This window comes from uncultured Tateyamaria sp. (genome assembly GCF_947503705.1).
GTDB lineage: Bacteria > Pseudomonadota > Alphaproteobacteria > Rhodobacterales > Rhodobacteraceae > Tateyamaria.
In genome coordinates this window covers 55,642-147,580 of the sequence record NZ_CANNES010000009.1, presented here as the reverse complement: position 1 = coordinate 147,580, position 91,939 = coordinate 55,642, and the positions used below count along the sequence as shown (strand labels likewise).

The following is a 91,939-nucleotide window of genomic DNA, read 5'->3' as shown; positions in this document are numbered from 1 at the left end:
GAGATCGAGATTGTCGGCATCAAGGACACCCAGAAAACGACCTGCACAGGCGTTGAAATGTTCCGCAAGCTGCTGGATCGCGGTGAAGCGGGCGACAACATCGGCGCCCTGCTGCGCGGTATCGACCGTGAGGCGGTTGAGCGTGGCCAGGTTCTGTGCAAGCCCGGTTCGGTCAAGCCCCACACCAAGTTCGAAGCCGAAGCCTACATCCTGACCAAGGATGAGGGTGGCCGTCACACGCCATTCTTCGCCAACTACCGTCCCCAGTTCTACTTCCGGACAACGGACGTGACGGGCACGGTTCAGCTGGCCGAAGGCACCGAGATGGTCATGCCCGGCGACAACGTGTCGTTCGGCGTTGAGCTGATCGCGCCGATCGCGATGGAACAGGGCCTGCGCTTTGCGATCCGCGAAGGCGGCCGCACCGTCGGCGCCGGCGTCGTGTCGAAAATCACCGAGTAAGTCGGTCGCGCGGGGCGCAAACTTTTGAAAGTTTGCGGCCTGCCGAAATTTCAAATTTCTGCGCGGTGGCAATCGGCGCGCAGAAAGAAAAAAACAGACGCGATGAGGGGCGCCGATGAGCGACGCTCCTCCTCTCCGTTAAGAGACCCGAGTAAGGGAACGATAACATGGCAATGCAAAGCCAAAACATTCGCATTCGTCTGAAGGCGTTTGACTATCGTGTGCTGGACGCGTCCACACAAGAGATCGTCAACACCGCCAAGCGGACAGGTGCTTCGGTCCGCGGCCCCATCCCGCTGCCCAACAAGATCGAAAAGTTCACTGTTCTGCGTGGTCCCCACGTTGACAAGAAATCCCGTGACCAGTTCGAGATCCGCACGCACAAGCGTCTGCTCGACATCGTTGATCCGACCCCCCAGACTGTGGACGCGCTGATGAAGCTCGACCTCGCCGCTGGTGTGGACGTCGAGATCAAGCTGCAATCGTAAAGGAGGGTATTGATTATGCGCTCTGGAATTCTCGCAAAGAAAGTCGGCATGACCCGGCTGTTCATGGAAGACGGCAAGCAGATCCCTGTGACCGTTCTTCAGCTGGACGGCTTGCAGGTTGTCGGCAACCGGACCTCTGACAAGGACGGCTATACCGCCGTGACCCTTGGTGCAGGCACAGCCAAAGTGAAACGCGTGAGCCAAGCCATGCGCGGCCATTTCGCGGCCCAAAAGGTTGAGCCCAAGCGCAAGCTGGTCGAGTTCCGCGTCACAGAGGACAACCTGATCGGTGTGGGTGAGGAAATTTCTGCCGAACACTTCCTGGCTGGCCAGAAAGTGGACGTCAGCGGCACCTCGATTGGTAAAGGCTTTGCCGGTGCCATGAAACGCCACAACTTTGGCGGTCTGCGGGCCTCGCACGGTGTGTCGATTTCGCACCGTTCGCACGGTTCGACCGGCCAGTGTCAGGACCCCGGTAAAGTCTTTAAAGGCAAGAAAATGGCAGGTCACATGGGTGCAGCCCGCGTGACAACGCAGAACCTGGAAGTTGTGAAAACGGACGCGGATCGCGGCCTGATCATGATCAAGGGCGCTGTTCCCGGCTCCAAAGGCGGCTGGGTCACTGTCAAAGACGCCGTGAAGAAGAAACTGCCCGATGGTGTGCCATTCCCGGCGGCCCTCAAATCGGCAGTTGTCGAAGCGCCTGCGGAAGAAGCACCCGCGGAAGGTGGTGAAGCATGAAACTTGATGTGATCAAACTCGACGGCGGCAAAGCCGGTTCGGTTGAGCTGGACGCAGACCTGTTCGGTCTGGAGCCCCGCGCCGACATCCTGCACCGCGTCGTCCGCTGGCAGCGCAACAACGCGCAGGCCGGTACGCACAAAGTCAAGACACGGTCCGAGGTGAACTACTCGACCAAGAAGATCTATCGCCAGAAGGGCACCGGCGGCGCACGCCACGGCGCGCGCTCTGCTCCGATCTTCCGCGGTGGTGGTATCTATAAGGGTCCTGTTGTTCGTTCGCACGGCCACGACCTGACCAAGAAGTTCCGCAAACTGGGCCTCAAGCACGCTCTGTCCGCCAAAATGGCGGCAGGTGAGCTGGTCGTCATCGAAGATGCCTCCACATCCGGGAAAACCGGTGCTTTGGCCAAGCAGGTCAAGGACCTGGGCTGGAAACGTGCGCTGGTCATCGACGGGGCGTCGGTCAACGAGGACTTCCTCAAGGCAGCCCGCAACATCGAAGGTTTGGACATCCTGCCGTCGATGGGCGCAAACGTATACGATATCCTCAAGCGTGACACTCTGGTGATCACGAAGGCGGGTATCGAAGCACTGGAGGCTCGACTGAAATGAGTGCCAAGGCAGAACATTACGACGTGATCCGCAAGCCGATCATCACCGAGAAAGCGACCATGACGTCCGAGAACGGCGCGGTTGTGTTCGAAGTGGCGATGGACAGCAACAAACCGATGATCAAAGAGGCCGTCGAGGCGCTGTTTGGTGTGAAGGTGAAGGCTGTGAACACGACGATCACGAAGGGCAAGGTCAAGCGCTTCCGTGGTCAGTTGGGCAAGCGTAAGGACGTCAAAAAGGCGTATGTGACGCTTGAAGAAGGCAACACGATCGACGTATCGACCGGTCTTTGATCGGATGGCGGGGTGAACCCCGCCCTACGGAGAGATTGAGAACCCCGGCTGCGAGAGCGGTCGGGTTTTTTGATTGAACCGCTGAGTCAATGAATAGTCATACAAGTACAATTTGGTTTGGTGTGTATTTCTGTCAATACTAGTGACTCTGTCGAGCCATTTGAGTTTCGAATCGTGCCCATTGAGAACTCAGCGATTGGCAAGTAGAGACGCTTCTTCGGCCCCAAAAGTCCGCGAGAATAAGCTGTCTTGAGAGCGCGAATCGGAGACTGTTCAGCCATATTTAGCAAGTCGATTGCTAGACGAACCGCTCTTTCTAAGTCATCTTCGAAACGTTTTTTGCATCTACAGCATGCTTGATCATCATACCAAATCTGCGCGCTTCCGGACAAATTAATTATTATTTGGCTCATTGCGTTACCTCATAGGAGGATATCTTGCCACAGATGAAACACAAAAATCAAGATGTCATCAAAAAATAAGTAATTATTGCACAGAATTCAGTTTTCCGCTAGGCTGATCATATCTGAAAAGCTGGAGAGAGACATGTCACGGAATCACGAGCCAAAACTTGAAATTACGACAGCCACCGAAACACTTCCGCCCGCACCGGAGAAAATAACCCGGGTTTCCGTTGATCTTACCCGGACACAAGTCGGCGTTCTTGAAGCGCTTATGAAACGATCAGGAATGTCCAAAGCGGCGGTGATGAGGTTTGGCCTTGGTATCTTAGCTGACTCTTGCTCAGATAAAGACGATGGCTTCATCGTGGGCGCTTGGAAAGAGAACAAGGAACGGAGATATCCAGTTTTGTAATCGTTTGGATTAGCGACCTTGCCGTTGGAGGGCCAAATAAGATGATTTTCTCTATCGACCAAAGCAAGCCCTTTAAGGATTTTTCATCTACGTTGGACATCCAACCGCAGCCTGATCCTTTGCTGACGCTAGGCTCTTCGCAGGCGCAAGAAACATCAATACCTCGGCAAAACCCTATTGATGAGCATGAACGGATGCCCGTGGTGCCAGTAAGCTTAGCTTGGGTCTTGTGTTTTTTCGTATGTGTCGTCGGTTTCTATTCTATTTGGCAAATTGGCAATCCAGCTAACACCTGGGTTGCATCAACGATGTACGGAGTTATTACTATGGCGACGCTCATGGTAGCAGGCCGTGTTCTCACACCTGTCGTTCTACGACTCGATCGCCTGTTACATGTTTTTAGAGACAAGTCTTAAGCGATCGCAAAAAAAGCGGCAGCAAACGCTCCGAACACGTAGACAATTGCTCATTCACTTGATACCGCGTCGTTCATCGGCAGTGCCCCGGATTCGTCCGGGGCTTTGTCTTTGCTCGTTTGAGCATTCAACTTCGGGCACCTACGGGGGCCTATAACCTCGGCAGGGCAACCTGCCACATATAGCAAAACGGAAGACAGCAATCATGGCACTCAAGTCGTATAAGCCGACGACGCCGGGCCAGCGTGGGCTGGTACTGATCGACCGTTCGGAGCTTTGGAAAGGCCGCCCGGTCAAATCCCTTACACAGGGTTTGACCAAGTCTGGCGGACGGAACAATACCGGACGGATCACGATGCGCCGCACAGGCGGGGGCGCGAAACGCCTCTATCGGATCGTCGATTTCAAGCGGAACAAAATGGATGTGGCGGCAACCGTCGAACGCATCGAATATGACCCCAACCGGACCGCGTTCATCGCCCTCGTCAAGTACGAAGATGGCGAGCAGGCCTATGTCCTGGCCCCCCAGCGTCTGGCCATCGGTGACACCATCATCGCCAGCCAAAAGGCCGACATCAAGCCCGGCAACGCCATGCCCTTTAGCGGCATGCCCATCGGGACCATCATCCACAACATCGAGTTGAAGCCCGGCAAGGGTGGTCAGATCGCGCGTGCCGCTGGCACATACGCCCAGTTCGTGGGCCGCGATGGTGGCTATGCCCAGATCCGCCTGTCTTCGGGCGAACTGCGCCTGGTCCGTCAGGAATGCATGGCCACAGTTGGTGCCGTGTCCAACCCCGACAACTCGAACCAGAACTACGGTAAAGCCGGCCGCATGCGTCACAAGGGCATCCGCCCAAGTGTTCGTGGTGTTGTCATGAACCCGATCGACCACCCCCACGGTGGTGGTGAAGGTCGGACATCCGGTGGTCGTCACCCGGTTTCCCCATGGGGCAAGCCCACAAAAGGCGCCCGGACCCGCAACAAGAACAAAGCGTCGCAAAAGCTGATCATCCGCTCGCGTCACGCCAAGAAGAAAGGGCGCTAAATGTCTCGCTCTGTTTGGAAAGGCCCGTTTGTCGACAGCTATGTGCTGAAGAAAGCGGAAGCGTCGCGCGAAAGCGGTCGCAACGAAGTCATCAAGATCTGGTCCCGTCGGTCCACCATTCTGCCCCAGTTCGTGGGTCTGACCTTTGGTGTGTACAACGGTCACAAGCATATCCCGGTCAACGTGTCCGAAGAGATGATCGGCCAGAAGTTCGGTGAATATTCGCCCACGCGGACCTATTACGGTCACGCCGCTGACAAGAAGGCGAAACGCAAATGAGCAAGGATAAGAATCCACGCCGCGTGGCGGACAATGAAGCTATGGCCAAGACCCGTATGCTGCGCACGTCCCCTCAGAAGCTGAACCTTGTTGCCGCCATGATCCGTGGCAAGAAGGTGGACAAGGCCCTGACGGACCTGACCTTCAGCAAGAAGCGCATCGCGCAGGACGTGAAAAAGTGTCTGCAGTCGGCCATCGCCAACGCGGAAAACAATCACAACCTGGATGTGGACGAGCTGATCGTTGCCGAAGCCTGGGTTGGCAAGAACCTGACCCTGAAACGCGGCCGCCCGCGGGCCCGTGGTCGGTTCGGCAAGATCATGAAGCCCTTCGCGGAAATCACGATCAAAGTGCGTCAAGTTGAGGAGCAAGCCTGATGGGTAACAAAGTCAATCCGATTGGCATGCGCCTGCAGGTGAACCGCACCTGGGACAGCCGCTGGTATGCCGACACCAAGGATTACGGTGATCTTCTGCTGGAAGACCTGAAAATCCGTGAGTTCATCAAGAAAGAGTGTCATCAGGCCGGCGTGGCCCGTGTGATCATCGAGCGTCCGCACAAGAAGTGCCGCGTGACGATCCATACGGCCCGTCCTGGCGTCATCATCGGCAAGAAAGGTGCAGACATCGAAGGTCTGCGCAAGAAGCTGGCGAACCTGACGGACTCGGAACTGCACCTCAACATCGTTGAGGTCCGCAAGCCCGAGCTGGACGCGGCCTTGGTTGGTGAAAGCATTGCACAACAGCTGGAGCGCCGGGTGTCTTTCCGCCGCGCCATGAAGCGTGCCGTGCAGAACGCCATGCGTATGGGTGCCCTGGGCATCCGCGTGAACGTCGCGGGCCGCCTTGGCGGTGCCGAGATCGCGCGGACCGAGTGGTATCGTGAGGGCCGCGTGCCTCTCCACACCCTGCGGGCCGACATCGATTACGCACACGTCGAGGCAACGACTGCCTATGGTATCATCGGGATCAAGACTTGGATCTTTAAAGGTGAAATCATGGAGCACGACCCTCAGGCGCGTGACCGTAAAGCACAAGAACTCCAGGATGGTCCTGCGCCCCGTGGCGCTGGTGGCCGTCGCTAATCGGAGGGCATTTAGATGCTTCAACCAAAGCGTACCAAATTCCGTAAGCAGTTTAAGGGCTCGATCAAGGGCAAGGCAAAGGGCGGGTCTGACCTGAACTTTGGCACCTTCGGCCTGAAAGCTCTGGAACCTGAGCGGGTCACCGCCCGTCAGATCGAAGCGGCACGTCGTGCCATGACCCGTCACATGAAACGTCAGGGCCGGGTCTGGATCCGGATTTTCCCCGATGTGCCTGTGACCGCCAAACCTATCGAAGTTCGTATGGGTAAAGGTAAGGGGTCTGTGGATCGGTGGGCCTGTAAGGTCAAACCCGGCCGCGTGATGTTCGAGATCGACGGCGTCGGCGACGACATCGCCCGCGAGGCCCTGCGCCTAGCGGCGATGAAGCTGCCGATCAAGACACGCGTCGTGGTCCGCGAGGACTGGTAAGTGGTGGCGGGGTGAACCCCGCCCTACGGCGAAATTGAGAGCCCCCGGCGTGGATGCGTCGGGGGTTTTCTAGTTCCAACGACGATAATGTCTGAGTTTCTTGCGTATTCCGGCGGGCTCGAGGTGGCGATATTTGCCCTTTGAGAAATGTCCGCCGTCCAACGCCAAACCGGCCTTAATAATTTCAGCGCCTATGTCCCGGTCATCCGGCAGATAACATGTTCCAACCAGCCGATCATAGGACGTCTCACCGGTCAGCTCGACGCGGATCGCTTGACCTTTACAAATTTTGACCATTTCCCATTTAGATTTCTGACCCCAAGGCTGGTTCAATTCAGGCGCATCGATGCCGGCCAAGCGTACCTTGATCTTTTGGACGACGATCGTGTCACCATCAATGACATAGGCTTTGCCGTTAAGTTGGCGGGACGCCGGAATGTCTGGCGGTGGCGCATGTTCAACCCCGGATGTAATTGGGCGTGGTCGTGCGGGTTTTTGCCGCTCTGTTGTGCTTGGTGCCTGCTTCTTTGAATTTGCCTGGTGCTGGCGGGGTGTGGGATGTACGTCTTTTTTGGATTGGCCACCGCCAAATAGTTTGCCGGCCAATAGAAGCAAAATACCTGCAAACAGAATGCCAATTACTGTTTCCAAAACACTCTCATAAAACTAAACTCATGATAGAGTATGTGCTTCTCGATCACGTAAATCAATTGGTGTGTTTTTTCAGGTGCGAATTGTCTGGGCCTGAAATTGGCAGTGGCTGTGGGCGTTTGCAACGTGCACCTCATGCATGGTGCAATCAAGCTCACCGGCGCTTAACAGATGCGTCTCGGCAGTGTATCGTCGTTCAAACTGATGCAAGAGGTCTCGCCCATGAAACACGTTCCCAAGCCGACCACGGATGAAGATCTGATCAAGGAGTTTCTTGCCAAAGGAGGCGAGGTCAAGAAGGGGAAGACCAAGCCGATGCCGGAGGGCCTGGGGCTGTCCAACAATCAGTGGGGCAATACGCTGACCAAAGAGGAGAAGGCCGCGCGCAAGGCAGCGGAAGAGGCGAATAAGGCGGCGCGGAAATAGCGTCGCCAGGCTTTTTGCTCAAGAAATTGAACGCGCAACCGATTGGGCTCCGCCCGCTCGGCCCTCAAATATTCCCCCGGAATGTTTGTCGCTGCGCGAACCGTCCCTCTCACTCCCAGCCATAGTTGAACGACACGGACACCCGTTCGTCTTCGCTCATGTTCATGGGCACCTCGTGGCGCAACCAGCTTTCCCACAGCAACACATCACCCACTGAGGGTCGCGCATAGTGGAACTGTTTCAAATCATCGGGCGCGTCCGCCAAACGACCGGGGGATGCCATCATCATCGGCAGGCGCGGGTCTTCCAGCTTTAGCGCAGAGGTCCCTTCGGGCATCGCAACATAGGTCGTGCCTGAGATCACCGAATGGGGGTGGATGTGGCCCGTATGAATGCCGCCTTCGGGCAGGATGTTGATCCAGATGCTGTCGAGCTTGAGCGCCTTGTCGCCCAGATCGAAGGCACAGTCACGGGCGAAGGCGGCGACATGGGCGTCGAGCGCCTTGACCAGATCGGCAAAGATCGGGAAGCGCCAGGGCAGATCATCGAGCGACGCATAGGAGGTGTAGCCGGGATAGCCGTGCTCTTCGCACCAGTCGTGGCCTGCCTCATCGTCCTCGGCGATGGCATAGCAGTTCTGCTCCAACTCTTCCGGATCGACCTGTGGGTCACATTCGGACAGAGGGGCGTGATAGAGGCGGGTGGCGAAAAGCGATGTGATCTTGGGCATGCGGGACCTTTAGCGCAGAGAGCCGCACAGAACCAGTGGCGACGGCAGGATCAGAGCCGTCCGACCAGCAGTTTCGAATGATCGTCATTGTCGGCGATGGCATAGGTGCTGTCCGCCACCTGCCAGCCGGTCGCGGCCTTGCGTAGCACTGAATAGGTGGCATAGGGCGCGTCCACCAGTTGATTTCCGCGCATCAGCCGCGTCTCGTGGGTCGAGTGGATCACGTTCGGGTCGCGAAATTCGGCGGCGATCACGTAGCGGACGATGTCGGTGATCCCGCGCCGGGACAGATGGGCTGACAGCGTGTGGTAGAGCGCTCTGAGGTCCTCGACCGTTTCCAAGATCTGTTGGCCGTCAAAGGTCTGTACCTCTTGCGGCAATGCAAAGGAGGAAATCCAGACATCATAGCTGCCGCCAAACATCTCAAGCCGGGTATCTTGCAAAAGCGCTGTGGCAATCGTTTTGGCGTCTGTGTCTTCCATGGGACTGTCCCTGGGTCGGTGTTGCGGTGCGGGTCCGGCAGCCGTGAGACAGGCGTAGCATGTGGAATGCCTTTGGCCGCCTCACAATTCGGATGTTTTTCGTGATGTGGTTGCGTGTGTTTTGGGTGTTCTTTCCATGTTTTTTCGCGCATTCGAATTGGCGGTCGATGCGCAATTGCGTTCATGCAGCATAAGACGAGTCTGGAAGTTGACGCAAAGGTCAATTTGAGATGTGCCTCATTTGCGGTGGTTTATCGCTTGCGGGCTGAGCACGTGGTTCTCTGGGTTTCCGTTAAGCCTATTAAAAATATAGATTTTCTACCGTTTTTGCGTCACCCGTTACGGGCGTTGACGGTATTCCTTTGAACGGGAATTTGAATTGGTCGAGAACGAGTGATGTCTGGAGTTCTATAATAGGTTGAAAATTGAAAGCATTATTTCGGCTGGAATATACATTGGCCTGCGCATTTGTCGGCCCACGCCCCAGAGTTTTCTGCGCTATTCAGATACCCTTGCCCCTACCGCACAGGTTCCGATGTTTGGGCCGTCGGGCAGGGGGACTTGATAAGGTGGCAGGTCAGGTCACCGCGGCAAGCTCGGGCACTTGATCACCGATGAATTCGATGTCCTGCCAGGTGACGCCTGTGGTACCTTCCAAGGTGACGACAACTTCAATGCTTTGCTGTGTGTCGTTTTCATAGGTCAGGACAGGTTCGGTCAGCGGATCGCCCTTGTGATCCGTACCCTCATCCAAGCGTGCGGACGCAAGCACGCCACCTTCGGTCACTGCGTCGGCATCGACAGTGATTTGGTCCACACCCGGTTCAAAATCCCAGATGTCAAAGGCTTCGGCCGTCAAAACGCCATCGTGGTAGGCGTCTGCCGGATCTTCGACCGGGCCGAGTTCTTCGAAGATGACGTCCTGAGTCTCGATTTTGAAGGTGTCGCTGCCCTCACCCCCGCTTGCTGAAAGCGGACCGTTATATGGGTTGGTGGTCAGATCGGAGGTCAGGTTACTCGTCATGATGATCGTGTCATTGCCTGCCTCGCCAACGGCGATTTCGGCATAGCCAGCATCCTGATCGCCTGGACCAAAGACCTAAATAACATCGTCGCCGTCACCGCCATAAAGACTTACGTTATCGGCGCCCCCCAAAAGCATGTCGTCACCTTCGCCGCCGTGGATGATGATGTCGCCGTCGCCGAGTCCCACGTCGATAAAGTCATCTCCGGCACGGCGTCCAAAATGAAGGCGGTGCCATCGATAAACATCGTGTCATTCCCATCGCCACCATAGATAGTCGCGCTGTCGGCAACCAGTTCAAGCAAATCATCGCCTGCACCCGCGTCTATTGTCGACGCATAGACACCAGCAAAGGCATCGGACCCTTGGATTGTGTCGTCCCCGGTGCCGGTGTCGAGGGTGAGTTCATTGACCGTATCCAGGAGGGCAACGGTGTCCGCCCCCGCGGGTCCTACGACCCGGCCGCCTTCATCGATTTCGAGATCGACCCCCTCGACGGGGGCGTTGTCGTCATCGTCGAAAAGCAACGGAAGGATCGCGGCGCCGCCAAACAGGGACAACCAAACAGGGACAAAAGGGCAAGCATTTCCATTTAAGGGTTCTGACGTTCTTCAGAGTGCAGTGTCGTTTGAGGAAAGAACGTTAGATACAGTCCGTGGCTAAGCAACGGCTTCCGTTTTTATTCGGTTTCGCTGTTTGTTGGCTATTTCGACTTTATTCGTCATGACCCTTTTTGATGCAGGTTTTTCTGGATGCTGCGTTGGGTCAGCGCGAAACTGGCAGTCCCTAACGGTATGGGCGTCCATAGTGTAAACGGTGCCTTGCACTGAACGACATGCGTGCCCCAATGGCGTTCATGCTAAAACGTGCTTGCCATAGTCGAATGCCCCCCCTATACGGCGCACTTCACCACCCACTCCACGGGAATCAGGGTGACCCCGCGCATGTCGCAAAGGGCCCTCCCGTGATGTTGAAAGGAAAAGGCGCATGAACGCCCAAGAACTTCGGGATAAGACCCCGGACCAGCTTCGTGATGAACTGGCAAACCTGAAAAAAGAAGCCTTCAACCTGCGGTTCCAGCAGGCCACTGGCCAGCTTGAGAACCCCGCGCGTCTGCGCGGTGCCCGTCGTGATGCTGCGCGCGTCAAGACGATCCTGAACGAACTTGCCGCCAAAGCGGCTGAATAAGGAGCGCACGTATGCCCAAGCGTATTCTGTCCGGCACCGTGACATCCGATGCCAATGCCCAAACCATCACCGTGTCTGTGGAACGTCGTTTCACGCATCCGGTTCTGAAAAAGACCATTCGTAAGTCCAAGAAATACCGGGCGCACGATGAAAAGAATGCCTTCAAAGTGGGCGACAGCGTTCGGATTATCGAATGTGCCCCCAAGTCGAAGACAAAACGCTGGGAAGTGCTGGAAGCTTAAACGCCTCCGGCATTTGCCACATTAATCGAAACCCTGGGGACAAGGCACGCATCGCCCCCCAAAGGTCGGGAGAAACCAAATGATCCAGATGCAAACCAACCTGGATGTTGCTGACAACAGCGGCGCGCGCCGTGTGCAGTGCATCAAGGTTCTGGGTGGTTCCAAGCGTAAATACGCATCCGTCGGCGACGTCATCGTCGTGTCGGTCAAGGAAGCCATCCCACGTGGTCGCGTAAAGAAAGGTGACGTCCGCAAGGCCGTCGTCGTACGCACCGCCAAAGAAGTTCGCCGCGACGATGGTACCGCCATCCGCTTTGACCGCAACGCAGCTGTTATCCTGAATAACAACAACGAGCCCGTCGGCACCCGTATCTTTGGGCCCGTCGTGCGCGAACTGCGCGGCAAGAACTTCATGAAAATCATCTCGCTCGCGCCGGAGGTGCTGTGATATGGCTGCTAAGCTGAAAAAAGGCGACAAGGTCGTCATGCTCGCTGGCAAGGACAAGGGCCGTGAGGGCACCATTTCCTCGATCGACCCCAAAGCGAACAAGGCCGTTGTCGATGGCCTGAACATCGCGATCCGTGCCACCCGTCAAACCCAGACAAGCCAAGGCGGCCGCATCCCCAAGGCGATGCCAGTTGATCTGTCCAACCTCGCGCTGCTCGATGCCAATGGCAAACCGACCCGCGTTGGTTTCAAAATGGACGGCGACAAGAAAGTCCGCTTTGCCAAGACAACAGGGGACGTGATCTGATGCTCGACACTGCAACCTACACCCCCCGCCTCAAGGCAACGTATCGCGACACCATTCGCGCCGCGATGAAAGAGGAATTCGGCTATAAGAACGACATGCAGATCCCGCGTCTGGACAAGATCGTTCTGAACATCGGCTGTGGCGCCGAAGCCGTGCGTGACAGCAAGAAAGCCAAATCCGCTCAGGAAGACCTGACCGCGATTGCAGGCCAAAAGGCCCTGACCACCACCGCCAAGAAATCCATCGCGGGTTTCCGGGTGCGTGAGGACATGCCTTTGGGTGCCAAGGTGACCCTGCGCGGCGACCGGATGTACGAATTCCTGGATCGTCTGATCACCATCGCGATGCCCCGTATCCGTGACTTCCGCGGCATTCCGGGCAAAAGCTTTGATGGCCGTGGCAACTATGCCATGGGCATGAAAGAGCACATCGTGTTCCCCGAGATCGACTTTGATAAAGTTGACGAGACATGGGGGATGGACATCGTGATCGCCACGACCGCCGAAACAGATGCCGAAGCAAAAGCCTTGCTCAAGCATTTCAACATGCCCTTCAACTCGTAAGCGCAGGAGAGACTAGATATGGCTAAAAAATCCATGATCGCGCGCGAAGTGAAGCGCGAAAAGCTGGTGAAAAAGTACGCCGCAAAGCGTGCCGAGCTCAAAGCAATTATCAGCGACGAAACCAAACCGATGGAAGAGCGTTTTCGCGCCTCGCTGAAGCTGGCAAAACTGCCCCGCAACAGCTCTGCCGTGCGTCTTCACAATCGTTGCCAACTGACCGGTCGTCCGCATGCGTATTACCGCAAGCTGAAGATCAGCCGGATCGCGCTGCGGGAACTGGGCTCTGCCGGCCAGATCCCCGGCATGGTCAAGTCCAGCTGGTAAGGGAGAGAGAGATATGAACGATCCTATCGCAGATATGCTCACCCGCATCCGCAACAGCCAGATGCGCGGCAAATCCGTGGTCTCGACCCCTGCGTCGAAACTGCGTGTTCGCGTTCTCGAAGTGTTGGCGGACGAAGGTTACATCCGTGGTTTCGAAGAGACCAAAGGTGAAGATGGCCACCCCGCCATCGAGATCAGCCTGAAATATTACGAAGGCGAACCTGTCATTCGCGAATTGAAGCGGGTCTCCAAGCCCGGTCGTCGCGTTTACATGTCCGTCGGTGACATTCCTTCGGTCCGTCAGGGCCTGGGCGTGTCGATTGTCTCCACCTCCAAAGGTGTGATGTCGGATGCAAACGCTCGCAGCCAAAACGTTGGCGGCGAAGTGCTCTGCACGATCTTCTAAGGAGAAGCAGATGTCTCGTATTGGTAAGAAACCGGTCGATCTGCCTTCGGGTGTCACCGCATCCGTCTCTGGTCAGGTGATCGAAGTCAAAGGCCCCAAAGGCACCCGTTCGTTCAAGGCGACCGACGATGTGACCCTGGCGGTTGAAGACAATGTCGTCACAATCACGCCCCGTGGCAAATCCAAGCGCGCGCGCCAGCAGTGGGGCATGAGCCGCACCATGGTCGCGAACCTGGTCACAGGCGTCACCGATGGTTTCAAGAAAGAGCTGGAAATCCAGGGTGTTGGTTATCGTGCCAGCATGCAGGGCAACACTCTGAAACTGAACCTCGGCCTGAGCCACGATGTGGATTACACCCCACCCGCTGGCGTGACCGTCACAGCCCCCAAGCAGACCGAGATCGTTGTCGAAGGTATCGACGAGCAGATCGTTGGTCAGGTTGCCGCAAACATTCGCGAATGGCGCAAGCCCGAGCCCTACAAGGGCAAAGGCATCCGCTATAAGGGCGAGTTTATCTTCCGCAAGGAAGGCAAGAAGAAGTAAGGACCAGACAAATGGCAAACAGCAAACGGACCCTGTTCCTCAAGCGCCGCCTGCGCGTCCGGAACAAACTTCGCAAGGTCAACGCCGGGCGTCCCCGCCTGAGCGTTCACCGTTCGAACAAGAACATCAGCGTTCAGCTGATCGACGACGTGCAAGGTGTGACCCTGGCCGCTGCCTCGACCCTCGAAAAGGATCTGGGCGTTGTGGGCAAGAACAACGTGGAGGCCGCCACCAAGGTGGGCGCCGCGATTGCCGAGCGCGCGAAGAAAGCAGGCGTGGTCGAGGCCTATTTCGACCGCGGCGGTTTCCTCTTTCATGGTAAAGTGAAGGCCCTGGCCGACGCGGCCCGTGAAGGTGGTCTGAAAATCTAAGACCCTGTGGGCCGCGTCCGCGCGGCCCCGATGATCCGGGGGCATGTCGCCCACCAGGATTGACCCAATTGGCGCATGCGCCACCTGATAAAAGGATGTTCTCATGGCAGAACGTGATAACCGTCGGGGCAACCGTCGCGACCGTGACGAGACCCCAGAATTTGCCGATCGCCTGGTTGCGATCAACCGTGTGTCCAAGACCGTAAAGGGTGGTAAGCGCTTTGGTTTCGCCGCCCTCGTTGTGGTTGGTGACCAGAAAGGCCGCGTTGGTTTCGGCAAAGGCAAGGCGAAAGAGGTCCCCGAGGCCATTCGCAAAGCCACCGAGCAGGCCAAGCGCCAGATGATCCGCGTGCAACTGCGCGAAGGTCGGACCCTGCACCACGATATGGAAGGCCGTCACGGCGCCGGTAAAGTCGTTATGCGCACCGCCCCTGAGGGTACAGGTATCATCGCCGGTGGTCCCATGCGTGCCGTGTTCGAAATGCTGGGCGTGAAGGACGTGGTTTCCAAGTCCATTGGTTCGCAGAACCCCTACAACATGATCCGCGCCACCATCGACGGCCTCAAGAAAGAGCAGTCGCCCCGTGGTGTGGCCCAGCGTCGTGGCAAGAAAGTCTCTGACATTCTGCCCAAGCGTGACGAAGCGCCCGCTGCTGAAGCGGCAACCGAGGAGGCCTGAGACCCATGGCTAAGACAATCGTCGTCAAACAAATCGGCTCCCCCATCCGTCGTCCCGCCAAGCAGCGCGCGACCCTGATCGGTCTGGGCCTGAACAAGATGCACAAGACCCGCGAGCTGGAAGATACCCCTTCCGTGCGCGGCATGGTCAACTCGATCCCGCATATGGTCGAGATCATCGAAGAAAAAGGCTAAGTGTTCGGCGGGATGAACCCCGCCCTACGGAACAGTCAGAACGCCGCGCAGTTTACTGCGCGGCGTTTTTCGTTTGATGATGTGTGAAGAGGGGCGCGGCGATGCTGCGCGCCCGCCCCAGCATCATCGCCCCCACAATCGCGCCGTTCAACGCGAAGAGGTAGAGCGGGTAGGCCAGCAGCACCCAATTCAGTTCTCCCACAGCGACGATGGCCAGCGCGGCGGCGCAAAAGGAGGCGAACCACGTGGTCAGCGTTTCAGTCCCCGGGTCGCGGTAGGCTTTGACCACCGTCATGACACCGCCCAAGAGCGAAATGCTGATCGTGATCGCCAACGCATAGACGGCTGTTTCCGTCAGCGCCCAGGCCACCAGCCCACCCGCCGCCGCAATGAGTACGCAGGCGTCGCAGCGGTTCACGAATGTCCCTGTGCCCCATTTGATTGACAGGGCGAATATTACCACCGTCCCGGTGACCTGCATCGCCGCGAACCAGAGCGATGCCGTGGCCCCTTCGTAGATCTGCGAGCCAAGCGCAATGGCCCCCAGCACTGACCAGATCAGCCAGGAGGCCCGTTGCGGCCGTGTCCGCCCCGCGATGGTGTCCAGCGCGTAGGGCAGATAGGCAAACACGCTCAGCAGGGCCGCGATAATCCCGATCAGGCGCAAAAAGGGCGCGTCTTGAAAAAGCGTTTCAAGCAATGTCGTCTCTCCGAAAATGGTATCCGCCGGGGCGGTGCGTCTTGGAATGGTGTGGCCGCTAAAACCATGCGGCCTGGAATCTCTACTATGTTGAAGAGATTACGGGTGACGGGCAGGGGCGGCGAGTCTGGTATTCCATACTCTGGCCGCCCCTTGATTTGCCGCAGCCCTGTCCCATTTCCCGTTTGCGCTGGCGCGGTGCGGCCCCTAGCGTCGAGATATGACCGAGCTGACCTATTACTATTCCGCCCATTCCGCCTATGCCTATCTGGGCTCGGCCCGTGTGATGCAGATCTGTGCCGACCATGGCCTGACCTTGGTCCATCGTCCCATCCCGCTGTCGCCGGTGGTGGAGGCGCAGGGCAGCTTGCCTTTTCGCGCGCGTACGCAGGCCCATGTCGATTATTTCTTTGGCCGTGAGATCGAGCGGTGGGCCGAATGGCGCGATGTGCCCGTGGTGCCGTTTCGCCCGACCTATCATGATGCGGATTACGCGCTGGCCAGCGGCATGATCATCGCTCTCGGCGACAGGGGGCCGCAGGTGGATGCGATGGCTCATGCTGTGTTGCAGGCCCATTGGCGCGATGATGCGGATCTATCGGATGAAGCGACTTTGGCCGCTTTGGCACGCGGCTTCGGGCATGATGCCGAGGCGTTGATGGTGCGGGCGCGCTGCGCTGATGTGGCGGCGCAGTATGCCCGCAACGCCGAAGACGCACTGGCGGCCCATGTGATGGGGTCCCCGACTTACGTACTGGAAGGGGAGCTGTTTTATGGGCAGGACCGGCTGGAGATGTTGGAGCGCGCCGTCACACAGCCCTTTGCGCCGACCCGTTGGGTCAACCCGCCTGTTGACGGTGATTGAAGCGCCCCGACCCTAAAGTCGGGACGCTGTGGTTTTACGACGTGTGGTCGTAGGCCCGTTCGCCATGGACGGCAAGGTCAAGCCCCTCTTGCTCGATCTCGTCGCTGACACGCAGGCCGACCAGTGCCTTGCAGATCATTGCGATGATGATCGTCACGATCACCGAAAACACACCGACGATGATCAGGCTACCCGCTTGCGCCGCAAAGCTGCCCGCGCCAAAGATCGCGATCATCAGCGTGCCAAAGATGCCGCCGACGCCGTGTACGGCGAAGACATCGAGCGTGTCATCGATGGACAGCACGTTTCGGATCAGTCGCACCGCTTCCTGACACAGGATGCCCGCTATACCGCCGATGATCAGCGCCTCGACCGGGCCGACAAAGCCCGAAGCCGGGGTGATCGAGGCCAACCCGGCGATGGTGCCTGTGACGATGCCCACGAGGGACGCCTTGCCGTAGCGGATTTTCTCCCACAGTGCCCAGGTGAGCGAAGCGGTCGCCGCCGAAATATGCGTGACGGTCAGCGCCATTGCGGCACCGCCATCGGCGGCCAGTTGCGACCCGCCGTTGAAACCGAACCAACCCACCCACAGAAGGGCCGCGCCGATCATAACATAGCCTGGGTTGTGCGGTGGTTTTGACGTGTCGCGCCGTGGCCCAAGCATGACGGCCAGCACGAGGGCCGCGATGCCTGCTGTTTCGTGCACCACAACGCCACCCGCAAAGTCCTTGAGGCCTGTTTCGCCAAAGATGCCGCCATCGGCGAGAAACCCGCCGCCCCAGACCCAATGCACCACTGGCGCATAGCACAGCAACATCCAGAGCCCTGAGAACAGGAGGACAAAGCCAAAGCTGACCCGTTCCACATAGGCACCGACGATCAGGGCAGGGGTGATGATGGCGAACGTCATCTGAAAGGCAAAAAAGAGGACTTCGGGCAGTGTGCCTGCCAGACTGTCGGCATCGACGCCGTCCAGGAACATCTTGTCCAGCCCGCCCCAATAACCTGATGTCCCCGGCCCGAAGGCGATGGAATATCCCGCCACCAACCACAGCACGCTCATCAGGCATGCGATGGCGTAACAATGCATGAAAACGCTCAGCACATTGCGCGAGCGCACAAGGCCCCCGTAGAAAAGTGCAAGCCCCGGCAATGTCATCAACAGCACCAGCGCTGTTGCGACGATAATCCAAGCTGTGTCTGCTCCGACCATGATTGATCCCTCCCGAAAAAATCCTGCGAGACACAAAGCGGGGTTGGGTTGCAATAAAAAGAGGCAAGTTGGAATCTGGACGCTATGATTTTAGGCGGTCATGAAAAGATTAAAATTTGTGCGGTTTGAGGGGCGTATTGGTCATTTTGTGTGCGCTTTCTGAATCGCATTTTTCCGAAAGGCTGGTTTCACCGTCACGGGATTGGGCTTTGGCCGCGCGCGAACTGCCGCGTCTGGCGCAGTGATCCAGAGTGTTGCGCTGTTGGTCTGACCCGTCTATACGCCCCCGGTGGCGTTCTGCGCCGCGGAGAATCAAAATCAAGAAACGCCGTGTTCACCCATTTCCGCTTCGGGGGTGCTTCCGGCAAGGAGAAGCGACATGAAACTTAATGAACTGCGCGACAATCCCGGCGCAACCAAACCCCGCAAACGCGTGGGCCGCGGCCCAGGCTCCGGCACCGGTAAGATGGGTGGCCGTGGTATCAAAGGTCAGAAATCCCGTTCTGGTGTGGCCATCAACGGTTACGAAGGCGGCCAAATGCCTTTGTACCAACGTCTGCCCAAGCGCGGCTTTAACAAGCCCAACCGCAAGGCATTCGCCGTGATCAACCTGGGCCTGATCCAGAAATTCATCGACGCAGGCAAGCTGGATGCCGGTCAAGCCATCACCGAAGATGCGCTGATCGCTTGCGGCGTTGTCCGCCGCAAGAAAGACGGTGTGCGTGTTCTGGCCAAAGGCGAGATCACAAGCAAAGTTGATCTGCACGTGACTGGCGCTTCGAAATCCGCAGTAGAAGCGGTCGAAAAAGCCGGTGGCACTCTGGCCGTTGCAGCCGCAGCCGCCGAGTAAGCCGTAAACACGCCTTGTGAGCCGCGCTCTTGCGGCTTACATAGGCTTGAGTTTTCCATAGCGCCGCCTGCCGGAGAACGGTTTGGGCGGCGTTTTGCCAAAGGACATCGCCCGCATGGTATCTGCTGTCGAGAATATGGCCGCCAACACGAGCTGGAGCGCTCTGGGCAAGGCCACTGACCTGCGCAATCGCATCCTGTTCACCCTTGGTTTGCTGATCGTTTATCGTTTGGGCACGTTTATTCCCGTGCCCGGCATTGATGGCGCAGCCCTGCGGGAGTTCATGGAGAGCGCGGGCCAAGGCATCGGCGGCATGGTCAGCATGTTCACCGGCGGCGCGTTGGGCCGCATGGGCATCTTTGCCCTTGGCATCATGCCTTACATCTCGGCCTCGATTATTGTGCAGCTGATGACTTCGATGGTTCCCAAGCTGGAACAATTGAAGAAAGAGGGCGAGCAGGGCCGCAAGAAGATTAACCAATACACCCGTTACGGCACCGTGGCGCTGGCCACCTTGCAGGCATATGGCCTTGCCGTATCGCTGGAATCGGGTGATTTGGTCACCGATCCCGGCATGTTCTTCCGCATGTCCTGCCTGATCACCCTCGTGGGCGGCACCATGTTCCTGATGTGGTTGGGTGAACAGATCACCGCACGCGGCATCGGCAACGGCATTTCGCTGATCATCTTTGTCGGTATCATCGCCGAGGTCCCCGCCGCCATCGCGCAATTCTTTGCCTCTGGCCGGTCTGGTGCCATCAGCCCTGCGGTTATCATCGGCGTGCTCGTCATGGTCATCGTCACCATCACATTCGTGGTGTTCATGGAACGCGCCCTGCGCAAGATTCACATCCAGTATCCCCGTCGTCAGGTGGGCATGAAGGTCTATGACGGCGGCTCCAGCCACTTGCCCGTCAAGGTCAACCCAGCAGGCGTTATCCCTGCGATTTTTGCCTCGTCCCTGCTGCTGTTGCCGATCACCATCAGCACCTTCTCGGGTAACTCGACCAACCCGATCATGAGCTGGCTTTTGGCCAACTTTGGCCCCGGGCAGCCGCTGTACCTGGCGTTCTTTGTCGTGATGATCGTGTTCTTTGCCTATTTCTACACCTTCAACGTCAGCTTTAAGCCTGATGATGTGGCGGACAACCTCAAGAACCAGAACGGCTTTGTCCCCGGTATTCGCCCGGGCAAGAAGACGGCCGAATATCTGGAATATGTGGTCAACCGCGTGCTGGTTCTGGGCTCGGGTTATCTGGCGCTGGTCTGCTTGCTGCCGGAAATTCTGCGCGGTCAATTCGCCATTCCGTTCTATTTCGGCGGCACGTCCGTCCTGATTGTTGTGTCGGTCACCATGGACACGATCCAGCAAGCGCAAAGCCACCTGCTGGCCCATCAATATGAAGGGCTGATCGAGAAATCGCAGCTGCGTGGCAAAGGGTCAAAAGGCCGCAAAAAACGGAGCCCGGTGCGCCGCTGAGCGCATCCTGGGGGGAGGGACACCAGATGAACATTATCCTGCTTGGCCCGCCTGGTGCGGGCAAGGGAACCCAAGCGCGCTTTCTCGTTGAGGAACGCGGCATGGTGCAACTCTCGACCGGCGACATGTTGCGCGCGGCCAAAGACAGCGGCACGGAGATGGGCAAGGTTGTCGCCGACGTCATGGCGCGCGGTGCGTTGGTGACAGACGAGATCGTGATCGGCCTCATCCGCGAACAGCTAGAGACCGTAAAAGCGAGCGGTTTCATCTTTGACGGCTTCCCCCGGACACTGGCCCAGGCCGATGCGCTGAATGCGCTTTTGGCTGAGCAGGGCGAGACCCTGGATGCGGTGATCGAGATGGAAGTCGATGATGAGGCGCTGGTTGCCCGCATCGTGGCCCGCTCGACCTGTGGCGCGTGCGGCGAAGTTTACAACGACAACACCAAACCGATCCCTGCGGACGGCAAATGCACCAATTGCGGCGCCGAGAACCAGTTCAAGCGCCGGGCGGACGACAATGAGGAAAGCCTCAAGACCCGCCTGATGGAATATTACAAGAAGACCTCGCCGCTGATCGGGTATTACTATGCCAAGGGCCAGTTGACCAAGGTTGATGGTCTGGGCGAGATTAACGGCGTGAAGATCGCCATTGCGGATGTCTTGAGCGCCTGAACCGTAAATTAGTTGTTTTTTTACCCGTTCATACCTACATTAACGGTGTAGCAGAGGAGACTTCAGATGCTTCGTGAAGGATACCGGGACTAATCTTAATGTCCGAATGCCAAGAATTTGCAGAGGCTGCACTTGTGATATGTGCGGCCTCTAATTCGTTCTGGTGGGTCTCTCCTTTGGTCATCGCGCTGTCGGCCTGTGCCGCTGCGATCATTTCCATCACTTCGATCAGGTCGAACAAGGAAATCGCGCGCAAACGCGCCACGCTGGACCTGATTGAACGATCCGAGACGACTGAGCATTACCAATCGCTCTACAAGGCGTTTACGGATGTGCGCAAAGATGATGGCGGGTTCGAGCAACTGAAGTCGGTGACCAATCCGCAGTTGTTGGAACAACGCCGCAAGGTGATCGCCTATCTCAACCACTATGAATTGATGGCGATTGGCATCCGCAAGGGTATCCTTGATGAAGGGGTGTATGGCGATTTCATGCGCTCGACCGTGGTGCGCGACTGGCACGCGGCCGCGGATTTTGTCACACATATCCGAACCCCCACCCCGGACAGCGGCACCGAGGTGCCCGCCAACAAAGCGTTCAGCGAATTCGAGACGCTGGCGGCCAAGTGGGAAGCGCAGATCAGGCGCGAGCAAAAGGGGGCCCTGCGTGGCCCGAACAAGGCCACTTGACCTCCAACGGAACAAGGCCTATCTCACGCCATCTCTAGCGAGAATCAAAGACGGGAACGCGTCCCGTCGGATCACCTGATCAGCGGCAGGCCCGGGGGCAAAATCCTTGGGCCTTATGTTGTGAAAAAAGGGCCTGGCATCACGGGCTCGCAACGAAAAGGAATGCCTCACGTGGCACGTATTGCAGGGGTCAACATCCCCACAGCCAAACGGGTTCCGATTGCACTGACTTACATCACAGGCATCGGCACCTCTTCCGCTCAACAGATCTGCGAAGCTGTCGGCATCGACTTCACCCGCCGGGTGAATGAGCTGTCTGACGCCGAAGTTCTGAAAATCCGCGAGCATATCGACGAAAACTTCACCGTCGAAGGTGACCTGCGTCGTGAAACGCAGATGAACATCAAGCGCCTGATGGATCTGGGCTGCTACCGTGGCCTGCGCCACCGTCGCAATCTGCCCGTCCGTGGTCAGCGCACACACACCAACGCTCGCACCCGCAAAGGCCCCGCAAAGGCCATTGCCGGTAAGAAGAAATAAGGGAGGGCTGCATCAATGGCACGTGATACACGGCGCACCAAGCGCAAGGTCTCCAAGAATATCGCAGCGGGCGTTGCCCACGTGAATTCTTCGTTCAACAACACCAAGATCCTGATCTCGGATGTGCAGGGCAACGCCATTTCCTGGTCGTCTGCTGGCACCATGGGCTTCAAAGGGTCGCGGAAATCCACACCTTATGCCGCTCAGATGGCTGCGGAAGATGCGGGTAAGAAGGCACAGGAACACGGCGTGAAGACCATCGAGGTCGAAGTGCAGGGTCCTGGCTCCGGTCGCGAATCTGCGCTGCGCGCGCTGGCAGCTGTTGGCTTCAACATCACGTCGATCCGCGACGTGACGCCGATTGCCCACAACGGCTGCCGCCCACCCAAGCGCCGCCGGGTCTAAGCCTGATTTTACAACGTTTGGGGCCGCGTGGTTTGCACGGCCCCACTCTGCTTTTTTGAAACCTCGGGAGTCGGCGCGTTAGGACATGGCGCGCAGACAAGAATGGAGGGACCATGATCCACAAGAACTGGGCCGAACTGATCAAGCCACAGCAGCTTGACGTAAAACCGGGCAACGAGCCTGCGCGCCAGGCGACCGTGATCGCCGAACCGCTGGAGCGTGGCTTTGGCCTCACCATGGGCAATGCTCTGCGCCGCGTGCTGATGAGCTCGCTGCAGGGTGCGGCCATCTCGTCGGTGCAAATCGACAACGTGCTGCACGAGTTTTCCAGCGTTGCGGGTGTCCGTGAGGACGTGACCGACATCATCCTGAACCTAAAGGGCGTTTCCCTGCGGATGGAAGTCGAAGGGCCCAAGCGCCTGTCGATCTCTGCCAAAGGTCCGGGCGTTGTGACGGCGGGCGACATTTCGGAGAGCGCGGGCATCGAGATCCTGAACCGCGATCACGTCATCTGTCACCTTGACGATGGTGCGGACGTCTACATGGAACTGACCGTCAACACCGGCAAAGGCTATGTGTCTGCGGATAAGAACAAGCCCGAAGATGCGCCCATCGGTCTGATCCCAATCGATGCGATCTATTCGCCCGTCAAGAAGGTCAGCTATGACGTTCAACCCACCCGTGAGGGCCAGGTGCTGGACTATGACAAGCTGACCATGAAGGTCGAAACCGATGGCTCCATCACGCCGGACGACGCCGTGGCCTTTGCCGCACGCATCCTGCAGGACCAACTGGGCATCTTCGTCAACTTTGACGAGCCGGAGTCTGCCAGCCGTCAGGACGATGACGATGGTCTCGAGTTCAACCCGCTTCTGCTGAAGAAAGTGGACGAGCTGGAACTGTCTGTCCGTTCGGCCAACTGCCTGAAGAACGACAATATCGTGTATATTGGCGATCTGATCCAGAAGACCGAAGCCGAAATGCTGCGCACGCCGAACTTTGGCCGCAAATCCTTGAACGAGATCAAGGAAGTGCTGTCGGGCATGGGTCTGCACCTTGGCATGGATGTCGAGGACTGGCCGCCGGACAACATCGAAGACTTGGCCAAGAAGTTCGAAGACAACTTCTAAGCCCTCGGGTGGGCGACCACGCCCATCCGACAACGACCGGGTCCATGACCCTTTCATTGCCCGCCCTCGGGCGGACAATATCCGGGTTACGCGCTTTCGTTCCGAAAACGCTGACCCCAAGGAGAGCCCAAGACACGCATCGCGGGCCAGACAAAGCAAAACCGCCCGTAGAGGGCACCAAATTGGAGACTAGAAAATGCGTCACGCACGTGGTTACCGCCGCCTGAACCGGACACATGAGCACCGCAAGGCGTTGTTCAGCAACATGGCCGGCTCGCTCATCGAACATGAGCAGATCAAGACAACTTTGCCCAAGGCCAAGGAATTGCGCCCGATCATCGAAAAGATGATCACGCTGGCCAAACGCGGCGACCTGCACGCCCGTCGTCAGGCCGCGTCCAAGCTGAAAGAGGAGCAATACGTCGCCAAACTGTTTGACGTCCTCGGCCCCCGCTATGCCGACCGTCAGGGTGGTTACGTTCGCGTTCTCAAGGCGGGCTTCCGCTATGGCGACATGGCGCCCATGGCGATCATCGAATTTGTGGACCGCGACCGCGACGCCAAAGGCGCCGCTGACAAGGCCCGCGTTGCTGCCGAAGAGGCCGCAGAAGAGTAAGCGACGACCGTTCGTTGCGCGTGAAACCCCTGCCTTGGCGGGGGTTTTTGCGTTTTGGGCTGGGTCAGAGGCCGCGCCCGCATCTTGCATTTGAGCCGTTGAGTTTGCATATTTTTGGAACAATGAAACATCTCTTAACGCTCTTGATCTGCCTGCTGCCTTTTGCGGCCATGGCCGAAACCCGCGTGCCGCAGAGTGCGGGCGAGATCAGCCTTAGCTTTGCGCCATTGGTGCGCCAAACAGCGCCTGCCGTGGTGAACATCTATGCCAAGGTTGTCACCCAATCCCGCCGCCGCACGCCTTTTATGGATGATCCATTTTTTGAGCGTTTCTTTGACGGGTTTGGTGCGCCTGAGCCTCGGGTCCAGAACTCGCTTGGGTCGGGCGTTATCCTGTCTTCTGACGGTATTATCGTTTCCAATTACCATGTGGTGGGCATGGCCACAGATATTCGTGTGGTCCTGAATGACCGCCGCGAATTCACAGCACGCGTGCTTCTGGGCGACCGCGAAAGCGATCTGGCGATCTTGCAGCTTGAGGGCGCGGATGACCTGCCCTTTTTGCGCTTGCGCGACAGTGAAACCGTGGACGTCGGCGAATTGGCCCTGGCCATCGGCAACCCCTTTGGCGTGGGTCAGACCGTGTCGTCGGGCATTGTGTCGGGCCTGGCCCGATCCGGTGGCGCCAATGGGGGTGGGCGCGGGTATTTTGTACAAACCGATGCGCCCATCAACCCGGGCAACTCGGGCGGGGCGTTGATCGGGATGGATGGCACGTTGATCGGCATCAACACGTCGATCCTGACCCGGTCGGGCGGTTCCAACGGCATTGGCTTTGCCATTCCTGCGGACCTTGTGGCCGCCTTTGTCCGGCAGGCGCAGGCGGGAAATGACCGCTTTGTCCGCCCTTGGGCAGGAGCCACAGGCCAAGCGGTCACCGCTGATCTGGCCGAGATGCTGGGCCGTGACCGGTCGGGCGGCATTATCATCGCGGGCCTGCATCCGGTCAGCCCCTTGGCTGAGGCGGGTTTTGCCGTGGGCGATGTCGTCTTGTCCGTGGACGGGTCAGAGGTGAACAGCCCGGCCGAAATGCTGTTTCGGATGAGCGTGGCGCGGGCGGGCGAGACGACCACGATGACCCGGCTGCGCGATGGGGAGATCGCCGATCTGACCGTGGCCTTGATTCCGCCGCCCGAAGTGCCCGCCCGGAATGCCGTGACCTTGCCGGAGGGTGGCAACCTGCCTGGCCTCGCACTGAGCGGGATCAACCCGGCTGTGATCGCCGAGATGAACTTGCCGCTGGCTTCCGAGGGTGTGGTGGTGACACAGACCGGCGCGATTGGCCGCCGCGCTGGCCTGCGTGTCGGCGACGTACTGCAGCGCATTGACCGGTTCGATATCGCGGCGGTGGATGATGCGGTGCGGGCCTTTGAACGCGCGTCCCGTGGCAGTGTTGTGCGCCTGCTGCGCGGTACGCGCCGTGTTGTCTTGCGGTTTTGATGGCGGATCTTTTTGCCTCTGAACCGCCTGCCGACACGGGCCACCGCCCTTTGGCGGACCGCTTGCGGCCAACCCGGCTCAGCGAGGTCATTGGGCAACGCCAGGTGCTGGGCCCCGATGCGCCGTTGACGGTCATGTTGGCGGCAGGGGCCCTTGGGTCGCTGGTATTCTGGGGGCCGCCCGGCGTGGGCAAGACGACCATTGCCCGCCTTTTGGCTCACGAGACCGACCTGCATTTTGTGCAGATCAGCGCCATCTTCACCGGTGTCCCGGACCTGAAAAAGGTATTCGAGGCGGCACGCATCCGGCGCCAGAACGGGCAAGGCACATTGCTGTTCGTTGACGAAATCCACCGTTTCAACAAGGCGCAGCAGGACGGGTTCTTGCCCCATATGGAGGATGGCACGATCCTTTTGGTCGGGGCCACGACGGAAAACCCCAGCTTTGAGCTGAACGCCGCTGTGCTCAGCCGGGCGCAGGTGCTGGTGTTGGAGCGCCTGGACCTTAAGGACCTGGAATTGCTCGCCCAGCGGGCCGAGCAGGAGTTGGGCCGCCCTTTGCCTCTGACCGGCGCCGCCCGCGAGGCGCTGTTGGAGATGGCCGATGGCGATGGCCGCGCGCTTTTGAACCTGATCGAGCAGGTAATGGCCTGGAGGGTCGAAGCGCCGTTGGATCAAGCCGCGCTTTCGGGTCGCTTGATGCGGCGCGCGGCCCAATATGACAAGTCGGGCGATGCGCATTACAATCTGATTTCGGCCTTGCACAAATCGGTCAGGGGGTCTGACCCGGATGCGGCCCTTTATTGGTTTGCCCGGATGCTGGAGGGGGGCGAGGACCCGCGATACCTGGCCCGCCGCATCACCCGTATGGCGGTCGAGGATATCGGCCTGGCCGATCCGCAGGCGCAGGCCTATTGCGTGCAGGCTTGGGAAACGTACGAGCGGTTGGGAAGCCCCGAGGGGGAGTTGGCCATCGCACAGGCGCTTGTCTACCTCGCCCTCGCGCCCAAATCCAACGCGGTTTACAATGCTTACAAGGGTGCCCGTCGCGCGGCCAAGCAAACCGGGTCAGAGCCGCCGCCCAAACATATCCTGAACGCGCCGACATCGCTGATGAAGGATCAGGGCTATGGCAAGGGCTATGCCTATGATCACGATGCCGAGGATGGGTTTTCGGGCCAGAACTATTTCCCTGACGGGATGGCGCGGCCCGATCTGTACCAGCCGGTCGAACGGGGCTTTGAGCGGGACTTAAAGAAGCGGGTCGAGTATTTTGCCAAGCTGCGCGCCAAGCGCGAAACTTGACTCTGCCGCCCTTACAGACGACAGACCGCCCATGATCTCAACCTTGTCTCTTGTGGCCCTTGGCGGGGCGATTGGCGCGTCTCTGCGTTGGCTGACCGGCATGGCGGTGATACGTGCGCTGGGGCCATCCGACTTTCCGTTGGCCATCATCACCGTGAATGTGGTGGGCTCGTTCCTGATGGGTGTCTTTGTGGTGGCCGCAGCCCATAAGGGGCTGACCCATCTCAGCCCCTTCGTGATGACGGGTATCCTGGGCGGTTTCACCACGTTCTCCGCCTTTTCGCTTGAGACCATGACCCTGATCGAGCGCGGTCAGATGGGGCAGGCGGGTCTTTATATTTTGCTGTCGGTGGGCCTGTCGGTAGGCGCCCTGGCGTTGGGGCTGATCGTTGCCCGAGGGGTATTCGCATGAGCCGTGTTCAAACCGTAACCGTCACTGAGGACGAAGGCGATCAGCGTCTGGACCGCTGGTTCAAGCGCCGCTTTCCGCAGGTGAGCCAGGGTATGATCGAAAAGATGTGCCGCAAGGGGGAGTGCCGCGTGGACGGGGGCCGCGTAAAGTCGTCGACCCGCGTGGAGGCGGGTCAACAGGTGCGTGTGCCGCCACTGCCGGACAAGGCAGCGCCCCCCGTTGTCCGAACGACTGTGTCGGAGGCGGATACCAAGCTGATCCAGTCCTGCGTCATTTACCGCGACGATCAGGTGATCGCGCTGAACAAACCCGCGGGCCTGCCGACGCAGGGTGGATCGGGCCAGACCCGGCACGTGGACGGCATGGCCGAAGCCCTGAAATTCGGGTTCGAGGAAAAGCCGCGGTTGGTGCACCGCCTGGACAAGGACACTTCCGGTGTCTTGCTGCTGGCCCGCACGCGACTGGCGGCCAAAGCGTTGACGGCAGCCATGCGCCACCGTGAGACCCGCAAGATTTACTGGGCCTTGGTGGCCGGTGTGCCGACCCCTTACCTGGGCGAGATCAAATACGGTCTGGTCAAGGCCGGTGGTCATGGCGCGCGGGGCGAGGGCGAAAAGATGATCGCCGTGCACCCGCGAGAGGTTGAGAGCACACCCGGCGCCAAACGGGCCGCGACGCTTTATGCCACGCTGTTTCGGGTTGCGTCACGTGCATCCTGGGTCGCGATGGAGCCAATCACGGGCCGCACCCACCAGTTGCGTGCACATATGGCCGAGATCGGGCACCCGATCATTGGCGACGGGAAATATGGCGGGTCGGGTCAGGAAAACCTCGGCGATGGCTGGGGTGCGCAATTGGGCGGCATCATCTCGAAAAAGCTGCACTTGCACGCCCGAATGATGCGTTTTGAACATCCCGAGACCCGCAAGGTGACCACGATTACCGCCGCCATGCCCGAGCATATGAAGCAAAGCTGGGACACCTTTGGTTGGACCGAAGACCTGGCCGCCGATGATCCGTTCGAGGCATTGCATGGCGACTGATCTGCGGCTGGTGGTCTTTGACGTGGACGGCACTTTGGTCGACAGTCAGGCCGATATTGTGGCCAGTATGACGGCGGCCTTTGACGGTTTGGGCGTGGCCGTGCCTGCACGCGCCGACATTCTGAGCATTGTGGGGCTGTCCTTGCCGCAGGCCATGGCGCGGCTGGCGCCGGATGCTGATGGCGATGGGTTGGTGAGGGCTTATAAGGCCGCATATGTGGAGCGTCGCGCGGCGGCCGGAGCGCGCGCGTCGTCGCCTTTGTACCCAGGTGCGCGCGACGCGTTGGAGCGGTTGCAAGCCGAGCCGAATATCCTGTTGGGCATTGCAACGGGAAAATCCCGGCGGGGCCTTGATCTGTTGCTGGATGCCTATGACCTGCGGCCCTATTTCGTGACGCAGCAGGTGGCGGATTTCCATCCGTCCAAGCCGCATCCCGCAATGCTGCACGCCGCCATGAACGAGGCAGGGGTCGAGGCCGATCAGGCGGTGATGATCGGGGACACGACCTTTGACATGGATATGGCCGGGGCGGCGGGTATGGCGTTTGTCGGTGTCTCCTGGGGCTATCACCCGGCGGCCCATCTGACGGAGGCGGCCGCTGTTCTGGATGACTTTGATGGGCTCGATCCAGCCCTCGCACAGCTTTGGGAACGTTAAGATGGCGGAATGGAAAGCAAAACGGTTCTGGACAGAGGCCCAGGTCGAGGAGGCGCAGGGCGGCTGGACCGTGTCCCTGGACGGGCGCGCGGTCAAAACCCCCGCCAAGGCCGCGCTGATCGTGCCAACGGATGCGATTGCGCAAGCCATTGCGGCGGAATGGGACGCGCAAGAGGGCGAGATTGACCCGCTAAGCATGCCGTTCACCCGCACGGCCAACGCGGCTATCGACAAGGTGGCCGTGCAGCGTGCCGAAGTTGCGGATATGCTGGCCGCCTACGGGGATGCGGACCTGCTGTGTTACCGTGCGGAGAACCCGGTTGAGCTTGTCGAGCGGCAGGCGAAAACCTGGGATCCCTATCTGGAGTGGGCCGACGCGACCTTGGGTGCACGGCTGCATCCGAGGGTCGGATTGATGCACGAATCACAGGATGAAGCGGCGCTTTTGGCCCTGTCACGGCACACGCATGCGCTGTCTGCGTTCGAATTGGCGAGCTTTCACGATCTGGTCAGTTTGACCGGTTCGCTGATCCTTGGTTTTGCAGCCGCTCAAGAGCAGGGCGAGACGCCTGATATTTGGGCGGCCTCTCGGCTGGACGAAACCTGGCAGGAAGAGCAATGGGGCGTCGATGAAGAGGCGCAAGTGGATGTAAATATCAAGAAAACCGCCTTTTTTCATGCAAAAGCCTTTTTCGACGCGACCCGCGCATTGTGAGCGCAAACAAGGCGAAAATGCCCTTTCCAGTTGCGCAATAATGCGGCGTTTTTACTGCCGCTGCCCTTGACCTTACCTGGTGAATCCGAGCAAACTCTTGCGCACTGGTTGGGGATAAACCCTGACCGCATCGCCTCCGGCGTGGCAAGACACTCTGCCCACGTCGGTCGACCCGTCAAAATATGGCGGAAAATCAGGAAGAGGTAACAATGAAAAAATCCGTATTTTTTGGTGCGCTGACAGCTGCTGCCGGTCTTGCCGCCGGCGTCGCGGCTGCTGGCACGCTGGACGACGTTAAAGCACGCGGCACGCTGAACTGCGGCGTGACAACCGGTCTGGTCGGCTTTGCTGCGCCAGATTCCAATGGTGAATGGGAAGGCTTTGACGTTGCGGTATGCCGCGCCGTTGCAGCCGCCGTTCTGGGCGACGGCAATGCCGTTGAGTTCGTTCCAACAACAGGCAAAACACGCTTTACCGCGCTTGCCTCGGGCGAAATCGACATGCTGGCTCGTAACACCACATGGACATTCTCGCGCGACGTGGACCTCAAGTTCACTTTCGTTGGCGTGAACTACTATGACGGCCAAGGCTTTATGGTCCCCAAGGACCTGGGCGTTTCGTCGGCCAAAGATCTGGACGGCGCAACCGTCTGCATCCAAACCGGTACAACAACAGAGCTGAACCTGGCGGACTTCTTCCGCTCGAACAACATCAGCTATGAGCCCGTGCCGATTGAGACCAACGCCGAAGCGCAGCAGCAGTACCTTGCCGGTGCCTGCGACGTCTACACCACAGACGCCTCCGGTCTGGCCGCCACACGTGCCACATTCGAAGCACCTGGCGACCACGTCCTGCTGCCTGAAATCATCTCCAAAGAGCCTCTGGGCCCGCTTGTTCGCCACGGCGACAACGAATGGGGTGACATCGTGCGCTGGACTCTGAACGCGCTGATCACAGCCGAAGAGCTGGGCGTCACATCGGCCAACATGACCGAAATGATGGCTGGCACCAACAACCCAGAAATCAACCGTCTGCTGGGTACCGAAGGTACGCTGGGCGAAATGCTGGGTCTGGACGCTGACTGGGCGGCAAAAGCTCTGGCCGTCGGCGGTAACTACGGCGAAATCTTTGAGCAAAACATCGGCGAAGCGACACCGATCGGTCTGGCCCGCGGCCTGAACGCTCAGTGGACAGATGGTGGCCTGCTCTACAGCCCCCCATTCCGCTAAATCCAAAGACAAGGGGCGCAGGGTCAAACCTGCGCCCCTTGCACTTGCGGCCAATCAGATCGCTGAGAACAGCGGCACCCGGCCCGAAACGACAGCCAGCAACTGAAAACCCGGCCCCGCGTCACGGCGCGTAAAAACCAAAGGCCGGAACCACGGGGACCATCTCCATGACCACATTGACCGACCCGCCACAGGCGTCGTTCCGCCTGTCGATGCTGTTAAGCGACACGCGCTACAGATCATATACCTTCCAATTCATTGCACTTATGCTGCTGATCGCCGCCATCGCATTTCTGGGTTCGAACCTGATGCGCAACCTGGCAGCGGCTGGTTTGAATATTTCTTATCAGTTTCTAGGCTCGCCTGCGGGCTATGACATCAACCAGACACTGGTCGAATATACCAGCCAGTCCACCAACGCCAAAGCGGCCCTGGTTGGCATTCTCAACACCCTGCTTGTGGCCTTTCTGGCCTGTGTGACCGCGACCGTTCTGGGCGTGATTGCCGGTGTGTTGCGTTTGTCGAACAACTGGCTCGTGTCCAAGCTGATGTCTTTCTATGTGGAGATCTTCCGCAACATCCCGGTCCTGATCTGGATCATCATCATCTTTACCATCATGATTGCGGTACTGCCGGGGCCAAGGGCCTTCCGGGGCGACGAGCCATCAGCAAGCATGGTGTTTGACGCCATCGCATTTACCAACCGCGGGGTTTACATCCCGGCGCCGGTTTGGGGCCCTGGGTCGATGGTCGTGGTGATCACTTTCCTGCTCTCGGTGGTCGGCGTCTTTGCCTATCGTCGCTATGCAACCAAGTTGCTTTATGACACGGGCCGCCTGCTGCCCATGGGCTGGCCGAGCCTTGCAATCTTCTTTGTGCCCGCGCTGCTGGCCTATCTGGTGATGGGCATGCCCATCGGTCTGGAATACCCGGAACTGAAGGGCTTCAACTTCTCTGGTGGGATCAAGGTCGGTGGACCGCTGATCGCGCTGTGGTTTGCCCTGTCGATCTATACCGGTGCCTTTATCGCGGAAAACGTGCGTGCGGGCATTCAGGCGATCTCCAAAGGGCAATCCGAGGCTGCGGGTGCCTTGGGCCTGCGGCAGGGTCGGATCATGAACCTTGTTGTGCTGCCACAGGCGCTGCGGGTCATCATCCCGCCGCTGATTTCGCAATACCTCAACATCACCAAAAACTCATCGCTGGCCATCGCTGTGGGCTATGCCGACATCACGGCCACACTGGGCGGCATCACGCTGAACCAGACGGGCCGGGCCATCGAATGCGTGCTGTTGTTGATGCTGTTCTATCTGACGATCTCGCTGTCAATCTCGGCAGTCATGAACGTCTACAACAATTCTGTTAAGCTGAAGGAGCGCTGAGATGTCAGATACGCATGCCAACTCTGTCGCCTTTGTGCGCACTGAACAGGTGCCTCCGTCGCCACCACCATTCCAGACCTCCGGTCCGGTCAAGTGGGCCAAGGACAACCTGTTCTCCACCCCGCTTTACACTCTGCTGACCATCGTCGCGGCCTATTTCATCTATGTGATCCTGGCCAACACACTGCCGTGGATTCTCAACGGGGTTTGGTCCACATCCAGCCTCGCGGAATGTCGCGAAGTGCTGGACGGCGTGTCGGGGGGCTGTTTTTCGGTCCTGACAGAACGGTGGAACCAGCTCCTCTTTGGGTTCACATACCCATCTGAGGAATATTGGCGTCCGACGCTGGCCTTTATCCTGCTGTTCGCTGCGGCCGCACCGGTGCTGTTTTACAAGCTGCCACGTAAACTGCTGATCATCACGGGGCTCTTTCCCTTTGTCGCCTACTACCTGATCTGGGGTGGCACGATCTTTACGCCAATCCTGGCGCTTGTCGGCTTTGTCGCGGGCTATTTCGTGTACCAGCGCTTTGTCGCGGGCAGCTTTGCCGCCGGTTTCTTTGGTGGGGTGGCCGCAGCCTTGGTGGTCTGGAACATCGGCGGAATGCTGATCCCTGAGAACGCCAACGAGAACGCAATGCTTTTGGCGGTGCCGTCGCGGGATCTGGGGGGCTTCATGCTCAACATGATGCTGGGCGTGACCTGTGTGTCGCTGTCGGTGCCTTTGGGCATTGCCCTGGCGCTGGGTCGGCAATCGGACATGCCGCTGATCAAGTGGATTTGTGTGGTTTTCATCGAGTTCATCCGCGGCGTGCCGCTGATCACGCTGCTGTTTGTGGCGTCGGTGATGCTGGCCTACTTCTTCCCGCCCGAATCCACGACGGACTTGTTCCTGCGGGTTGTGATCATGATCACCATGTTCTCGTCCGCCTATATCGCCGAAGTGATCCGGGGTGGCCTCGCCGCCCTGCCACGCGGGCAATATGAGGCGGCAGACAGCCTTGGCCTGGACTACCCACAGGCCATGCGGTTGATCATTCTGCCCCAGGCGCTCAAGATTTCGATCCCTGGCATCGTCAACATCGCGGTGGGCCTGTTCAAGGACACGACGCTGGTGTCGGTGATCTCGATGTTCGACATCCTGGGCATGATCCGTGGCCCCATCCTCGCCTCCACCGAATGGAACGGGGTGTACTGGGAGCTTCTGGGCTTTGCCGCACTTCTCTTCTTTGTCGTCTGCTACGGCATTTCTCAATATTCGCAGTGGCTGGAACGCCAGCTTGCGACCGATCACCGCTGATAAGGAGTGGCTGACATGAACGAACAAGTTGCACAGAATATCTCGACCGAGGTCGCCATTTCGATTGAGAAAATGAACAAGTGGTACGGGACGTTTCACGTGCTGCGCGACATTGATCTGACGGTTTATCAGGGCGAGCGGATTGTGATTGCCGGGCCTTCGGGCTCGGGCAAATCCACGCTGATCCGCTGCATCAACGCGTTGGAGGAACATCAGCAAGGGTCGATCACCGTGGATGGCACATTGCTGTCCTCGGACCTCAAGAACATCGACAAGATCCGGTCAGAGGTCGGCATGTGCTTTCAGCATTTTAACCTCTTTCCCCACCTGTCAATCCTTGAGAACTGTACGCTGGCCCCGATCTGGGTGCGCAAGACGCCCAAGAAGGAAGCCGAAGAGATCGCGATGCACTTCCTGGAAAAGGTGAAAATCCCGGACCAGGCGGACAAATATCCCGGTCAACTTTCGGGTGGTCAGCAGCAGCGTGTGGCGATTGCCCGTTCGCTCTGCATGCGCCCGCGCATCATGCTTTTTGACGAACCAACGTCGGCGCTTGACCCCGAGATGATCAAGGAAGTTCTGGATACGATGGTGGAACTTGCCGAAGAAGGCATGACCATGCTCTGCGTGACGCACGAGATGGGCTTTGCCCGTCAAGTGGCGAACCGCGTGATCTTTATGGATGAAGGTCAGATCGTCGAGCAGAACGAGCCCGAAGAGTTCTTTAACAACCCGCAAAGCCCCCGGACCCAGTTGTTCCTGAGCCAGATCCTCGGCCACTAAACAACCCGTAAGGCGGACCTGTGGTCCGCCATTGGTAACGGGGGCGGATCAAGATCCGCCTTACGGGGTCAGTTCTCGCGGGATCGCAAAATCAATCGGCTGGCCCTCGCGCCAGCCGATGTCGTTCCAGGCCTCTGCATCAAAGCGGATCACGCAAGTGGCACAGGTCGGATAGTCGACAAATCGTGGATGCGGCGGCGCGTGCTGCACCAGTCGGTCGGCAAAATCCGCAATGCCCGGATTGTGCCCCAGCATCAGCACTGTCTCGCCGACCTGTTCGCGCAACACCTCCATCATGACTTCAGGTCCTGCATGGTAGAGCGCGCGGGTAAATTGGACGGGCACATCAAAGCCAAGGCCCAAAAAGGTCTCGCCTGTCCTTTGGCTCGACGAACTCGTGGCCGCGTCAGGTATATGACCTTGCGCGCGCAGCCAGTCGCCCATGGCCCGCGCCGAAGCGCGCCCGCGATCGTTCAGAGGGCGCTCATGGTCTGGTTGGGTGATGTCATCCCAACTCGATTTCGCGTGCCGCATCAGGATCAATGTGCGGCTCATCCAACAAAGGCCTTCATGTGGAACGCTGACTGTGCCTCTGGCCGATCAAAGGCCTGGCTGACAGGACAAACGCGCCGAACGTGGCAGCCGCCCGTCATGCATGTGAGACCATCGGGCGTATCAAGATATGCCTTACAGGCTGGGACATCATAGGCCTGTGCGTCGCTGAGCGCATCCACGGGGCAGGCGTTGACACAGGGGCGGTCCAGGCAGATGTCGCAGGGGCTGGTTCCTGCCACCGCATCGTCGAAAGGCGTGGCGAATTCCAGTGCGCCCCTGATGGAAATCATCAGCCCCGCGCGATCATGTATCATCATGCCCGTCGGGCTTTGCCAGAACCGACCTGTCGCCATCGCCCAGGCAATGAATGGCGCATAGGGCGGCCCATCTGAAGGGAAGTGCGCGGTTGCGCCGGCCTGATCCGCCAAGGCGTTCAAAATGCGTTTCGACCAACGATCCACCGGGTTTTTTGCGCCGTCCTCGAATTCGGGACTGTGCCGGAAGATATCCCACCACTGGCGGTCTGTTCCGATGAGAATGCGGGTGCCCGCATGACCCATTGCAAACAGACCATGAGGGGCCACGGCCTGATCGATTTCGGCAGGGGTCATTTTCGGGTAAAGGGCAACGACATGCTCCACCCCAGTTGCGAGGGGCGGTCGTCCTGCCACTCCAGCCCCACCTGCATCTCGTCGTGACCGGCCGCAGGTTGGGCGATGTAGGTGCCAAACATCCGGTCCCAGATCGACAGGGCAAAGCCGTAATTGCTGTCATGCTCGTGCCGGTGCACCGAATGGTGCACGCGGTGCATGTCGGGGGTGACCAGCACGCGGCGCACAATCGCATCCAACCACAAGGGCAGGCGGATGTTGGCGTGGTTGAACATGGCGGTGCCGTTTAGGATGATTTCGAACAGGATGACCGCAATGGCGGAGGGCCCCAGCAGGTAAACAACCCCGATCTTGAGCAGCATGGACAGGCCAATTTCCACCGGGTGAAAGCGGATCGCGGTGGTCACGTCCATGTCCACATCGGCGTGATGGACACGGTGCAGCCGCCACAATAGGGGAACTTTGTGTGTGATGAGATGCTGGGCCCAAATTGCGAGATCAAGGATCAGGATGGCCGCGAAAATTTCAAACCAAAGCGGCAAATCCAAAAGGTTGAGCAAGCCCCAACCCTGTGCATTTGCATCAACGGCGGCTCCAACTGCGAGCAGGGGCAAGGCCACGGCCAAAGCGCGCAGCAGAACCGTATTGGCCACAGTAAAGGCCCAGTTGGTCACCCAGCGACGGCGACGCGTTTGCGTGCGCACACGGCGTGGGGCCAGCGCCTCGACCGCGGCGAGAACCAGAAAGAGGCCAAGGAAGATGCCAAGGCGAATGAATGCTTCGTTTTCCATGGCCCGAACTTAGACCAGCGCAGCCCACATGCAATGCGGCCTGCCGACACGTTTGTGTTAACGTCGCATTTACCGGGGCCGAATAATTGAGCCTGCACCGTGATCCGTGAACAGCTCAAGCAGGCAGGCGTTTGACGCGCGCCCGTCCAGAATGACCACCGCGCGCACGCCGCTGGCAATGGCATCCAGCGCGGTTTCGGTTTTCGGGATCATGCCGCCAGCGATGGTGCCGTCTTCGGTCATGCTGCGGATCTGGTCGGCTGTGAGGTCGGTCACCACCTCGCCCTCCGCGTTTTTGACCCCGCTCACATCCGTGAGAAGCAAAAGGCGATCTGCCTTGAGCGCGCCGGCAATTGCACCTGCGGCGGTGTCGCCGTTGATGTTGAATGTCTCGCCATTGCGGCCCGCACCCAAGGGCGCGATGACGGGGATCATGGATTGATCAAACAGAGTGCGCAGCAGGCTTGGGTCCATCTGGGCCGGGCTGCCGACGAGGCCCAGTTCGGGATTGGCCTGGTCACAGATCATCAGGTTGGCATCCTTGCCCGACAGGCCAACGGCCCGCCCACCGGCGCGGTTGATGGCCTGCACGATGCGCTTGTTCACCACACCTGACAGCACCATTTCCACCACTTCCATGGTGGCTGCGTCCGTCACCCGTTTCCCGTTCACAAATTCTGAACGAATGTCGAGGCGCTTCAGCATATCGTTGATCATCGGCCCGCCGCCATGAACGATAACCGGATTCACGCCGACCTGGCGCATCAGCACAACGTCATTGGCAAAACTTTCCATTGCCGCATCGCTGCCCATGGCGTGGCCGCCCAGTTTGATGACGACAGTCGCACCGGCATAGCGCTGCATGTAGGGCAAGGCTTGGCTTAGGGTGCGGGCGGTGGCGATCCAATCGCGATTCATATCTTGGGTCTTCATGTTGAGGCCGTGCGGTTCGGGCGTTGCCTGTTTGTGCCTGACCTGCCCGCCGGGGCCAAGAATTTTCGAACCAAAAATCTTGGTCGTATCATGTGAGCGTGGCAATGATGGCGCGTAGGGTCGCGATCCCATCGCCCTTTTCGCTTGAGGTCAGGACGATTTCCGGGAACGCAGCGGGGTGTTTCGACAAAGCGCTGCGCGTTTGGGAAAGTACCGCGTCGCGGTCTTTGGCCTTCACCTTGTCGGCCTTGGTCAGCACGCATTGGAACGTGACGGCGGCACTGTCCAAAAGGCTCATGATTTCATGATCCACCGGTTTGACCCCATGGCGCGCGTCGACCAAAACGAAAGCGCGGCGCAGGGTTTGGCGCCCCGACAGGTATTGCTTGAGCAGGCGTTGCCATTTCTCGACCACGGGCAAGGGGGCGTTGGCATAGCCATAGCCCGGCAGGTCGACCAGATACCGTTCGTCGCCTGCGGTGAAAAAGTTGATCTCTTGCGTGCGGCCCGGCGTGTTTGATGCGCGTGCCAAACCTTTGCGGCCTGTCAGCGCATTGATTAGCGTGGACTTGCCGACATTGGACCGCCCGGCAAAACAAACCTCGATCCGGTCCGCCGGGGGCAGGCCGGACATGGCAACGACCCCTTTGACAAATTCAGTCTCGCCCGCGAAGAGCAGGCGGCCGCGTTCTTCAGTCTGCGCATCGGGCGCTTCGGCGATGGGGAAAGGCAGTTGGGTCACAATGGCACCACGCTTGAGCCCAAGACGATGTGGCCACCTTTGATCACCTCGCACCGGACAGAAAAATCCTGATGACCAAAGGCATCCAGTGCGGCCAGAGTATCCGCATCGCGCCGTCCTGTTTCCGGATTGGCGGTTGTGGCCAGGCACCTGTCGGTGCGTTCGGTGGGGCGCAGGATGGCGTCGCCCACCTGAATATCTGCTCCCATCCAGTCAAATTCTACCCATGGCGCATCGCTGTCGAACCAGATGTTGCCGCGCCACCGATGGATCGAGAGGTCATGGCCGATCTGGGCCTCAACCGCCCGGTGGGAGGCGCGGTTGCACAAGGTCACAGATGGAAAATCGCTATCGGTATAGCCACGGCCGTCGAGGCGCATAATGTGGCTGGGCAAGGCCCGGTTTTGCGGAACCAAGGGGGCGGACCATCCGATCAGCGCGCCCGGGTCCTTGTCCGGATCAAAGGTCAGGTCGGGCCGGTCGGGGTGCGACAGGGTGATCAGCCCGGTAGCCTCGTCCAGCGTGGCGGTGATGGCCATCAAATCAGGCGCTTTGGATACACGGCTGAAATTGGCGCATTGTGCCCAAACGCCAGCCTCGGCCTTGGATGCGTCATGCGCCACGGCCCAGACGCGATCCCATTGCATCGCTTCGCCTGCGCGCAGGTCAACGGCCTCAAGCGCTTCGCGCCCGTGGCTTTTGATCGGGTGCCGCCATAGGCCGTCGACTTGCATCATTTGCTGTCCGATTTAGTCCGCTTTTTGAAGCTGGATTTGATGTTGCCCAGAAGGTCCGGCTTATAGCCCTGGCTGCGCATGATCAGGTATTGCTGGGTGAAGGTGATCGTGTTGTTCGCGATCCAGTACACCACAAGCCCGCTGGCAAAGCTGCCCAGCATGAACATGAAAATCCAGGGCATCCAGGCAAAGATCATCTGTTGTGTCGGGTCCGTGGGTGCCGGGTTCAGCTTTTGTTGCATCCACATCGAGATACCCAAGAGCAGAGGCAGAATACCGATAAAGATCAGGGCCATGATCGAATTGGGTTCGGGCGCGCCAATGGGCAAGAGGCCAAAAAGGTTCAGTATGGTGGTCGGGTCTGGCGCGCTCAGGTCCCGGAAAGGGCCAAAGAAGGGCGCGTGCCGCAGCTCGATCGTGACAAAGATCACCTTGTACAGCGAGAAAAAGATCGGGATCTGCAACAGGATCGGCAAACAGCCTGCGGCCGGGTTCACCTTTTCCTTCTTGTAGAGCTCCATCATCCCCTGCTGCATCTTTTGGCGGTCGTCTCCGGCTGCTTCCTTCAACTTCTCCATCTGGGGCTGAAGCTCTTTCATCTTGGCCATCGAGACATAGGATTTGTAGGCGAGCGGGAAGAGGATCGCCTTGATCACAAGCGTCAGGCCGATGATCGCCCAACCCATGTTACCGATGATCAGGTTCATTTCGTGCAGCAGCCAGAAGATCGGCTTGGTCAGGAAAAAGAACCAACCCCAGTCGATGGAATCGATAAAGCCCTCGACGCCCGCGTTTTGATAGGTGCGGATGGCATCCCATTCCTTTGCACCGGCGAAAAGTTGGGTGGTCACCGAGGCGGTCGCGCCGGGTGTGATCTGGCGCGTGGGCAGCACGGCCTCTGTCTGGTAGATGTCGCGCCGCTCGTCGTATTTGATCACTTGGCGGAATGCGGAGCCGGGGGCGGGGATCAGCGTGCTCATCCAGTAGTGGTCGGTAAAGCCGATCCAACCGTTCTGCTCAACCGCGATGGTTTCAGCGCGCGCGCCTTGGCGGGGATCAATCTCGTAGTCTGGAATGTCAGACCAATCGACCTCGCTCAGTTCCCCATCGGCCATCGCCACAACACCCTCGTGCAGGATGAAGAAGTTCTTGAGGTCTTCGGGTTCGCCGTGCCGCGCGATCAGGCCGTAGGGCGCCATGCTGACGTTCGCGCTTCCGTTGTTGGTCACGCTTTGCGTGATCGTGAACATGTATTCGCCGTCGATGGCAATGTCGCGGGCAAAGGTTTGGCCGACGCCGTTGTCCCATTCAAGGCGGATGGGCGAGCCCACGCTCAGCGCGTCACCGCTTGCAACCTGCCATTCGGTGTTGGGGCCGGGGACGGATGCGGGGTCAACGCCCGCCGCAGGGGCCCAACCATAAAGGGCGTAATGCGCATCGACTGACCCGACAGGGGACATCAGGGTGACGACGGGCGCGCCTTCGTCCAGGGACTGGCGGTAGTCATTCAGCGTCAGATCGTCGATCCGCCCACCGAGCAGAGAGATCGAACCGGACAGTCGGGGTGTCTGAATGTCGACGCGCGGTGCGTCAGCGGCGGCTGATGCGTCAGCTGTGCCGGTTGTATCAGCGGGCTGCGTGAGCGTGTCTGCGGGGGCCGATGGCACCGCGGCGGTGCCATCGACCGGAGTGGTCGCGGCTGGTGGTGTGGCGTCCAGTGCCGTATCGGGTTCTGGCGGCGGGAAGAGGACAAACCACACCAGAATAACGATGAAACTGAGTGCTGTTGCAAGAATGAGGTTCTTGTTCTGATCGTCCATCGGGACCGCCACCTGCTGTCTGAAATGTTTGTCGGGTTCAACAGAGTGCAGGGCCAAAGGTCAAGTGGATTCGCCCTTTTGGACAGTATGTAGCGGTGCTGTGAGGCTTGCGGGCAAAAGGCAGTTGGGGTCCAGTCGCTTCGTGTTACCGGTCCACCGCCTCCGCGATCACAGCCAAGGGCCGGGCATCGGTCTCCTCAGCCTGTCAGCTTAATTTGCCCTGCGGCCCGGTATGACCGGTGCATCTTGCAATTTGGCCTCATGGGCGCGAACCCAATCGAGCGTCTTTTCAAAGGGCATCGGTCGCGCAATGCCAAAGCCCTGCACATGATCGCAACCCAATTGCGCGAGCAATGCATGTTCACCCACGGTCTCGACCCCTTCACCAAGGGTTTCGACGCCCAATCGTTCTGCCATGGTCAAAACCGCGCTGATCATACGCTGTTGTTCCGGGTCGCGATCCGCTTTCATGACAAAAGAGCGGTCAATCTTGATCCGGCCAACCCCAAAGCGACGGATGGAGGCAATTGACGCATTGCCCGTTCCGAAGTCGTCAAGGTCAATGTGACAGCCAAGCGCCGTCAACGCATTGATATTGCGTGTGATCGTATCGTCCGAGGTGTTGGTGACCACCGTTTCAAGGATTTCGACGGTCAGGCGGTCCGGGGTCAAATCGAAGCGGTCCAATTCCCAACGGACCTTGTCGATCAGGCGAGGGTTGCTCAACTCACTGCCGCTGAAATTCACGCCGACCTGTGGCACGTGCAATCCGGCGGAATCCCATGCCTTGAGTGCGGTGAAAGAGTGATAGATCATCACCTCCGCCAAACGCTCCAACAGGCCGCTTGCTTCGATGGCGGGCAGGAACTCTGCCGGGGAAATCGCGCCACGATCCGGGTGAATCCACCGTGCGAGCGCTTCGAACCCGGTCACCTTGCCGGTGTCTGTTGAAATCTGGGGCTGGAACCAGGGCTGTATATACCCTTGTTCAAGGGCTGCGGCCACTTCATCGCGCAAATCGGCGCGGTGCTTGAGCCGCGACTGCAGTTCTGATGAATAGGCGCGGACTGTACTGGGGCCACGACGCTGCGCTTCGATCAAGGCGGCAAGTGCGGCGTTGAGCCAATCTTGCGCATCGGCACCGGGGGCACGGGCCAGCAGGCAAAACCCGATACTTGCCGACATATAGACCGACGTGCCGTCAATCGCGATCGGCTCTTCTATGGCGGATTGCATGCGGCTGCACATCTGCAAACAGCTTTCCAAATCAATGTGCTGCACATCGCCGAGGCATATTCCAAACCGGCTGTCGCCGATGCGGCTGATGGTGTCGCGGTCGCGTGAGACGGTGACCAACCGATCACCGACAGCTTTCAAGACCTTGTCCACCGCGGCCGGTTCGAACCGATCCTGCAATTCGGCAAACTGATCCAGCTCTACAGTAAAAATCGCGCTGCTCTTGCCGGAGGCTGGCGCATCGGCATGCACCACCTCGGCCTTGGGGACAAATTGATCCGCGGGCACAAGCCCGGTCTGCGCTATCCGGGCCAAGCGCGCGCGGGTCGATGCATCGACGCCGCCGAACAGGAGCCACAAAAAGGGAACGGCAACGGCCAGCGCGATCAAAGCAGGCTCGCCCCCCAGCCAGAAGGCCGCCAGGGTCGCCGCAGGCAGGAAGGCAAGCATTTGCGGGCCTGACAGGGCGGCCACACACCACGCACGTGCATGTTTCAGCGCAATCGGCAGGCGAAGTTGCATTCAGGTCCCCTTGTGATCTGTAGCTGCCGTTTCTTCAGCAGACCCACAGACGATTAAGGGCACAGGGTGATCGGCGTGTTAACGCAGTGTCGGAATCTCGTCGGGATTTGCGTCAAATTTTTCCGAACCGCGCATCAGCCCCGCAAAATCAAAGAGCTTCGGGTCGAGCAGATGCGAGGGCCGCGCATTCATCAGGGCGCGAAACATCACCTGCCTGCGACCGGGGCTGTTGGCCTCCCAGCCATCCAGAATCTGTTTGACCTGTTGGCGTTGCAAGCCGTCCTGGCTGCCGCAGAGATCACAAGGAATAATGGGGTAATTCAAAGCTTTGGCAAATTTTTCACAATCGACCTCGGCCACATGGGCGAGCGGCCGATAGACAAAGAGATCGCCCTCTTCGTTGACCAGTTTGGGCGGCATCGTCGCCAGACGGCCGCCATGAAAGAGGTTCATGAAAAACGTCTCGAGAATGTCATCGCGGTGATGCCCCAGCACCACGGCGGAACAGCCCTCTTCGCGGGCGATACGGTACAGATTTCCGCGGCGCAACCGCGAACATAGTGCACAAAAGGTGCGTCCGGCTGGCACTTTGTCAATGACGATGGAATAGGTGTCCTGGTATTCGATCCGGTGCGGTACACCCATCCGTGCGAGGAACTCAGGCAAGACCGTCGCGGGGAATCCGGGCTGTCCCTGATCGAGGTTGCAGGCCAGAATATCGACTGGTAGCAAGCCGCGCCATTGCAGTTCGTGCAGCACCGCCAACAGTGTATAGCTGTCCTTGCCGCCGGACAGACAGACCAGCCAGCGGGGGCGTTCGTTTCCCTGCTCGACCATCCCATATTGCTCGATTGCTTCACGGGTATATCGTACGATCCGTTTGCGCAGTTTCTTGAATTCGGTCGTGGCGGGGGCACCGGCGAAAAGCGGGTGGATATCGTCGTGATCGTCCAGCATGGCGGGGCCCTTCGGGGTTGCAACGGGCCGACATATACCACGTGCGGACCGAAGCAAAAGAGGCCGTCGGCAGTTGATATCGGACCTTACAACCACGCCAATATACGGCGTGGCGGGCTAGTCGTCCTTTGGGTCCGGCACAGGATCATAGCCGTCATTGCCCCAAGGGTGACAGCGCCCGATGCGTCGAGCGGTCAACCAGCCGCCCTTGAGCGCCCCGTGCTTTTCCAACGCTTCCAACGCATAAGCGCTGCAGGTCGGCTGATAACGGCAATTGAAGCCAACCCAGGGGGAAAAGATCAGCCGATAAGCTCGTACGGGCAGAGCAATCACAAAAGCGAGCGGGCTCATGCGTCGCAACCAAGGGCTGTGCGCAACTCATTTCGCAGCTGGTCAAAGGGCCGGGTCGCGGTGATGTCTGCGCGTCCGATCAGGACGTAATCTGTACCGGGGATGCCGCAGCGTGGCAACTCAAGGCGAGCAATCTCGCGCAGACGCCGTTTGGCGCGGTTGCGGGCCACGGCGTTGCCGACCTTCTTGGAGCAGGTAAAGCCAACACGCATTGGCCCATCGCTCGCGCATGCGCGAATTTGCAGAATAAATCCTGGGGTGACCACACGCCGGGCCCTGGCCGCGCGCAGGAAGTCCGCGCGCTTTGTCAGTACCTCGAACCTGGAAGGTGCCCGACGCAAAGAACCCGCCGACGGCGCGTCCTCTCCAGCGGGGTCGCTGGTCAAAGGGGCCTTCGGCGGGGTCATGTATAAACCTGTGGAGAAAACTCAGGCGCTGAGCGACTTCCGGCCATGGGCACGGCGGTTGTTCAGGATCTTGCGGCCAGCCTTGGTGGCCATACGCGCACGGAAACCGTGGCGCCGCTTGCGGACGAGGTTCGAGGGTTGATAAGTGCGTTTCATCGCAGTCGCTCCAGATCTATTGGCCAACATGCGCGCGGATTCGGCTGTCAGCAGTATTCGAAGCCCGTCCTCTAAAGGGGCAGGGCGGGCAAGTCAAACCCTTGGGCTACGAAATCAGGCCGCTTTGCAACAAAATCTGCATCAGTGCGTTCCTATGTTTCAATAGCGCGCTCTGAGGCCACACACACTCACGAAATGCAGGGGCACGATCAAGCACGCGTGAGGTGCCTGTTTAAATGCGCCGTGCAGGCGCATTTTGCAGTTCAGACGGCCAACCCCACTGGCGCAACTGCGAAAAAGGCGACAACGATGTCCGATATGAGCGATCCACACAAACCCGGCCTGGCGCGGAACTTGCCGCTGATCGGCATCGCGCTCGTCGCGCTGATCGGGGCCTTTACCTTGCGCGATTACCTGAGTTTTCAGACACTGGCAGACAATCGCGAAAGCCTCTTGGCTTATCGGGACGCCAATTATGGCAGCACGGTGATCATCTTTGTGCTGGCCTATGCGCTGGTCGTAGCCTTTTCGCTGCCCGGTGCGACGGTCATGACATTGACCGGTGGGTTTTTGTTTGCGACGTTCCCCGGAGCCCTTTTCAACATGACGGCGGCCACATTGGGTGCCATCGGCATTTTCATGGCGGCCCGTTGGGGGCTTGGTGAAAAGCTGTCCGAGAAGATGGACAGCAGCGACGGCACCGTCAAAAAGATTAAGGACGGCATAGATGAAAACCAGTGGTCGATGCTGTTTCTGATGCGTCTTGTGCCAGTTGTGCCGTTCTTTGTGGCCAATCTGGTGCCTGCGCTTGTCGGTGTGTCGCTCCAGCGCTTTGCCATCACAACCTTTTTGGGGATCATACCGGGCGCGGTTGTGTTCACCTCTGTCGGCGCGGGTCTGGGTGAGGTGTTTGACCGAGGCGAAACGCCTAACCTGGGCATCATATTCGAGCCGCAGATCATCCTGCCTATCCTCGGCTTGTGCGTGCTGGCGGCCCTGCCCATCATGCTGAAAGCCGTGCGCGGCAAGAAAGGCCTCTGACCAAAATGAAACGTATCAAAACCGATATTCTGGTGATTGGTGCCGGATCCGGTGGTCTATCGGTTGCAGCCGGGGCCAGCCAGATGGGGGCCAAGGTTGTCCTGCTCGAAGGGCACAAGATGGGTGGCGATTGCCTCAACTATGGCTGTGTGCCGTCCAAGGCACTGATTGCCAGTGGCAAGGCGGCATTCGGCCAGTCGCATGCGGCCGCCTACGGTGTGGCCGATGTCGCCCCACAGGTGGATTACGCAGCAGCCAAGGATCACGTCCATGGCGTGATTGCTCAGATTGAGCCGGTAGACAGCCAGGAAAGATTTGAAGGCTTTGGCGTCGAAGTGATCCGCGAATTTGGGCATTTCATCTCTGACAAAGAGGTGCAGGCAGGCGATACGATCATCACCGCCCGGCGTATCGTCATCGCCACAGGGTCGAGCCCCCTTGTACCGCCCATCGAGGGCATCGACACGGTGCCCTATCTGACCAATGAAAGCCTTTGGGAACTGCGCGAGCGCCCCGAACATCTGCTGATCATCGGCGGTGGGCCCATCGGGATGGAGATGGCACAGGCGCATGTGCGTCTCGGCTCCAAGGTGACTGTCATCGAAGGGGCCAAGGCGCTGGGCAAGGATGACCCGGAAATGGCCAAGGTTGTCCTTGAGAACCTGCGCGCCGAAGGGATCGAGATTGCCGAAGAGGCCAAGGCGGAACGGATCGAAAACGTCGATGGTCTGGTCACGGTCCGTACTGAGGATGGGCGCAGCTTTACCGGCTCGCATCTGCTGGTCGCTGTGGGGCGCAAAAGCAATGTGGGCAACCTGAAACTGGACGCTGCGGGGATTGAGACGACCCGCACCGGCATCAAGGTCGATGCCGCGATGAAAACCAGCAATCGCCGTGTCTATGCCATCGGCGATGTGGCAGGCGGGCTGCAATTCACCCATGTGGCGGGTTACCATGCCGGAGTCATCATCCGGTCGATGCTGTTTGGCCTGCCCTCCAAGGCCAAGACCAGCCATATTCCCTGGGCCACGTATACCGACCCGGAATTGGCCCAAGTCGGCCTGACCGAAGCGTTGGCGAAAGAGGAACATGGATCCAAGCTTGAGGTTGTCCGCTTTCACTACGAACATAATGATCGGGCCATAGCAGAGCGCAAAACCAGGGGTTTGATCAAGGTTATGGTGGTCAAAGGGCGGCCCGTTGGGGCCTCTATCGCGGGCTATCAGGCGGGTGAGTTGATCAACCTCTGGGCGCTGGTACTGGCCAACAATCTCAAGATGAGCCAGGTCGCCGCCATGGTTGCGCCTTACCCAACCATCGGTGAGGTCAACAAACGGGCAGCCGGGGCGTATTTTTCGCCGCGTCTGTTCGAAAGTGATCTGGTCAAACGGGTTGTGGGCCTTGTGCAACGCTTCATTCCCTGACCACATACGCGCATGATGAATTCGCTCTCTGGCCGCTTTTTGATCCTGACGACGATCTTTGTGATGCTGGCCGAAATCCTGATCTTTGTGCCGTCCATCGCGCGGTTCCGCGAAGAATACCTGCAAAACCGCCTTGAGCGGGCGCAGATCGCGTCGTTGGCCCTGTTGGCCGACGATATGCTGGACAGTGACCTTGAGCAGGAACTGCTGGAGAATGCTGGCGTCTTCAACGTTGTTCTGCGCCGGGATGAAGTGCGACAGTTGATGTTGGCCACGCCCATGCCGCAACCTATCGACGCGACATTTGATCTGCGCGAGGGCACGGCACTTGTTCTGATCAGGGATGCGATGATGCGGTTGCTGGAACGTGACGACCAGGTGATCCGGGTGATCGGTGCGCCAGTGCGCGAGGCCGGGCTTTTGATCGAAGTGACGATGGAGACCCGACCGCTCCGCATGGCGATGATCGATTATGGGATACGCATTTTAGTCCTGTCGGCCGTGATTTCGATTGTCACGGCGTTGCTCTTGTTCATTGCGGTGCGGGCGATCCTAGTTAAACCGATCCGGGGCGTTGTGGGCCATATGCAGCGGTATGCGGCGGCTCCTGAGGATGTGCGCGGGATCATTGAACCCAATGCCACCGTGACCGAATTGCGCGAAGCCGAAGAAGCCCTGCGCAGCCTGCAAACCGACATGATCCACGCCCTGCGTCAAAAGGATCGGCTGGCCCAACTGGGGTCGGCTGTGTCGAAGATCAGCCATGATTTGCGCAATATCCTGACTTCGGCCCAGCTTTTTACAGACCGGATCGAGACGTCGGAAGACCCGCTGGTGCGCCGAATGGCGCCCAAACTGGTGAACTCGATCACCCGGGCGGTGCACTTGTGCGAAAGCACGCTCGCCTTTGGCAAGGCCGAAGAGCCAAGCCCGACTCTGACCTTGATGACGTTGGATGAATTGGTGGCCGATGTGCTGGACAGCGAACGCCTTGCCGTCGGGGACCACGATGTGAGCCTGAGCGAAAATATCCCGCCGATGCTGATGTTGCGGGCCGATCCAGAGCAGCTTTACAGGGTAATCTCGAACCTGGTGCGCAACGCCCGTACGGCCATCGTGTCGAGCGGCAATGCCGGCGAAATTTCCGTGTCGGCCTATGAAGATGACGACAACTGGTGGATCGAGGTGGCTGACACCGGGCCGGGTTTGCCACCAAAGGCTCAGGAGCACCTGTTTACCCCATTTCAGGGCGGCGTCAGCAAAGGCGGCACGGGTCTAGGTCTGGCCATCGCCTCCGAGTTGATCCGCGGCCACGGCGGCGCGTTGGAGCTGGATCGGACCGGTCCGAAGGGCACCGTGTTTTCGATCCGTCTGCCAAAAGGCGACGGGTTTTGAACGTAAGGCCAATACCGCAAGATTGCCCCTTGCAAAGCCCCGGTCACAAGACTAAACCCCGGCCTCAACGGACCGATAGCTCAGCTGGATAGAGTACCTGACTACGAATCAGGGGGTCGGGGGTTCGAATCCTCCTCGGTCCGCCATAGCCTCCCATTTATAGGCGAATATGGTTCTGCTTTTTGAGGCAGAATGCTTTCCTACGTGCTTACAATTATGCTCGGCGCTGAACAGGCTAGGGTTGCCATCCGGCCTACAAGCGAACAGTCGGGGACGCGTGAAATCCAATTTGCACGCTGATGTCGCCATGAAAGTACGGCGCTGTCCATGATAACCAGCGCTGCAATTCCCCCCTTTTTTGCTTCGCGGCACCCGACGGGTGGTGGAATTCGTAATCTGCCGGGTGTGTTTGAATCAGTAGCGTTATGCGGTGAACCCTAGGCGTTCCACTGCGGCCTGCGCGCAGGCCGCGTCTTCGTGTCCTGACGCGCCTGAAACACCGATCGCGCCGACTACCACGCCGTCGGCCCGGATCGGCAAGCCGCCTTCCCACGCGACCATTCTGGGGCGGTTGGACGCCGCCAAAGTCATCTGTGGGTCTTCCAACATGCGTTTGCCGAACGCATCTGTACTGCGCCCCTGGGTGGCAGTGAATGCTTTGTCCGTAGCAATTTCCAAGATTGTCGGAACGGCCCCGTCCATCCGCCCAGCACTCAGGACACCGCCGGATGGATCAAGAACCGCCACGGCGACAACCCAACCATTTTTCATCGCATGTGCGATTGCGGTGGCCACCATACCTTGGGCGGCGTGATATGTGAGCGTTGGGGGAAAGTGCAGATTGCCGGTCATGGTGTGTCCTTCAAAGCGTGTTGAGCGAGTATTGCGTCGGCGGCCTTTTCGGCAATCATGATCGTGGGTGCATTGGTGTTGGAAGAGTTGACAAAGGGCATCACGGAACTGTCACAGACGCGCAGCCCCTCGACCCCCTTGAGGCAAAGGTCCGGGGTGACGACCGCCTGGGGGTCTTCTGCAGCGCCCATACGGCATGTGCCGACCGGATGATAATCGGTTTTGGCATGGCGGTAAGCGTATTGAATGATGTCATCCTCGGTTTTGCAGGCCGGGCCTGGATTGGCCTCACCCAGCAGGACATCGCGAAACACCGGAGCGGACAGGATGCGGCGGGCAAGTTTGAAGCCCTCGACAGAAAGACGCATATCGTTTGGGTCGTTCCAATAGTTTGGATTGATATGCACTTTGGCAGTGGGATCGCTGGATTTCAGACGGACCTCACCGCGTGACTTTGGCCGCAGATATGCTGAATTCAGGGTAACGCCATTTCGGATCGGTTTGAGCCCATGTTCAAGGCCCGACCCTGGAAGGAAGTGAAACTGAATGTCGGGAGCGGGTGCCTCATCGGTGTTGTCCGCGTACCAGAAACCACCGCCATCGCAGATGTTATGGGCAAGCGGCCCTGTGCGATTCACGCCATATTGCAACCCGGCCCAAGCCTGCATGTGCAACGGTTTGTAGCGATCAAAACTGAGGTCCCCATCGCATTCGGCCACCACAAAGACGTCCATATGATCGTGCAGGTTCTCGCCCACGCCGGGCAGGTCCATCACGACCTTTATCCCGACCTCGCTCAGGTGCTGGGCCGGGCCGATGCCGGAATGCATCAGCACCCGCGGGCTGCCGATTGCGCCCGCCGTCAGGATCACCTCGCGCCGAGCAGTGATTTTCTTCCCATTAAGCATGACACCCGTAGCGCGCCCGCCCGTGACGATGATCCGCTCGACGTGGGCATCGCATCGGAGGGTCAGTTGTTCTGCATTCTGCACCGGCCCCAGATAACAGACCGCAGCAGAACTGCGCCGTCCGGCTCGATTGGTCACCTGATAAAAGCCGAGCCCCGCCTGCTGCGCCCCGTTGAAGTCAGGGTTATAGGTCATGCCTGCCTGTTGCGCCGCGCGGGCAAAGACCGTGGTGAGTGGGTGCGGAACGGGATCGGACACCCGGAGCGGCCCGCCTTGTCCGTGAAATTCATCGGCAAAGCGTGTGTTGTCCTCTGCCCGGCGGAAATAGGGCAGGACGTCAGCATAAGCCCAGCCGTCACACCCATGTGCAGCCCAATTGTCGTAATCCCACGCGTTGCCTCGTGTATAAAGCTGGGCGTTGATGGACGATCCCCCACCCAGAACACGGGCCTGGGGATACCAGACCTGTCGGTTTTTCAAACCGGACTGCGGGGATGTCTCGTAGCCCCATGTATGGCTCGTGCCGGTGAGCTTGGTAAATCCTGCGGGCACGTGCAGCAATGGGTTCCAGTCGCTCGGCCCCGCCTCGAGCAACAAGACGGAGACCGCGCCTGAATCCACCAGGCGCCGTGCCAGCACACAACCTGCTGAACCACCGCCCACAATGATGAAGTCATAGGTGTCGACCAATGGCTTGGCGCGCCGAAACCGGCGCGGTATCATGCAATCCGCGCCTCTGTTTCGGGGTCAAAAAGAACGGCCTTGTCCATATTGAATGCAAAAGTTACCCGCTCGCCGGGTTTGGCATCTGCATCCGCGCGCATGCGGGCGACGCAGTCTTTTCCGCCAAAACTCGTGGTCACAAAGGTGTCTGACCCGGCGGGTTCAGTCACAGTGACCTCATTCGGGACGTGGGCAATTTGCGTGGCACGGGCATCCGATCCATCCACGTCTGTCAACGCTTCGGGGCGCAGGCCGAGAATGGCGTTTTTGCCGTCAAGGCCGTTGACCGACGCGTTGATGGGAAGCGAAATCCTTGCCCCCTTCGCATCGGTTGTGTCGGCAAAGACGCTGTTGCCCTCGACCCGCAATGTGACGTCGATCAGGTTCATGGACGGGGAGCCCATGAAAGTCGCCACAAACAGGTTGGCCGGGTTGTCATAGATTTCCTTGGGCGTTCCAAGCTGCTGCACATAGCCGCCATTCATCACGGCGATGCGCGTGGACAGTGTCATCGCCTCGATCTGGTCATGGGTGACGTAAACGATCGTGGTGCCGAGTTTCTGGTGCAGTTTCTTGATTTCGGTCCGCATATCGACGCGGAGCTTGGCGTCAAGGTTCGACAGCGGTTCGTCAAACAGGAACACATCCGGATTGCGAACCAGCGCACGGCCCATTGCGACCCGCTGGCGTTGCCCGCCCGACAACTGTCCGGGTTTGCGGGCCAACAGCGGTTCGATCTGCAACAGCTTGGCCACATCGGCCATGGCCTGGTCCCGTTTGGTTTTGGGCACGCCGTGCATCTCAAGCCCAAAGGTGATGTTCTGGCCAACGGTCATGTTGGGGTAAAGCGCGTAGGACTGGAAAACCATGGCGATGTTGCGTTTCGAGGGATGGACGCCATTCATGGGCTGCCCTTTGATCGAAATCTCGCCACTGGTGATGTCTTCGAGCCCGGCAATCATGTTGAGCAGGGTGGATTTGCCGCAACCCGAAGGGCCAACGAGCACAAGAAACTCGCCCTCTTCAACGGTTATGTCGACTTCGTGCAGAACCTGAACCGAGCCGTAGGCTTTGGTTGCATTTCGAATATCGAGAAAGCCCATGATTTATCCTTTGACTGAACCGGCCATCAGACCGCGCACGAAGTAGCGCCCTGCCACGATGTAAACGAGCAGGGTGGGGATTGCGGCATAGATGGCACCGGCGAAGTGGACGTTGTATTCTTTGACGCCAGTGGAGCTTTGCACCAGATTGTTCAGGGCAACGGTCATTGGCTGGCTGCTGAAGTCGGCAAATGAAGCCCCGAACAGGAAATCGTTCCAGATGTTGGTGAATTGCCAGATGAAGCTGACCGCGATGATCGGCCCGGATGATGGCAAAAGGATGCGCCAGAAAATGCGGAAAAAGCCCGCGCCGTCGATCTGGGCCGCCCGGATCAGTTCGGTTGGGAAGGCGGCATAGTAGTTGCGGAAATAGAGTGTTGTGAACCCGATCCCGTAGACGAAGTGCACCAGGATCAGCCCACCGGTTGAGCCTGCAAGCCCAAAGATGCCCAGCATCCGCGCCATGGGGATCAGGACGATCTGAAATGGAATGAAGCAGGAGAAAAGTAGCAGTCCGAAGACGATATTATGCCCGCGAAACTGCCATTTTGTGAGCACGTAGCCGTTCAGCGCACCAAAGAATGTCGACAACATCACAGCGGGAATGGCCATGATGAGCGAGTTGTAGAAATAAGGGCGCAGGCCTGTGGCATCGACACCGACTTGCGCCTCTGACCACGCTTTGCGCCATGGCTCCAGCGTCCAGTCCGTGGGGAATGCCATCATGTTGCCCCCGGTGATTTCATCCAGAGGCTTCATGGAATTCATCACCATGATTGCGAAGGGCAGCAGATAAAAAAGCGCGAAGAGCAGCAAAACCAGATAGAGAAAGGTGCGCGTCACACGACCGGAGCGGATGGCCGTATCAGTGCTTGCAATGGCCATCATTTCTTCTCCTTCAGCTCGGCGTAAAGGTAAGGGACCATGATGGCGGCGATGGTGATCAGCATAATGACCGCAGAGGACGCGCCGATACCCATCTGGTTGCGCGTGAAGGTGTAGGAATACATGAACGTCGCGGGCAGTTCGGTGGCCCGGCCGGGCCCACCGCCTGTCAACGCGATGACAAGGTCGTAGGATTTGATCGCAAGATGGGACAGGATTACGAATGCCGAAAGGAAAGCGGGGCGTAGTTGCGGAATGATGATGCGGCGATAAAGCTGCCAGTTCGACGCGCCGTCCATCTGCGCGGCCTTCAGGATTTCATTGTCGATGCCGCGCAATCCGGCCAAGAACATCGCCATGGCAAAACCTGATGACTGCCAGACGGCGGCGAGAACCACAGTATAGATCGCGTAGTCGCTGTTCTTGATCCAGTCAAAACTGAACGTTGTCCAACCCCACAGATGCATTGTGTGTTCCAGGCCGATCCCGGGATCAAGCAGCCACTTCCAGGCAGTGCCCGTCACGATAAAGCTCAGCGCCATCGGATAGAGATAGACGGTGCGTAGAGCACCTTCGATCCGGATCTTCTGATCCAGGAAAATAGCCAGCATCAGCCCGATCAGACTGGAAATACCGATGTAGAGGATCGCAAAGACGGCCAGGTTGGAAACGGCGATCTTCCAATGGCGCAGGCGGAACAGTTTTTCGTAGTTCTCCAGCCCGACCCAACCATAGGACGGCAGGATGCGGCTATCGGTGAAGGACAGATAGACCGTGAAAGCGATGAAGCCGTAGACAAACAAAAGAACCATTGCAAAGGACGGTGCAAGAACCAGCTTGGGCAGCCAGTTTTGCAGTCGAGTGCGTAGGTCGACCTGTGCGGTGTCAGCCATGATCGTGTCCTTTGGCAAGAGGACGGGCAGGGCGCATGGAGCGCCCTGCCCGGTTTTGCTTACTTCGCGATAGAAACAGCATCCACCAATTCGGACACGGCCGTTTCGGCGTCATACTCACCGTTGAAGTGGGCCGTGATCACGTCATACATCGCGTTCTTGATGGATGCCGGGTTCGCATGCCCATGGGCCATGGAACCAAAGAGGTTGCCGGAAGCAGCGGCTGCCGCCAGATCCTTCATCCCCTGTTTGCCGCAGGCGTCGAAATCAGCATCCGACACATCTGTGCGCGCGGGCACCGAGCCCTTGACCACATTAAACGCTGACTGGAACGAAGGTGACAGGATGGCCGAAGCAAGTGCCGCTTGTTCCGCAGACACGGTGCCGCCCTGATCAAACATCGCAAACTGGTCCGCGTTGAAGGTCACCTGATTTTCGGTGCCGGGGAAACGGAAGCAGAGGAAGTCGTCGCCCGGGGTCTTGCCCGCGCTCAGGAATTCCCCTTTGGCCCAGTCACCCATCATCTGAAACCCGGCTTCGCCGTTGATGACCATGGCTGTGGCAAGGTTCCAATCCCGGCCCGAGAAGTTCTCGTCGACATTGGCACGGATGAACTCCATACGCTCAAACGCTGTTTTCATGGCGTCGCCGCCTAGCGCGTCTTCGTCCAGATCAATGAAAGCGGCCTTGTAGCCGTCTGGTCCCAACGCGCCCATGGCAACCGCGTCAAAAACAGTTGCATCCTGCCAGGCCTGACCACCATGCGCGATCGGTGTCACACCAGCCGCACTCAGCGCGTCCACGGCTGCCGCGAACTCGTCCCACGTGGTGGGCACAGCAATACCGTTGCTGTCCAGCACCGCCTTGTTGGCCCAGACCCAGTTTGTCGAATGGACGTTGACGGGCGCCGAGACCCATTTGCCATCTACCTTTGCAAACGCCTGAAGCGCCTCTGGCACCACGGCATCCCAGCCCTGTTCGGCGGCAACCGAATTCAGGTCAGCAAGTGCGCCCTGATCTGCCCAGTCCAGAATGTCAAAGCCGAGCATTTGAACGGCCGTAGGCGCATTGCCCGATGTCACGCGTGCCCGCAAGACGGTCATCGCCGCCTCGCCACCACCGCCCGCGACAGGCATGTCTTGCCAGCCGATTCCCTGCGTTTCAAGGTCGCCTTTCAAAACATTCAAAGCGGCCGCTTCGCCGCCCGATGTCCACCAGTGCAGCACCTCGACGTCCTCGGCCAGCGCCGGTGCCGTTGTCAGTGCGGTCGCCACCATCAGCGTCGCGATCTTTGTTTTCAGTTGAGCCATTGTTTCCTCCCGTTTGGCTTGGTTAGTGTCGGGGTAACGCCCCGTTGGTTTGTGGATCAGCAGACCTTTCTGAACCGCGCGACCATTTGGTCGAGCACGTCGTCGGGGTCACGTTGCCACCAGTTATTGCTTGAGAATATTTCGACCTCGCAGGCGCCACGGTAGCCTGTGGCTTCGACTGCGGCGCGGATCGCGGGCAGATCGGCGACGCCGTCACCCATCATGCCGCGATCGAGTAACATGTCGCTGGTGTGTTCCAGCCAATCACATACGTGATATCCCAAGACCCTGCCTTGGCCACGGTGCGCCAGCGTGTCTGCCAAGGTGGTGTCCCACCACACGTGATAGACATCAATCGCAACGCCAACATTGGGTTGGCCCGTCATGTCGGCCACCCGCAACGCGTCGGCTGCCGTCATGAGAACAGTGCGGTTGCCGCCAAACATCGGGTTCAACGGCTCCAACGCCAGTGAAACGCCGAATTGGGATGCGTATTCCGCCAGCTTTGCGGTTCGAGCAGCTAGGATTTTCTGGCTGTCCATCACCCCTGTTGTGCCGGGCTCTGTGCCGCCAGTAACGATTGTCAGCACGGTTGTGCCAAGCGCTGCGGCCATGTCGACGGCAGCGCGCGCGTCATCCTCAAACCGATCAGGCACGTCCGAGCCGACAAGGAAAGGGGTGCGGCAGAGACCCACGACCTCCATGCCTGCCGCGCGGACACGTTCCCCGATTTCCTCCGCGCGGTTGCCAATTTCACGTCGCCAGAAGACGATGCCTGCCAAACCACGCGCCGCGCAGGCGTCGATCACACGCTCAACCGACCAGCCCGCGCCATATCCTTCGAGGTTATGGCCAAGCGTGGCGGTATTCAGCGCGCAGGCCGAATGATCTGTGGTGAAATCACGCAACACCATACACCGCCAACATCCGGCGCATCCGCGCCACTGCCAAATCGGGGTCAGCCAAAAGCCCACATTGGTCGGCCAGTCTGAAGCATTCGACGAAATAGGGCAGCGGGCGCATCGCCTGTGCGCCATTCAGCATCACAAAATGGTCCTGGTGTCCGTTCAGCCATGCCAGAAACACGACGCCAGTTTTGTAATATTGGGTCGGCGCGCGAAAGATCAGGCGCGCCAAGGGCACCGTCGGGTCAAGCGTGGCGCGGAACCCGGTCACGTCTGCCGCGCCCAGTTGCCCGATGGCTTTGCCCACGGCCACCGCCAATGGGTCAAAGATACCAAGCAGAGCATGCGAATATCCCTGGTCGTCCCCTGCAATAAGCTCAGGATAATTGAAGTCATCGCCAGTATACATTTTCACGCCAGCGGGCAGTTGGCGACGCATCTCGATCTCTTTGTCCTTGTCCAGAAGCGAGATTTTGATGCCATCAACCTTGTTTGTATTCTCGTTGATGATGGTCAGTGCAGTTTCCTGGCTTTGGGCAAAGGTGTTTGCCCCCCAGTAGCCGGCCAGGGCTGGGTCAAACATCTCACCAAGCCAATGCAGGATGACGGGCTCGTCGCAGGCGCGCAGCACGTCGCCATAAACGCTGATGTAGTCATCAGGCTTGGTAGCCACTCGCGCCAGCGCACGCGAGGCCATCAGGATGATCCGGCCGCCAACCTGCTGGATCGCGTCGACCTGATCGAGATATGCGCGGCGTACATCATCCAGGGTGCGTGCGTCATTTGGATCAAGTTGGTCGGTGCCACATCCGTTGAACACGAGGGCATCCGGCACTTCCTGTTTCGTGCGCGTGATCAGCTCTAGTGCGCCGGGCCAATCCAATCCCATCCCGCGTTGCGCGGTATCCATCGCTTCGGCGATCCCCAGCCCAAGGTCGGTCAGGTGGCGCCGAAAGGCCATCGTGCCGTCCCAATCCACGGCCGCCTTGCCGGACGGATCGGAAGCCGTGAATGGATCCGCAACCACGTGCGCCGCTGAAAAGACGATACGCGCCGGATCAGCGCCCAGGGGCGTGGGTTTAATGGGCGTTCCAGTCAACGGGTAGTTGCTGAGATGTCCAGACGAGTCGGGCAATGCAATTTTCATCTGCGCACTCTCAAAAGCGGGGAACAAGCATGCCGGCATCTGCCGCGATCACCTGTCCGGTTGTGTAAGGAAGTTTGCCCGACGCCAGCGCGGAAATGATGGCCCCCACTTCTTCGGGCTGGCCCACGCGCGGGAAAAGGGTCAGGCCGGCTTTGGCGCGGGCTTCGTATTCGGCGATCACAGGCGCGGTCATGTCGGTCGCAATCAAGCCGGGACGAACGTCGTAAACGGCTATGTTTTCGGGGCCCAGTCGCACAGCCCAGGTTTGTGTCACCATCGCGGCCGCAGCTTTTGAAGCGCAGTATTCTGCGCGGGGCACGGCAACAGCACTCGCATTCGAGGAGGTGACGTTGACGATGGAATGAAACATCCCTTCGTCCCGATCTCGGGCCAACAGACGTTTGGCAAAGGCTTGGGTTAGGAAAAACACGGCCTTTGCGTTCACCTCGATGCAGCGATCCCAGCTGTCCTGCTGCACCTCCAGGGGGTCGCCCCGCCGCATCACGCCGACGCCCGCATTGTTTACAAGCGTGGTGAGAGGGCCAAGCGCGTCTTCTATCGCTGCAAGCGCCTTGTCATGAGTGGCGTGGTTGGTGACGTCAAAAGGGGCTGCAACCGCGTCTGCGCCAGTGTCTCGCACATCCTGGACCGCAGCTTGCAGCTCTGTGTCATCCGAAGGGCCGTTGATCGCCACCGCAAATCCGTCCTGGGCTAAGGCGATGGCTGCCCCCAGTCCGATGCCGCGGCTGGACCCCGTCACAAGTGCAACGGGTCGCGTCATGCCGCAGCCCCGTGTTTGATCAGTTCGCGGGCGATGATCATGCGCTGAATTTGGTTGGTGCCCTCATAGATTTGAGTGATCTTGGCATCACGGTACAGGCGCTCGACCTCGAACCCGCGAATATAGCCTGACCCGCCAAATACCTGCACCGCATCGGCAGAGCGGGCGACGGCCATGTCGCCTGCAAAGCATTTGGCCATCGAACAGGCCTTGGTCGCATTCTCGCTTCGGTCAATCTTTCCTGCTGCGGAATGAACGAGCAGGCGGGCCGCCTCGATATCCTTGGCCATGTCGGCCAACAGCCATTGCACGCCCTGAAACTCTGCGATTTGCTTGCTGAACTGTTTGCGTTGCTGGGCGTATTCCAGCGCCGCTTCCAGCCCTGCCTGGCCGATGCCCACCGCAAGGGCAGCAATGCCCACGCGCCCTTTGTCCAGAACGGACATCATCATGTGAAAGCCGCGCCCTTCCTCGCCCAACAAGGCGTCGGCGGGCAGGCGCACATCCTTGAAATTCAGCGCGCCAACCTGGCTGGCCCGTTGCCCCATCTTGTGTTCCTTGGGGCCGCGTTCGATGCCCGGCGCGTGCAAATCGACGATGAAAATGGACATGCCGCGGTTGCCTGCGGCCCGGTCCGTGCGGGCCAGGACAAACCCCACATCGGCGACCGGTGCGTTGTGAATCCAGATTTTGCCGCCATTCAACACCCATCCATCCCCGTCACGCACGGCTTCGGTGCGTATGCCGGACACGTCGGTGCCTGCCTCGGGCTCTGTGATGCAATAGGCCACCAGCGTTTTGGCCTGCATGACATCGGCCAGATAGCTGTGGCGCTGTGCATCGCTGCCGTGCCGCACCAACAGCGTCGAAATGAGTTCGACCAGGCCGCATTGATCCGCGACAGAGGCGTAGCCCCGGCTCAGTTCTTCCATAACGAGGGCATAGGTGACGGTGTCAAAGCCGGGCCCGCCCATGTCTTCGGGCACACCAATCCCAAACAATCCCAGCGCACCCATCTCAGCATAGAGATCGCGGGGAAAGCGTTCTTCCTGGTCCAGGGTTTCGGCGATGGGGCGGATGGATTTGTTCGCGAAATCGCGTGCCATATCGCGGACTTGAATCTGTGTGTCGGACAGCTGCATGAGTGATTCCGTGGTAACCGTTTAGTTACTTTATGCTTCTCCTTCAAACATCGTCAACAGCTTTGCGTAGCTAAAACAACTTGCTCATCAATCGATTCTGGTAAATAAGTAACGAAATGGTTACTTAGAGAGGTAAGCTATGACCCCGGATACAAAGAATAAATTTGGTCGCGTCGACCTGGAGGTCACAGCCTTTGGATTCGGCACCGCCCCCATCGGCAACATTTTTCGCGAGATCGACGAACAGACATCCGACGCGATGATACAGACCGCATGGGACGCCGGAATACGCTATTTTGACACCGCACCAATGTATGGTCATGGGCTGGCGGAACTGCGCACGGGGCAATCGTTGCGTTGGAAAAACCGCGACGATTTCGTACTGTCCTCTAAAGTTGGGCGGAGGCTTGTGCCTGCAAAACGGGCGGATATCGACTTTGCCCCCTGGACCAATGCCGCCCCTTTCCAGATGGAATTTGACTACACTTATGACGGCACGATGCGCGCCTTCGAGGACAGCCTTCAACGCCTCGCATTGGAGCGGATGGACATCTGCTTTATCCATGACATCGACGTTTTCACGCGTGGTGATGAGCAACCGGAGGTTTTCAAGCAAGCGATGGATGGCTGTTGGAAGGCTTTGGAGTCGCTGCGGGACCAGGGCATGGTCAAGGCCATCGGCGTCGGGGTCAACGAATGGGAAGTCTGCCATGAGGCTCTCAAGCAACGGGATGTGGATTGCTTCCTTCTGGCCGGGCGATACACTCTGCTGGAGCAGGATTCCCTGAACGAATTCCTGCCCCTGTGCGAAGAGCGCGGCGCAGCGGTGGTTGTGGGAGGCGGGTTCAACTCCGGCATTCTAGCGACGGGTGCAAAGGAAGGGGCCAAATACAACTACGCCCCGGCCCCGGCGGACATCATGGAAAAAGTGCGCAAGATCGAGGCCGTGTGCGCAGACTATGACGTACCATTGCCTGCCGCAGCACTTCAGTTCGTGGTCGCGCATCCGGCGGTGCCGTCCTTTGCCGCAGGTACCCGCACGGTGGAGCAGTTGGCCCAAAACCTCGACTGGTTCAGCCATCCAATTCCAACTGAATTCTGGTCTGATCTGAAGTTCACCGGGCTGTTGCGCGACGACGCACCCACGCCTGTCTGACGATCATTGGCACGCAACGTTCTCCCTCCCGGAGCGTATGGGGCAGATGCCCTGTGCTGCAGTGACCGCGTCAAGTGCGGCGCGGTCACTGTGACGACCGGGATGATTGATCATTTTGCCGCGCTGACGGGGGACAGGTTTGAAATTCACATGTCCGACGAAGCGGCACTTTTACATGGCTTCAAGGCGCGGGTGGCGCATGGATTGCTGGTGCTTTCCCTGATTGACGGGCTGAAAAATCAGACGGGTGCGCAGATGAAAGCACGTGCATCCATGGGATGGACATGGACGTTCCGTGCGCCGGTGCTTGCCGGGGACACGATAGACGTCACCTATGAGATCGCGGATATCTCACCGGCGCGCGATCCGAACGAAGCCATTCTGTCGCTCGAATTCGAGGTGACAAATCAGAATGGCGTCATCGTGCAGCGCGGGACCAACCGATTGCTTGCCTATCGTTAGGCGGTTGCCCAATCGGCCATGCCCTCGGGCAGGTTCTGATAACAGACCGGGCGCAGGAAACGCCTGATCGCAAGTGTCCCCACGCTAGTGGCGCCAAAGTTTGTCGAGGCGGGATATGGCCCTCCATGCACCATCGCCTCCGCCACTTCGACCCCCGTCGGAAAGCCGTTGACCAGCACCCTGCCTGCCTTGCGCTCAAGCACGCGTAGCAAGGGATCGCCGTCTTTCTGATCCTCATCGTGCAAATGCAGTGTTGCCGTCAACTGGCCGACAAGGCTCTGTGCGAGGCGGGTCATGCGCTGGATGTCATTGACCGTCACGATCAACCCCAGTGGGCCAAAAACCTCATGCGCCAACGCAGGGTTTGCAGCCAGCGTGTCAGCGTCCAATTGGTACAGATGCGGTGCGACTTGCCGTCCATCTGCTGGCATTTCGATCAGCGCGGTGACCCCTTTGACGGATGCGATCGCGTCGCGACCTTGTCGGAATGCGGCGCAAATGCCGGGTGTCAGCATGGTTTGCGGGCTGACGTCCCTGAGCGCTTGCGCGGCGCTTGTGCAAAACGCCGTCGCCGCATCGCCTACAGGCAGCACGGCAATACCGGGGTTAGTGCAAAACTGCCCCGCACCCATCGTCAGTGAGACGGCCCAGCCTTTGGCGATGTCTGCCCCCCGGGCGGCCAGAGCGTGCGGCAGCAGGAACATCGGATTTACGGACCCAAGTTCGCCAAAGAAGGGGATCGGCTCGGGCCGCGCAGCGCATAGATCAAACAGCGCCCGTCCACCGCGCAAAGAGCCGGTGAAACCAACGGCCTTGATGAATGGATCTTGCACCAAGGCCTGCCCCACGGCGAGGCCGCCGTCGTGCACAAAGCTGAAGACACCTGGATGCAGATCCAGACCGCGGCGCGCCGCATCCACAGCTTCGGCCACCAGTGCGCCAGTGCCAGGGTGGGCCGGGTGGCCTTTGACCACCACGGGGCAGCCTGCCGCGAGCGCCGAGGCGGTATCCCCACCGGCAGTTGAAAAGGCGAGCGGAAAGTTTGACGCGCAGAACACCGCGACCGGGCCGATGGGGCGCTGGGCGAGTTTCAGATCGGGGCGGGGCAGGGGCGTGCGATCTGGTAGGGCCGCATCGTGACGCTGGTCTAAATAAGCGCCGTCAAGGATATGTTGTGCAAAGAGGCGCAATTGACCTGTCGTGCGCCCACGTTCACCCCCAAGACGGGCTGCGGGCAGACCGGTCTCAGATGTGCCAACTTTTGTCAGGGCGTCACCGCGTGCTTCGATCTGATCCGCAATGGCCTCGAGAAACCCGGCGCGCATTTCGCGGGATGTATAGCCGTAGGTCCAAAATGCGTCTTCTGCCGCCGAACAGGCTTGCGCCACCAGTTCGGGTGTCCCGCAGGCGAAGGTTTCGCCAGGACCGCTTGCGGGATCTGACGTGAATGTTGATGTGCTGCCGATCCAGTCACCGGCGATCAGATTTGTGTTGTGCATCAGGCGTGTCCTTAAATCAGATTGCGGTGCGCCAGGTTGCGCATCAGTGCGTTGGTGCCAAAAGTCCAGGGTGGGCATTGTGTCGACAGATGGACCGAATTGCGTAGGGTGCCGAGCTGGTCATTTGCGATCTCGACAACATCGCCGAGTTTGTGTGTGAAACCGGCGCCCGGTGCGTCGCGGTCTTGAGTGGGTGCAAACAAGGTGCCGAGCATCAAAAAGAACCCATCGGGATATTGGTGGTGCGCACCAAAGGTCTGGCGGACAAGGTCCTCCGGGTCGCGACTGATCTCTGACATCGACGAATGGCCGCGCAGGACAAACCCGTCCTCGCCCGTTACCATCAGTGTCAGTTCGGCGCGACGTACATCATCCATGCCGTAACTGTCATCAAACAGGCGTAGCATCGGGCCAAGCGCGCAGGAGGCGTTATTGTCCTTGGCTTTGCTAAGCAACAAGGCAGAGCGCCCTTCGACATCGCGCAGGTTCACGTCATTGCCGAGGCAAGCGCCCTTGATCCGCCCCTGGCTATCCATTGCAAGTGTGATTTCGGGTTCGGGGTTGTTCCATGTGGACATGGGGTGCAACCCGACGCGCGCGCCCCAGCCCACAGCCGACATCGGCTGCGCCTTGGAAAAGACTTCTGCATCCGGGCCAATGCCGACTTCGAGGTATTGCGACCAAACCCCTTCGGCCATCAACGCGTCCTTCAAGGCGGCCGCCTTTTCCGATCCCGGTTCGATCGCCAGCAGAGAAGGGCCAAGGATCGCGGTGCATGTCTGGCGCAGGGCGTCCGCCTTGGCCGGATCGCCATTGGCCTTTTCCTCGATCACCCGTTCCAGCATGGAAGAGACAAAGGTGACCCCCGATGCTTTGACGGGCTGCAAGTCTGGGGGCGCCAGAAGGTAAGGCTGCTGGACATCCGGGTTCACGGTGGAGTTGTCGGCAATCTCTGACAGTGTGCCCAAATCTTCGCCGCTGGCATCATTTGCCGCCGCGGCGGGGTTGTCGCATTCCAGCAAGGCATGCATCGTTGGCAGCGCGGGCGAGGTGATGTCAATCAATCGGTTCCCACGCCGAACGACCACCGCCGGGCCGTTGCAATCGGGGCGCCATATGCGACCAACAAAGGTGCCTGTCGGCGGAAGGGATAGGCTCATGATGCTGTCTCCAAGTTGCGCAAGATCGTCAGGGCCGCACGCGCGGCAGTTTCAGTTGTTGCAGCCAGCGGAACGGTCAAATGATGAGTGTTGTTGATGTGTTGCCACGCGGTGCGCGACCCTTGGGCCATGCGGGCGGATTGGCGACGAAACTCATATGTCTCGTCCGCTCCGGTCAGGTACAAGACCGGCGGTCGGGGCCTCTCGGGCGTGTGCGAAAAGGCGTCGACTTCTGAAGGGGTCAGGCCGAGCTCATTCTGCAAAAAACACTGCGTGACAGGCCACAGTTCGTAAATGCCACTAATTGCGATGACACCTGCGACCCGTGCGGCCAGTTTGGGAAAATCCAGGGCTGAAATGGCCAGATGGGCGCCAGCAGAATGCCCAATCAGCAACAATTGCGAATTTGGGTGCCGGTCCGCCAGCAGGCTCAAGCCTGCGGTCACATCCGTCACCACCTCGTTCAACCGCACATGTGGCATCAGGCGGTATTCAACATTGCCAACCTGCGCGCCCAGACCTGTCAGGCCCTGCATCATCGCGCGATGGTTCTCAGCTTTTAATGCCCTCCAATACCCGCCGTGAATCACAACGGGTAGAATGTCGGGCGCGCCAGAACCGCAGGTCAGTTCGATCCATTGGCGCGGATCAGGCCCATAAGGCATCCGATTAAATACGCGGCCACGTGCAAACGCATCTGAACGCGCGGCGAGGTCGGCCAAACAAGCCTCAAAATCCGGCAGGATGGCCGAAAACTGAAACTGCGCATTCCAGAACTCATGTGTCATGGGCAGGGTCTTCGATGTTTTGAAACAGCTCAACGACTTCCATCAGATGCGCAGACAGTTGCGTGTCGCCATCCTGATCAGGCCCTGTAAACAGCCCGAGATAAGCAACATCGGTCCCGGGCACCGGGCACAGCAGCGCGCGGTGGAAACGCGCCGGGTTTGCGTCCGCTTCGGCCAGAAAGACGTCGAGCGGATGACCCGTCGCGGTGTTGGGGTGTTGGGACAATGTGAATACACGTGACGGGGCCGGGTCGCGTTTGGTCCGACCCAAGGAAAACGCACAGATCGTGAAATTGTTGCCTGACCTCACCGCCAGAAACACCGTGCGCCCGGTTACTTCGCGCAGACGCAAGAGTATCGGCGGCGCCAAAACGGCCAATTGACCCACGCCAAAGGCCGACAGCCCTATGCGCAATGCCGTCGGTCCGACCACATATGCGCCACTCCTGTCTCTGGCCAGCAGCCCGTCGCCCTCAACTGCAGTGAGGTGACGGTAGCCGCTGCTTGTGGGCAGGCCGCTTTGGCGCACCAAGGCCGCGGGTGTGCTGAAATGCTGATCTTGTACCGCGCAGACCAGAGCCTCGAATGCCGCAACCGAACGGGAGTAGGGGGTATCCGCCATCAGGAACGTTCCTGCGACTGTCGGGCCGCACCGGGTGCAGCGCCTCGCGACAGGATCGTTTCGCCCGTCTGTTTCCAGGCGACGTGCAACTCGGCCCAGATATCGGCCCGCACGGACGGCGTTTCAGACCCGCGCGACATCACCACCTGAACAGGGACTTCCACACGCTGCGGGACGGGGGTTCCCCTCAGGATATCAAGGGCGACGGCGACCGCCCGCGCACCCATGGAGGCGGGATAGTCCAAACCCACCATCGGCACTTTGTGCGACAGGCAGGTTTTGTACATTTCGTTGACATCGCCACCGGTATGGGCCGGTATCGGCAGCCCTTGGGCCGCAAATTGATGCACCGATCCGACCCCTTGCAGGCCACTGTCGCACCACACGCCATCAGGAGCCGGGGATTCGGCAGCCAGCAAGTCCTTGATGGCGGTGCTGCCACCGGCAGCCGTCCAGTCGGTATAGCTGACGTTTTCCACGCTGATATTCGGAAAGGCATTGAAAACCGCCAAGGCGGCCTGTTGTCGGCGAATGGCCGGGCTTGCGCCCTTCAATCCCGACAACATCCAGATGCGACCGCGCCCCTTGAGGTGCTCAGATAGCCAAAGGGCGCTCATCCAGCCAATGCGCTGATCAGAGGCCGTCACAAAGCTGACCAGCGAGGTGCGGTCCTGGGGGCGGCGATCAACGGCGACAATCGGCAACCCGTTTTCGGCCAGTGCCGCCAATCGGTTGCTCAGCGCGCTGTCCGTGACGGAGGTGGTCGAGATCAACAACAGGTCGATGCCCTTGTCGACGAGGGCATCCACATCGCGCAACTGCCGGGCGGCATCATCATGAGCATCGCGCACCTCGATCCGTTCGATCTGGCCACGTGCCACGCCTTGTCCATAGGCCAAGCTCGTGACCAAAGCCTGACGCCACGGGTTGCTTGTCGACGCGTTGGAAAACCCGATCACAAAGGGTGGGGATTTGCGAAACCGATCTGTTTCGATGCTGCGGACGAGGGCTGGGTCCCATTCCGGATCAGCGACTGAAACAGGGATCTGCGGCTCCTCAGGCTTGCCTTTGAGGGCGGTAAGGGCGGCCGCGCTGCGCGGTAAGGGTGGTTCCATCGGAGCATAAGCGAGTTCGGCGGCGCGCGGGCCCAGGCAGAGCGCGCCATGATCCACACGCTCCAGCCAGCCTGCCTGCACCAGCGCCCGGATCAACCCAAACCCGGTGGCGCGCGACAGCCCCGCATCCCTTAGAACCGCCCGCGTTGAACGCGGACGGTTCCGGGCGTCGAATCCAGCCAAGATCGACGTGATCCGTTCGATGTTTGAACTACGCGCGGATTTCATGCGGGGTCTTTACTCTGCGGCGCGCATGAGACCGCCCGCCTGCATCCCGGTGCGAGGGTCCTTGAACATCTTGCCGTCTTTCATGATCATGGCGAGGTTGTCCTGATGCTGCACAAGGCTGACATCCTGGGTGACATCGCCACGCACCAGCAACAGGTCGGCAAGGTAGCCCTGTTTGATCTGTCCCAGATCATCCGAACGGCCCATGAGAGACTGACCAACAGAAGTCGCGCATTTCAGTGCATCCGTTGGGGAATAGCCGAAATACCGCACAAAATGCTCAATATCGCGTGCATTCTGGCCCATCGGCGTGACCGCAAACCCGTAGTCGCCGCCGACAACGACACGGATGCCGCGTTTGCGGATCTCGTGATAGGTGGCGCAGGTCGCATCGAATTTGCGAAACAGGTTCAGTTCAGCGGCCACTTCGGGTGTGATCCCGGCAGGTTCGCCTTCTTTCGTGCTGTTGTGGACCAAACCAAAGGCCGGACCGACCCAGATGCGGTCCTTGGCCTCTTCGAGCATGTCGAGGGCCTCTTCATCAGCGAAGTCGCAATGATAGATGCAATCGACACCGCCGCGGACCGCCATCTTTACCGACTCGCTTGAACGGGCATGTGCCGCCACTTTCTTGCCGAACGTATGTGCGACGCGGACAAACGCGGCCAGTTCTTCTGGTTCGGTTGGCGTGATCTCCGCGCGGGCGTGGCTCACGAATTCATCGCCGGAGATATTGATCTTCATGACGTCGACACCGTCGCGAATACATTCGCGCGCAACCCGCCGCATCTCGTCCGGGCCGTCGGCAATCAGGCCAAAGCTTTCTTGATGAATGTGGCGCTTGCGTTCATCGCCCAGTCCGGCCGTGGTGGTGACCTCTGGGCTGCCGGCCATCATACGTGGGCCATCCAGTAGGCCCTCGTTGATCGCATCGCGCGCGGTGACGCCCAGCAGCGGTTTTGCCGAAGCAGCCTCAAAGATCGAGGTAAATCCGTGGCTCAGCAAAAGGCGCAGGTTTTGCGCAGTTTCAAGCATATGGCGCTCTGGGCCAACGACGCCCAACTCGGCGGGCTCGTTGATCCCGGTAAAGCTTGGGTGGCAGTGCCCTTCGACCATGCCGGGCATCAGCGTCATGCCTGTGCCGTCAATCACTTCGCCCTTGGGCTCGGAAACGCCTTTGGAAACTGAAGCGATCCGATTGCCCTCGACCACCACGCTGCCTTCAAAAGCAGAATCCGAAACCCCGTCCCATATCTGTGCACCCGTTATTGTCACACTTGCCATCGTTTCCTCCCAAAGTTGCGAAAGCGGTCGCACCCAACATGAAAGGTGCAAGGCCGCTCGGACAGCGGGGATGGATCAAGTTATCTCATATATTGGACTATTCTGAAATATGAGAAGGCCTCTGGCATTGCCCGGTTTCGCACCGTTCAATCCTTTGCCGATATGAGCCGCATGATGGTGTCGATGTTAAAGTCCAAACGGGTCTTTAGCGCATCCGGCTCCAGAAAGTCGCGTTGAAACAGGATGCCCCCGGTATGTCGGTTCGTCAGATAGTAATAGCCGATGGCAGCAATCGTGATGTTCAGCTGAATCGGGTCGATGCCTTTGCGAAAGTCACCGGTGGTAACGCCGCGATCCAGGATGCGCTGCACCATGTCAACGAATTGGCGCTGGCGGGTCTTGAGGCGGTCGGCGCTTTCAAGATGGCGGCCTTTGTGCAGGTTGGCGCTATTGACCAGCGTGATGAATTCGGGATTGGCCAGGTAATACTCCCACGTGAAACGCACCAGGGTTTGCATGGCCTCAATGGGTGGCAGGTCTTCGAGGTTCAGCGCGCGTTCAGACTCGCGAATGTCCAGATACGCCTCTTCAAGGACCGCGCAAAACAGCGCCTCCTTACCGCCAAAATAGTGATAGATCATGCGCTTATTGGCGCTGGAGCGTTCCGCGATGTCATCGACGCGTGCCCCGGCAAGACCCAGTTTCGCGAATTCCGCCTTGGCTGCGGCAAGGATACGACCCTTGGTTGCATCCGCGTCGCGCTTCCGCGTTTTGCGTTCGGGCGCAATATTTTCTGCCGTCATCTCAACCTCAACAAACACAGTCGTCGCGCTTTTATACCGCGCTTGACAGAAAAGGGAAATCATAAGTAACTAACTAGTGCGTTACATGTTCGAATCACGCAGAATCTTTCGAACACTGCCTGCGTAAGACAGGTCAAAACGACGAATTATCGGCCGGTTCACGGTCGGAAACTGGGCAATCAAGGGAGGAGCCCCATATGTCATTCATCAAGAAATTCATCGAGCAGGAAACCGTTTCGCGTCGGAATTTCCTGCTCGCATCCGCCTATGGCGTCGCGGCGACAGCCGCGATGCGCATGTTCGGTCCGTCACCCGCCATGGCGGCCACCTATAGCGATCCGACGGTTGCTTGGTCCTACCGGAACCGTACCAACCCATACTGGAACGAGATCGTTTCGGGCGGAGAGGCCTTTATCGAAAGCCTGGGCAAGGACAAGTCGGCTCTGACCCACTTGATCAACGAGGGTTCATCGGAAAAGTCGCTCGCCGATGTGAAAGCATTGCTGGCAAAGACCAATGGCGAACTGGCCCTTGCCATCGACACCAATGACGCCCCCAACGCGCGCCCCGTTGTCGAAAGTTGCGTCGAAGCGGGGGCCTATGTGTCCACGCTCTGGAACAAGACGGATGACCTGCATCCATGGGATTTTGGCGACAACTACGTGAGCCATATGTCATGGTCGGATGAAGGCCCGGCGGAGCAGACCGCGCGCATCCTTCTCGAAGCCATTGGCGGCAAGGGCGGTGTTGTTCACCTAGGCGGTATTGCGTCGAACAACCCGGCCATCGAACGACTGAACGGTCTGAAAAACGCCCTCAAGGACTATCCTGACGTTGAGTTGCTGGATGCCCAGCCCGCGGATTGGGACACCCAAAAGGCCAACGAGGTGATGTCCGGCTTTATCACCCGCTACGGTGACGAAATTTCGGGTGTGCACTGCGCCAACGATACGATTGCCTACGGTGTTCTGGAAGCCTTGCGGGCCGAGGGCATGGATATTCCAATTGTGTCCTATGACGGCAACCCACAGGCGGTGGGTTTGGTAGCCGAAGGCAAAATCCTCGCCACGGTCTTCACAAATCCCCATTGGGGCGGCGGGATCACGGCGGCATTGGCCTATTACGCGGCGACCGGCCACTTCAAACCGTCCGAAGAGCCCAACGAGCACCGCGAGTTCAACGGCCCGACGATTTTTGTGACCCCGGAAGACGCCAAGGCGTTCAAGGCGAGCTATCTCGATGACGTTCCGTCCTATGACTGGAAGGACTTCTGGGGCCCGTCGAACGGACCGATTGTCTACAAGTAATCCTGTCGGGCAGGGCGGTGTCACCGCCGCCTTGCCCATGACTTGACCGATATCTTTCCGGGTGGGGTGGTTCTGACCTGCGCGCAGTTTGCGCAAAGCGAAAGTTCACCCTGCTTGGAAGAACCCATCGGAGCATTGGCTCATGACTGCGACACCATCCGTTCTTCCGGACACACACAACCGACTGAACCGCGAAACGCTGGTAAAGTGGGCGCCCTTGCTCGTGCTAGGTGTCCTTTTGCTTCTTTTCCCGTTCTTTGAATGGCTCGAAGATTTCCGAGCGGCCAAGGACCACACATACCTTGTCGACAGCCGGTTCCTGTCGATCAGAAATTTTGCCCGCATTGCGATCTCGGCATCACCAGCCTTGATGGTCGCGATCGGGGTGACGTTCATCATTCTCATGGGCTCCATTGACCTGTCGATGGAAGGCACCGTTTCGGTCTGCGCCGTTCTGTTTGCGTTTCTGTTTTTGGGCATGGGCGGAACGATGGGTTCTTGGGCCATCCTCGCCATTCCGGGCGCACTGATCGTCGGTGCGGCCATGGGGTTCATCAACGGTCTGGTACACGTCAAACTCAAAATCCCGTCCTTCATGGCCTCACTGGCGATGGGGTTTGTGGGCACAGGGCTCGCGCTGCTGCTTACCGGGGGTGATCGCATCCGTGTCGAGGACGAAGCGTTCCGTTCGCTCCTGACCGTGCGTTGGTTCAACTTCCCGATCATGTGCTACGTGGCGCTCTTTGGTCTGCTGGTCGCGTGGTTCATTCAATCGCGCACCACATTGGGGCGGAATTTCTATGCTGTGGGCGGAGGCGAGGAACTTGCCAAGGCCAGCGGCCTGAACGTGAACCGGGTGCGCATCATGGGCTTTACCCTGGCGGGGGTCTTCTTTGCCATGGGCGCCTTGCTGGCTGTCGGACGGATCGGAATTGCAGAAACAGCCACGGGCAACGGATTTATGTTCGTCTCCATCACGGCCGTTGTTGTTGGGGGCACGGCACTCTGGGGCGGTATTGGCGGGGTCTGGAACACGCTGATCGGGGTTCTGATTGTGAACGTGATCAATAATGGCATGGTCGTGATCGGTTTGCCCGGCTGGGTGCAGGACGGCACCCTGGGCTTGTTGGTCATTGCCGCCGTGGTTCTGTCCACGGACCGGCGTGCCGTCAGCTTTGTGAAATAGGGGGCTGGCATGTACGAATTACAGCAGGTCGACAAACACTTTCCCGGGGTACACGCGCTCAAGGCGATTGATTTCAAGATCGGGCGCGGCGAGATCGTGGGCCTTGTCGGCGAAAACGGGGCGGGCAAGTCCACCCTGATGAAAGTCATCTACGGCGCTTACCAGCCTGACGGCGGCACGATTGCGGTCGATGGCAAGGCCGTTCGGTTCCACAATCCGCGGCAGGCAATGGATTACGGTATCGGCATGGTGTTCCAGGAACAATCCCTGATCACCAACCTGACAGTTGCCGAGAATATTTTTCTGGGGTTCGAGCAGCAGTTTGTGAAATGGGGCGTGATCAACTGGAAGGAAATGACCGCCGCTGCGCGCGCGCAGCTGGCCAAGGTCAAGCTCGACATTGACCCATCCATGATCACGGCGAAACTGTCCTTTGCCCAGCGCCAGCTGGTGGAACTTGCCAAGGTTCTGACACTTGAGGAACGCGTGGATGGTGACCTCGTTATCCTGCTGGACGAGCCGACTTCAGTTTTGGCGCGCGAAGAGGTCGAATTGCTCTTCCAGTTGGTCCGGGATCTGACCTCGCGCGCATCGTTTATCTTTGTCAGCCACCGCATGGATGAGGTGCTGGAACTCAGCGACCGGATCTATGTGATGAAAGACGGTGAAGTTGTTGACGTCGTTGCGCAACGCGAGGCGCAAGTGGAAACGATCCAGCACAAAATGGTCGGGCGCGATATCGACAAGGAATACTACCGCGAGCAAAAGCAGCTCGATTACGAGCGCACCGACCCATTGGTGTCATTCAACAACGTGAGCCGCGCAGGTGGGTTCGAAGATATCTCATTCGATTTGCATCCGGGCGAGGTGCTGTGCCTTGTGGGCACAGAAGGCTCGGGGCGCGAGGCGATCTTGCGCACCGTGTTTGGAATGGACGCGCCGACATCGGGCACGGTTACGATCAAGGGCCGACAAGTCACCAGATTTACCGCGCAAAACGGGGTGGCCAACGGCATTGGCTATGTCCCGCGAGAACGCAAGATCGAAGGTATCGTGAACGGCATGAACGTTTACGAAAACATGACGCTCAGCCAGATGGACAAATACGCCTCGAACGGTGTGTTGCGTATCGGCGAAGAGAAAGCACTGGCGCGCGACTGGATCGCCAAGCTTGGCATCAAAACCCCAAGCGAATTCAAGGATTGCGCCGGGCTGTCCGGGGGCAACCAGCAAAAGGTTGTTCTTGCAAAGTGGCGGTCTGGTGGCTCTGACATCATCCTGCTCGATCATCCCACGCGCGGGCTCGATATCGGGGCCAAGGAAGACGTCTACGAGATGGTGCGCGCGATGTCTGCGGATGGGGTTGGTATCATCCTTGTGGCGGACACTCTCGAAGAGGCCATTGGGTTGTCTCACTCCATCATCGTCCTCAAGGACGGTCAATTTCAGCAAAGGTTTGAAGGAATGCCTGGCAGCAAGCCAACGCTCTTCGACCTCGTGCATCACATGATCTGAGGACGGATTATGAAACTCGAATCTCTCAAACCGCACTTTCCCTGGATTACGCTGGTCGTGCTGGTGCTGATCGTGGGGCTGATCAATCCGTCCTTTTTCGACCCGAGCAGCCTGATCCTGCTTGTGGCTGATATTGTGCCGTTGTTCATCATGGCGATGGGCATGACCTTTGTAATCTATATCGGTGGCATTGACCTATCGGTGCAGCAGCTGGCGAATGTCGTCACCGTCGTGGCGACGGTTTACCTGGCCAATTTTGGCGTCGGTGTGGCCTTGATCGCCATCGTCATTGGCGCAGCCTTTGGCGCGGTCTCCGGCTATGTGACGACGCGGCTTTTCGTTCCGTCCTTTGTCTCCACTCTCGCGATGGGCTTTGTGGCGCTGTCCATGGCCAAATGGCTTTCCGGACAGCGGGCGTTGGCCATGGATGCGACCATGCGCAATGATAGCTTTGGATGGATGTTCGGGTCTACCGCAGGCATCCCGAATGAACTGATGATCGCGGGCGTTCTTCTGACCATCGCCTGGTTCCTGCAGGCCCGCACGACGTTTGGTCGCGCGCTCAAAGCCGTTGGCGCGGGGGAGCTTGCGGCTGTTGCTTCGGGTCTTAACGTTGACCGGGTCAAGATCATCGCCTTTGCCATCTCTGGCGTGTTCGCGGCGATTGCCGGGCTGATGTTCTCTGTCAAACTGTCCGGGGGCGATGCGAACCTTGCAAACGGCTTTTTGCTGCTGGCTATTGTTGCGGTTTTGGTCGGGGGCACGCCGCTCACAGGGGGTGTGGGTGGCGTGGTCAACACCGCCATCGGGACACTGATCGTCATGGTGATCCGAGCTGCGATGGTTTACCTTGAGGTGGACGCAACACAGCAACAGATGGTTTTCGGGATCGTCCTCATTGCAGCGATTGCACTGACGATTGATCGCTCCAAACTGCGCGGAGTGGTAAAGTGAAGACCATGCGCGCCGCTGTTTTGGTCAAGCCCGGCAGTTTGAATTGCGCGATGTCCCCGTGCCGAAACCTGCCGCGCATGAGGTGCTCATCCGGATTTCGCGCACCGGAATATGCGGAACTGATTTGCACATTTTCCACGGCAACTATGCCGCCGACGCCTTGCCGATGATCCCGGGCCATGAGTTGACCGGGCACATTGCTGTGATAGGAGAAGGCGTTGCCGGGTTGCACGAGGGTCAGCCCGTTGTCGTGGATATGAATATCGGCTGTACCCGATGCTATTGGTGTCGCCGCGACGAAGTCCTCAATTGCCCCGACATGCAGCAAATCGGGATTACGATGGATGGCGCCTTTGCTGAATTTGTTTCGGTGCCTGCCCGCCTTGCGATACCGGCGCCTGCGCATGTTCCGGATGACATTCTGGCCCTGACCGAACCACTTTCATGTGTGGTGCGTGCTGCGCGGAAATCGGGCGTCACATTCGGGCAATCGGCGCTGGTGATCGGAGCAGGGCCCATCGGAAATCTGCATGTGCAACTCCTGCGCACCATTGGCGTGGCCCCCATCATCGTGACTGATCTCAGCGCGGACCGGGTGCAGATGGCGCTGGATTGTGGTGCAGATGTCGGTGTCAGCGATCCGACACAGCTTGCGGCTGCTGTGCACGAGGCGACCGATGGGCGTGGTGCCGATCTGGTCATCGAAAGCGTTGGCAATGCCGCGCTTTATCAAGTGGCGCTGGGACTGATTCGCAGAGGTGGACACCTTGCCGCGTTTGGTTTGACGGGCCCGGATACTGCCTTGCCCCTCGACATCCTGACGACGGTTTTGCAGGAAAACTCGGTAAAGGGGTCGGTCGCGGGTGTAGGTGAGGACATGCATGACGCATTGACGCTTCTGAGCCATGGGCGCATCCATACGGGTCCGTTTGTTGGCGCTGAATTCCCGCTGGAACGCATTCAAGACGCCTTCGACAGCTATGATTCACGGCCCGATGATCTGAAAACCCAGATCGTGATGGCCTGAGGAACGCCACGCGTTGCATTTAGTCAGAAATGGCGTGTTTTCCTTGATGCGAAAGACTTGATCTGCATGTAACCATATGGTTACTTAAGGCGAGGGTAAACCAATCCAGCTCAAAGGAATCACGCCATGGACCAGTCCAGCACCATCCTGACACCGCCAGCCGAGCCGCGTGATTTTGGGTTCTATCTGGAGGGAGCCAGCGTGCCCGCAGGCTCACGCGAGGTCTTTGTGCGCAATTCACCTGGCCACGGCGTACCGGTTACCCGAATGGTCAAATGCACGGACGATGACCTTGATGCTGCGGTGGCCTCGGCGCGGCGGGCCTTTGATGATCGTAGTTGGTCTGCCCTGACAGGGGCGGACCGTGCGACCATCCTGTTGCGTACGGCCGAACTGCTGCGCGCGCGCATTGATGAAGTCGCTTATTGGGAAACCCTCGAAAACGGAAAACCCATTGCGCAGGCCCGGGCCGAAGTCGGCGGGTGTGTTGGAATGTTCGAATACGCGGCTGGCCTTGCGCGTTCGCTTCACGGCGACAGTTTTAACAACACGGGCGACGGTGCGCTGGGCGTTGTGACGCGCGAACCAATCGGCGTCGTGGGCCTCATTACCCCCTGGAATTTCCCGTTCCTCATTCTGTGCGAGCGGGTTCCCTATATTCTGGCAGGCGGCAATACGATTGTCGCCAAACCTTCGGAAGTCACATCCGCAACCACTTTGATCCTGGCTGAAATTCTGACAGAGGCAGGTCTGCCTGCCGGTGTGTTCAACGTCGTGACCGGATCAGGGCGGACAGTTGGTCAACGCCTGCTCGAACACATGGACGTCGATATGCTGTCCTTTACAGGATCGACTGCCGTGGGCCGTGCGGTGGTCGAAGCCTCAGGACGAACGAATTTCAAAAAGCTGGGATTGGAGCTGGGCGGCAAAAACCCCCAGATCGTCTTTGCCGATGCCGACCTTGAGGACGCCGCCGATGGTGTCGCCTTTGGCATCGCTTTCAACACGGGCCAATGCTGTGTCTCAGGCTCGCGTTTGATTGTCGAGCGGTCCGTGGCCGAGGACTTTGGGCGCATGGTTGCCGAGAAACTGGCGAAGGCCAAGATTGGCGATCCGCTGGACGAAAGCACACAAATCGGGGCCATCACAACCGACGCGCAGAACGAGACCATTCTTGGCTATATCGAAAAGGGGCAAGCCGAGGGCGCCACCCTGATCTCTGGTGGCGCACAACCCGATCTGGGCAAAGGGCAATACATCGCCCCGGCCGTTTTTACTGATGTCACGCCGAACATGGCCATCGCGCGAGAGGAAATCTTTGGCCCGGTCCTCACCATTTTGCCGTTCGACACGATGGAAGAGGCGATCAGCATGGCCAATGACACCGAATACGGCCTTGCCGCCAGCGTGTGGTCCAAGAACATCGACACTGCCTTGACGGTATCACGGCAAGTGCAGGCGGGTCGGTTCTGGGTCAACACAACGCTGGCAGGTGGGCCCGAGTTGCCCATCGGCGGGTTCAAACAATCCGGCTGGGGGCGCGAGGCGGGCATCTACGGGGTCGAGGAATACACACAGATCAAGTCTGTTTTTATCGAGATCGGCAAACGCGACCACTGGATCAAATGACATGAAAGAAACGGGCTATGATTACGTCATTGTCGGGGGGGGATCCGCAGGCTGCGTGATGGCCAACCGGTTGAGCGAGGACAGAAGCGCACGGATATTGTTGCTGGAGGCTGGGGGCAAAGACTGGCATCCGCTCATCCATATGCCTGTCGGCTTTGCCAAAATGACAACCGGGCCGCATACGTGGGGGTTCAAGACCGCACCGCAAAGACATGCAAACAACCGCGAAATCCCGTATGCGCAGGCGCGTGTGATCGGAGGCGGATCTTCCATCAATGCCGAAGTCTTCACCCGGGGCGCGCCCGAAGACTATGATCGTTGGGCCAATGACGAAGGATGCAAAGGCTGGGCGTTCAAAGACATCCAGCAGTATTTTCTGAAATCCGAAGGCAACAACCGTATCGCCGATGAATGGCACGGAACGGATGGGCCTTTGGGCGTTTCTGACCTGCCGGCACCTCAGCCGATGACACTGGCATTTGTGCAGTCCTGCCAGCAGGTGGGTATTCCTTATGCGCATGATTTCAACGGCAAACGCCAGTCGGGTTGCGGAGTCTATCAGACAACGACAAAGAACGCCCGCCGTTGCTCGGCGGCGGTGGGCTATCTCAAACCCGCGCTCAAACGCAAAAATCTGACGGTCGAGACAGGCTGCATGGTCAAGAGGATCACGTTTCAAGGCAATCGCGCGACAGGCGTGGAATATTTCAACGGCAAGGAACAGCGACGCGCGGTTGTCAACAGCGAAGTCATCGTGACGTCTGGTGCGATCGGTACGCCCAAGATCATGATGCTTTCCGGCATCGGCCCCGCCGCCCATCTGGCAGAGCATGGCATCAACGTGGTGCACGATCTGCCCGGCGTCGGCGAGAATCTCAACGATCATTTCGGGATCGACATCGTCGGGGAACTGACCGGTCACCTCAGCCTCGACAAGTACAACAAACCGCATTGGGCGGCCTGGGCCGGGCTGCAATATGCGCTGTTCCGCACGGGGCCAATCACCTCGAATGTAGTGGAAGGCGGCGCATTCTGGCATTCAGGTGACGTGTCAGGTTTGCCCGACCTGCAATTCCATTTTTTGGCGGGCGCAGGGGCAGAAGCAGGCGTGCCCGGCGTCAGGCCCGGCGCCTCGGGCATCACGCTCAACTCCTACACCGTGCGCCCCAAGAGCCGAGGAACGGTGCGCCTGCGTTCAAATGATCCCGCTGATATGCCGGTGGTCGACCCCAACTTCCTTGCGGAGCCGGATGATCTGAAGACCAGCGTCGAGGGCATCAAGATCAGCCGCGAGATTTTCTCTCAACCGGCGCTTCAGAAACACCTGCGAGCCATCCGTTTCCCGGATGATACGGTGAAAACCCAAGCCGATTTGGAAGCATTTGCGCGCCAATACGGGCGGACGTCTTACCACCCGACCTGTACCTGCAAAATGGGAACAGATGAGATGGCCGTCGTTGATCCGAACCTTCGGGTACATGGGTTGGACGGCATACGCATCTGTGACAGCTCGGTGATGCCAAGCCTGATCGGGTCCAACACAAATGCGCCGACCATCATGATTGCAGAAAAGGCGAGCGATCTGGTGCGCGGCAACAGGTAAGCTTTTGCAATCTGCCCGGCTCGCATCCGAGCCGGGCAGATTGTCAGGCCATCAGTCCCATTCAGGTGCCCAAGGCACCAAATCCGAACCGACGATGCGATAACCGGTCTGGGTCAGCTTTTCGATCCGCGCCATATCTACGTGGCTCAACGTGAAGTCCATGATTTCAAAGTTGGCCCGGATGTTGGCAGGTTTGGTCGACATTGTGTTGATGCTTACCCCTTTTTGCAAAATCCAGCGCAGGACCACCTGGGCCGCTGACTTGCCATAAGCTTCGCCGATTTGGCCGAATTCCGGGTGTTTGAAAACCTCGCCCCGCGCGACGGATGAATATGACGACAATGGAATGCCCACCGCATTCGCACCTGCCAGCAACGTGTCCTGATTGAGCAGCGGGTGAAATTCGACCTGGTTGGTCACGATGGGCGCATCCACGGTTTTCACAGCCGTCTGCATCATGGCAATGGTATAATTCGAAACGCCGATGTTCCGCGTCAGCCCTTTTTCATGCGATTTCTGCAACAGCTCAAGCGAAGGACGTACATCGCCGTCAATGGGTGGCCAGTGCAGCAGCAAGACATCGACATAATCGAGCTTGAGGTCCTTCAGGCTTTTTTCAACGGATGCCAAAAACGTGTCATCGCTGAAATTGTCGGGATGCACTTTGGTCGTAATGCACATCTCGTCGCGCGCGAGACCTGTTGCGGCAAGTGCGTCGCCGGTCTCCGCTTCGTTTCCATACATCTGAGCGGTGTCAAAGGCGCGATAGCCCACCTCGGCAGCTGCCAGGATTGCGTCGCGTGCGACATCACCGGTCAGAGGAAATGTGCCAAAGGCGCGTTGATGTGTTTTCTGGAAATAAATGTTCATGTCATGCCTCCCTGAGTCTCCCTCTTTGGTAACCAAATAGTTACTTAAAGGAAAGACTTTCTGCGGCGAACCCTGATTTTATTGATGAAATCCGCTCTTGATCCAAATGACAGGGCTTGGCATAGTCAATTAACTAACTGGTTACTTGCCAGCCTTGACCGTGAAGGGAGCCAACTCCGTGACTAAGCAGACCACAGCCGCTAACGCCGTTGCCGGTATCCCTGACGGGGCCGTGGTGGCAGTCAACTCGTCAAGTGGGCTCTGTTGTCCGGATGCGGTCCTCGCGGCGCTCGGGGCGCGGTTTGATGAAACGGGCCACCCGCAAAACCTGACATCCATTCACCCCATTGCCGCTGGCGACTTCTTTGGCACCAAAGGGGTGGATCACATTGCCAAGCCCGGCTGCCTGGCCCGTATCATCGGGGGCAGCTACCCTTCTGGGCCGACGAACGCTGAGCCGCCCCTCATCTGGCAAATGATCACCGGCAATGCTGTCGAAGCCTACAATCTGCCGTCCGGCATCATCTTTGACATGCTGAGAGAGGGGGCGGGGCAGCGGCCCGGTGTCCTGTCCAAGGTGGGCATGGGTACGTTTGTCGATCCCGACCTCGAAGGGGGGGCCATGAACGCGGCGGCCCGCAGCAAGCCGATTGTGCGCAGGGAACAGTTTGATGGCGAGGACTGGTTGTACTTCAAGGCATTGCGGCCGGATGTTGCCATCATTAGAGCGACAACCGCGGATCAGCGCGGCAATCTGAGCTTTGAATCCGAAGGTGCCTATCTTGGCGCGATGGAGATGGCGTTGGCCGCGCGCAACTGTGGCGGGGTTGTCATCGCGCAAGTGCGCCGTGTGGCCGCCAACGGGTCGATCAGACCGCATGACGTGCGGGTACCTGGCATTTTCGTCGATCACGTCGTCGAGGCACCGGATATGCTGCAAACCACCGCGACTCCCTATGATCCGGCGATCTCGGGCGAACTGATCCGCCCGCTGGACAGTTTCCAGGTTCCAGAATTCAACGCGCAAAAGGTGATTGCCCGCCGCGTCGCGCAAGAATTGAACGAAGGGTGGGCCGTCAATGTGGGATTTGGCGTGTCCGCCAACGTTCCGCGCATCTTTTTGGAAGAAGGACTGCACGGCGCTGTCACATGGGTGATCGAACAGGGTGCGGTCGGCGGCATTCCCTTGCTTGACTTCAAGTTCGGTTGCGCCGCCAACGCCGAGGCTTTTGTCGCGTCGCCCCATCAGTTCGCCTATTTCCAGGCTGGAGGCTTTGACGCCTCGCTCTTGTCCTTCCTTGAAATCGATGCGCAGGGTTCGGTCAACGTTTCCCGACTGGCCGCGACACCACACCGGACAGCGGGGGCAGGCGGCTTTGTCGACATCACAACGCGTGCCAAGCGTATCATCTTCTCGGGTACGTTCAATGCAGGGGCCAAAGTGCGGATCGAAGACGGGAAACTGGTGATCGACCGCGAAGGCCATACCGCCAAAATCGTCCCCGAGGTGGATCAGGTGTCATTCTCGGGCAAACGCGCAGTGGAGCAGGGCCAGGACGCAACCTATGTCACAGAACGCTGTGTACTGGTACTGCGCCCCGACGGGCTGACAGTGACGGAAATAGCGCCCGGCGTTGATTTGCAGCGCGATATTCTGGATCAGGCGCAAACACCGCTGCTGGTGTCGGATCAACTTCGAACGATGGATGCCGCGCTGTTTCAACCGGAACCCTTTGGATTGAAGGTATGACAATACGCCTAAAAATCACCGATGGCATTGCCCATCTGACCCTGGCACGTGCGGAAAAGCTGAACGCTCTCGATACCGCGATGGTCCACGCATTGTCAGACCGTTGCCGCGAAATCGAACACAGCACGGCCCGGGTCGTAATCCTGGCGGGCGAAGGCAAAGCATTTTGCGCAGGCGGCGACATCGAGGCATGGGCAGGCGAAAGCCCGCAGGATTTCGGCCGCCATTGGGTGCGGGGTGGTCATGCCGCATTTGACGCCTTGGCGCGCCTGCGCCAGCCTGTGATTGCGGTCTTGGACGGTCACGCACTTGGCGGCGGGCTTGAACTGGCGGCCTGCGCCGATGTGCGGATTGCAGAGAAACACATCAAGATCGGCCAACCGGAAACGGGCCTTGGCATCATTCCGGGCTGGTCTGGCACGCAACGCGCAACGCGCCGGTTCGGCGCTCAAATCGTGCGCCGCATGGCTATATTCGGGGAAGTATTCACGGCAGATGCCGCATGTGATCTCGGCTTTGTGGATCATGTGGTTGATACGGGGCACGGCATGGCCAAGGCCCTCGAAATGGCGCAAGCCGTGTTGGCCCGTAGCCCGCGTGCAACTGAATTGACAAAGATGCTGATCAACGCCGCCGATGGAGAAGACCGCGAACGCGTTCTTGAAGCCTTGGCAGGTGCTTTGGCCGCAGGATCGGATGATCTCGCCGAAGGGCTATCGGCCTTTCGCGAAAAACGCCCCCCCAAATTTTGAAAGGACGACTGATGCTTCGTCACCTTGTTGCACTGCGGTTCAATGCGGACACGCCCCAATCGACAAAAGATGACCTTATGAATGATCTCAAGGGATTGTCGGGTCACATCGGCGGTATTCTCGACTTTCAGGTCCGACCAAACGTCAGCGTGGAAGATGCCTTGGTGCGCGATTTCCGGCACCTTTTTTGGTTCGATTTTCGCGATGTCGCTGTGCGCGACGCGTATCTGATTGATCCAGTTCATCAGGCCATCGGTGCGCGGATTGTCGCGGAACTGGATGGTGGGGCAGACGGTGTCTTTGTCCTGGATTTCGAAGTGTGACCTCCGCGCGTATGTGCATGACCTGACTGTATCGACCAAAGGGTGTGCAGGGTCTCTGGCGCCTGCTGTTGATCAAACCTGGCCTAATGCGTTCGGCATTGTCGCGCTGAGCATCAGTATTTGCCACGCACCCATTACGGCAGTCCGTACTCTTGCGACGGCTTGCTCGAAAAGTGGTATGTGCGCCCGCGCGTTTCAATAAATGTATTCCGTCGCCCATGTCGCATCGCGGTTGGCAAATCCTAAGCACGGCCTGCCGTCATGCCATACTGATCCATAGCACCCTGACGTCTCAAAACGGCACGAGGCCGCGCCATAGGCGGCCGGAATGGGATTTTTGCACGGTGTTTTGATGCAGGGGCGACAGCTCTATTCAGACTCCCAAAAGGACGGCGGGAAATCGTGCAGCAATTCTGCGGCCTTGTCCTCGATCCAGTCTTGCCGCTCGTCGGCGGGTAAAGATGCTATTTCGGGATCACTCTTTGCCAGATTTTGGGCTTTCTTGAGGGCGTGGCGATATTTGATGTCTTCAACACGACCATCCGGGACAATGGCATAGACGAACCGCCCATTCATCGCCTTGGCCAGCTGCTCCATCTGCTTGAGAGAGACAGCGCCCTCTTTCTCGCTCCGCTCCGCCTGATAAACCGCATTTCGGCTCACGCCTTTGCGCAAGGCGACCTGTTCCGCCGACATGCCCAAAGCGCGGCGCACAGATGCGATCCATCCCTTTTCAGGCACGCTGACTTCGCCCACCTGCTTGGCGGTCTTGTCGATCATGCGCGCCAGGCGACGCTGTTCCATGAAGTCCGGCATGACGGGTTCCGAGGGGCAAGGATGTGTGTGAAATTAGCCATATCACAGGATAAAAATATTTCCAAACTCTAAAATTTGCATATAAATACTTCAACTATACCAAGGGTTGTGTTATGTAATGATCGAAAGGATCCCAATGATCGAACTTTTTACGTCCCCGGCCTCTTTGCCCTTTGCTATCGCGTTGACCGTTGTTGCGGGGCTGTTTGTTCTGGAAATCCTGAGCGCGCTGATCGGGGGCTCTATCCTCGGGGTGGGTTCTGATGCACCTGACCTGGACGTCGACGTTGATTTCGATCTCTCGGCTGATTTGGATGGCGCAGAGATAGAGGTTGATCCCGGGACCGAGGCCATTGATACGGGTGCCTCGTCTGGCGGCGTGTTCACCTGGATCGGTGCGCGCGATGTGCCCTTTCTCATTTGGCTGGTGTCGTTTCTGACGATGTTTGGACTGATCGGCTTGATGCTGCAATCGGCGGTCAATGGCCTCATTGGCGCGGCATTGCCTGCGGCGCTGGCGGCGATCCTGGCGGCGGTGCCTGCGCTGGCCGTCACGCGGATCATCGCCAATTGGGTGGCCCTGATCATGCCCAAAACCGAAACCACCGCGCTCAAGGCGCGGCATATGGGCGGCTATCGGGGCACCATCACCCAAGGGACGGCCGCCCGCGGCAAACCTGCCGAGGTCAAGATAAAGGATCGTCACGACAACACGCATTACCTGCGGGTCGAGCCGTTGCATGACGGCGATGTCTTTCCTGTCGGCAGCGATGTCACCTTGATCCGCAAGCGCGGCGACAAGTTCTTTGTCATCTGACCGTTACGCCGCTGCTTTTTTATGTTCTCTGAAGGAGTATCCTGATGTCGTTTTCTTCTATTCTCGTTCCTGCCGCAGTCATTGTTGGCCTCTTGGTGTTCATTGGCCTGATCATGGCGCGGCTCTATAAACGGGCCACGCGTGAAACCAGCCTGGTCAAAACCGGATCGGGCGGCAAAAAGGTCATCATGGATGGCGGCACGATTGTGGTGCCATTCCTGCACGAAATCTCCAAGGTCAACATGAAGACGCTGCGCCTCGAAGTGGCGCGTGTGGCCGAGCAATCCTTGATCACCAAGGACCGGATGCGCGTTGACGTTGGCGTAGAGTTCTACGTTTCGGTCAACGCAACCGAAGACGGCATTTCCCGCGCCGCCCAAACCCTGGGCGACCGCACATTCCATGTCGATCAACTGCGCGAGATGATCGAAGGCAAGCTGGTGGATGGTTTGCGTGCGGTTGCTGCGCAAATGACGATGGACGAATTGCATGAAAACCGCGCCAGCTTTGTTCAGGAGGTGCAGAATGCTATCTCTGAAGACTTGTTGAAAAACGGGTTGGAGCTTGAGGCCGTGTCGCTGACCGCCCTTGACCAGACCCCGTTCGAAAGCCTGGATGAAAACAACGCCTTCAATGCCGTGGGCATGCAGAAACTTGCCGCCGTGATTGCCACGTCGCGCAAGGAGCGCGCCGAGATTTCGGCCGAAGCCGATGTCGCCGTGGCGCAATCCGAAATGGAAGCGGAAAAGCGCAAATACCAGATCGAGCGCGAAAAGCAGCAGGCCGAAATTGCCCAGATCGAAGAGATCCAGACCCTGCAAGCCCAGCAAGAGGCGCAGATCGCCCGCAATCAGGAAGCGTCAGATCGGGCCAAGGAAGAAGCCCGCATCGAACGCGAACGCGCGGTCCGCGCCGCTGAGATCAACCGCGAGCGGACCATCCGCGAGGCGGAGATCGCCAATGAACGCGAACTGGAGGTCGCCGATCAGGAGCGTGCCATCATCGTGGCTCGCAAATCGGAGGAAGAAAGCCAGGCTCGCGCCTCAGCCGACAACGCCCGGGCGGAGGCCAAAAAGGCCGCCGAGGCCATCGAAACGGCCCGTGCCGTGGCCGAAGCGCAGCGATCCAAGGAAATTGCCCTGATCGAGGCCGAAAAAGAGGCCGAACGCCAAGCCACCGCCATTCGTCTGGCCGCCGCCGCCGAGAAAGAGGCAGCCGCCGACCGCGCCGCAGCCAAATTGGAAGAGGCACAGGCGGATGCCGACGCGATGACCGTGCGGGCCGCTGCGAAAAAGACCGACCTGCTGGCCACCGCCGAAGGTCAGACAGCCATCGCAAATTCCGAGAATGAATTGAGCGCGGAAATCATCGCGATGAAGGTCCGCCTGGCTCAACTGGAGGCGATGCCTGCCATGATCGCGGAGATGGTCAAGCCCGCCGAAAAGATCGACTCGATCAAGATCCATCAGGTGACCGGCATGGGCCAACCCGGTGCGGCAGGCGGTGGCGGCACATCCGGCACGCCGGTGAACCAGGCCCTCGACTCTGTGCTGGGCATGGCCCTGCAAATGCCCGCCATGCAAGCGCTAGGCAAAGAACTGGGCGTAAGCCTGGAAAACGGCCTGGCTGGCGTGGCGAATGACGTGATGGATGTCGAAGCGACGCCCGTTGAAGCCCCCGTCGAGGCCCCGGAAGAGCTCGAAGAGCCGAAAGCCTCCTAAGGGCTCAGTTCAGACCGGGGCGGTGTGTTCCCTCAGAACCATTGCCCCGGTTCCATCAATCCCAAATCCAGCAATTGCCGCGAATGCCATTCAAACGGCGCCGAATTATGCCATTTGAACGTCTCGATATCAAAGGTGCTGCCAGGGTTCAGTTTCAACGCCTTCGCCGTGCGGAAAGAACAGATGGCCGCCGTGATATTATGGTGCCATTCACAGGCAAAGGTGTTGTATTCTTCATCATCAAAGGTGTGATCAGGGCGCAGTTTCAGGCCGGGCTTGGTCTTGAACAGGGCAATCCGGTCAATCTTGCGCCGCGCGGCAGGCACGTGTTCCTCATAACGCCAGCGCAGGCCACCGAAAAAGTCCAACTGCCGTTCTTTGGGGTGCCCATGCGCATCGGGTCGGGCAAGCGCATAATAGCCTGAACGATCCAGATGCGCCCGGTCAAGCGACACCGCATCGGGGCATTCCCACAGATCATCCGCATAAAGGTCAATCACATAGGTCAGCATGGCATCACGCCGCTCTTCGGTGTGAAAGGCCAGCATCTCGCCCACCGTCCGCGTCTCGCAAAACGGGTGAAAGAGGTATTCCGCATTGTAGCAGTAGAACATCCAGGTGCCCGCGGGCACAACCGCGATTACACCGTTTACGGCCGTTTCCAGCGCCTCCTCGACCGTTGCGTCATAGTCGATCCGGGTCACCGTATCGGTCAGATCCCGGGGCAATTCGAACTCGGGCGGCATAAACGCGATCAGGTGGCGAAAGCCCGCCTGTTGATGGTGCCGCAAGGTCGTGGCGACCTCGACATCGTCCTCGACCAGCACAATGGCCACCGGGCCCTTTTTGGGCACGGCTTCATCGGATTTGGCAAAAGCTGTCAGACTGTCGAACTGCATCAATGGAACCCTGTGCCAGGTGTTTTGCACAAAATCGGTTAATCTTGGGTGCATTGCAAGCCGCAGCCCTTCTTGATAGAGCCGCGATCTGACCCAACAGCCCCGGACACACGCCATGACGACGCCGAAAAAGCTCTTCATCAAGACCTATGGTTGCCAGATGAACGTCTACGACAGCGAACGCATGGCCGAAGCGCTGGGCGGGCAGGGCTATGTCGAAACGGCAACGCCGGACGACGCGGATATGATCCTGCTCAACACCTGCCACATTCGGGAAAAGGCGGCGGAGAAAGTCTATTCCGAACTGGGTCGCCTCAAGCAGTTCAAGACGACGAACCCCGATTTGAAAATTGGTGTCGCTGGTTGCGTTGCGCAGGCCGAGGGCGAAGAGATCATGCGCCGCCAGCCTGCCGTTGACCTCGTGGTCGGCCCGCAAAGCTATCACCGCCTGCCCGAGATGGAGGCCAAAGCCCGCACCGGCGAAAAAGCCCTCGACACGGATTTCCCCGAAGAAGACAAGTTCGAAAAGCTCAAGGGCCGCCCCAAGGCCCGCCGCGCGCCCTCGGCATTTCTGACTGTGCAGGAAGGCTGCGACAAGTTTTGCGCCTTTTGCGTGGTGCCCTATACCCGTGGCGCCGAAGTCAGCCGCCCCGCCGCGCGCATCCTCGACGAGGCGCGCGACCTGGTGGAACGGGGCGTACGCGAGATCACCCTGCTGGGCCAGAATGTGAACGCCTATCACGGCGCGGGGCCTGACGGGTCAGATTATACGCTGGCCAAGCTGATCTGGGACCTGGACAAGGTGGATGGGCTGGAACGCATCCGCTTCACCACCAGCCATCCCAACGATATGAGTGATGACCTGATCGAGGCGCATGGTACCTGTGCCAAGCTGATGCCGTACCTGCATCTGCCGGTCCAGTCGGGCAGCGACAAGATTCTCAAACGGATGAACCGCAGCCACACCGCAGAAAGCTATCTGCGCCTGATTGAACGGATCAGGGCGGCGCGGCCAGATATCCTTATGTCCGGCGATTTCATCGTGGGCTTCCCCGAAGAAACCGAGGCCGATTTCCAGGCGACCCTCGATCTGGTGGAAGAGGTCAATTACGGCTATGCCTATTCGTTCAAATATTCGACCCGGCCCGGCACGCCTGCGGCCGAGCGGGCACAGGTCGATGCGGCCGAGGCAGATGACCGGTTGCAACGTTTGCAAGCGCTGATCACGCGCCAGCAGCGCAGCATTCAGGATGGAATGGTCGGACGGGACGTCAAGGTGCTGTTCGAAAAGCCCGGACGGTTCGAAGGGCAGATGGTTGGCAAAAGCGAATACCTGCATGCTGTCCACGTGTCCGATGCAAAGGTGAACGTGGGCGAGATCGCGTCGGTCAGAATCGTTGATGCGGGCACCAACTCGCTTGCCGGCCAATTGCTCTGATCCGCGGGACTAAACCACTCTGGCGGGCATTCAGACCCGTGTTCTTTGGTAACTGCCCCGAATTTAGACACAATATATGGTGAAAATCCCTTCACAGAACGTTAAAACTTCCTTAACCTCGCCTCAATAACGGCAAGGGTCGGTCTCTTTCAGACATGTTGGCGGCTTTTGCGGGGGACCAACAACAAAAGGGACAGGGCTGTGGCGAATTTGTATTCCCGAACAGTGAACAAGTTTATGGTCGTGGCGGCTGCCTCCGCTGTGGCATTGACGTCATTGATGACCGTCAGCGTGGACGCGCAGGCCTTCGGCCAGACGCGATCGCAACAGGGCCGGGACGGCGGGCAATATATCCCGACGATCTGGGTGGACCCGGACGGGTGCGAACACTGGGTGATGGACGACGGAGCCGAAGGGTACATGACACCCCACACGAACCGCAAAGGCATCCCGGTCTGCCGCCGGGGCAACCTGTGCGGTGTGATGAACTCCGACCAGTTCTTTGCCACCGACAGCCACCGTATCCACAAGGCCGGCAAACAACGCCTGGCCGAGTTCTTCCAGAGCGCGAGTGCCACCAGCTATATTATCACCGGCCACACCGACAGCCGCGCCAGCGATGCCTATAACCTGCGCCTGTCGCTCAACCGGGCCAACGCCGTGGCGGCCATCGCGGCCCAATCGGGTGCACGCATCGCGGATGTGCGCGGGTATGGCGAACGGCTGCCTGCAGCGGCCAACAACACTGCGGCTGGCATGGCCAAGAACCGCCGTGTCGAAATCATCTGTATTCAGTAAGGGACGCCTATCATGACCAAGTTAAAATTCGTCCCTGTGCTGCTGATCGGCGGCCTTGGCCTGGCTGCATGCGGCGACGGCTATCCGCCCAACAAGACCATCGACCGGGGCTTTGACCGCAAGGACCTCAGCCAGCTTCAGGCCGGGATCTGGGTGGACCCCAACGGCTGCGATCACTGGATCATCGACGATGGCGTCGAAGGGTATCTGTCGGCACGGCTCGACAAATACGGCAAACCGGTATGCTCCGGTGTGGCCGAGCCCACGCAGACCGTTGGTGACTTCAAAGGCGGCTCCACGGTGCGGGATCCGAACTGATCGCCCGTCGTCAGCCCATTCCAAGGCCGGAGCGTTTAGCACGCTCCGGCCTTTTTTGTTTGAATTGTACGAAATCAGCGGCGGGGCAGTTGCACCTGCCCCGCGAACTTGCCACGGTTCAGGAATATCGCAACAGGAGCAGATATTGACCCTAGATCAACCGCCGACCGAAGTGGTTCTTGAATTTCCAGACAACCGACTGCTGATCGACTTGTGCGGCCCCTATGACGCGCATCTGACGGCTGTCGAAACGGCCCTAGAGGTCCAGATCATCCGACGTGGCAACGTGCTGGCGATCATGGGCGAAGAGGCTGCGCAAAAGCGCGCAAGCGAAGTGCTGAACGCCCTCTATCTGCGCCTTGAAACGGGCAAAGAGGTCGAGCCCGCCGATGTCGACCGCGAACTGCGCATGGGTGCCTCAGAGGCGGATACCGGCGCGCGCCAGGGCGATCAGCTGGAAATGCCGGTCGGCAACAGGATCGAAATCAAGACCCGCAAGAAACTGGTCGAGCCGCGCACAGACGCGCAAAAGGCCTATGTTCAATCGCTCTTCGACAATGAAATGGCATTCGGGATCGGCCCCGCAGGCACCGGCAAAACCTATCTGGCTGTCGCTGTGGGCGTGTCCATGTTCATCTCGGGTCAGGTCGACCGGATCATTCTGTGCCGCCCTGCGGTCGAAGCGGGCGAGCGTCTGGGCTTCCTCCCCGGCACCCAGGAGGAAAAAGTCGACCCCTACATGCAGCCGCTTTATGACGCGCTCAATGACTTTCTGCCCGGCAAGCAACTGGCCAAGCTGAAAGAAGAGAAAACCATCGAAATCGCGCCGCTCGCCTTCATGCGGGGTCGCACACTCAGCCGCGCCTTCGTGGTGCTGGACGAGGCGCAAAACGCCACCACCATGCAGATGAAGATGTTTCTGACCCGGCTCGGCGAAGGCTCGCGCATGGTGATCACCGGCGACCGCACCCAGATTGATCTGCCACGCGGCGTGCCCTCGGGGCTGTCGGATGCGGAACGGTTGCTGAAATCTGTGCCCAAGATCGGGTTTAACTATTTCACCTCCAAAGACGTGGTGCGGCATCCACTTGTGGCCGCGATCATCGAGGCGTACGAGGCCGACACGACACCGTCCTGATCTTCTTTTCTTCGAAAATACTCCGGGGGTCCGGGGGCTGGCCCCCGGTTCTGACACTTGCCACACGACATCGACATCCTGATCGAAGACCCGCGTTGGGCCACGGCCAACCTGATTGGATTGGCGACACCCGCCGTGCGGGCCGTGCTGGCGGATCAAAAGGTGGCGCGCGCCGAACTGTCTATCCTGGGCTGCGACGACGCGCGTATCGCCAAGCTCAACGCGGATTTCCGGGACAAGCCCACAGCCACCAATGTGCTCAGTTGGCCCGAAGATGACCTGGCCTCCGAAACGGACGGGGCTGCACCGGAAAAACCGCATCCCGACCCCTCCGGCACCTACAGCCTTGGCGACATCGCCATTGCCTATGATACGTGCGCCCGCGAGGCGACAGAGCAGGCCAAACCGCTTGCGGACCATGTGACGCACCTGATCGTGCACGCGACGCTGCATTTGCTGGGCTATGATCACATTCGTGACCTTGATGCCACGCGGATGGAAGCGTTAGAGGTCAAGATACTTGGCAGCATGGGGTTGCCTGACCCATATTAGGGTCACGGATATGGTCGGGGGCGCATTTGCGCCTCACAACTGGACAGGAGCCAATGGGCGAAAACGACGGATCGTCTGGCGCAGCGCCCCGCGCGCAGTCAGACAATGACACGAGTGACACGTCACAAAACAGTGGATTCTTTGCGCGCGTGATTGGCGCGCTCAGCCCATCTGACACCGAAGCCGAAGCGCCCGTGGAAGGCGCGCCGCGCCCCCAAAGCCACGGCATGATCAATCTGCGCCGGATGCGCGTCGAGGATGTCGCGGTGCCCATGGCGGACATCAACGCCGTTCCCGATACCTCGACGCTGGACGAACTGGTCGCCAATTTCCGCGAAAGCGGTCACACGCGGCTACCGGTGTTTGAAGGCACCATCGACACACCGCTTGGCTTTGCCCACCTCAAGGACATCGCCCTGCGCCACGGCTTTAACGGCGGCGGCAAGGATTTCGACCTCAAGTCCGAAGTGCGCCCGCTTCTCTTTGTGCCTCCGTCCATGACCATCGGCGTCTTGCTGACCAAGATGCAGACCGAGCGGCGGCACATGGCGCTGGTGATCGACGAATATGGTGGGGTGGACGGATTGGTGACCATCGAAGACCTGATCGAACAGGTCGTGGGCGAGATCGAGGATGAACATGACGTCGACGAAGGTGCGCATTTCACCCGGGAAAAGACAGGTTGTTATCTGGCGCTTGCCAAAACCCCGCTCGACGAGTTCGAGTCAGAGATCGGCATCTCGCTGACCACCCATGATGACGTGGACGAAGAAGAGATCGACACGCTGGGCGGCCTTGTCTTTATGCTGGCGGGCCGCGTGCCTGCGCGGGGCGAGGTTGTGCCGCATCCCGACGGCCCCGAATTCGAAGTGATCGACGCAGACCCACGGCGGATCAAACGGTTGCGGGTGCGTTTGCAGGGACGGGACGCCGCCGAATGATCAACCCCGCCACCCGCATGGCAGGGTGGCCAACCTGGGCGCATCTGCTCCTGGCGATCACCGCAGGAGCGGTGGGGTCAATGGCCCACGCGCCGCTTTCCGTTGGCGTACTTATCCTCGTTCCGCTTTTGGCAGGCTTTGCGCTTTTGCGCGGCGCTCAGAACGTTCGCGGCGCCCTGATCAGGGGCTGGGCCTTGGGGTTTGGTTATTTCGCGCCAACCCTGTCCTGGATCACCGAACCGTTTCAGGTGGATGCGGCGGTCACCGGGTGGATGGCCCCTTTTGCGCTGGTCTTGCTGGCTCTGCTCTTGGGGTCATTCTGGGCCTTTGCGCTGGCCTTTGCCCGTTGGGCGGGCGGGCAGGCATGGGTGCTGGTCTTTGCCTGGGCCGGGGTGGAAATGCTCCGGGCCTATGTCTTTACCGGCTTCCCTTGGGCGGCCCCCCCACAGGCTCTGGTGGATGGTCTGGCGGGGCAGGGGCTTGCCTGGGGTGGGCCGCACGGCGTCATGCTGGCCATGGCGGCGCTGGCCGCTGTGATTGCGTCGCGGACTTGGAAGGCCCTCAGGATCGCGGTTGCGGCTGCGTGCGTCAGCCTCTTCGTGCTTCCGGTGATGGCTCCGAAGGCCGAGCTAACGGCCCACACAGTGCGGCTGGTGCAACCCAACGCGCCGCAGGATGAAAAATGGGATCCCTCGCGCGTCCCCGTTTTTGTAAACCGGCAGATTGATTTTACGGCGGCCGGTCCGGTCCCCGATCTGGTGGTCTGGCCGGAAACCGCGCTGCCCTATCTGGTGGAAAACGCCCAGGTCGTCTTTGACGCCATAACCGAGGCCGCGCGCGGCGCGCCTGTGGTGCTGGGCATCCAACGCAGGCAGTTCAGCGACTATTTCAACAGCCTTGTGGTCCTGGACGCAGCGGGGCAGGTCACCCAGACCTATGACAAGCATCACCTCGTCCCCTTTGGCGAATACATGCCGTTCGAATGGTTTTTCAGGCATATCGAAGTGGGCGGCCTGGCCGCGCGCGCCGAAGGGGGATATGCCGCCGGGCCCGGGGCCCGCTTGCTCGACTTTGGCGCGCTGGGTCGGGCCTTGCCTCTGATCTGCTACGAGGCGGTCTTTGCCCATGATGTGGGCGGTGCGCCGGAGCGGCCGACCTTCTTGATGCAATTGACCAATGATGCCTGGTTTGGGGCGCGATCCGGCCCGCAACAGCACCTGGCGCAAGCCCGTATGCGCGCCATCGAACAGGGCCTGCCCATGATCCGCGCGGCCAATACGGGCATTTCTGCCGTGATCGACCCCAACGGTCGGGTCACCGCGGCGCTGGGGCTCAACATGGCGGGATATCTGGACGCGGTACTGCCCGCACCCGCGCCACCGACAATCTATAGCCGCACCGG

106 protein-coding genes and 1 tRNA gene (1 of these 107 cut by a window edge) are annotated in these 91,939 nt (G+C 59.1%); 67 read left to right on the top strand and 40 right to left on the bottom strand.

Annotation, left to right across the window (positions count from 1 at the left end):
* The 11 genes from Q1A44_RS18045 to rplP all read left to right on the top strand — a co-directional run.
* On the top strand, positions 1-462 hold a 462-nt coding region (locus Q1A44_RS18045), incomplete at its 5' end, for an EF-Tu/IF-2/RF-3 family GTPase (protein ID WP_299628070.1).
* Between the two features lie 173 nt (positions 463-635).
* The gene (gene rpsJ / locus Q1A44_RS18040) at positions 636-950 is read left to right on the top strand and encodes a 30S ribosomal protein S10 (protein ID WP_108838874.1); all 315 of its coding nucleotides are present in this window, start codon (positions 636-638) and stop codon (positions 948-950) included.
* 15 nt (positions 951-965) lie between these two features.
* Entirely contained in the window at positions 966-1,691 is a 726-nt protein-coding gene (rplC, locus tag Q1A44_RS18035; RefSeq protein WP_299628068.1) for a 50S ribosomal protein L3, read from the top strand.
* On the top strand, positions 1,688-2,305 hold the full coding sequence (rplD, locus tag Q1A44_RS18030; protein ID WP_299628066.1) for a 50S ribosomal protein L4: 618 nt from the start codon (positions 1,688-1,690) through the stop codon (positions 2,303-2,305). Before rplC ends, rplD begins: the two co-directional genes overlap by 4 nt.
* The gene (locus Q1A44_RS18025) at positions 2,302-2,598 is read left to right on the top strand and encodes a 50S ribosomal protein L23 (protein ID WP_299142461.1); all 297 of its coding nucleotides are present in this window, start codon (positions 2,302-2,304) and stop codon (positions 2,596-2,598) included. The genes rplD and Q1A44_RS18025 overlap by 4 nt, the downstream gene beginning before the upstream one ends.
* Positions 2,599-3,374: 776 nt before the next feature.
* Complete coding sequence (locus tag Q1A44_RS18020) at positions 3,375-3,830, top strand: hypothetical protein (RefSeq protein WP_299628064.1); 456 nt, start codon at positions 3,375-3,377, stop codon at positions 3,828-3,830.
* Between the two features lie 205 nt (positions 3,831-4,035).
* The gene (gene rplB, locus Q1A44_RS18015; RefSeq protein WP_299628062.1) at positions 4,036-4,878 is read left to right on the top strand and encodes a 50S ribosomal protein L2; all 843 of its coding nucleotides are present in this window, start codon (positions 4,036-4,038) and stop codon (positions 4,876-4,878) included.
* The gene (gene rpsS, locus Q1A44_RS18010) at positions 4,879-5,157 is read left to right on the top strand and encodes a 30S ribosomal protein S19 (protein WP_025059469.1); all 279 of its coding nucleotides are present in this window, start codon (positions 4,879-4,881) and stop codon (positions 5,155-5,157) included. It abuts the gene before it with no gap.
* Entirely contained in the window at positions 5,154-5,534 is a 381-nt protein-coding gene (gene rplV / locus Q1A44_RS18005; RefSeq protein WP_299628060.1) for a 50S ribosomal protein L22, read from the top strand. Before rpsS ends, rplV begins: the two co-directional genes overlap by 4 nt.
* Positions 5,534-6,241, top strand: a complete 708-nt coding sequence (rpsC, locus tag Q1A44_RS18000) for a 30S ribosomal protein S3 (RefSeq protein ID WP_223428952.1) — start codon at positions 5,534-5,536, stop codon at positions 6,239-6,241. Before rplV ends, rpsC begins: the two co-directional genes overlap by 1 nt.
* A 15-nt stretch (positions 6,242-6,256) precedes the next feature.
* Positions 6,257-6,670 (top strand): 50S ribosomal protein L16, encoded by a 414-nt coding sequence (gene rplP / locus Q1A44_RS17995; protein ID WP_299628055.1) that lies wholly within the window; start codon positions 6,257-6,259, stop codon positions 6,668-6,670.
* Positions 6,671-6,739: 69 nt separating this feature from the next.
* Here rplP and Q1A44_RS17990 read toward each other — a convergent pair whose 3' ends face one another.
* A complete protein-coding gene (locus Q1A44_RS17990) occupies positions 6,740-7,321 on the bottom strand; it encodes a thermonuclease family protein (protein ID WP_299628053.1) in 582 nt (193 codons plus the stop codon).
* A 222-nt stretch (positions 7,322-7,543) separates the two neighbouring features.
* Here Q1A44_RS17990 and Q1A44_RS17985 point away from each other — a divergent pair, with 222 nt between their 5' ends.
* Entirely contained in the window at positions 7,544-7,747 is a 204-nt protein-coding gene (locus Q1A44_RS17985) for a hypothetical protein (protein ID WP_299628050.1), read from the top strand.
* A 109-nt stretch (positions 7,748-7,856) separates the two neighbouring features.
* On the opposite strand, the gene Q1A44_RS17980 is transcribed toward Q1A44_RS17985, so the two are convergent.
* The 5 genes from Q1A44_RS17980 to Q1A44_RS17965 form a co-directional block, all read right to left on the bottom strand.
* Positions 7,857-8,477: a TIGR02466 family protein gene (locus tag Q1A44_RS17980; RefSeq protein ID WP_299628048.1), complete on the bottom strand. Its 621-nt coding sequence runs from the start codon at positions 8,475-8,477 to the stop codon at positions 7,857-7,859.
* A gap of 50 nt (positions 8,478-8,527) precedes the next feature.
* On the bottom strand, positions 8,528-8,959 hold the full coding sequence (locus Q1A44_RS17975; protein WP_299628046.1) for a hypothetical protein: 432 nt from the start codon (positions 8,957-8,959) through the stop codon (positions 8,528-8,530).
* Between the two features lie 577 nt (positions 8,960-9,536).
* Entirely contained in the window at positions 9,537-9,983 is a 447-nt protein-coding gene (locus Q1A44_RS17970; RefSeq protein ID WP_299628044.1) for a hypothetical protein, read from the bottom strand.
* 75 nt (positions 9,984-10,058) lie between these two features.
* Positions 10,059-10,121: a hypothetical protein gene (locus Q1A44_RS21910; RefSeq protein ID WP_366942612.1), complete on the bottom strand. Its 63-nt coding sequence runs from the start codon at positions 10,119-10,121 to the stop codon at positions 10,059-10,061.
* Positions 10,094-10,543 (bottom strand): hypothetical protein, encoded by a 450-nt coding sequence (locus tag Q1A44_RS17965; protein WP_299628042.1) that lies wholly within the window; start codon positions 10,541-10,543, stop codon positions 10,094-10,096. The genes Q1A44_RS21910 and Q1A44_RS17965 overlap by 28 nt, the downstream gene beginning before the upstream one ends.
* 427 nt (positions 10,544-10,970) lie before the next feature.
* Here Q1A44_RS17965 and rpmC point away from each other — a divergent pair, with 427 nt between their 5' ends.
* The 11 genes from rpmC to rpmD all read left to right on the top strand — a co-directional run bounded on the left by rpmC (position 10,971) and on the right by rpmD (position 15,249).
* A complete protein-coding gene (rpmC, locus tag Q1A44_RS17960) occupies positions 10,971-11,171 on the top strand; it encodes a 50S ribosomal protein L29 (protein WP_299628040.1) in 201 nt (66 codons plus the stop codon).
* Between the two features lie 11 nt (positions 11,172-11,182).
* The gene (gene rpsQ, locus Q1A44_RS17955) at positions 11,183-11,413 is read left to right on the top strand and encodes a 30S ribosomal protein S17 (RefSeq protein WP_299628038.1); all 231 of its coding nucleotides are present in this window, start codon (positions 11,183-11,185) and stop codon (positions 11,411-11,413) included.
* A 79-nt stretch (positions 11,414-11,492) separates the two neighbouring features.
* A complete protein-coding gene (gene rplN, locus Q1A44_RS17950) occupies positions 11,493-11,861 on the top strand; it encodes a 50S ribosomal protein L14 (RefSeq protein ID WP_113821507.1) in 369 nt (122 codons plus the stop codon).
* 1 nt (position 11,862) lies between these two features.
* Positions 11,863-12,168, top strand: a complete 306-nt coding sequence (gene rplX / locus Q1A44_RS17945) for a 50S ribosomal protein L24 (RefSeq protein ID WP_299628035.1) — start codon at positions 11,863-11,865, stop codon at positions 12,166-12,168.
* Complete coding sequence (gene rplE, locus Q1A44_RS17940) at positions 12,168-12,731, top strand: 50S ribosomal protein L5 (protein ID WP_299628033.1); 564 nt, start codon at positions 12,168-12,170, stop codon at positions 12,729-12,731. Before rplX ends, rplE begins: the two co-directional genes overlap by 1 nt.
* An 18-nt stretch (positions 12,732-12,749) precedes the next feature.
* Positions 12,750-13,055, top strand: coding sequence for a 30S ribosomal protein S14 (gene rpsN, locus Q1A44_RS17935; protein WP_299146835.1), 306 nt, complete (start codon positions 12,750-12,752; stop codon positions 13,053-13,055).
* 13 nt (positions 13,056-13,068) lie between these two features.
* A complete protein-coding gene (rpsH, locus tag Q1A44_RS17930) occupies positions 13,069-13,461 on the top strand; it encodes a 30S ribosomal protein S8 (protein ID WP_299628031.1) in 393 nt (130 codons plus the stop codon).
* Positions 13,462-13,471: 10 nt separating this feature from the next.
* Positions 13,472-14,005 (top strand): 50S ribosomal protein L6, encoded by a 534-nt coding sequence (rplF, locus tag Q1A44_RS17925; RefSeq protein ID WP_299628029.1) that lies wholly within the window; start codon positions 13,472-13,474, stop codon positions 14,003-14,005.
* Between the two features lie 11 nt (positions 14,006-14,016).
* On the top strand, positions 14,017-14,376 hold the full coding sequence (gene rplR / locus Q1A44_RS17920; protein ID WP_299628027.1) for a 50S ribosomal protein L18: 360 nt from the start codon (positions 14,017-14,019) through the stop codon (positions 14,374-14,376).
* Between the two features lie 103 nt (positions 14,377-14,479).
* Positions 14,480-15,055, top strand: a complete 576-nt coding sequence (rpsE, locus tag Q1A44_RS17915; protein ID WP_299628025.1) for a 30S ribosomal protein S5 — start codon at positions 14,480-14,482, stop codon at positions 15,053-15,055.
* Positions 15,056-15,060: 5 nt separating this feature from the next.
* Positions 15,061-15,249, top strand: a complete 189-nt coding sequence (gene rpmD / locus Q1A44_RS17910; RefSeq protein WP_138663714.1) for a 50S ribosomal protein L30 — start codon at positions 15,061-15,063, stop codon at positions 15,247-15,249.
* A 52-nt stretch (positions 15,250-15,301) separates the two neighbouring features.
* Here the strand turns inward: rpmD and Q1A44_RS17905 are convergent, their stop codons facing one another.
* Positions 15,302-15,949: a hypothetical protein gene (locus Q1A44_RS17905; protein WP_299628022.1), complete on the bottom strand. Its 648-nt coding sequence runs from the start codon at positions 15,947-15,949 to the stop codon at positions 15,302-15,304.
* 220 nt (positions 15,950-16,169) lie between these two features.
* On the opposite strand from Q1A44_RS17905, the gene Q1A44_RS17900 reads away from it, so the two are divergent.
* Positions 16,170-16,814 carry a 2-hydroxychromene-2-carboxylate isomerase gene (locus tag Q1A44_RS17900; RefSeq protein WP_299628020.1) on the top strand — a complete coding sequence of 215 codons (645 nt, stop codon included), beginning with the start codon at positions 16,170-16,172 and terminating at the stop codon, positions 16,812-16,814.
* A 34-nt stretch (positions 16,815-16,848) separates the two neighbouring features.
* On the opposite strand, the gene Q1A44_RS17895 is transcribed toward Q1A44_RS17900, so the two are convergent.
* Positions 16,849-18,030 carry an ammonium transporter gene (locus Q1A44_RS17895; RefSeq protein ID WP_299628018.1) on the bottom strand — a complete coding sequence of 394 codons (1,182 nt, stop codon included), beginning with the start codon at positions 18,028-18,030 and terminating at the stop codon, positions 16,849-16,851.
* A gap of 379 nt (positions 18,031-18,409) precedes the next feature.
* On the opposite strand from Q1A44_RS17895, the gene rplO reads away from it, so the two are divergent.
* From rplO to Q1A44_RS17805, 18 genes are all read left to right on the top strand, one after another.
* Positions 18,410-18,880 carry a 50S ribosomal protein L15 gene (gene rplO / locus Q1A44_RS17890; RefSeq protein WP_299628016.1) on the top strand — a complete coding sequence of 157 codons (471 nt, stop codon included), beginning with the start codon at positions 18,410-18,412 and terminating at the stop codon, positions 18,878-18,880.
* Positions 18,881-18,995: 115 nt separating this feature from the next.
* Complete coding sequence (gene secY, locus Q1A44_RS17885) at positions 18,996-20,360, top strand: preprotein translocase subunit SecY (RefSeq protein WP_299628014.1); 1,365 nt, start codon at positions 18,996-18,998, stop codon at positions 20,358-20,360.
* Positions 20,361-20,386: 26 nt separating this feature from the next.
* Entirely contained in the window at positions 20,387-21,034 is a 648-nt protein-coding gene (locus Q1A44_RS17880; RefSeq protein WP_299628012.1) for an adenylate kinase, read from the top strand.
* A 98-nt stretch (positions 21,035-21,132) separates the two neighbouring features.
* Positions 21,133-21,723 carry a DUF4760 domain-containing protein gene (locus Q1A44_RS17875; protein ID WP_299628010.1) on the top strand — a complete coding sequence of 197 codons (591 nt, stop codon included), beginning with the start codon at positions 21,133-21,135 and terminating at the stop codon, positions 21,721-21,723.
* A 171-nt stretch (positions 21,724-21,894) separates the two neighbouring features.
* A complete protein-coding gene (gene rpsM, locus Q1A44_RS17870; protein WP_299628008.1) occupies positions 21,895-22,263 on the top strand; it encodes a 30S ribosomal protein S13 in 369 nt (122 codons plus the stop codon).
* A gap of 15 nt (positions 22,264-22,278) precedes the next feature.
* Complete coding sequence (gene rpsK / locus Q1A44_RS17865; RefSeq protein ID WP_299628006.1) at positions 22,279-22,668, top strand: 30S ribosomal protein S11; 390 nt, start codon at positions 22,279-22,281, stop codon at positions 22,666-22,668.
* A gap of 113 nt (positions 22,669-22,781) precedes the next feature.
* Positions 22,782-23,798, top strand: a complete 1,017-nt coding sequence (locus tag Q1A44_RS17860) for a DNA-directed RNA polymerase subunit alpha (protein WP_299628004.1) — start codon at positions 22,782-22,784, stop codon at positions 23,796-23,798.
* A gap of 196 nt (positions 23,799-23,994) precedes the next feature.
* A complete protein-coding gene (gene rplQ, locus Q1A44_RS17855) occupies positions 23,995-24,414 on the top strand; it encodes a 50S ribosomal protein L17 (RefSeq protein WP_299628002.1) in 420 nt (139 codons plus the stop codon).
* Between the two features lie 122 nt (positions 24,415-24,536).
* Positions 24,537-25,913, top strand: a complete 1,377-nt coding sequence (locus Q1A44_RS17850) for a trypsin-like peptidase domain-containing protein (protein ID WP_299628000.1) — start codon at positions 24,537-24,539, stop codon at positions 25,911-25,913.
* The gene (locus Q1A44_RS17845; protein ID WP_299627998.1) at positions 25,913-27,217 is read left to right on the top strand and encodes a replication-associated recombination protein A; all 1,305 of its coding nucleotides are present in this window, start codon (positions 25,913-25,915) and stop codon (positions 27,215-27,217) included. The genes Q1A44_RS17850 and Q1A44_RS17845 overlap by 1 nt, the downstream gene beginning before the upstream one ends.
* A gap of 31 nt (positions 27,218-27,248) precedes the next feature.
* On the top strand, positions 27,249-27,629 hold the full coding sequence (gene crcB, locus Q1A44_RS17840) for a fluoride efflux transporter CrcB (RefSeq protein ID WP_299627996.1): 381 nt from the start codon (positions 27,249-27,251) through the stop codon (positions 27,627-27,629).
* Positions 27,626-28,672, top strand: coding sequence for an RluA family pseudouridine synthase (locus Q1A44_RS17835; RefSeq protein ID WP_299627994.1), 1,047 nt, complete (start codon positions 27,626-27,628; stop codon positions 28,670-28,672). The genes crcB and Q1A44_RS17835 overlap by 4 nt, the downstream gene beginning before the upstream one ends.
* A complete protein-coding gene (locus tag Q1A44_RS17830; protein WP_299627992.1) occupies positions 28,662-29,330 on the top strand; it encodes an HAD-IA family hydrolase in 669 nt (222 codons plus the stop codon). Before Q1A44_RS17835 ends, Q1A44_RS17830 begins: the two co-directional genes overlap by 11 nt.
* A gap of 1 nt (position 29,331) precedes the next feature.
* Positions 29,332-30,045 (top strand): ATP12 family chaperone protein, encoded by a 714-nt coding sequence (locus Q1A44_RS17825; RefSeq protein WP_299627990.1) that lies wholly within the window; start codon positions 29,332-29,334, stop codon positions 30,043-30,045.
* Positions 30,046-30,254: 209 nt separating this feature from the next.
* Positions 30,255-31,274: an amino acid ABC transporter substrate-binding protein gene (locus tag Q1A44_RS17820; RefSeq protein WP_299627988.1), complete on the top strand. Its 1,020-nt coding sequence runs from the start codon at positions 30,255-30,257 to the stop codon at positions 31,272-31,274.
* A 167-nt stretch (positions 31,275-31,441) separates the two neighbouring features.
* Positions 31,442-32,656 carry an ABC transporter permease subunit gene (locus Q1A44_RS17815; protein ID WP_299627986.1) on the top strand — a complete coding sequence of 405 codons (1,215 nt, stop codon included), beginning with the start codon at positions 31,442-31,444 and terminating at the stop codon, positions 32,654-32,656.
* A gap of 1 nt (position 32,657) precedes the next feature.
* The gene (locus Q1A44_RS17810; protein WP_299627984.1) at positions 32,658-33,956 is read left to right on the top strand and encodes an amino acid ABC transporter permease; all 1,299 of its coding nucleotides are present in this window, start codon (positions 32,658-32,660) and stop codon (positions 33,954-33,956) included.
* Positions 33,957-33,971: 15 nt separating this feature from the next.
* On the top strand, positions 33,972-34,739 hold the full coding sequence (locus tag Q1A44_RS17805; protein WP_299627982.1) for an amino acid ABC transporter ATP-binding protein: 768 nt from the start codon (positions 33,972-33,974) through the stop codon (positions 34,737-34,739).
* 60 nt (positions 34,740-34,799) lie between these two features.
* Here the strand turns inward: Q1A44_RS17805 and Q1A44_RS17800 are convergent, their stop codons facing one another.
* From Q1A44_RS17800 to rpmH, 12 genes are all read right to left on the bottom strand, one after another.
* Positions 34,800-35,294, bottom strand: coding sequence for a histidine phosphatase family protein (locus Q1A44_RS17800; RefSeq protein WP_299627980.1), 495 nt, complete (start codon positions 35,292-35,294; stop codon positions 34,800-34,802).
* Entirely contained in the window at positions 35,291-35,905 is a 615-nt protein-coding gene (locus Q1A44_RS17795; protein ID WP_299627979.1) for a ferredoxin, read from the bottom strand. Before Q1A44_RS17795 ends, Q1A44_RS17800 begins: the two co-directional genes overlap by 4 nt.
* The gene (locus Q1A44_RS17790) at positions 35,902-36,696 is read right to left on the bottom strand and encodes a sterol desaturase family protein (protein WP_299627977.1); all 795 of its coding nucleotides are present in this window, start codon (positions 36,694-36,696) and stop codon (positions 35,902-35,904) included. The genes Q1A44_RS17795 and Q1A44_RS17790 overlap by 4 nt, the downstream gene beginning before the upstream one ends.
* A 69-nt stretch (positions 36,697-36,765) precedes the next feature.
* Positions 36,766-37,629, bottom strand: coding sequence for an acetylglutamate kinase (gene argB / locus Q1A44_RS17785; protein WP_299627975.1), 864 nt, complete (start codon positions 37,627-37,629; stop codon positions 36,766-36,768).
* A gap of 88 nt (positions 37,630-37,717) precedes the next feature.
* Positions 37,718-38,371: a ribosome biogenesis GTP-binding protein YihA/YsxC gene (yihA, locus tag Q1A44_RS17780; protein WP_299627973.1), complete on the bottom strand. Its 654-nt coding sequence runs from the start codon at positions 38,369-38,371 to the stop codon at positions 37,718-37,720.
* Positions 38,368-39,108 carry an MOSC N-terminal beta barrel domain-containing protein gene (locus Q1A44_RS17775; RefSeq protein WP_299627971.1) on the bottom strand — a complete coding sequence of 247 codons (741 nt, stop codon included), beginning with the start codon at positions 39,106-39,108 and terminating at the stop codon, positions 38,368-38,370. The genes yihA and Q1A44_RS17775 overlap by 4 nt, the downstream gene beginning before the upstream one ends.
* Entirely contained in the window at positions 39,105-40,928 is a 1,824-nt protein-coding gene (gene yidC / locus Q1A44_RS17770; RefSeq protein WP_299627969.1) for a membrane protein insertase YidC, read from the bottom strand. The genes Q1A44_RS17775 and yidC overlap by 4 nt, the downstream gene beginning before the upstream one ends.
* Positions 40,929-41,138: 210 nt before the next feature.
* A complete protein-coding gene (locus tag Q1A44_RS17765) occupies positions 41,139-42,686 on the bottom strand; it encodes a bifunctional diguanylate cyclase/phosphodiesterase (RefSeq protein WP_299627967.1) in 1,548 nt (515 codons plus the stop codon).
* Positions 42,687-42,764: 78 nt separating this feature from the next.
* On the bottom strand, positions 42,765-43,643 hold the full coding sequence (ttcA, locus tag Q1A44_RS17760) for a tRNA 2-thiocytidine(32) synthetase TtcA (RefSeq protein WP_299627965.1): 879 nt from the start codon (positions 43,641-43,643) through the stop codon (positions 42,765-42,767).
* Between the two features lie 117 nt (positions 43,644-43,760).
* The gene (gene yidD, locus Q1A44_RS17755) at positions 43,761-43,994 is read right to left on the bottom strand and encodes a membrane protein insertion efficiency factor YidD (protein ID WP_299627963.1); all 234 of its coding nucleotides are present in this window, start codon (positions 43,992-43,994) and stop codon (positions 43,761-43,763) included.
* Positions 43,991-44,401, bottom strand: a complete 411-nt coding sequence (gene rnpA / locus Q1A44_RS17750; protein WP_299627960.1) for a ribonuclease P protein component — start codon at positions 44,399-44,401, stop codon at positions 43,991-43,993. Before rnpA ends, yidD begins: the two co-directional genes overlap by 4 nt.
* 21 nt (positions 44,402-44,422) lie before the next feature.
* On the bottom strand, positions 44,423-44,557 hold the full coding sequence (rpmH, locus tag Q1A44_RS17745; RefSeq protein WP_215959558.1) for a 50S ribosomal protein L34: 135 nt from the start codon (positions 44,555-44,557) through the stop codon (positions 44,423-44,425).
* Positions 44,558-44,866: 309 nt separating this feature from the next.
* On the opposite strand from rpmH, the gene Q1A44_RS17740 reads away from it, so the two are divergent.
* The 4 genes from Q1A44_RS17740 to Q1A44_RS17725 all read left to right on the top strand — a co-directional run bounded on the left by Q1A44_RS17740 (position 44,867) and on the right by Q1A44_RS17725 (position 48,563).
* A complete protein-coding gene (locus tag Q1A44_RS17740) occupies positions 44,867-45,598 on the top strand; it encodes a TVP38/TMEM64 family protein (RefSeq protein WP_299627957.1) in 732 nt (243 codons plus the stop codon).
* 5 nt (positions 45,599-45,603) lie between these two features.
* Complete coding sequence (locus tag Q1A44_RS17735; protein WP_299627955.1) at positions 45,604-47,022, top strand: FAD-dependent oxidoreductase; 1,419 nt, start codon at positions 45,604-45,606, stop codon at positions 47,020-47,022.
* 12 nt (positions 47,023-47,034) lie between these two features.
* Positions 47,035-48,417, top strand: a complete 1,383-nt coding sequence (locus tag Q1A44_RS17730; RefSeq protein ID WP_299627953.1) for a HAMP domain-containing sensor histidine kinase — start codon at positions 47,035-47,037, stop codon at positions 48,415-48,417.
* A 69-nt stretch (positions 48,418-48,486) separates the two neighbouring features.
* Positions 48,487-48,563: transfer RNA gene (locus Q1A44_RS17725), tRNA-Arg, on the top strand.
* Between the two features lie 277 nt (positions 48,564-48,840).
* On the opposite strand, the gene Q1A44_RS17720 is transcribed toward Q1A44_RS17725, so the two are convergent.
* The 10 genes from Q1A44_RS17720 to Q1A44_RS17675 form a co-directional block, all read right to left on the bottom strand.
* Complete coding sequence (locus Q1A44_RS17720) at positions 48,841-49,269, bottom strand: heme-binding protein (RefSeq protein WP_299627951.1); 429 nt, start codon at positions 49,267-49,269, stop codon at positions 48,841-48,843.
* Positions 49,266-50,900 (bottom strand): GMC family oxidoreductase N-terminal domain-containing protein, encoded by a 1,635-nt coding sequence (locus Q1A44_RS17715; RefSeq protein WP_299627949.1) that lies wholly within the window; start codon positions 50,898-50,900, stop codon positions 49,266-49,268. Before Q1A44_RS17715 ends, Q1A44_RS17720 begins: the two co-directional genes overlap by 4 nt.
* A complete protein-coding gene (gene ugpC / locus Q1A44_RS17710) occupies positions 50,897-52,003 on the bottom strand; it encodes a sn-glycerol-3-phosphate ABC transporter ATP-binding protein UgpC (RefSeq protein WP_299627947.1) in 1,107 nt (368 codons plus the stop codon). The genes Q1A44_RS17715 and ugpC overlap by 4 nt, the downstream gene beginning before the upstream one ends.
* A 3-nt stretch (positions 52,004-52,006) precedes the next feature.
* Positions 52,007-52,888 carry a carbohydrate ABC transporter permease gene (locus Q1A44_RS17705; protein ID WP_299628081.1) on the bottom strand — a complete coding sequence of 294 codons (882 nt, stop codon included), beginning with the start codon at positions 52,886-52,888 and terminating at the stop codon, positions 52,007-52,009.
* The gene (locus tag Q1A44_RS17700; protein ID WP_299627945.1) at positions 52,888-53,781 is read right to left on the bottom strand and encodes a carbohydrate ABC transporter permease; all 894 of its coding nucleotides are present in this window, start codon (positions 53,779-53,781) and stop codon (positions 52,888-52,890) included. The genes Q1A44_RS17705 and Q1A44_RS17700 overlap by 1 nt, the downstream gene beginning before the upstream one ends.
* Before the next feature lie 59 nt (positions 53,782-53,840).
* Positions 53,841-55,058 (bottom strand): ABC transporter substrate-binding protein, encoded by a 1,218-nt coding sequence (locus Q1A44_RS17695; RefSeq protein ID WP_299628079.1) that lies wholly within the window; start codon positions 55,056-55,058, stop codon positions 53,841-53,843.
* A gap of 89 nt (positions 55,059-55,147) precedes the next feature.
* On the bottom strand, positions 55,148-56,005 hold the full coding sequence (locus Q1A44_RS17690; protein ID WP_299627943.1) for a sugar phosphate isomerase/epimerase: 858 nt from the start codon (positions 56,003-56,005) through the stop codon (positions 55,148-55,150).
* Positions 55,992-57,143: a dihydrodipicolinate synthase family protein gene (locus tag Q1A44_RS17685; RefSeq protein WP_299627941.1), complete on the bottom strand. Its 1,152-nt coding sequence runs from the start codon at positions 57,141-57,143 to the stop codon at positions 55,992-55,994. The genes Q1A44_RS17690 and Q1A44_RS17685 overlap by 14 nt, the downstream gene beginning before the upstream one ends.
* 10 nt (positions 57,144-57,153) lie before the next feature.
* Positions 57,154-57,924, bottom strand: coding sequence for a 3-ketoacyl-ACP reductase (locus tag Q1A44_RS17680; RefSeq protein ID WP_299627939.1), 771 nt, complete (start codon positions 57,922-57,924; stop codon positions 57,154-57,156).
* Entirely contained in the window at positions 57,921-59,066 is a 1,146-nt protein-coding gene (locus tag Q1A44_RS17675; protein WP_299627937.1) for an acyl-CoA dehydrogenase family protein, read from the bottom strand. The genes Q1A44_RS17680 and Q1A44_RS17675 overlap by 4 nt, the downstream gene beginning before the upstream one ends.
* Positions 59,067-59,205: 139 nt before the next feature.
* On the opposite strand from Q1A44_RS17675, the gene Q1A44_RS17670 reads away from it, so the two are divergent.
* Both Q1A44_RS17670 and Q1A44_RS17665 read left to right on the top strand, forming a co-directional pair.
* Positions 59,206-60,222: an aldo/keto reductase gene (locus Q1A44_RS17670; RefSeq protein WP_299627935.1), complete on the top strand. Its 1,017-nt coding sequence runs from the start codon at positions 59,206-59,208 to the stop codon at positions 60,220-60,222.
* Positions 60,223-60,312: 90 nt separating this feature from the next.
* Entirely contained in the window at positions 60,313-60,684 is a 372-nt protein-coding gene (locus Q1A44_RS17665; protein WP_299628076.1) for a MaoC family dehydratase, read from the top strand.
* On the opposite strand, the gene Q1A44_RS17660 is transcribed toward Q1A44_RS17665, so the two are convergent.
* From Q1A44_RS17660 to Q1A44_RS17630, 7 genes are all read right to left on the bottom strand, one after another.
* Positions 60,681-62,183: an aldehyde dehydrogenase (NADP(+)) gene (locus Q1A44_RS17660; protein WP_299627933.1), complete on the bottom strand. Its 1,503-nt coding sequence runs from the start codon at positions 62,181-62,183 to the stop codon at positions 60,681-60,683. The genes Q1A44_RS17665 and Q1A44_RS17660 overlap by 4 nt on opposite strands.
* An 11-nt stretch (positions 62,184-62,194) precedes the next feature.
* A complete protein-coding gene (locus Q1A44_RS17655; RefSeq protein ID WP_299627931.1) occupies positions 62,195-63,343 on the bottom strand; it encodes a fumarylacetoacetate hydrolase family protein in 1,149 nt (382 codons plus the stop codon).
* Positions 63,340-64,131 carry an alpha/beta hydrolase gene (locus Q1A44_RS17650; RefSeq protein ID WP_299627929.1) on the bottom strand — a complete coding sequence of 264 codons (792 nt, stop codon included), beginning with the start codon at positions 64,129-64,131 and terminating at the stop codon, positions 63,340-63,342. Before Q1A44_RS17650 ends, Q1A44_RS17655 begins: the two co-directional genes overlap by 4 nt.
* Positions 64,121-64,753 (bottom strand): hypothetical protein, encoded by a 633-nt coding sequence (locus tag Q1A44_RS17645; protein ID WP_299627927.1) that lies wholly within the window; start codon positions 64,751-64,753, stop codon positions 64,121-64,123. The genes Q1A44_RS17650 and Q1A44_RS17645 overlap by 11 nt, the downstream gene beginning before the upstream one ends.
* Positions 64,753-66,096: a substrate-binding domain-containing protein gene (locus Q1A44_RS17640; RefSeq protein ID WP_299627925.1), complete on the bottom strand. Its 1,344-nt coding sequence runs from the start codon at positions 66,094-66,096 to the stop codon at positions 64,753-64,755. Before Q1A44_RS17640 ends, Q1A44_RS17645 begins: the two co-directional genes overlap by 1 nt.
* Positions 66,097-66,105: 9 nt before the next feature.
* Positions 66,106-67,380, bottom strand: coding sequence for an amidohydrolase family protein (locus tag Q1A44_RS17635; RefSeq protein WP_299627923.1), 1,275 nt, complete (start codon positions 67,378-67,380; stop codon positions 66,106-66,108).
* Positions 67,381-67,526: 146 nt separating this feature from the next.
* Positions 67,527-68,183: a TetR family transcriptional regulator gene (locus Q1A44_RS17630; RefSeq protein WP_299627921.1), complete on the bottom strand. Its 657-nt coding sequence runs from the start codon at positions 68,181-68,183 to the stop codon at positions 67,527-67,529.
* A 197-nt stretch (positions 68,184-68,380) separates the two neighbouring features.
* On the opposite strand from Q1A44_RS17630, the gene Q1A44_RS17625 reads away from it, so the two are divergent.
* The 7 genes from Q1A44_RS17625 to Q1A44_RS17595 all read left to right on the top strand — a co-directional run bounded on the left by Q1A44_RS17625 (position 68,381) and on the right by Q1A44_RS17595 (position 77,404).
* Positions 68,381-69,490 (top strand): sugar ABC transporter substrate-binding protein, encoded by a 1,110-nt coding sequence (locus Q1A44_RS17625; RefSeq protein WP_299627919.1) that lies wholly within the window; start codon positions 68,381-68,383, stop codon positions 69,488-69,490.
* A gap of 142 nt (positions 69,491-69,632) precedes the next feature.
* Entirely contained in the window at positions 69,633-70,676 is a 1,044-nt protein-coding gene (locus Q1A44_RS17620) for an ABC transporter permease (protein ID WP_299627917.1), read from the top strand.
* A gap of 9 nt (positions 70,677-70,685) precedes the next feature.
* Positions 70,686-72,191: a sugar ABC transporter ATP-binding protein gene (locus tag Q1A44_RS17615; RefSeq protein ID WP_299627915.1), complete on the top strand. Its 1,506-nt coding sequence runs from the start codon at positions 70,686-70,688 to the stop codon at positions 72,189-72,191.
* A 9-nt stretch (positions 72,192-72,200) separates the two neighbouring features.
* A complete protein-coding gene (locus Q1A44_RS17610) occupies positions 72,201-73,145 on the top strand; it encodes an ABC transporter permease (RefSeq protein WP_299627913.1) in 945 nt (314 codons plus the stop codon).
* Between the two features lie 58 nt (positions 73,146-73,203).
* Positions 73,204-74,172 (top strand): alcohol dehydrogenase catalytic domain-containing protein, encoded by a 969-nt coding sequence (locus tag Q1A44_RS17605; RefSeq protein ID WP_299627911.1) that lies wholly within the window; start codon positions 73,204-73,206, stop codon positions 74,170-74,172.
* 126 nt (positions 74,173-74,298) lie between these two features.
* Positions 74,299-75,801: an aldehyde dehydrogenase family protein gene (locus tag Q1A44_RS17600; protein ID WP_299627909.1), complete on the top strand. Its 1,503-nt coding sequence runs from the start codon at positions 74,299-74,301 to the stop codon at positions 75,799-75,801.
* 1 nt (position 75,802) lies between these two features.
* Positions 75,803-77,404, top strand: a complete 1,602-nt coding sequence (locus tag Q1A44_RS17595) for a GMC family oxidoreductase N-terminal domain-containing protein (protein WP_299627906.1) — start codon at positions 75,803-75,805, stop codon at positions 77,402-77,404.
* 51 nt (positions 77,405-77,455) lie between these two features.
* Here the strand turns inward: Q1A44_RS17595 and Q1A44_RS17590 are convergent, their stop codons facing one another.
* Positions 77,456-78,274 carry an aldo/keto reductase gene (locus tag Q1A44_RS17590; RefSeq protein WP_299627904.1) on the bottom strand — a complete coding sequence of 273 codons (819 nt, stop codon included), beginning with the start codon at positions 78,272-78,274 and terminating at the stop codon, positions 77,456-77,458.
* Between the two features lie 178 nt (positions 78,275-78,452).
* On the opposite strand from Q1A44_RS17590, the gene Q1A44_RS17585 reads away from it, so the two are divergent.
* From Q1A44_RS17585 to Q1A44_RS17575, 3 genes are read left to right on the top strand one after another with little or no spacing between them, the layout of a single operon-like run.
* Complete coding sequence (locus tag Q1A44_RS17585) at positions 78,453-80,024, top strand: acyl CoA:acetate/3-ketoacid CoA transferase (RefSeq protein WP_299627902.1); 1,572 nt, start codon at positions 78,453-78,455, stop codon at positions 80,022-80,024.
* Entirely contained in the window at positions 80,021-80,776 is a 756-nt protein-coding gene (locus Q1A44_RS17580; RefSeq protein WP_299627900.1) for an enoyl-CoA hydratase/isomerase family protein, read from the top strand. The genes Q1A44_RS17585 and Q1A44_RS17580 overlap by 4 nt, the downstream gene beginning before the upstream one ends.
* An 11-nt stretch (positions 80,777-80,787) precedes the next feature.
* Positions 80,788-81,099, top strand: a complete 312-nt coding sequence (locus Q1A44_RS17575) for a Dabb family protein (protein WP_299627898.1) — start codon at positions 80,788-80,790, stop codon at positions 81,097-81,099.
* 369 nt (positions 81,100-81,468) lie between these two features.
* On the opposite strand, the gene Q1A44_RS17570 is transcribed toward Q1A44_RS17575, so the two are convergent.
* The gene (locus Q1A44_RS17570; RefSeq protein ID WP_299627896.1) at positions 81,469-81,915 is read right to left on the bottom strand and encodes a helix-turn-helix domain-containing protein; all 447 of its coding nucleotides are present in this window, start codon (positions 81,913-81,915) and stop codon (positions 81,469-81,471) included.
* A 136-nt stretch (positions 81,916-82,051) separates the two neighbouring features.
* Between Q1A44_RS17570 and Q1A44_RS17565 the strand changes: the two genes are divergently transcribed.
* Together Q1A44_RS17565 and Q1A44_RS17560 are read left to right on the top strand one after the other, a co-directional pair.
* Positions 82,052-82,732 (top strand): YqiJ family protein, encoded by a 681-nt coding sequence (locus Q1A44_RS17565; protein ID WP_299627894.1) that lies wholly within the window; start codon positions 82,052-82,054, stop codon positions 82,730-82,732.
* Between the two features lie 44 nt (positions 82,733-82,776).
* Complete coding sequence (locus tag Q1A44_RS17560; RefSeq protein WP_299627892.1) at positions 82,777-84,453, top strand: flotillin domain-containing protein; 1,677 nt, start codon at positions 82,777-82,779, stop codon at positions 84,451-84,453.
* Positions 84,454-84,485: 32 nt separating this feature from the next.
* On the opposite strand, the gene Q1A44_RS17555 is transcribed toward Q1A44_RS17560, so the two are convergent.
* Positions 84,486-85,352 carry a hypothetical protein gene (locus Q1A44_RS17555; protein WP_299627890.1) on the bottom strand — a complete coding sequence of 289 codons (867 nt, stop codon included), beginning with the start codon at positions 85,350-85,352 and terminating at the stop codon, positions 84,486-84,488.
* 115 nt (positions 85,353-85,467) lie between these two features.
* Between Q1A44_RS17555 and miaB the strand changes: the two genes are divergently transcribed.
* The 7 genes from miaB to lnt form a co-directional block, all read left to right on the top strand.
* Positions 85,468-86,790, top strand: coding sequence for a tRNA (N6-isopentenyl adenosine(37)-C2)-methylthiotransferase MiaB (gene miaB, locus Q1A44_RS17550; protein ID WP_299627887.1), 1,323 nt, complete (start codon positions 85,468-85,470; stop codon positions 86,788-86,790).
* 279 nt (positions 86,791-87,069) lie between these two features.
* A complete protein-coding gene (locus tag Q1A44_RS17545; protein WP_299627885.1) occupies positions 87,070-87,588 on the top strand; it encodes an OmpA family protein in 519 nt (172 codons plus the stop codon).
* Between the two features lie 12 nt (positions 87,589-87,600).
* Positions 87,601-87,906, top strand: coding sequence for a hypothetical protein (locus Q1A44_RS17540; protein ID WP_299627883.1), 306 nt, complete (start codon positions 87,601-87,603; stop codon positions 87,904-87,906).
* A gap of 145 nt (positions 87,907-88,051) precedes the next feature.
* The gene (locus Q1A44_RS17535; protein ID WP_299627881.1) at positions 88,052-89,044 is read left to right on the top strand and encodes a PhoH family protein; all 993 of its coding nucleotides are present in this window, start codon (positions 88,052-88,054) and stop codon (positions 89,042-89,044) included.
* A gap of 57 nt (positions 89,045-89,101) precedes the next feature.
* Complete coding sequence (gene ybeY / locus Q1A44_RS17530) at positions 89,102-89,596, top strand: rRNA maturation RNase YbeY (protein WP_299627879.1); 495 nt, start codon at positions 89,102-89,104, stop codon at positions 89,594-89,596.
* A gap of 53 nt (positions 89,597-89,649) precedes the next feature.
* On the top strand, positions 89,650-90,537 hold the full coding sequence (locus Q1A44_RS17525; protein ID WP_299627877.1) for a hemolysin family protein: 888 nt from the start codon (positions 89,650-89,652) through the stop codon (positions 90,535-90,537).
* On the top strand, positions 90,534-91,939 hold the 5' portion of the coding sequence (gene lnt, locus Q1A44_RS17520; RefSeq protein ID WP_299627875.1) for an apolipoprotein N-acyltransferase. Its footprint extends 109 nt past the window's final position; only the first 1,406 of its 1,515 coding nucleotides appear in the window; its start codon is at positions 90,534-90,536; its stop codon lies beyond the right edge, outside the window. Before Q1A44_RS17525 ends, lnt begins: the two co-directional genes overlap by 4 nt.

Excerpts from the sequence above, each read along its gene's own strand:
- Q1A44_RS17565 (WP_299627894.1), top strand. The coding sequence starts at position 82,052 with ATGATCGAACTTTTTACGTCCCCGGCCTCTTTGCCCTTTGCTATCGCG.
- Q1A44_RS17810 (WP_299627984.1), top strand. The coding sequence starts at position 32,658 with ATGTCAGATACGCATGCCAACTCTGTCGCCTTTGTGCGCACTGAACAG.
- Q1A44_RS17790 (WP_299627977.1), bottom strand. The coding sequence starts at position 36,696 with ATGGAAAACGAAGCATTCATTCGCCTTGGCATCTTCCTTGGCCTCTTT.
- Q1A44_RS17600 (WP_299627909.1), top strand. The coding sequence starts at position 74,299 with ATGGACCAGTCCAGCACCATCCTGACACCGCCAGCCGAGCCGCGTGAT.
- Q1A44_RS17615 (WP_299627915.1), top strand. The coding sequence starts at position 70,686 with ATGTACGAATTACAGCAGGTCGACAAACACTTTCCCGGGGTACACGCG.
- Q1A44_RS17795 (WP_299627979.1), bottom strand. The coding sequence starts at position 35,905 with ATGACCCCTGCCGAAATCGATCAGGCCGTGGCCCCTCATGGTCTGTTT.
- Q1A44_RS17700 (WP_299627945.1), bottom strand. The coding sequence starts at position 53,781 with ATGGCTGACACCGCACAGGTCGACCTACGCACTCGACTGCAAAACTGG.
- Q1A44_RS17985 (WP_299628050.1), top strand. The coding sequence starts at position 7,544 with ATGAAACACGTTCCCAAGCCGACCACGGATGAAGATCTGATCAAGGAG.
- Q1A44_RS17850 (WP_299628000.1), top strand. The coding sequence starts at position 24,537 with ATGAAACATCTCTTAACGCTCTTGATCTGCCTGCTGCCTTTTGCGGCC.
- ttcA (WP_299627965.1), bottom strand. The coding sequence starts at position 43,643 with ATGCTGGACGATCACGACGATATCCACCCGCTTTTCGCCGGTGCCCCC.
- Q1A44_RS17720 (WP_299627951.1), bottom strand. The coding sequence starts at position 49,269 with ATGACCGGCAATCTGCACTTTCCCCCAACGCTCACATATCACGCCGCC.
- Q1A44_RS17590 (WP_299627904.1), bottom strand. The coding sequence starts at position 78,274 with ATGAACATTTATTTCCAGAAAACACATCAACGCGCCTTTGGCACATTT.
- Q1A44_RS17625 (WP_299627919.1), top strand. The coding sequence starts at position 68,381 with ATGTCATTCATCAAGAAATTCATCGAGCAGGAAACCGTTTCGCGTCGG.
- Q1A44_RS17815 (WP_299627986.1), top strand. The coding sequence starts at position 31,442 with ATGACCACATTGACCGACCCGCCACAGGCGTCGTTCCGCCTGTCGATG.
- Q1A44_RS17730 (WP_299627953.1), top strand. The coding sequence starts at position 47,035 with ATGATGAATTCGCTCTCTGGCCGCTTTTTGATCCTGACGACGATCTTT.
- Q1A44_RS17835 (WP_299627994.1), top strand. The coding sequence starts at position 27,626 with ATGAGCCGTGTTCAAACCGTAACCGTCACTGAGGACGAAGGCGATCAG.
- Q1A44_RS17845 (WP_299627998.1), top strand. The coding sequence starts at position 25,913 with ATGGCGGATCTTTTTGCCTCTGAACCGCCTGCCGACACGGGCCACCGC.
- Q1A44_RS17975 (WP_299628046.1), bottom strand. The coding sequence starts at position 8,959 with ATGGAAGACACAGACGCCAAAACGATTGCCACAGCGCTTTTGCAAGAT.
- Q1A44_RS17825 (WP_299627990.1), top strand. The coding sequence starts at position 29,332 with ATGGCGGAATGGAAAGCAAAACGGTTCTGGACAGAGGCCCAGGTCGAG.
- rplN (WP_113821507.1), top strand. The coding sequence starts at position 11,493 with ATGATCCAGATGCAAACCAACCTGGATGTTGCTGACAACAGCGGCGCG.
- Q1A44_RS17580 (WP_299627900.1), top strand. The coding sequence starts at position 80,021 with ATGACAATACGCCTAAAAATCACCGATGGCATTGCCCATCTGACCCTG.
- rplE (WP_299628033.1), top strand. The coding sequence starts at position 12,168 with ATGCTCGACACTGCAACCTACACCCCCCGCCTCAAGGCAACGTATCGC.
- Q1A44_RS17875 (WP_299628010.1), top strand. The coding sequence starts at position 21,133 with ATGTCCGAATGCCAAGAATTTGCAGAGGCTGCACTTGTGATATGTGCG.
- Q1A44_RS17680 (WP_299627939.1), bottom strand. The coding sequence starts at position 57,924 with ATGACGCGACCCGTTGCACTTGTGACGGGGTCCAGCCGCGGCATCGGA.
- rpmC (WP_299628040.1), top strand. The coding sequence starts at position 10,971 with ATGAACGCCCAAGAACTTCGGGATAAGACCCCGGACCAGCTTCGTGAT.
- rplR (WP_299628027.1), top strand. The coding sequence starts at position 14,017 with ATGGCAAACAGCAAACGGACCCTGTTCCTCAAGCGCCGCCTGCGCGTC.
- Q1A44_RS17575 (WP_299627898.1), top strand. The coding sequence starts at position 80,788 with ATGCTTCGTCACCTTGTTGCACTGCGGTTCAATGCGGACACGCCCCAA.
- rpmD (WP_138663714.1), top strand. The coding sequence starts at position 15,061 with ATGGCTAAGACAATCGTCGTCAAACAAATCGGCTCCCCCATCCGTCGT.
- Q1A44_RS17525 (WP_299627877.1), top strand. The coding sequence starts at position 89,650 with ATGGGCGAAAACGACGGATCGTCTGGCGCAGCGCCCCGCGCGCAGTCA.
- rpmH (WP_215959558.1), bottom strand. The coding sequence starts at position 44,557 with ATGAAACGCACTTATCAACCCTCGAACCTCGTCCGCAAGCGGCGCCAC.
- rplQ (WP_299628002.1), top strand. The coding sequence starts at position 23,995 with ATGCGTCACGCACGTGGTTACCGCCGCCTGAACCGGACACATGAGCAC.
- rpsS (WP_025059469.1), top strand. The coding sequence starts at position 4,879 with ATGTCTCGCTCTGTTTGGAAAGGCCCGTTTGTCGACAGCTATGTGCTG.
- Q1A44_RS17655 (WP_299627931.1), bottom strand. The coding sequence starts at position 63,343 with ATGAGCCTATCCCTTCCGCCGACAGGCACCTTTGTTGGTCGCATATGG.
- rplF (WP_299628029.1), top strand. The coding sequence starts at position 13,472 with ATGTCTCGTATTGGTAAGAAACCGGTCGATCTGCCTTCGGGTGTCACC.
- Q1A44_RS17895 (WP_299628018.1), bottom strand. The coding sequence starts at position 18,030 with ATGGTCGGAGCAGACACAGCTTGGATTATCGTCGCAACAGCGCTGGTG.
- rplD (WP_299628066.1), top strand. The coding sequence starts at position 1,688 with ATGAAACTTGATGTGATCAAACTCGACGGCGGCAAAGCCGGTTCGGTT.
- Q1A44_RS17620 (WP_299627917.1), top strand. The coding sequence starts at position 69,633 with ATGACTGCGACACCATCCGTTCTTCCGGACACACACAACCGACTGAAC.
- rpsE (WP_299628025.1), top strand. The coding sequence starts at position 14,480 with ATGGCAGAACGTGATAACCGTCGGGGCAACCGTCGCGACCGTGACGAG.
- Q1A44_RS17705 (WP_299628081.1), bottom strand. The coding sequence starts at position 52,888 with ATGGCCATTGCAAGCACTGATACGGCCATCCGCTCCGGTCGTGTGACG.
- Q1A44_RS17675 (WP_299627937.1), bottom strand. The coding sequence starts at position 59,066 with ATGCAGCTGTCCGACACACAGATTCAAGTCCGCGATATGGCACGCGAT.
- yidD (WP_299627963.1), bottom strand. The coding sequence starts at position 43,994 with ATGAGCCCGCTCGCTTTTGTGATTGCTCTGCCCGTACGAGCTTATCGG.
- rpsJ (WP_108838874.1), top strand. The coding sequence starts at position 636 with ATGCAAAGCCAAAACATTCGCATTCGTCTGAAGGCGTTTGACTATCGT.
- rplP (WP_299628055.1), top strand. The coding sequence starts at position 6,257 with ATGCTTCAACCAAAGCGTACCAAATTCCGTAAGCAGTTTAAGGGCTCG.
- Q1A44_RS17610 (WP_299627913.1), top strand. The coding sequence starts at position 72,201 with ATGAAACTCGAATCTCTCAAACCGCACTTTCCCTGGATTACGCTGGTC.
- Q1A44_RS17595 (WP_299627906.1), top strand. The coding sequence starts at position 75,803 with ATGAAAGAAACGGGCTATGATTACGTCATTGTCGGGGGGGGATCCGCA.
- rpsQ (WP_299628038.1), top strand. The coding sequence starts at position 11,183 with ATGCCCAAGCGTATTCTGTCCGGCACCGTGACATCCGATGCCAATGCC.
- Q1A44_RS17740 (WP_299627957.1), top strand. The coding sequence starts at position 44,867 with ATGTCCGATATGAGCGATCCACACAAACCCGGCCTGGCGCGGAACTTG.
- yidC (WP_299627969.1), bottom strand. The coding sequence starts at position 40,928 with ATGGACGATCAGAACAAGAACCTCATTCTTGCAACAGCACTCAGTTTC.
- secY (WP_299628014.1), top strand. The coding sequence starts at position 18,996 with ATGGTATCTGCTGTCGAGAATATGGCCGCCAACACGAGCTGGAGCGCT.
- Q1A44_RS17630 (WP_299627921.1), bottom strand. The coding sequence starts at position 68,183 with ATGACGGCAGAAAATATTGCGCCCGAACGCAAAACGCGGAAGCGCGAC.
- Q1A44_RS17735 (WP_299627955.1), top strand. The coding sequence starts at position 45,604 with ATGAAACGTATCAAAACCGATATTCTGGTGATTGGTGCCGGATCCGGT.
- Q1A44_RS17830 (WP_299627992.1), top strand. The coding sequence starts at position 28,662 with ATGGCGACTGATCTGCGGCTGGTGGTCTTTGACGTGGACGGCACTTTG.
- Q1A44_RS17765 (WP_299627967.1), bottom strand. The coding sequence starts at position 42,686 with ATGCAACTTCGCCTGCCGATTGCGCTGAAACATGCACGTGCGTGGTGT.
- Q1A44_RS17560 (WP_299627892.1), top strand. The coding sequence starts at position 82,777 with ATGTCGTTTTCTTCTATTCTCGTTCCTGCCGCAGTCATTGTTGGCCTC.
- Q1A44_RS17635 (WP_299627923.1), bottom strand. The coding sequence starts at position 67,380 with ATGGCAAGTGTGACAATAACGGGTGCACAGATATGGGACGGGGTTTCG.
- rpsK (WP_299628006.1), top strand. The coding sequence starts at position 22,279 with ATGGCACGTGATACACGGCGCACCAAGCGCAAGGTCTCCAAGAATATC.
- Q1A44_RS17695 (WP_299628079.1), bottom strand. The coding sequence starts at position 55,058 with ATGGTGGCGACCGCACTGACAACGGCACCGGCGCTGGCCGAGGACGTC.
- Q1A44_RS17640 (WP_299627925.1), bottom strand. The coding sequence starts at position 66,096 with ATGAAATCCGCGCGTAGTTCAAACATCGAACGGATCACGTCGATCTTG.
- rplX (WP_299628035.1), top strand. The coding sequence starts at position 11,863 with ATGGCTGCTAAGCTGAAAAAAGGCGACAAGGTCGTCATGCTCGCTGGC.
- Q1A44_RS17555 (WP_299627890.1), bottom strand. The coding sequence starts at position 85,352 with ATGCAGTTCGACAGTCTGACAGCTTTTGCCAAATCCGATGAAGCCGTG.
- Q1A44_RS17715 (WP_299627949.1), bottom strand. The coding sequence starts at position 50,900 with ATGATACCGCGCCGGTTTCGGCGCGCCAAGCCATTGGTCGACACCTAT.
- Q1A44_RS17970 (WP_299628044.1), bottom strand. The coding sequence starts at position 9,983 with ATGACGAGTAACCTGACCTCCGATCTGACCACCAACCCATATAACGGT.
- rnpA (WP_299627960.1), bottom strand. The coding sequence starts at position 44,401 with ATGACCCCGCCGAAGGCCCCTTTGACCAGCGACCCCGCTGGAGAGGAC.
- rplO (WP_299628016.1), top strand. The coding sequence starts at position 18,410 with ATGAAACTTAATGAACTGCGCGACAATCCCGGCGCAACCAAACCCCGC.
- Q1A44_RS17685 (WP_299627941.1), bottom strand. The coding sequence starts at position 57,143 with ATGAAAATTGCATTGCCCGACTCGTCTGGACATCTCAGCAACTACCCG.
- Q1A44_RS17545 (WP_299627885.1), top strand. The coding sequence starts at position 87,070 with ATGACCGTCAGCGTGGACGCGCAGGCCTTCGGCCAGACGCGATCGCAA.
- rplV (WP_299628060.1), top strand. The coding sequence starts at position 5,154 with ATGAGCAAGGATAAGAATCCACGCCGCGTGGCGGACAATGAAGCTATG.
- rplB (WP_299628062.1), top strand. The coding sequence starts at position 4,036 with ATGGCACTCAAGTCGTATAAGCCGACGACGCCGGGCCAGCGTGGGCTG.
- Q1A44_RS17670 (WP_299627935.1), top strand. The coding sequence starts at position 59,206 with ATGACCCCGGATACAAAGAATAAATTTGGTCGCGTCGACCTGGAGGTC.
- Q1A44_RS18025 (WP_299142461.1), top strand. The coding sequence starts at position 2,302 with ATGAGTGCCAAGGCAGAACATTACGACGTGATCCGCAAGCCGATCATC.
- Q1A44_RS17645 (WP_299627927.1), bottom strand. The coding sequence starts at position 64,753 with ATGGCGGATACCCCCTACTCCCGTTCGGTTGCGGCATTCGAGGCTCTG.
- Q1A44_RS17540 (WP_299627883.1), top strand. The coding sequence starts at position 87,601 with ATGACCAAGTTAAAATTCGTCCCTGTGCTGCTGATCGGCGGCCTTGGC.
- Q1A44_RS17570 (WP_299627896.1), bottom strand. The coding sequence starts at position 81,915 with ATGCCGGACTTCATGGAACAGCGTCGCCTGGCGCGCATGATCGACAAG.
- rpsN (WP_299146835.1), top strand. The coding sequence starts at position 12,750 with ATGGCTAAAAAATCCATGATCGCGCGCGAAGTGAAGCGCGAAAAGCTG.
- miaB (WP_299627887.1), top strand. The coding sequence starts at position 85,468 with ATGACGACGCCGAAAAAGCTCTTCATCAAGACCTATGGTTGCCAGATG.
- ugpC (WP_299627947.1), bottom strand. The coding sequence starts at position 52,003 with ATGGGCTTTCTCGATATTCGAAATGCAACCAAAGCCTACGGCTCGGTT.
- Q1A44_RS17805 (WP_299627982.1), top strand. The coding sequence starts at position 33,972 with ATGAACGAACAAGTTGCACAGAATATCTCGACCGAGGTCGCCATTTCG.
- Q1A44_RS17660 (WP_299627933.1), bottom strand. The coding sequence starts at position 62,183 with ATGCACAACACAAATCTGATCGCCGGTGACTGGATCGGCAGCACATCA.
- rpsH (WP_299628031.1), top strand. The coding sequence starts at position 13,069 with ATGAACGATCCTATCGCAGATATGCTCACCCGCATCCGCAACAGCCAG.
- Q1A44_RS17860 (WP_299628004.1), top strand. The coding sequence starts at position 22,782 with ATGATCCACAAGAACTGGGCCGAACTGATCAAGCCACAGCAGCTTGAC.
- Q1A44_RS17775 (WP_299627971.1), bottom strand. The coding sequence starts at position 39,108 with ATGATGCAAGTCGACGGCCTATGGCGGCACCCGATCAAAAGCCACGGG.
- Q1A44_RS17800 (WP_299627980.1), bottom strand. The coding sequence starts at position 35,294 with ATGAGCCGCACATTGATCCTGATGCGGCACGCGAAATCGAGTTGGGAT.
- Q1A44_RS17820 (WP_299627988.1), top strand. The coding sequence starts at position 30,255 with ATGAAAAAATCCGTATTTTTTGGTGCGCTGACAGCTGCTGCCGGTCTT.
- rpsC (WP_223428952.1), top strand. The coding sequence starts at position 5,534 with ATGGGTAACAAAGTCAATCCGATTGGCATGCGCCTGCAGGTGAACCGC.
- argB (WP_299627975.1), bottom strand. The coding sequence starts at position 37,629 with ATGAAGACCCAAGATATGAATCGCGATTGGATCGCCACCGCCCGCACC.
- crcB (WP_299627996.1), top strand. The coding sequence starts at position 27,249 with ATGATCTCAACCTTGTCTCTTGTGGCCCTTGGCGGGGCGATTGGCGCG.
- rplC (WP_299628068.1), top strand. The coding sequence starts at position 966 with ATGCGCTCTGGAATTCTCGCAAAGAAAGTCGGCATGACCCGGCTGTTC.
- Q1A44_RS17880 (WP_299628012.1), top strand. The coding sequence starts at position 20,387 with ATGAACATTATCCTGCTTGGCCCGCCTGGTGCGGGCAAGGGAACCCAA.
- Q1A44_RS17900 (WP_299628020.1), top strand. The coding sequence starts at position 16,170 with ATGACCGAGCTGACCTATTACTATTCCGCCCATTCCGCCTATGCCTAT.
- Q1A44_RS17650 (WP_299627929.1), bottom strand. The coding sequence starts at position 64,131 with ATGACACATGAGTTCTGGAATGCGCAGTTTCAGTTTTCGGCCATCCTG.
- Q1A44_RS17690 (WP_299627943.1), bottom strand. The coding sequence starts at position 56,005 with ATGGTGTTGCGTGATTTCACCACAGATCATTCGGCCTGCGCGCTGAAT.
- Q1A44_RS17980 (WP_299628048.1), bottom strand. The coding sequence starts at position 8,477 with ATGCCCAAGATCACATCGCTTTTCGCCACCCGCCTCTATCACGCCCCT.